This window comes from Streptomyces sp. NBC_00178 (assembly GCF_036206005.1).
Lineage (GTDB): Bacteria > Actinomycetota > Actinomycetes > Streptomycetales > Streptomycetaceae > Streptomyces.
The window spans coordinates 5,010,043-5,125,385 of the sequence record NZ_CP108143.1; the positions used below are offsets into that span (position 1 = coordinate 5,010,043).

Consider the following 115,343-nt stretch of genomic DNA (forward strand, 5'->3'; position numbering starts at 1 on the left):
CGACCCGGCCAACCCGCTCGGCACGGCCGGGCTGCTCGCCGCCGACGCGGCGGGCGAGGTACTGCCCGAGGCCGAACGCCTCCTGGACGCCTTCGACCTCAACGCCGAGTTCGTCCCCGCGGACGTGGGCGGCCGGCTGGAGCGCATGGACGTGCTCGGCCGGCTCCTGCGTCCCGTCTTCCGGCGCGACGCGTCCCTCGGCTTCGGCTACGGACTCAACTGCTTCTTCGCCACCGCCCCCGTGTGGACCGCGGGCGACCCGGACCAGCGCAGGCACGCCGCCCGGCTGCTCCTGGACGGCCGCCGCGTGGCGGTCGCCCGCCACGAGGTCGCGCACGGCAACGACTTCGTGCGCGACGAGTTCACCGCCCGCCCCGTCCCCGGCGGGCTGGTCCTCGACGGCAGCAAGTCCGCCATCGCCAACGCCTCCCGCGCCACCGGCCTGGTCGTGTTCGCCCGCACCGAGGGCGCCGAGCGCGGCCGCAGCCACACGGTCCTGCTGCTCGACCGGGACGAACTGCCCGCCGAGCGGGTCGAGGACCTGGCCCGGCGCACCACCACCGGAATGCGCAGCGCCGAGTTCGGCGGCCTGCGGATCAGCGAGTGCCCCGTACCGTCGGACGCGGTGCTGGGCGCCGTCGGCGACGGCTACGAGCTGTCCCTGCGCTCCTCCCTCCTCATCCGCGGGCTGATCCCGTCCATCGTCCTGGCGGGCGCGGACACCGCGCTGCGCACCGTCGCCCGGTTCGCCAACCGCACCCGCGCCGACGGCCGCTCCTCGCTGGACGTCCAGCACGTGCGCGACGTGATCACCGGCGGTTTCCTGGACCTGCTGGTCATCGACTGCCTCGCCCTGGTGGCCACCAGGGCGCTGCACCTGCTGCCCCGCCAGATGAGCGCCTACGCGGCGGCCGCCGCCTACCTGGCGCCCAAACTCGTCGCCGAGAGCATGGACGAGATGTCCTCGGTGCTGGGCGAGGAGACGTTCGCCCAGGACGGGGCGTACGGCATGTTCCAGAAGCAGCGGCGGGACCTTCCGGTGACCTCGCTGGGACACGCGGGAAGCGCGGGCCGGCAGGTCAGCATCCTTCCCCAGCTGCCCTACTTCGCCCGGCACGCCTGGTTCGCCGACCCCGAGCCGCCCCCCTCGCTGTTCCGTCCGCACGAGCCGCTGCCGCCGCTGGACCTGTCCCAGCCGGCGCTGCTCGGTGACGGCGACCCGCTCGCCGCGACCCTGGTCGCCTGCACCGACCTGCTCGAAGCGGTCGGCGGGCAGGGCGAGGAGGGGGACGGCGGCCCGCCGCTGCGCTTTCTGGCCAGGGCGCTCACCGGCGAGCTCGTCGAGCTGAAGAAGGCCTTCGAGAAGGTGCCCGAGGGTGACCGGGAGGCGCTGTCGAGCCCGTACAGCTTCGGCCTGGCCGACCGCTACACCCTCGTGCTCGCGGGCGCGGCCGCGCTCGGCGTGTGGCGCGAGCAGCGGCACGCCGGGCCCGGGCGCACCGACTCGTTCCTGGCGTCCCCCGCCTGGGCGACCGCGGTGCTGTACCGGCTCGTCAGACGGCTCGGGCTCCCCCTGCCCGACCGTCCGGAGGGCTGCGAGCGGCTGGTGCTGGACGAGGCCATGGCCCGGCTGCACAACCGCCGCAGTTACGACCTCTACAGCTCGCCGCTCGCCTGACCACCACCCCGGGCATCCCCCGCCCCAGAGCCAGACAGGGAGCACTCGCATGCAGGACCAACCCCCGCGCGCACAGGACGACTTCGCGGTGGCCCACCGCGAATGGCTCACCGAACGGGTCGCCCACTACCTCGGCCGGCCGGTGGACGACACCGTGTCGCTCGCCCAGGAGGGCCTCGACTCGGTGGCGGGCCTCAGCCTCTACGGCGACATCGAGGAGGAGTTCGGCTCCCTCATCGAGCCCGAGGACATCTGGGCCTACCCGACGCTCCGGCAGCTCGCGGACTTCCTGGCCATGCGGGACGTGAACCGGGGCGGCAGCAAGGTCCGCGCCGCGTTCGTCTTCACCGGCCAGGGCTCCCAGCACCCGGGCATGACCTCCGGGCTCTACCTGAACTCGACCGGCTACCGCGCCTTCCTGGACGAGGCGGACGCCGCGATCACCCCGTGGACCAAGCAGTCCGTGGTGAAGATGATCCTCGCCGACGACCCGGGCATCCACCGCACCGCGATGACGCAGCCCGCCCTGTTCGCCGTCGAGTACGCCCTCGCCCGCACCCTGGAGGAGGCCGGCGTGCACCCGGTGGCCGTCCTCGGCCACGGCATCGGTGAGTTCGCCGCGGCGACCGTCGCCGGCGCGCTCACCCTGGCCGACGCGGCGAAACTGGTGTCCATGCGGGGCGCCTTCATGCAGTACCTGCCGCCCGGCGGCGGCATGATGGCCACCTGTGTGACCCCCTACGAGGCCGCCGAACTCGTCGCCGCCGAACCGGCCGTGGGCATCAGCGCCATCAACGCGGCGAAGGCCGTCGTCCTCTCGGGCGACAAGGCGGCGCTGGAGCGCATCGAGGCACGGCTGGAGGAGCGCGGCGTGCCCTGCCGGCACCTCGCCGTGTCGCACGCCTTCCACTCGCCGCTGATGGCCCCCGTCGTCGCCAAGTTCGAGGCGATCGTCCGGCGGATGCCCGGCGGAGCGGCCCGGGTGCCGTTCTACTCGACGGTGTACGGCCGGCTGGCCACCGAGCCGCTCCACGCCCCGTACTGGACCGAGCAGATCACCGCGCCCGTCCGGTTCGCCGACGCCGCGCGCAGCCTGCTCGCGCAGCAGACACCCACGCACGTCGTCGAGATCGGCCCGCAGGCCGTCCTCAAGCCGTACCTGCGGCGGATGGGCGGCGGCCGCCGCGGCCCCGTGTGCCTGCCCGTGTGCCAGGGGCCGGCGAGCGACGCCGTGGACCTGGCAGGGGTGATCTCAGCCCTCGACGCCGGGCCGCTGGCCGCGGCTCTCTCCGGAGCCTGAGGTGAGGGCGCGGGTGGGACGCCTGCTGCTCGCCGAAGGCCCGGACGGCCCCTGGGAGGGGCTCCACGAGGAGCTGTCCCGTACCGGCAGCGTCGTGCTGTACGCGACGATGCCCGCCTGGCAGCCGCGCGGCGGCACCGAGTCGGACCTGCGCCGCCGGCTCGGCCGTGACTGGCGCCGCTACGAGACGATCACCCAGCCGCGCATCCGGGAACGGTTCGTCGCCTCCCGGCTGTTCCTGCGGCAGACCGCGGCGGCCGCGCTGCGGACAGCCCCGGACCTGGTCGACCTGGCGTACCAGCCGGGCGGGCGGCCGTACGTGCGGGGCTGCGACCAGATCGACGTCAGCCTCAGCCACACCGAGGAGATGATGGTCGTCGGCCTCACCCGCAGGGGCCGCATCGGTGTCGACGTGGAGCGGGCGGACCGGCGGCTCGCGCACACCGGTTCCGAGCGCCAGGCGTGCACCCCGTACGAGAAGGAGCGGCTGGACGCCGGCGGCGAGGAGGCCCGCAACGACACGATGGTGCGGCTCTGGACCCTCAAGGAGGCGTACAGCAAGGCACTCGGCCAGGGGCTGCGCTTCCGGTTCACCGAGTTCGGCTTCGCCCTGGACGGCGCGTCCAGCCGGCTGGTGCGCCCGGACGGGTCGCCCGTGCCCGGCGGGGAGTGGCAGTTCGTGACCCGTCCGGCGGGGGAGGGGTACGTCGTCAGCGCGGCGGTGTGCGACACCGGCTTCGGTGAACTGTCGGACCTGTCGGTCGGCACCACCCTGGACGCCGGGATGCTCGACGCCCTGATGGGCGCGCCCGGGGCGGGACGCCCGGCCCCGCCGAAGAGCCTGCCGGGTGACCTCTGACCGGGCGGTCACGCCCGCGTTCCGGTCGGAGGCCACCGGGCATGCTCCGGGTCACGGCAGCCAGCCGGCGTCCTCCGCGATGCGCATCGCGTCGATGCGGTTGCGGGCGCCGAGCTTGCCGACGATCGCCGTCAGGTAGTTGCGGACCGTGCCCTTGGACAGGTAGAGACAGCCGGCGATCTCGGCGGCGTCGGCGCCGCGGGCGGCGAGCCGCAGCACCTCCAGCTCGCGGGGCGACAGCGGATTCTCCGGTGAGTCCCACGCGGTCAGGGCGAGTTGCGGATCCACGACCCGGCGCCCGGTGGCCACCGACCGTACGGCCAGGGCGAGCTGGTCCGGCGGGGAGTCCTTGAGCAGGAAGCCCGAGACGTGGGCCGACAGGGCGCGGCGCAGCGTCCCGGGCCGCCCGAGGCTCGTGAGGATCAGCGTGCGGCAGCTGGGCAGCTGTTCATGGAGTTCGGCTGCCGCCGTGAGCCCGTCGATGCCGGGGAGATCGACGTCGATGACGGCCACGTCCGGTTTGGACACGAGCGCCGTCGGCACGATCGTGTCGCCGCGGTCCACGGCCGCGACGACGTGCAGATCCGGCTCCAGCTGGAGCAGCGCCACGAGCGCGCCACGGATCATGTGGACATCCTCGGCGAGGAGGATTCTCACATCCAGCATCATTACCCCCGGTCAGATGGTGTGGTCAGGCCACGGCGGTTCTCTCGGAGGCCGCCGGGGCGAGGATCAGCAGCTCGTCCTCCTGGTTGCGCGGCTGCAACGGCGCCCAGACCTCCAGATGGAAGCGCCCGTCCCCCCGCAGTCCCGCGTCGAGGCCGCCGCCTATGGCGTCGAACCGGCAGCGCAGGTTGGCGAGTCCGCTTCCCCCGGACCGTGCGGAGAAGACGTCGGCCTGTGCGTTCGGATGGTCGTTCGTCAGTCCGAGACGGACCGTTTCTTCCTCCACGGACGCCGTGATGGTGCACACGCGCACCCCGCTGTGCCGCAGGATGTTGGTCACCCCCTCACGCAGTGCCGTGGCGAGCACGGTGTCGACGACCGGATGCAGCCGCCCGCACTCCACCCGGACGTCGGCGCGGATGTCCGCGGCCGAGAGCACCGCCCCCGCGGACTCCGCCTCCTCGGCCAGGGACATGTCCCGGTAGCCGCTGGACACCAGCCGTACGTCGGCCAGCGCCTGGCGTGCCACCCGCAGCACCGAGAGCGTCTCCTCGCGTGCCTTGTCGGGACGGCTGACGATGAGCCGCTGGATCAGCTCCCCCTTGAGCGTGATCGCGGAGAGACTGTAACCGAGCAGGTCGTGGAGGTCCCGGGCGAACCTCAGCCGCTCCTGCGTCACGGCCATCCGGGCGAGTTCCTCCCGGGTGGCGTGCACCTCGTGCACCAGGTCCGTCAGGCGGGTCAGGCCGTAGATGACGAGTCCGGTGAGGATGCCGGCGATCGTGAAGTACAGGACGAGGTCGACGGTCGCCCCGGCCAGCACGTTGTAGACCGGGATGAAGGCGATCAGCAGTCCGTAGCTCGGCCAGGCGTAGCGAGCCGGGAGGGTCAGCAGCAGCGACGCCGCGAGCGGACCCTCCATGCTCCCCCAGTTGGTGCCGAACCAGACGAGCGGCGCGAAGGTGAGCGCCACTTGTACAGAAAGGACAAGCGCTTTCCGGCCGGTCGGCCACCGGCGGGCTTGCGGCGACGAGACCGCGAACTGCACGCCGAACACGGCCAGGACCAGTGCGACGCAGACGACCAGCTGCCCGGTCGGCGGGCGCGTCCGGACGACGTTGAGCACGGTCATGGTGCTGTAGCAGAGCAGGGCCACGACGATGACGGCGCGGGCCAGCCTGGGCGCGGGCGCCTGTGACCGGGGTGAGAACGGAGCGATGTTCCTCGTCGGCATGGCCGCCTCCTCGCCAAGGACCAACAGTGGCGGACGCATGCTATGTCTTCGCTTGTCCGTGAGCCAGCGGATGCAGGCGGTAGCCGGATTCAGACGAACAGCGGTACGGGGTTCAATTCTTCGTACCGGACGGCCCTTTCGAGGCGTCCGAGTTTCACCGGTGTGTCGAACAAGCGGCCAGGGGCGAATCGGGCCCAGAAGTGCCGCATCCCCGGAATGATCACCTTCGCTACGGGAAGTCCCACGTCGGGACGGGTTTGGTCCAGAATCAGCATCTCCATCCCCTGGTTCCTCACGAGGATTTCGGCCCACTCCACGTCCTCCCGCAGATCCGTTCTCGCGACATACGGCCAGGAAGCGGGAGTGCGCGGGGTTTCGGCTGGATCCGCGCAGAGGTATGGCTGATTATCCACGGTGGCTTCACGCCACCATGCGGACAGATGACGGTCCGCGGAATGCGCCTGCGGGGATTCCCCGCCCGGCGGCAGCAGTTGGGCCATCTCCGTCACCGCGCGGCGCAATGCGAGCCGGGGATCGAAATGGGCCCCGAATCCGAACGAGATGCCCTGGGCCGTCCCCCGGATGCACCGGGAGAGCGCCACCATGACCGGAATTCCGAAATCCGCGGTGAGGTCGAGAACCCACACCTCGCGGCCGAGCCGCGCGTACGCCTGCCGGGTCCGGGCCAGCCACGGTTCGTCGAACGCGTCCAGGTCCACGGCCGGCTGCCGGGTCCGGTTGTACCACCACAGGGCCACCGCGTCCCGTTCCACCAGCTCCAGGAAGCCCTGCACGACGGCGTCCTCGGGGCTGCTGCCCGCCGCGTTCCCGTTGGAGTCGGCCCACGGGGCGGCGGGCACACCGCCCGGCCCCGCGCCGAAGTACAGCATCGAGGTGGGCAGCAGCTTCCGGACCTTGTGGGTCAGCGACCACACCGGGGTCCAGTCGCACGGAGCCTCCGGGTCGAAGGGCGGCGGTATCTGCTGGAAGCGGGACTGCCCGGCGTTCCAGCCCGCGCGGTCCCGGAACTGCCGGTCCGCGAACAGCTGGCAGTCGTTGGGGTGGACCGCCGCGTCGCCGAACTCCGCGAGCGTCCCGCGCACGGTGGGCTCATCACCCTGGCGCGTGCCGCAGTAACGTTCCAGCGCCTCGCACAGCGCGCCCACCTCGGCCTCCTGCGGAGTCGTGCCCTTGCCCCCGCTCTGCCCCCGCAGCCCGCCGCGCAGCCCCGCCAGCGAACGGCTGTCGCCCAGGGCCATGTTGCGGCCGGCGACGTACCGGTTCAGGCCGTCCGGGGAGTCGGGCGCCGGCCGCAGTCCGGACACGATCCCGGTGACCGGATCCGCCAGGTGCCGGTAGCGGGCGAGTACCGTCTCCGCGCTCAGCGCACGGTGGTTGCCCCCCACGGTGTGCGCCTTCGGGCTGGACCCGAGGCGGAAGGGTCTTCGTACACGGTCCGCGACCAGCCCGGGGTCCCCGCACACCCCGCACTGGGGGCGGCGGTCCACCCGGTGGCGCTCGATGTGCAGGGTGCGGGTGTCCAGCCGGCAGACGGCCCGCTGGCCGTCGTAACGCATGCCCGCCACCCACTTCGCGGCCTCCAGCACAGCGGTGTGCAGCCCCAGCGCCCGCACCGGGGCGAAGGACACCTCGGGGACCTGCACGGTCCCTGCGAGGCCGAGGGCGTGCAGCACCGGCGCCCGCGAGGTGCGGTGGCCGCGCAGGCGGTGGGCCAGACACTCCCAGCACGCGGTGTCCGGAGTGCCGAACACCGGCCCCACCCAGGTCTCCGCGCCGCTCGGCTTCGCCGGCAGCCACGCCCGCCCGGCGGCCCGGTGCGCCGCGTCGACCTCGGCCAGCCGCGGGTCCAGGTAGTCGTCGACGAGGACGAGCGACAGCGCGGCCGTCTCCCCCCGGCCCGGCTCCGTCACCCGCAGCCCCGCCGCCACGCACTCGGCCCTCGCGGCGGCCGGGTCCGTGCGGCCGAGGATGACGAGTTCCACGGGCGTCGTACGGAACGACGCCGAGGCGCTGGCACCGTCGATGCCGGCGAACTCCCAGTAGGCCTCGGTCGAGACGTCCGCCGCCGGGTCGTGGTAGCCGATGAGATCGGCCCGGGCCAGTTCCGCGATCATGCCGGCCGCGGTCGCGGGCGGCAGTGTCGCCGCCGCGTCCCGCAGCACGTCGGACAGGGTCCTGGTGCCGTCCAGCAGGGCCGCGAGCTCCTGAACCTCACGGCCCTGCAGGGCGGTCGTGCCCTGCTCCGACAGCAGGTAGACGGCGTCCCCCTCGATCGCCTCCACCCGCAGGTGCCTCTTGAACCCCACGGGCAACTCGGTGCCCGTCCCCCCGGTTCTGGTCATGCAAGGGCCGTCCCGGCCTCTTCCCCGGGCAGCGGCGCCATGCCGCTGTAGCACCCGTAGAGCGTCGCGTTCCCCGGCCGGTCCAGGTGGTCGATCACCAGGCCGCGGCCCTGGCCGCCCGGCGTGCCGGACTTGTACGCGTCGTGGCCCGACACGTCCCCGTACACCGGCTCCGTCGCCGTGAGGCCGAACTCGGCCAGCACGGACACCGGGTCGCTCGTGTAGCGCTGGGCGAGCTCGGGCTCCAGGCCGGCACGGGCCGTCAGCAGGGCGAGGCGGTGGTCGGGCGACGGCTGGACCGTCGTGCGGGCCGGTGCGTGGTGCAGGGTGATGCTCATGGAGTTCCCCCTCCGGTGTCCGTGTCACGGACGTGTGTTCCGGTGTTCCCCCGGCCGTTTGCCGAGTGCCAGGATTCTGCTTCCCGCCGACTCGCACGGCACAGTGCCGGTGTCACCACCGGGGCATGACATTTTCATGTGCGCCCACGTGACCACCTCACTGGGACTCCATCGCCGCAGGTGCCAGGCTCGCTCCAGACTCCGCAGCCCGTGCCGGCCCGCCGTCGGGCCGGCCGCCGAGCGCACGAAAGGGAGGCGCCATCATGGAGATCAAAGTCCTGGGACCGCTGACAGCCCGTGAGAACGGGGTGTCCGTCGTGCCCACCGCGGCCAAGCCCCGCCAGATCCTGTCCCTGCTCGCCCTGCAGTCCGACCGCGTCGTCACGGTCGCGACCCTGATGGAGGAGATCTGGGGCGAGGAGATCCCGCGCAGCGCGGCCACCACCCTGCAGACCTACATCCTCCAGCTCCGCCGCAAGATCGCCGCCGCACTCGACGGGGACCCCGCGCGCCAGGCCAAGGACGTCCTGGTCACCCAGCACGGCGGCTACCTGCTCCAGGTGCAGCCCGGCCAGGTCGACGCCCACGAGTTCAGCCAGCTCGCCGCCTCCGGCCGGGCCGCGCACGAGGCCGGCGACCACCACGCGGCCTCCGAACTCCTCGGCCGGGCCCTCGCGATGTGGAAGGGCTCCGCGCTCGTCGACGTACGCATCGGGACCGTGCTGGAGCTGGAGGTCCTGCGCATGGAGGAGGACCGGATGGCCGCCCTGGAGCGCCGCATCGACGCCGACCTCATACTCGGCCGGCACACGGAGATCGTGCCCGAACTGCGGGTGCTGGTCGCCAGACACCCCATGCACGAGAACTTCTGCGCCCAGCTGATGACCGCGCTCCACCGCTCGGGCGGCGCCTGGCGTGCCCTCGAGGCCTACCAGAGGCTGCGCGTGACCCTCGTCGACGAGCTCGGCCTGGAGCCCTCGGCCCGTCTGCAACGCCTCCACCAGGCCGTTCTCTCCGCCGACCCGGCTCTCGACCTCCCGGTCCCGGCCTCCGGCTGACCCTTCGGGACCGCGGGCCGCCCCGCCCTCCCACAGGCTCTCCAGCACTTCTCCAGGCAGCGTTCCTACGTTCGGCCAATGACGATCCTCGACGACCTGACGGTCGCTCCGGCCGCCCCCGACCTGCGACGAGCCGCCGCCGAACTGCGCCGGCTGAAGGAGGAGGTGAGCCGCGGACCCGATCCGGCGGCCACCCGCCGCCAGCACGAGAAGAACAAGCTCACCGCCCACGAGCGGCTCGGACTCCTCTTCGACGAGGACACGTTCACCGAGATCGAGCCGCTGCGCAGGCACCGGGCCTCAGGCTTCGGCCTGGAGGCGCGCAAGCCGCACGGCGACGGTGTCGTGATCGGCTGGGGCCTCGTCCACGGCCGCACGGTCTTCGCCTACGCGCACGACTTCCGCGTCTTCGCGGGCGCGCTCGGGGAGGCGCACGCCGCGAAGGTGCACAAGGTCATGGACCTCGCCGAAGCTGCCGGCGCGCCGCTGGTCAGCCTCAACGACGGGGCCGGCGCGCGTATCCAGGAGGGCGTCACCGCCCTCGCGGGATACGGCGGCATCTTCCGCCGCAACGTCGCCGCCTCGGGCGTCATCCCACAGATCAGCGTGATGCTCGGCCCGTGCGCGGGCGGCGCGGCCTACTCGCCCGCACTCACCGACTACGTCTTCATGGTCCGCGAATCGTCCCAGATGTTCATCACCGGCCCCGACGTCGTGCAGGCGGTCACCGGCGAGCGGATCACCCACAACGGCCTGGGCGGAGCCGACGTGCACGCGAGCGTCTCCGGCGTCAGCCACTTCGCCTACGACGACGAGGAGACCTGCCTCGAGGACGTGCGCTACCTCATCGCGCTCCTGCCGTCGAACAACCGCGAGATGCCCCCTGCCGTCGCCTCCGACGACCCCGCCGACCGCCGGACCGACGCACTCGCCGACCTGGTGCCGGCCGATCCCGGGCGCAGCTACGACGTCCGTGCGGTGATCGAGGAGATCGTCGACGACGGCGAGAGCTTCGAGGTCCACGAGGCGTGGGCCCCCAACATCGTGTGCGCGCTGGCCCGTCTCGACGGCCACCCCGTCGGCATCGTCGCGAACCAGCCCGCGGCCCTCGCCGGCGTCCTGGACATCCACGCCAGCGAGAAGGCCGCCCGCTTCGTCTCGACGTGCGACTCGTTCAACATCCCGCTGGTCACCCTCGTCGACGTGCCCGGCTTCCTGCCCGGCGTCGACCAGGAGCACAACGGCATCATCCGGCACGGCGCCAAGCTCCTGTACGCGTACTGCAACGCGACCGTCCCGCGGATCTCCCTGGTCCTGCGCAAGGCCTACGGCGGCGCGTACATCGTCATGGACTCCCGCTCCATCGGCGCCGACCTGGCCTTCGCCTGGCCCACCAACGAGATCGCCGTGATGGGCGCCGAGGGCGCCGCCAACGTCATCTTCCGCCGCGAGATCGCCGCCTCGGCCGATCCCGAGGCGGTGCGGGCCCAGCGCATCGACGAGTACAGGACCGAGCTCATGCACCCGTACTACGCGGCCGAACGCGGCCTCGTCGACGACGTCATCGACCCCGGGGACACCCGGCGGACCCTGATCCGCTCCCTGGCGATGCTGCGGGCGAAGCACGCCGAGATCCCGTCCCGTAAGCACGGCAATATCCCCACATAGGGGTGCGATGCGGCAGGTCCACGAGCACGCGAGTCCCGGTCTAGGGCACGGACGTTCCATGGCTGCACCGGAAACGGCCGCCCGCTACGAGCCGGCTGCCGACCGGTTCGGCCGGCCGGGGGAGTTCACACCCCGAACCGACCCGGCCGCCGGTATCCCGACCCGGACCAGCGCGGACCGGCCCGAGCGGCCGGCACGTCACCCGCTCACCGTCACACGCTCAGCAGTCAGATGGACGAAGGGATCGACAGTGACCCCCACAGTGCCAATCGGCAGGTGCGCAGAGCCGCATCCGGCCCCGTCGAAGGTCAGGTAGACCATGCGCAGAGTCGCCATCACCGGCCTGGGCGTCGTGGCCCCTGGTGGGGTCGGTGTCAAGGAGTACTGGGACCTGCTCACGGCGGGTCGCACCGCCACCCGCAGGATCAGCTTCTACGACCCCTCGCCGTTCCGTTCGCAGGTCGCCGCCGAGTGCGACTTCGACGCCCTGGCCGCCGGCCTCTCCCACCAGGAGATCCGCCGCCTCGACCGGGCCTCGCAGTTCGCGGTGGTCTCCACCCGTGAGGCCCTGGCCGACAGCGGCCTCGACCTCTCCGCCGTCGACCCCGGCCGGGTCGGTACCGCGGTGGGCAGCGCGGTCGGCTGCACCACCAGCCTGGAGCGCGAGTACGCCGTCGTCAGCGACGGCGGCCGCAAGTGGAACGTGGACCACGAATACGCCGTACCCGAGCTGTACCGGCACTTCGTGCCCAGCTCCATCGCCGCCGAAGTCGGCCTGGCGGCAGGCGCGGAGGGACCCGCCGCGGTCGTCTCCACCGGATGCACCTCCGGTCTCGACTCACTGGGGCACGCCGTCGAGCTCATCCGCGAGGGCACCACCGACATCATGATCGCCGGTGCCACCGAGGCCCCGATCTCGCCGATCACCTCGGCCTGCTTCGACGCCATCCACGCCACCACCCCGCGCAACGACACCCCCGAGAGCTCCTGCCGGCCCTTCGACCGGACCCGCAGCGGCCTGGTCCTCGGCGAGGGCGCGGCGATCCTGGTCCTGGAGGAGCTGGAGAGCGCCCGCCGCCGCGGCGCCCACATCTACGCCGAGATCGCCGGGTTCGCCTCCCGGTGCAACGCCTACCACATGACCGGCCTCAAGCCGGAGGGCCTGGAGATGGCCGAGGCCATCGACGTCGCCCTGGCGGAGGCCCGCCTCGCACCGGACACCGTCGACTACATCAACGCCCACGGCTCCGGCACGAAGATGAACGACCGTCACGAGACCGGCGCCTTCAAGCGCAGCCTCGGCGAGCACGCCTACCGCACCCCGATCAGCTCCATCAAGTCCATGATCGGTCACTCGCTGGGCGCCATCGGCTCCCTGGAGATCGCGGCCTGCGCCCTCGCGATGGAGCACAGCGTCCTGCCGCCCACCGCGAACCTCCACGAGCCCGACCCCGAGCTCGACCTCGACTACATCCCGCTGACCGCCCGCGAGAAGAAGACCGACGTGGTCCTCAGCGTCGGCAGCGGCTTCGGCGGATTCCAGAGCGCCATGGTGCTGGCCCGCCCGGAGAGGAGCACCTCATGACCACCGCAGTGGTGACCGGCCTGGGCATCACCGCCCCGAACGGCCTGGGAACCGAGGACTACTGGAAGGCCACCCTGGCCGGCGAGTCCGGCCTCGGACCCGTCACCCGCTTCGACGCCTCCCAGTACCCCTCCCGGATAGCCGGTGAGGTCTCCGACTACGTCGCCGAGGACCACATCCCGAGCCGGCTCATGCCGCAGACCGACCACATGACGCGCCTGGCGCTGACCGCGGCGGACTGGGCACTGGCCGACGCGGGCATCGACACCGCCGAGATGCCCGAGTACGGCATCGGCGTGGTCACGGCCGCGTCCGGCGGCGCCGTCGAGTTCGGCCAGCGCGAACTCCAGAACCTGTGGAGCAAGGGCAAGGAGTACGTCAGCGCCTACCAGTCCTTCGCCTGGTTCTACGCCGTCAACACCGGCCAGATCTCCATCCGGCACAAGCTCCGCGGACCCAGCGGCGTCCTGCTCACCGAACAGGCCGGAGGCATCGACTCCCTCGGCCACGCCCGCCGCCACATCCGCAAGGGCTTCCCGGCCGTCATCTCCGGCGGTGTCGACGCGGCCATCTGCCCCTGGGGCTGGGTCCCGCAGATCGCCTCCGGCCTGATGAGCACGGCCGACGACCCGGCCCGCGCCTATCTGCCCTTCTCCGAGGACGCGGCCGGATACGTGCCCGGCGAGGGCGGCGCCATCCTCCTCGTCGAGGACGCCGAGTCGGCCCGCGGCCGCGGCGCCGCCCAGGTGTACGGCGAGATCGCCGGCTACGCCGCCACCCTCGACCCCGCACCCGGCAGCGGCCGGCCGCCCGGCCTGCGCCGCGCCGCCGAGAACGCCCTCGCCGACGCAGGGCTCGCCGCCGGTGACATCGACGTCGTCTTCGCGGACGCCTCCGGGGTGCCCGACCTCGACCGGGCGGAGGCACAGGCCCTCACCGAGCTGTTCGGGGCGCACGGGGTCCCCGTCACGGCACCGAAGACGATGACGGGGCGGCTGCTCGCCGGGGGCGCCGCCCTCGACGTGGCCACCGCCCTGCTCTCCCTGCGCGACGGCGTCATCCCGCCCACGGCGAACGTCACCGCCGCGGCGCCCGCCCACACCGTGGACCTGGTCACCGAGGCGCGCGAGGCGAACCTGCGCAACGCGCTCGTCCTCGCCCGGGGCCACGGCGGCTTCAACGCGGCCCTCGTCGTACGCCGTGCGCACTGACTTCCCACGAGCCCCACAGCCCCCACGCACCACCAGTACGGCGACACCATCCATGCGCCCAACCGAGAGGACGGCACCGACCATGAGCACCACGACCGCCACAGTGACCCTGGCCGACCTGACCCGCATGCTGCGCGAGAGCGCCGGCGAGGAGGAGGGCATCGACCTCGACGGTGACGTCATCGACACGCCGTTCATGGAGCTGGGCTACGACTCCCTCGCCCTGCTCCAGGTCATCGGGCAGATCCAGCGCGAGTACGGCATCGAGATCCCGGACGACGCCGTCGTCGACGCCGAGACCCCGGGTGCGCTCCTCGCACTCATCAACTCCGGCCAGGCCACCGCGGCCTGAGCCGGGCCCCCACGGCCGCTCCGCCTTCCGTCCCCCCGGGGCGGGGCGGCCGGCACCCTCTTCCGGAGCCGCCCGGCCGCCGCCACGCGGGCCGCGGCTCCTCCGGGCCCCGGGCGGCGCCCCACGCCCGGCACCCGCACCGGGCGCCCGTACCCCGGCACCCGCACCCGGCGGGCCGGGCCCGCACCCCCGACGTACGGGGTGACATCCCCGGGGCCCGGTCCCGCCCGCACCGAACCCCGCCCGCACCGAACCCCGCCCTCACCGGACACCGAACCCCGCTCGGACCCGGCATCGACCGCCCGGACCCGGCATCGAACCCGCTCGCGGCGGCACCGCCCCGTCCGCACCGGACACCGCGCAGAACCACGGGGGCCGCCGAACCGCCCCCGGCCACGCACCGACCGGGCCTGAGCCGCGGCCCACAAGGAGGAACCATGTCGCTCACTTCGCAGAGTGCGGTGGTCCGCCGGCTGATCGTCAGCCCCGGCTCCGCGCCCCGGCAGCACGCCCGGGTCATCGCCTCGGCCGCCGGTGTGTCGGCGGTGCTGCGCGCCTTCGGACGCGCCCCCCAGGACCTCCCCGCCCGCACCGTCGTGCTCATCGGAGCCGCCGCGATCGACGCCGGACTGCGCCCGGAGCACGAGGGATTCACCGTCCGCACCGAACCCACCCCGGCCCGCGCGCTGCGCCGGGCCCACCGGGAACTCCACGAGGGCACGGCCGACCTCGCCCTCGTCGCCGGCTTCGGCGAACCCGACCCCCAGACCATCACCGTCCACGCCGTCAGACGCGCCGCCGAAGCAGTCGCGGACGGCGACTCCGTCCTCGGCGTGCTCGACCTCACCGAGCCCCGCGAGGACACCTCCCCGCCACTGCGCCCCCTGCACCGCGACCCGCGCGGCACCGACCCGGACCGCCACCGGCTGCTCCTCTGGTCCGGGCGCGACGCCGCGGACGAGAGCCGGGTCCGCGACGGACTCCTGCCGATGCTCGGAGGCGTCCACCGCGAGATCTACCCCGCCCTGCCGACCGCCGTCCCCTGCGGGACCGCGCCCGGCGCGGTCCGCGGCGGGGTCGTGGCCGTCTCCGCGCTCGCCGCCCGCGCGGTCCACCAGGCGCGCAGCGCGGACGGCTCACGTCCCCGGCCGATCGCCCTGCTCTTCCCCGGCCAGGGCTCCCAGCACGCCGGGATGGCGGCCGGCCTCTACGGCACCGAACCCGTCTTCACCGCCGCCGTCGACGCCGCCCTTTCGTACATGGGCGACGAGGGACCGCGCATCCGCGCCGACTGGCTCGACCCGGCCCGCGCCGCCATCGGCATCGACGACGTACGCCGCGCCCAGCCGCTCCTCTTCGCCGTCGACTACGCCCTCGGCAAGCTGGTGCTCAGCTGGGGCGTCCGGCCGACCGCGCTGCTCGGACACAGCGCCGGTGAACTCGTCGCGGCGACATTCGCCGGAATCGTCTCCCTGCGCGACGCGGTCACGATGGTCATGGCCCGTGTCAGGGAGGCCGTGAAGATCCAGGCGGGCGGCATGCTCGCCGTCGCCGCCGGCGAGGAGACGGTGCTGCCGTACCTCACGGCCGATGTCGCGGTCGCGGCGGTCAACGCCAACCAGCAGGTGATGCTGGCGGGTTCGAAGGGACCCCTCACGGAGGTCGCCGCGCGACTCAAGGGGGACGGGCTCACGGTGGTGACGGTCCCCGCCACCAGCCCCTTCCACTCCCCGGCCATGGCCCCCGCCTCCGACGCGGTCGAGGCCGACTACCGCGAGATTCCCCTCCGGGAACCGCGCATGCCCCTCTACTCCGGTTACACCGGGGCCATGATGAGCCCCGAGGAGGCCCGCAGCCCGCGCTTCTGGGCCCGCCAGATCACCGACACCGTCTACTTCCTCAACGCCCTCGACGAACTGCTGGCGGCCGACGACGTCCTGCTGATCGAGGTCGGCCCCCGCCAGACGCTCACGGCCTTCGCCCGCAGGCACCGCTCCCTGCGCCTCGGCGCCGGCGCGGTGACGCCTCTCCTCCCGGCCCGCGCCGGCACCCCCGAGGCCGACCGCCAGTCCGTGCTCACGGCGGCGGCCCGCATCTGGACCGAGGGCCACGACCTGGACCTCAACGCGGTCTCCAGGCTGTGGACATGGAGCGCCCCGGAGCCCGCCGGAACGGCTCGCCGCGCGACCCCGGAGGCACAACTCGCATGAGATACGTGACCCGAGCACTGCACGAGATCTACGCCTCGCTCACCGCGGCCGGCTGGATCTGGATGGGGCTGCCGCTGGGCGGACCGTTCCTCCCGGCGGTCGCCCCGGCCCTGACGGGCCCGCCGGAGGGCCACCCGGAGCGGGTCCGCCCCGACCAGCCGCTGACCCACACGGAACGCGCCCTGCGGGAACAGCTCCTGGCGCCGACGGGGGAGCGGGGCTGACTCCGCGAACCCCGGACACCTCGCCGTGCGGGCACGGCTGCGCGGCGGTGCCGTGGGCGTGCGGTGGCCCCCCCCCCGGACGGAGGGGCCACCGTGCGCATGCCCGCGCAGGACCCGGCGGCCTCCGGCATGCCCCTCGGAGCGCTTTAATCGCATGCAAGATCGACTCTTCGTGCGATAGCTTCCTGGCATTCCGAGGGGCGAAGTGACGAAGCTCAACCAGATCATCGCCGTGGAGAAGGGTGTCAGGAGCAAGTCGCTCCAGGACATCACCGCGGCCCACCACAAGGTCCAGAAGCCCGCGCTGCTGGCCGGTATCTCGCGTACCTACCAGCCGAAGGACGAGGAGGGCGAGCAGCTGCCGCCCGAGTCCTCCCGCGTGCAGGTGAAGGCCGAGGACGCGCTGCGTGAGATGTCCGGCTCGCTGACCTGGCTGTTCGACGTGACCGCCACCAAGGACTGGGCCAACTGCTCGGCCCGCGCGGACGTGTCCGTCGACGGACGGGTGATCGTCCCCGAAGTCCCCGTCAGCTACCTGCTCTTCCTGGAGAAGCAGCTCACCGACCTCCACACCTTCGTGAAGAAGCTCCCCGTCCTGGACGCCTCGGAGTCCTGGTCCCTCGACCCGTCGACCGACTGGTGGAAGACGGACCCGGTGCGCACGATCCGCACGAAGAAGGTCCCGCGCAACCACGTCAAGGCCGAGGCGACGGAGAAGCACCCGGCCCAGGTCGACGTGTACTACGAGGACGTGCCGATCGGGTACTGGACGACCGTGAAGTTCTCCGGAGCGCTGCCGGCGCGACGCGTGAACGAACTCCTGGAGCGGGTCGAGAAGCTCCAGCAGGCGGTGAAGTACGCCCGCGAGGAGGCCAACGGCGCCGAGGTCACCGACCAGCGGGTCGGCGACGCCGTGTTCGGTTACCTGTTCGGCTGACGACGGCCACCGGTAACATCCCCCATCGCCCCCGCGTACGACGCGGGGGTCGCGCAACCGACGTGCGCCGGAACCGATTCCGGCGTACGGCAGGAGCGCAAGCTGAAACTGACGTTCAGCCTGAAGACGCGGTCACAGTGAAGGTTCGAGTCCTTCCCCCGGCACCACGCGCCGGGGTAGCCCAACACGGCAGAGGCATCCGTGATCACACTCAGACTCTCGCTCCAGATTCAGCATCGCCACCGACTGCCGGATCGACCGGTTGCGGACGAACACCGTTGAATGCGGGTTCGAATCCGGCCTGCGCCTCTCCCTGGCGCGGTAGTTCAAAGGCAGAACGCGACGGTATGACGACTGATCCGCACCCTTAAACGGCGCCGGCACGCGCAACGGGTGGCATCCTCAGGGGCCCGGGAGCTGGATACGACTCCCGGGCTCCGCCACGCTCACGAAGCCCGGCCGCCGCGCTTCCCGGCACGAGCCGGATCTCCGCGCCCCGGCCAGGTGGCCCAGCGCAGGGCGTCGCCCTCCTCCGGCGGCAGGAGCCCGGCCCCGACCAGTGCGGCCCGCCCCGCCTGCACACCGGCGATCCGGTAGCCGAACTCAGACGAGTCGACCTCGTGGAACGTGCCGTCCGTGACCAGCACCGCCGCCGCGACCCCGTCCAGCCCCTCCAGCAGCCCTGCCCGCAGGGCGGGCAGGAGCTCTGCGGGCAGACGACGCTCGGGAACAGCGCTGAACAGCTCGAACCCGCCCCCGGCGCCGGGTGGTTCGAAGTCGGTGACCACATGGGCGTACGGCCCGCAGGCCCCGATGCCCATCAGCACGCGGACGGTCACGCCCCGCACGGGGCAGGGCAGGTCGGTCATGCCGCCACGGTAGTCGGCGGCGGGGTATGAACGGGCGTGACTTCCCCCGACCCGGCACGGACCTGCGCCTCACCGGACCTGCGCCTCACCGGCCCTGCGCCTCACCGGACTTCCTCGTCGGCGTACACCCGCCCAAGGGCCCACCCGGGGTCTATCGACGTTTCAAGACGCCCCACCCACGGCCCGGCTCAGGGATCTTCACCTCGTCCGCGGCCTGGAGATCGTCGTCTTCGACGACCTCACCCGTGATGACCTGACCACCGACCGGCTCGGCGAGTTCCAAGCCGGCGAGGTGGGTCTTCAGCCTCTTCGACATGGGACGGAAGGTCGCATAGGTGAGCCCGCCGGACACCGCGGCCCCGACGAGGGGAATCGCCTTCGAGACCGACTTGGCGAAGGTCTGCTTCGTCATCTCGACGCCGAGGTACTGGGCGACCTTCTTCACGATGGGGTAGATGACACCTTTGGTCAGCGCCTGCTGGGGCAGCTTCTTGGCGACCTGCTCGGAGATCATCCCGGCCACCTTCCCCACGGCGGCGTTCGCGGACTGCGTTCCGAACATCACTCCGAAGAAGAGCGTGAGCACTCCCTTGGTGGCGTCGTCGAGTTCGTCGCTGTCGGCGGAGAAGAGATCGGGCCAGCTGTAGAGGTAGGCGAGTTTCTGCGCGATGCGCAGCATGTGTGCGACGTACTGGGCCAGATCGGCCGGCACCGTGGCGGGAAGAGCGAGGACTCCAGGAAGGCCGGCAGCCGCGGAGACCGCGCTCACCTTGGCTGTCTCATAGCGGATGGAGGCGTCGGCAACCCTGTTCAGAACATCAAGAGGGATGCCCGCCGCTGCGGGACTCTCCTCCATCGCTCGGCGCAGCTGATCGTCCGTGCAATGACGTGCCAGGGCGGTCCGGAGGTACGCCTCCCTGTCGACCCGCACCCCTGGCAGCCTTGCCGCGCCCGCCAGAAGAGCGGAGAAGCGCGACTCCGGGTTCTCGCTCACTTGTCCCGTGACCATGCCGGGAACGTACAGCAGACGAGTGTTCCGTATCCCCCGAATCGGTCATCGTGATCGCGCATGCGGGGGCACGGGCGCCCCGGAGGCGGGCAACTCATCACGCGGGCGGCCGGCTTCGCCCTGGCCGGTGAGGGCACGGAAGCCTCGGGTGCGCAGAGGGGGCCGGCTTGGTGCGGAGTGCTCGGTGAGTCGTGCGGCGGCACACCCGGGACACGGGCCGACATCGACCTCCCCGACCGGGTGCGGGGCGGGCGCGCGCGACGCGTACAGGTACGCAGACGCGGTTCGCGGCGGGACGCCTGATGACCGTTCTCGTGGAGTTCGGGACACCTCGGCTGCCGTGGCACCCGGTCCGTGGCCGACGCCAACCCGGGAGCGGGTGCGTCCATGCCGAAGGCAGGGTGATTGCCAGCTCCGGCTCCTGAACCACGGCGGGGCCGGCCGTCTCGTACCGAGCCATGGACCTGCCGTGCGGAATGCCCCGGTGTGAGCTCCCGCAGACATGAAAAAGACCCCGATCGCAGCGTTTCCGCTGTTCACGGGGTCTTTCGGCACTTCCTGCGAAGTGCCCCCGGCAGGATTCGAACCTGCGCACCCGGCTCCGGAGGCCGATGCTCTATCCCCTGAGCTACGGGGGCGATGTCGCTGCTCTCGGCGGCGACGAGTGAAACCCTACCAGCTCCGACCGGGTGTCCGGGAACAGGTATTTCCGCGTCGCGGGCACGCGCCGGGGTCCCGTGTGCCCGGACCGTCGCGGGGCGGGGCGCGGCGGTCCGCCGACGCGGTCCGCGGGCGGCGGGCGGAGGGGTTCCGGCCATCTCCCCGCAGGCGGAAGTGGGCAAAACCCGGACGCAGCTCCTCCGCCCGACCTACCCTCGAAGGGTGTCAGGGGCGTACGGCCGCGTGCTTGTTGTGGACGACAACAAGGTCATCCGGCAGCTGATCAGGGTCAATCTCGAGCTGGAGGGCTTCGAGGTCGTGACCGCGGCCGACGGCGTCGAGTGCCTGGACCTGGTGCACGAATTCTGCCCGGATGTCATCACCCTCGACGTGGTGATGCCCCGGCTGGACGGCATCCAGACCGCCGTCCGGCTGCGCGCCGATCCCAGGACCGGGCATCTGCCCGTCGCCGTGGTGAGCGCGTGCACCCCCTACGAGGTCGACTCCGGTGTGGCCGCCGGGGTCGACGCCTTCCTGGCGAAACCGTTCGAGCCGAGCGAACTGGTGCGCATGGTGCGCCGTCTCGCGAACCGTGAGGATTCCGGGGCGGCCGACGACAGGAGCGGCGCGGGGACGGCCGGGAGCGCGGCCGGCTGACGGGGCCGCTGCCCGCATGGCGAAACCGGTTGGCGAACTGCCCCCCTCCCTCCCATACGCTGGACCCGTGACCCCCGCAGAGCTCTCCCGGACCGTGCTGCGCGCTGTGCGCCGCGCGGTCGACGAGGACGTCCTGCGGGCTCCCGTGCCCACACACGTGCGGGTGGAGCGGACCCGCCCGGGCGGCAGCGGCGACTACGCCTGCGCCGTCGCCCTCCAGCTGTCGGGTCCGGCCGCCCTCCCGGCGCGCGAGGTCGCGGCGCTGCTGCGCGACCGGGTCGTCGGTGTGCCCGGCATCGGGCGGGTCGAGATCACCGGCCCCGGATTCCTGAACTTCACGCTCGACTCCTCCGCCGACGCGGACGCCCGGGCCGTGAGCCTGCGCCAGGTGCGGGAGCGGGGACTCCGGTACGGGTGGGGGGACGAGTACGCGGGGCAGCCCCACCAGCTCCACCACCGGCGCGAGGTCCGGGCGGCCGTCGTGGCCGGCGCGGTGCGGAAGCTGCTGCGGGCGCAGGGCGCCCCCGTGCGGACCACCTGCGAGGAGGCGCCCGACCCCGACTGGGCGCGGCTCGGCGTCACCGTCGACGCCTACGGCCCGCCCCCCGTTCCCCTGACCGGGCCCCGGCCGGTCCCCGCCGGGGCGACGGCCGCGGAGCTGCTGGGGCGGCTCGGCGCCGACGCCACCCGCTGGGGCCTGCTGAGGCCCGCCGGACACGACCGCGCGCCCCTCGGCGACGACCTCCTCGTGCAGGCCGAGGCGAATCCGCTCTTCCGCGTCCGCTACGCCCACGCACGGGCCCGCGCGCTCACCAGGGGGGCGGAGCGACTGGGTCTCGTCGCCGCGTACGAGCAGGACGTCGACGCGCCCGCGCTGCACACCGCGATCGCCGACCACCCCGGTGTCCTCGTCGCGGCGGCCCGTCACCGGGCACCCGACCGGCTGGCCCGGCACCTCGAAACGGTGGCGGACGCCTTCTTCGACTTCCACGACGCCTGTCCGCCCCTGCCCGCCGGTGACGAGAAACCCTCGGCCGCCCACCGCTCCCGGCTGGCCCTTGCCGAAGCCGCCGGGACGGTGCTCGCAGGCGGCCTGTCCCTGCTCGGCATCAGTGCCCCCGAACACCTCTGAGAACCGAGAGAGCAGAGCACCACGATGAGCCGATCCGCACACCCCGCCGGCCCGCGCCACGCAGACGTCCTCCCCGAGGGCCACTACTCCGCGCCGGCCACCGACCTCAACGTCCTGGACGAGAAGGTCTGGTCCCGCACGGTCACCCGTGACGCCGGCGGCGGCCTCACCGTCGGCGGGATCGAAGTCGCCCGGCTGGCGGAGGAGTTCGGCACCCCCGCCTACTTCCTGGACGAGGCGGACTTCCGTGCCCGCTGCCGCGCGTGGTCCGACGCCTTCGGGGCCGACGCGGACGTGTTCTACGCAGGGAAGGCCTTCCTGTCCCGCGCCGTGGTCCGCTGGCTGAAGGAGGAGGGGCTGAACCTGGACGTGTGCTCCGGCGGTGAACTCACCACCGCGCTGGACGCCGGGATGCCCGCCGAGCGCATCGCCTTCCACGGCAACAACAAGACCGTCGCCGAGATCGAGCGGGCCGTCGGGGCGGGCGTCGGGCGGATCGTGCTCGACTCGTTCCAGGAGATCGTCCGGGTCGCGCACATCGCCCAGCGGCTCGGCACGCGCCAGCGGGTGCAGATCAGGGTCACGGTCGGCGTCGAGGCGCACACCCACGAGTTCATCGCCACCGCCCACGAGGACCAGAAGTTCGGCATCGCGCTGGCCGGCGGCCAGGCCGCCGAGGCGGTCCGCAGGGCCCTCACCCTGGACGGGCTGGAACTCGTCGGCATCCACTCGCACATCGGTTCGCAGATCTTCGACATGGCCGGCTTCGAGGTCTCCGCGCGCCGCGTCGTGCAGCTCCTCGCCGGGATCCGTGACGAGCACGGCGTCGAACTCCCGGAGATCGACCTCGGCGGCGGCCTCGGGATCGCGTACACCTCCGACGACGACCCCCGGGAGCCGCACGAGATCGCCAAGGCACTCGGCGACATCGTCACCCGGGAGTGCGAGTCCGCCGGACTGCGCACCCCGCGCATCTCCGTCGAGCCGGGCCGCGCGATCGTCGGCCCCACGGCCTTCACGCTGTACGAGGTCGGCACCATCAAGCCGCTCGAAGGCCTGCGGACGTACGTGAGCGTGGACGGCGGCATGTCGGACAACATCCGCACCGCCCTGTACGACGCCGAGTACAGCGTCGCGCTGGTCTCGCGCACCTCCGACGCCGAACCCATGCTCGTGCGCGTGGTCGGCAAGCACTGCGAGAGCGGCGACATCGTGGTCAAGGACGCGTTCCTGCCGTCCGACCTGGCTCCCGGCGATCTGATCGCGGTGCCCGCCACGGGTGCCTACTGCCGTTCCATGGCGAGCAACTACAACCACGCCCTCCGCCCCCCTGTCGTCGCTGTGCGTGACGGGGAGGCGAGGGTCATCGTCCGACGGGAGACGGAGGAAGATCTCCTGCGTCTCGATGTCGGCTGATGAAATACGCATCTCAAAATCCGGACGGGTGGCAGAAACCCCCGTCCGGTGAGTGAGACTGGTCCACACATCAGAAGTATGAGAAACGAGGTCGGATGATGCGTACGCGTCCGCTGAAGGTGGCGCTGCTGGGCTGTGGAGTGGTCGGCTCAGAGGTGGCGCGCATCATGACGACGCACGCCGACGACCTCGCCGCGCGCATCGGCGCACCGGTGGAGCTCGCCGGTGTCGCCGTCCGCCGGCCCTCGAAGGTGCGGGAGGGCATCGACCCCGCACTGATCACCACCGACGCGACCGCCCTGGTCGAACGGGGGGACATCGACGTCGTCGTCGAGGTCATCGGGGGCATCGAGCCCGCCCGCACGCTCATCACGACCGCCTTCGAGCACGGCGCGGGCGTCGTCTCGGCCAACAAGGCACTCCTCGCCGAGGACGGCTCGGCGCTGCACGCCGCCGCCGAGAAACACGGCAGGGACCTCTACTACGAGGCGGCCGTGGCCGGCGCCATCCCGCTCGTGCGCCCGCTGCGCGAGTCCCTCGCGGGGGACAAGGTCAACCGGGTGCTCGGCATCGTCAACGGCACGACCAACTTCATCCTCGACAAGATGGACACCAGCGGAGCCGGCTACTCCGAGGCGCTCGACGAGGCCACCGCCCTCGGGTACGCCGAGGCCGACCCGACCGCCGACGTCGAGGGCTTCGACGCCGCCGCGAAGGCCGCCATCCTCGCGGGGATCGCCTTCCACACCCGGGTGAAGATCGGTGAGGTGCACCGCGAGGGCATCACCGAGGTCACCGCGGCCGACATCGCCTCGGCCCGCCGCATGGGCTGCACCGTCAAACTCCTCGCCATCTGCGAGCGCGCGGCGGACGGCAGGTCCGTGACCGCCCGCGTGCACCCCGCGATGATCCCCCTCAGCCACCCGCTGGCCTCCGTGCGCGAGGCGTACAACGCGGTCTTCGTCGAGGCGGAGGCCGCCGGGCAGCTGATGTTCTACGGCCCCGGCGCCGGCGGCTCCCCGACCGCGTCCGCGGTCCTGGGCGACCTGGTCGCCGTCTGCCGCAACATCATCGGCGCCACCACCGGCCCCGGTGAGTCCGCGTACACGCGTCTGCCGGTCAGCCCCATGGGCGACGTGGTCACGCGGTACCACATCAGTCTCGACGTGGCCGACAAGCCTGGCGTACTCGCCCAGGTCGCGACGGTCTTCGCCGAACAGGGCGTATCCATCGATACGGTCCGCCAGCAAGTCCGACAGGACGGCAGTGGCGAGGCGTCCCTCGTCGTCGTCACCCACCGCGCGCCCGACGCCGCCCTCTCCGGGACCGTCGAAGCGCTGCGCAAGCTGGACACCGTGCGCGGTGTCGCCAGCATCATGCGTGTTGAAGGGGAGTAAGGACCCATGACCAGCAAGGGCACCCACCAGTGGCGCGGCATCATCGAGGAGTACCGGGACCGCCTTCCGGTCACGAGCACGACGCCGGTCGTCACACTCCGTGAGGGCGGCACGCCGCTCGTCCCGGCGCAGGTTCTCTCCGAGCGCACCGGCTGCGAGGTGCACCTCAAGGTCGAGGGCGCCAACCCCACCGGGTCGTTCAAGGACCGCGGCATGACGATGGCGATCACCCGGGCGAAGGAGGAGGGCGCGCAGGCGGTCATCTGCGCCTCCACGGGCAACACCTCCGCGTCCGCCGCCGCGTACGCCGTGCGCGCGGGCATGGTCTGCGCGGTCCTCGTGCCGCAGGGCAAGATCGCGCTCGGCAAGATGGGGCAGGCCCTCGTCCACGGCGCGAAGATCCTCCAGGTCGACGGCAACTTCGACGACTGCCTGACGCTGGCCCGCAGCCTTTCCGACAACTACCCGGTCGCGCTGGTCAATTCGGTCAACCCGGTCCGGATCGAGGGTCAGAAGACCGCCGCGTTCGAGATCGTCGACGCGCTGGGCGACGCACCCGACATCCACGTCCTGCCGGTGGGCAACGCGGGCAACATCACGGCCTACTGGAAGGGCTACAAGGAGTACGCGAAGGACGCGGTCTCCACGCGCACCCCGCGCATGTGGGGATTCCAGGCCTCCGGTTCCGCTCCGATCGTGCGCGGTGAGATCGTCAAGGACCCCGCGACGATCGCCACCGCGATCCGCATCGGCAACCCGGCGTCCTGGCAGTTCGCACTCGACGCGCGCGACGAGTCGGGCGGCTTCATCGACGAGGTGACCGACCGTCAGATCCTGTCCGCCTACCGCCTGCTGGCGTCCCAGGAGGGCGTCTTCGTCGAGCCCGCGTCGGCCGCCTCCGTGGCCGGTCTGCTCAAGGCCGCCGAAGAGGGCAAGGTCGACCCGGGCCAGAAGATCGTCTGCACCGTCACCGGCAACGGCCTCAAGGACCCCGACTGGGCCGTCGCGGGCGCCCCGCAGCCGGTCACGGTCCCGGTCGACGCGGTGACCGCGGCCGAGAAGCTGGGCCTGGCGTAACAGCCCGGCCGCCCTTCCGGGCGAAGAGCGCATGGGAGGTGTGCGACACGCATCGTGCGCCTCCTGTGCGCCCTATGTCGCCACGGAACCTTCCTTCGATAGGCTGTACCCAACCCGCCCGCCGCTCGCGCCGCGGTGCTGCGGCCGTCGTGATGCCGGGCCCCCCACCCCTCGCACCATCGGCACCCCCACGCACGTCGAACCACCCCGCACAACATCCCCGCCGCCGTACAGGAAGAGTCGTCCAACCGATGGCCGGTCCCGCCTTCCGAGCCGCCGCCGTCCGGGTGCGCGTCCCCGCAACCAGCGCCAACCTGGGCCCGGGCTTCGACGCCCTCGGCCTGTCCTTGGGGCTCTACGACGACGTCGTCGTCCGGGTCGCCGACTCCGGGCTGCACATCGACATCGCGGGCGAGGGCGCCGAGACGCTGCCCCGCGACGAGAAGCACCTGCTCGTCCGCTCCCTGCGCACCGCGTTCGACCTGCTCGGCGGACAGCCGCACGGCCTGGAGATCGTCTGCGCCAACCGCATCCCGCACGGCCGCGGCCTGGGCTCGTCGTCCGCCGCGATCTGCGCCGGGATCGTCGCCGCCCGCGCCGTCACCACCGGCGGCGAGGCCCGCCTCGACGACGCCGCCCTGCTGGAGCTGGCGACCGAGATCGAGGGCCACCCCGACAACGTCGCCGCGTGTCTCCTCGGCGGATTCACCCTCGCCTGGATGGACGGCGGCTCCGCCAGGGCCATCAGGATGGACGCGGCCGACTCCGTGGTCCCGGTGGTCTTCGTCCCGGCCACACCCGTGCTCACCGAGACCGCCCGTGGCCTGCTGCCGCGCACCGTCCCCCATGTGGACGCAGCGGCGAACGCCGGTCGCGCGGCCCTGCTCGTCGAGGCCCTGTCCCGGCGCCCCGAGCTGCTGCTCGCCGCCACCGAGGACCGCATCCACCAGGAGTACCGGGGCCCCGCGATGCCGCAGAGCGTGGAACTGGTGAACCGGCTGCGCGCCGACGGCGTGCCGGCCGTGATCTCCGGAGCGGGGCCGACCGTGCTCGCACTGACCGACGCGGGTTCGGCCGACAAGGTCGCCCGCCTGGCCGGTGAGGGCTGGGCCGCGAACCGGCTCGATCTGGACGCCACGGGCGCGAGCGTGCTGCCGCTCGCCGCGTAATCGCATGTGATTGCCGGTGCATGAGAGGGGGAATGTTTGTTGGAGCCGGTAGTGTTAACCTCAAGTCAGCAATCGACGTCTTCGTGGCGCGTTGCTTCGTGTCCCCTTCCGGGACCACCACTCTTCCGGGAGCCTCCCCGACTGCCTGAGCATCCTGCCTGAGCTTTCGAGCACGCTCCGGAACCGGCACGACACCCTCTTGCTCGTCCAGGAGTGGGCCGAGCAGGGGGATCTCGCGCCGGAACCCCGCACATTCGTCTCTCCGCCGTACCCGGCGGACCACCGCCCCGGCACGGTCCGCGATCGACACGATCAAAGACCGCAGTCGGACAGCACAACCGGTCGCCGAGCCAGAAGGCCGACGTCCGCTCCAGGGAAGGACCCTTCGTGAGCGACACCACCGATCTGATGGGCGTGACTGCCGACAAGAACGTCGACAGCTCCGTGCCCGCCGAAGGTGCTGCCTCTGGCACCACCGCACGGCGCCGCCGCTCCGGCACCGGCCTCGATGGCATGGTCCTGGCCGAGCTGCAGCAGGTCGCGTCAGGCCTCGGCATCAGGGGGACTGCGCGGATGCGCAAGAGCCAGCTGATCGAGGTCATCAAGGAGGCGCAGGCAGGAGGCTCCTCCTCGCCCGCCCCCAAGGCCTCCGCCGACGCGGACGCCGGCACCAAGCCGAAGCGACGCGCCACGTCCAAGACGCGTACGGGTGACGAGTCCGCCGCAGCGCCCGCCGCCGACAAGGCCGCGGCCCAGCAGCAGATCGACATCCCGGGCCAGCCGGCCAGTGACGACCAGCAGCCCACGGGCGAGCGCCGTCGCCGCCGTGCCACCGCGCAGGCGGGCAGCCCCGAGACCAAGACCGAGGCCAAGGCGGAGACGCAGGCCGAGCCCAAGGGCGAGGGCCGCCAGGACCGCGCCGACGAGCGCGGCGAGACGAAGGGCGACGCGAAGGCGGAGTCCGCCGCGGACACCGCGGAGGGCCGCCGGGGCGACCGCCAGGACGGCCGGCGCGGAGACCGCCAGGACCGCGGCGACCGCCGTGACCGTCAGCGCGACCGGCGCGGCAAGGGCGACGACCAGGGCCAGCAGCAGGGCGGCGGACGCCGTCAGGGCCAGCAGGGCGGCGGCCAGAACCAGGGCCAGGGCGGCCAGAGCCAGCAGGGCGGCGGCGGCCAGCAGGACGACGGTTACGACGACGAGGGCGGCCGTCGCGGACGGCGCGGACGCTACCGCGACCGCCGTGGCCGTCGCGGACGCGACGACTTCGCGACCGACGTGCAGGTCGCGGACGACGACGTCCTGATCCCGGTCGCGGGCATCCTCGACATCCTCGACAACTACGCGTTCATCCGGACCTCCGGCTACCTGCCGGGCCCGAACGACGTGTACGTCTCGCTCGCCCAGGTCCGCAAGAACGGCCTGCGCAAGGGTGACCACGTCACCGGCGCGGTGCGCCAGCCCAAGGACGGGGAGCGGCGCGAGAAGTTCAACGCGCTGGTCCGTCTCGACTCCGTCAACGGCATGGCGCCGGAAAGCGGCCGCGGCCGCCCCGAGTTCCAGAAGCTGACCCCGCTGTACCCGCAGGACAGACTCCGCCTGGAGACCGACTCCAACGTCCTGACCACCCGGATCATCGACCTGGTCGCCCCGATCGGCAAGGGCCAGCGAGGCCTGATCGTGGCCCCGCCGAAGACCGGTAAGACCATGATCCTCCAGGCCATCGCCAACGCGATCACGGTCAACAGCCCCGAGTGCCACCTGATGGTCGTCCTGGTCGACGAGCGTCCGGAAGAGGTCACCGACATGCAGCGGTCGGTGAAGGGCGAGGTCATCTCCTCGACCTTCGACCGCCCCGCCGAGGACCACACCACGGTCGCCGAGCTCGCCGTCGAGCGCGCGAAGCGCCTGGTGGAGCTGGGCCACGACGTCGTGGTCCTGCTGGACTCGATCACCCGCCTGGGCCGCGCCTACAACCTGGCGGCGCCGGCCTCCGGCCGCATCCTGTCCGGTGGTGTCGACTCGACCGCGCTCTACCCGCCGAAGCGCTTCTTCGGTGCCGCGCGGAACATCGAGGACGGCGGCTCGCTGACCATCCTCGCCACCGCGCTCGTCGAGACCGGCTCGCGCATGGACGAGGTGATCTTCGAGGAGTTCAAGGGCACCGGCAACATGGAGCTCAAGCTCGACCGGAAGCTCTCGGACAAGCGCATCTTCCCGGCGGTGGACGTCGACGCGTCCAGCACCCGTAAGGAAGAAATCCTTCTGGGCACCGACGAGTTGGCCGTGGTCTGGAAGCTGCGCCGGGTGCTCCACGCGCTCGACCAGCAGCAGGCCATCGAACTCCTCCTGGACCGCATGAAGAAGACGCAGTCCAACGCCGAGTTCCTGCTCCAGATCCAGAAGACGACGCCGGGCAACGGCAACGACTGACGTCGCACCACCAGCAACGTGGATCTGCCCTCGTCACACCAGTGACGAGGGCAGATCCACGTTGTAGTATCAGCCGCTGTATGTGGGGGGGAACGTATTTTCTATACGCCCACTGTGATGCGGTTCCAGTGGGAGTTTCTCTCCCTTCGAATCCAACTCCCTGGCCACGCTGTTGTGTTGGCCGGGGCGATCGAAGGGATTGCTTCAGTGAAATCCGGCAGACGTAGGGGCTCGAGCGCCTTTGCCGCGACTGTGGCTGCGCTCGCCCTCGGGGCGGCGGCGCTGTCCGTGACGCCCGCGCAGGCAGACGCACCCCGACCGACGGCGAAGCGGAGCGTTCAGCCGCGCACCACCACCTCGCAGGCCGAACTGCTGGAGACCGTAAAGGGTTCTGCGGCTCGGTTGCTCCGCGGTGAATCCGGTGCTTCGGCCGATGCCGACGCCACAGGCGACTCCCAGAGCGTTCCGGAGGCATCGGGACGGACGGTCGACCCGAAGATCATCGGAGGCGTGGCGGCTTCGCTCAGCGAGGCGCCGTGGATGGTGCAGTTGCACTACTACGACGACAAGGGCACCGCCGACACCGCGGACGACGAAGGCTACTTCTGCGGTGGCACGCTCGTGGCCCCCGCGAAGATCCTGACCGCCGCGCACTGCGTGGACGGCCTCGACTGGAAGGCCAACGGCGCCGTCGTCGGCGGCACCACCCAGCTGCCCGAGGGCAGTGACCTCCACGGCGGTACGGCGACGGGTGTCTGGCGGCAGTGGGTCCACCCCGACTACGACGACGCCGGTCTGGATCATGACGTCGCCGTACTGACCTTGAACTCCGCGTTTCCGTACCGGACGCTGCAGCCCGCGGCCTCCGGTGACACGGCGCGCTACAAGACCGGCACGCCCGCGAGCGTCTACGGCTGGGGCCGCACCAGCTCGGCGAGTGAGGACATCTCTCCGGTCCTGCTGAAGGCATCCGTGCCGGTCCAGGCGGACGCCGCCTGCGCCGGATACTTCGGCGGCGATTTCATGCCGGAGAAGATGGTGTGCGCCGGCCAGGCGGCCGGCGGACAGGACGCCGGTACGGTCTCGCCCTGCAACGGCGACTCGGGCGGGCCGCTCGTGGTCGATGGGCGGATCGCCGGAGTCGTCTCCTGGGGTGTGACGGACTGTGTGGCATCAGGTGCCTACAGCGTCTACGCCAAGACCGCCACGTTCGCGGGGCAGGTGAATCCGCGTATCGACGATGCCAACCTCGATTTCGACGACAAGGCGGATCTCTTCGCCCGGGCGTCGACCGGCGAGGGCTTCAACTACTACTCGCGGGGCACGTCGGTCGGTGACCGGGAGTCCGTGGGCGACTGGCAGGGAATCGACCTGGTGCGTCAGGCGGACGTCAACCGCGACTTCTACCAGGACTACGTCTACCGCAACGCGGCGGGAGAGCTGTACTGGTGGGGTTACGACAGCGCCGCGGAGACCTACCTGGACCACAAGATCGGACCCGGCTGGGGCAGCCTGCGCAACATCACCCTGACGGGAGATGTGACGGGCGACGGCCTTGTGGACCTGACGGCCAACGACTCGGCGGGCAAGCTGTGGCTGTGGACGGGACGCGGGAACGGTACGTTCGCGGCCAAGTCCCAGATCGGCGTCGGCTGGAGCACGTACCAGGTCTACGGCAGGGGCGACTACAGCGGGGACGGCAAGCCGGACCTGATCGCCCGCGACTCCAGCGCGGTGCTCTGGATGTACAAGGGGACCGGTTCCGCCTCCGCTCCGTTCTCCGGACGGGTCAAGGTGGGCAGCGGCTGGAACTTCACCGCGTACGCCACCACCGGTGACGTGACGGGCGACGGCCGCGCCGACTTCATCGTTCGTGACACCGCGGGCGCGCTCTGGGCCTACAAGAGCACCGGCTCCGCCACTGTGCCGTTCGCGACCGCGGAGCGGGTCAGACTCGGCGTGGGCTGGGGTTCGTACAGTCTCCTCGGTTAGACCTGATCCGCCGCATGCCGTGAACGCCGGCCCCGGACCCCTGCGGTCCGGGGCCGGCCGCACGCCGGGGACCGCCCTCGTCTCCGCCGGGAGACGTTTCCCACAGCGGGTCGGTGACCGGGGCGGAGCGAAAAGGCTGGGCAATGGTCCGGGAAATCGCAGGTGGGGGGCGTGACGCAGGTCCGGCCCCGGAGCACGGCGAACCCTCGTGTCCGCACCGTCGCCCGTGTCGTGCCCCGGTTCGCCTGTGCCACTCTTTTCCCTGCTCCGGCTCCGGCGCAGCGCCGGAGCCCACGACTGAATCTCCTGGCGGGGACCAGGGAGCACCGCTGAACGAGGGAGTCCCATGAGCGAACAGAGCAGGAGCACCGGCCGAATACGCGGCACCGGCAGCCGCCGGAAGAGGGCCTCCAAGGGCCGCCGCGTGAAGACCCTCGCCCTGTGGGGCGCCGCCGGCCTGGTGGTCCTCGGGGGAGCCGGGGCCGGATACGCCTACGTCACGCTCAACGGGAACCTCGAGGCCGTCGACATCGACGCCGCGCTCGGCAGCGACCGTCCGCACGACGCCGACGACGGATCCGAGGACATCCTCGTGCTCGGTTCGGACTCCCGCTCCGGGGCCAACTCGCAGTACGGCGAGGACGGGGGCGGTGCCCGGTCGGACACCGCGATGGTCGTGCACGTCAACCGGGGCCACACCTCGGCGAGTGTGGTCTCCGTCCCGCGCGACACCCTCGTCGACCGCCCCGCCTGCGCGAGCGACACCGGCGGCGGGCAGGTCGGCGCGGAGCACCACGCCATGTTCAACACGGCGTACGAGGTCGGCGGACCGGCCTGCGCGGTGAAGACCGTCGAGGCGATGTCGGGCATCCGCATGGACCACTACGTGGAGGTCGACTTCACCGGGTTCAAGAAGCTCATCGACGAGCTCGGCGGCGTGGAGATCACCACCTCGCAGGCGATCGACGACCCCGACAGCCACCTCGCGCTGAAGCCCGGCACCCACACCCTGAGCGGCGAGCAGTCCCTCGGCCTCGTCCGTACCCGGCACGGCGTCGGCGACGGAAGCGACCTGGGCCGCATCCAGTTGCAGCAGGCGTTCGTGAAGGCCCTGATGGACCAGGCGAAGAGCGTCGGGGTGTTCTCGAGCCCGAAGACGCTCTTCGGGCTCGCGGACGCGGCCACCAAGGCGCTCACCACCGACTCCGGGCTGGCCTCGGTCAAGAAGCTCACGGGTTTCGCCGACGGGCTCAAGGGCCTCGGCTCCCGGCACGTCGACATGGTGACGCTGCCCGTCGAGTACGACCCGGAGGATCCCAACCGCGTGCTTCCCCAGGAGAAGGCCGGAGAGCAGGTGTGGGCGGCGCTCAAGCAGGACAAGCCGGTTCCGGCCTCCGCCACGGCGGAGTCGGCCGGCGACAAGGGCGGGGCCGGAACGGTCGTGCGCTAGGAACGCGCCGGGCTCCCGGCCGACCGCTTTCCGTCACCGCGCGGTCGCCCAGCGTTCCCCGCGGGCGGGGGGAATACACACGGCCGGGTCCTCGTTTTGGGAGATACGGCCGGTCCTGGCAGACTGGTACGTCGGCCCCGGTTCACGGACGCGCAATCCGCGCGAACGACCCGGAGCCCTCCCGAACCTAGGAGACACCTTGAAGCGCGAGATCCACCCCCAGTACGTCGAGACGCAGGTCAGCTGCACCTGTGGTGCGTCGTTCACCACCCGGAGCACCCTCGAGGGCGGCGCCATCCGCGCCGACGTCTGCTCCGAGTGCCACCCGTTCTACACGGGCAAGCAGAAGATCCTCGACACCGGCGGCCGCGTGGCCCGCTTCGAGGCCCGCTTCGGCAAGGCTGCCGGCTCCGCCAGCAAGTAGCGAGCCACTGCGCCGGTTCCCGACGCCCTCCAACGGGCGCCGGGACCGGCGTTTTTTCCGGCTCCGCCGCCGGTCGTCCCTCCCCGGGGCGCACCGGCGGCGGCCCGCCGCCCAGGCAGCCCGCAGACGTATGACGCAGAAACCAGGAGCCCGAAGATGTTCGAGGCGGTCGAGGAACTGATCGGCGAGCACGCCGATCTCGAGAAGAAGCTCGCCGACCCGTCGGTCCACGCCGACCAGGCCAACGCGCGCAAGCTCAACAAGCGCTACGCGGAGCTGACCCCGATCGTCTCCACGTACCGGTCCTGGAAGCAGACCGGCGACGACATCGGGACCGCGCGCGAATTCGCCGCCGACGACCCGGACTTCGCCGCCGAGGTCAAGGTGCTGGAGAAGCAGCGTGAGGAGATCACCGAGAAGCTCCGGCTCCTGCTCGTCCCGCGCGACCCCAGCGACGACAAGGACGTGCTGCTGGAGATCAAGGCGGGAGCGGGCGGCGACGAGTCGGCCCTCTTCGCCGGCGACCTGCTGCGCATGTACCTGCGCTACGCCGAGCGCGTGGGCTGGAAGACCGAGATCATCGACTCCACCGAGTCCGAGCTCGGCGGATACAAGGACGTCCAGGTCGCGGTCAAGACCAAGGGCGGCAACGGTGCGACCGAGCCCGGCCAGGGCGTCTGGGCGCGGATGAAGTACGAGGGCGGCGTGCACCGCGTGCAGCGCGTGCCCTCCACCGAGTCCCAGGGCCGCATCCACACCTCGGCCGCCGGTGTGCTCGTCACGCCCGAGGCGGAGGAGGTCGACGTGGAGATCCACGCCAACGACCTCCGCATCGACGTCTACCGCTCCTCCGGCCCCGGCGGCCAGTCCGTCAACACCACGGACTCCGCGGTGCGCATCACGCACCTGCCGACCGGCGTGGTCGCCTCCTGCCAGAACGAGAAGAGCCAGCTCCAGAACAAGGAGCAGGCCATGCGCATCCTGCGCTCCCGCCTGCTGGCCGCCGCCCAGGAGGCCGCCGAGCAGGAGGCATCCGACGTGCGCCGCAGCCAGGTGCGCACCGTGGACCGGTCCGAGAAGATCCGGACGTACAACTTCCCGGAAAACCGCATCTCGGACCACCGCGTCGGCTTCAAGGCGTACAACTTGGACCAGGTGCTCGACGGCGACCTCGACGCGGTCATCCAGGCCTGCGTCGACGCCGACTCGGCAGCCAAGCTCGCCTCCGCGTAAGCGCCACCGCCCCGCCCCGCTCGTGAACCCGTACGGAGAACCGCGATGAACCTGCTGCTCGCCGAGGTGGCCCAGGCCACCCAGCGGCTGGCCGACGCCGGTGTCCCCTCCCCGCGATTCGACGCCGAGGAACTCGCCGCGTTCGTGCACGGGGTCAAGCGGGGCCAGCTGCACAACGTGCCGGACGCCGACTTCGACGCCCGCTACTGGGAGACGATCGCGCGCCGCGAGGCCCGCGAGCCGCTCCAGCACATCACCGGCCGCGCCTTCTTCCGCTACCTCGAACTCCAGGTGGGCCCCGGGGTCTTCGTCCCCCGCCCGGAGACGGAATCGGTCGTCGGCTGGGCGATAGACGCCGTCCGCGCGATGGACGTCGTCGAACCGCTGATCGTCGACCTGTGCACCGGATCGGGCGCGATCGCCCTCGCCATGGCGCAGGAGGTCCCGCGCTCGCGCGTGCACGCCGTCGAGCTGTCCGAGGACGCCCTCAGGTGGACCCGGAAGAACGCCGAGGGGTCCAGGGTCACCGTGCACCGCGGCGACGCCCTGAGCGCCCTCCCGGAGCTCGACGGCCAGGTCGACCTGGTGATCTCCAACCCGCCCTACATCCCGCTCACCGAGTGGGAGTACGTGGCGCCCGAGGCCCGCGACCACGACCCGCAGATGGCGCTGTTCTCCGGCGAGGACGGACTCGACACCATCCGCGGCATCGAGCGCACCGCGCACCGGCTGCTCCGCCCCGGCGGGCTCGTCGTCATCGAGCACGCCGACACCCAGGGCGGCCAGGTGCCGTGGATCTTCACCGAGGAGCGGGGCTGGGCCGACGCCGCCGACCACCCCGACCTGAACAACCGGCCCCGGTTCGCGACCGCCCGCAAGGCCATGCCGTGACCACCGGGACGCCCGGACCGCACGACCCCTACCCGTACATGCCCGAGGAGGCCGGCTGATGGCACGGCGATACGACTGCAACGACGCGACCGACCGTACGACCGGCCTGCGTGAAGCCGCGTCCGCCGTCCGCCGCGGCGAACTGGTCGTGCTGCCCACCGACACCGTCTACGGCATCGGTGCGGACGCCTTCAGCACCGAGGGCGTCGCCGACCTCCTCGACGCCAAGGGCCGCGGCCGCAACATGCCCACCCCCGTCCTGATCGGGTCCCCGAACACCCTGCACGGCCTGGTCACCGACTTCTCCGAGCAGGCGTGGGAGCTCGTCGACGCGTTCTGGCCCGGCGCCCTCACGCTCGTCGCCAGGCACCAGCCGTCGCTCCAGTGGGACCTCGGCGACACCCGCGGCACCGTCGCCGTCCGGATGCCCCTGCACCCCGTCGCCATCGAGCTGCTGACGGAGGTCGGCCCGATGGCCGTCTCCAGCGCCAACCTCACCGGACACCCCTCTCCCGAGGACTGCGACGCCGCCCAGGACATGCTCGGCGACAGCGTCTCCGTCTACCTCGACGGCGGCCCGACCCCCGGCATCGTGCCGTCCTCGATCGTCGACGTCACCGGCAGGATCCCCGTGCTGCTCCGGGCCGGCGCACTCTCGGCCGAGGAACTCCGCAAGGTGGTACCCGACCTCGAGGTGGCCAATTGACCGCCCCTGAGGGGCGTGGCATAGCGGGGCAGCACGACGCCTTCCGCATCCTCCACGTCAGCACCGGCAACGTCTGCCGCTCGCCCATCACCGAGCGGCTGACCCGCCACGCCCTCATGGACCGCCTCGGTGATCCGCTGAGCGGCGGACTCATCGTGGAGAGCGCGGGCACCTGGGGACACGAGGGCGCGCCCATGGAGGCCAACGCCGAGGTCGTCCTCGCCGACTTCGGCGCCGACGCCTCCGGCTTCGTCGGCCGCGAACTCCTCGACGAGCACGTGATCCGCGCCGACCTGGTGCTGACCGCCACCCGCGACCACCGGGCCCAGGTCATCTCCATGGGCCACTCCGCGGGCCTGCGGACCTTCACGCTCAAGGAGTTCACCCGGCTGGTGCGGGCCATAGACCCCGCGACCCTGCCCGACGCCCGCGAGGAGGGCGTCGTCGAGCGCGCCCGCGCGCTGGTGCGCGCCGCGGCGGCCCTGCGCGGCTGGCTCCTCGCGCCCACCGCCGAGGCGGACGAGGTCTACGACCCCTACGGCGCCCCGATCACGTTCTTCCGTTCCATCGGCGACGAGATCAGCCAGGCGCTCGACCCCGTCATGACGGCCCTGACCGGGGTCCGCGCCCCCCACTGAAGGACCGCCGCCCCGCGCACTCCGCACCCGGGTGCGCCGACCGGCGTAGAGGGCCGCACGGCAGCGGGCAGGCAGCCCCGGGCGGGCCTACATTGGATCCGACGCCAGTGCACCCCTCCCTCAGGCCCGGAGCCGTCAGATGCCGGTCACCACGCCCCTCGCACCCGCAGCCGTCCCCCCGCCGGACACGACCCTGCCGCAGGACTTCCGTGCCCTGCTCCGCCAGGACCCGGAGATCGGCGGCATCCTGCTGGCCGAGGCCGGCCGGCAGGCGAGCACCCTCCAGCTGATCGCCGCCGAGAACTTCACCTCGCCCGCGGTCCTCGCGGCCCTCGGCTCCCCGCTCGCCAACAAGTACGCCGAGGGCTACCCCGGAGCCCGCCACCACGGCGGCTGCGAGCAGGCCGACGCCGCCGAGGGCCTCGCCGTCCGGCGCGCCACGGCGCTTTTCGGGGCCGAGCACGCCAACGTCCAGCCGCACTCGGGGTCCTCCGCCGTCCTCGCCGCGTACGCCGCGCTGCTGCGCCCAGGCGACACGGTGCTGGCCATGGGCCTTCCGTACGGCGGCCATCTCACCCACGGCGCCCCTGGGAACTTCTCCGGGCGCTGGTTCGAGTTCGTGGGCTACGGCGTCGACCCCGACAGCGGCCTCATCGACTACGCGCAGGTGCGCGCCCTCGCCCGGGCACGGCGCCCCAAGGCGATCGTCTGCGGCTCGATCTCCTACCCCAGGCACCCCGACTACGAGCTGTTCCGGGACATCGCCGACGAGGCCGGCGCCTATCTCATCGCCGACGCGGCCCATCCCATGGGACTGATCGCCGGGGGAGCGGCGCCCAGCCCGGTGCCGTACGCGGACGTGGTCTGCGCGACGACGCACAAGGTGCTGCGCGGGCCCCGCGGCGGCATGATCCTCTGCGGCGTCGAACTGGCCGAGCGGATCGACCGCGCGGTGTTCCCCTTCACCCAGGGCGGCGCGCAGATGCACACGGTCGCGGCGAAGGCGGTCGCGTTCGGCGAGGCGGCGACCCCGGCGTACGCGGTGTACGCCCACCGGGTCGTCGCGCACGCCCGGGCGCTCGCGGCCGCCCTGGAGGCCGAGGGCTTCGAGGTGACCACGGGCGGCACGGACACCCACCTCGTCGTCGCCGACCCCGCCCCCCTGGGCGTGGACGGCCGCACGGCACGCGAGCGGCTGTGCGCGGCGGGGATGGTCCTGGACACCTGCGCGCTGCCCTACGGGGACGCGCGCGGCATCCGGCTCGGCACGGCCGCGGTGACCACCCAGGGGATGGACGAGGACGACATGGCGCGGATCGCCGGGCTGTTCGGCGCCGCCGTGCGTGAGGAAGGCGACACGGGCCGGCTGCGGGCAGACGTGCGCGCGCTGGCCGAGCGCAATCCGCCGTATCCGGGGTAGCCGGACCATGTGCAACCATCACCCGTGGCTCGGTGTCCTCGTTCATGAGACTAGGGTGTGGGGCTGAGATGGCCGGCGAAATCTGTGGGGCAGCCCGTGCGTGATTACCTGCTGACGCTCTGTGTCACGGCCGCAGTTACCTATCTGCTGACCGGACCCGTGCGGAAGTTCGCCATCGCGGTCGGAGCGATGCCCGCGATCCGAGCGCGCGACGTACACCGGGAACCGACTCCTCGGCTCGGTGGCATCGCCATGTTCGGCGGACTGTGCGCCGGCCTGATCGTCGCGGACCACCTGTTCAACCTGAACGGTGTCTTCGAACTCTCCAACGAGCCCAGGGCGCTGCTCTCCGGTGCCGCCCTGATCTGGCTGATCGGTGTCCTGGACGACAAGTTCGAGATCGACGCCCTGATCAAGCTCGGCGGACAGATGATCGCCGCCGCGGTCATGGTCATCCAGGGTCTGACGATCCTGTGGCTGCCCATCCCCGGTGTCGGCACGGTCGCGCTCACCCAGTGGCAGGGCACGCTCCTCACGGTCGCCCTGGTCGTGATCACCATCAACGCGGTCAACTTCGTCGACGGCCTGGACGGCCTCGCGGCCGGCATGGTGTGCATCGCCTCCGCGGCGTTCTTCCTGTACACCTACCGCCTCTGGTACGGGTACGGGATCGAGGCCGCGGCCCCCGCGACGCTCTTCGCCGCGATCCTGATGGGCATGTGCCTGGGCTTCCTGCCGCACAACATGCACCCCGCCCGGATCTTCATGGGGGACTCCGGATCGATGCTGATCGGCCTCGTCCTGGCCGCCGGCGCCATCTCCGTCACCGGTCAGGTCGACCCGGACACGATGAAGCTCTTCGAGGGCAGCGAGCGGCAGGCCACCCACGCGATGCTCCCCGTCTTCATCCCGCTGCTGCTGCCGCTCACGATCATCGCGATCCCGGCCGCCGACCTCGTGCTGGCCATCGTGCGCCGCACCTGGAACGGGCAGTCGCCGTTCGCCGCCGACCGCGGGCACCTGCACCACCGGCTGCTGGAGATCGGGCACTCGCACAGCAGGTCCGTGCTGATCATGTACTTCTGGTCCGCGCTGATCGCGTTCGGCGCCGTCGGCTACTCGGTGCACTCGGCCTCGCTGTGGATCGTGCTGGTCATCGTCGGACTCAGCGCCGTCGGCCTGATCCTCCTGCTCATGCCGCGCTTCACCCCGCGCGCGCCGCGCTGGGCCGAGGCGTTCGTACCGCCCCGCTACCGGCGCCGCAGGCGCGCGGCTCACCCCGAGGACCCCGCCACGGAGGCCCTCGACGGCCAACACGGGCCGGGCGGCTCGGAGATGGCCTCCCCGGTACCGGAACGCGCCCCCGTGGCCGTGGGAGTGTCCGGCGTCAACGGCGCGACGGCCATCGGCCCCCGTTCGCGCTTCGCGGATCGGGACCGGGCCGACTCGTCACGCTGACGGACACGGTGCAGACGCGCCGATACCAGACAAACCGCTGTGACGTGCTGCACAGACGCGCGAAGTAACCCTCACGTGTGACAGCTGGCACACTTTCTGAGTAAAGACCTCATCAAATAGTTTGTGATAGCGTTCACGAAGCCCGGTGATGAAGCCGAAGGACCTGAGTAGCACGGTCCATTGGTCCGAAACATCCCTCTCGGTCCGGGCCTACGCTCGTCCCTGACGACCACTGCCCACCCCCTGCCATGCGGAGCAACCGCCATGCCGTCCAACGACGTCCGGACCCTCCTTCAGACCGCCGTGCCCACTGCTGCCGCCGGCGTCGTCGCCGCTGCTGTCAGCGCCGGCGTCGCGGGCGGCAAGGGGGCCCTGGGTGCGGCGGTCGCGACGCTGGTCGTGATCCTCTTCATGGGGATCGGGCTCGTGGTCCTGCAGCGGACCGCCAGGTCCCTCCCGCACCTGTTCCAGGCCATGGGGCTGATGCTGTACACGGCGCAGCTCCTCCTTCTGTTCATCTTCGTCGCCGTGTTCAAGGACACGTCGCTGTTCAACCCGAAGGCCTTCGCGATCACCCTGGTCGCGACGACTCTCGCGTGGATCGGCGCGCAGGCGCGTGCGCACATGAAGGCCAAGATCCTTTACGTCGAACCCGAGTCCAGCGACGCCCACCAGCCCAAGAAGACGGGCTCGTCGGCGTGATGGGTAGGGCCGGAATAAGGGCGCTCACCGGAGCCTGCTATCGTCCGGTTTCAACTGCGGCACTGCGGGCGCGGGCATGTGAGCTGACGCCTGCTCGATCGCGAGGCTCATTGCCTGACTGCCGCTCACACATCCGTAACACCAGTCCAGTGCCGAACCGCGGCCGCGTGCCGCGCCGACACATCGAGGTTGCCGTACCTATGCGCCACGCTGAAGGAGCCCGCGGTGAGTGCTGACCCGACACAGGTGCTCGCCTTCGAGACCGATTGCCACATCTTCGACGGTTGTGGTTTCCCGGCACCCGGCCTGCACTCGTTCCTGTTCGAGCCCCTCTGGGGAGACGCGGACAGCAACCTGTACTTCAACAAGCCGATGCTGCTGGCCCTGCTCGGCTCGGTCATCATCGTCGGTTTCTTCTGGGCTGCGTTCCGCAAGCCCAAGATGGTCCCCGGCAAGCTGCAGTCGGTCGCCGAGATGGGCTACGACTTCGTCCGCCGCGGCATCGTCTACGAGACGATCGGCAAGCGCGAGGGCGAGAAGTACGTCCCGCTGATCGTCTCGCTGTTCTTCTTCGTCTGGATGATGAACCTCTGGTCGATCATCCCGGTCGCCCAGTTCCCCGTGACGTCGATCATCGCGTACCCGGCGGTACTGGCCCTGATCGTGTACGTGCTCTGGGTCAGCCTGACCTTCAAGCGGCACGGATTCGTCGGCGGCTGGAAGAACATCACCGGCTACGACAAGTCGCTCGGCCCGGTGCTCCCGCTGGCGATGCTGATCGAGTTCTTCTCGAACCTGCTGGTCCGGCCGTTCACGCACGCGGTGCGACTCTTCGCGAACATGTTCGCCGGTCACACCCTGCTGCTGCTGTTCACGATCGCCAGCTGGTACCTGCTCAACGGCATCGGTATCGCCTACGCGGGCGTCTCGTTCGTCATGGTCATCGTGATGACCGCGTTCGAGCTCTTCATCCAGGCGCTGCAGGCGTACGTCTTCGTGCTCCTGACCTGCACCTTCATCCAGGGCGCGCTCGCCAAGCACCACTGAGCATCCCGCTCCTGCCCCTCAGTCGTCCGGTGGCCAACCCCCACCGGTCCGTGAAAGAGAAGGAAGAACTGGCATGTCCCAGACCCTTGCTGCCGTCAGCGGCTCCCTCGGTTCCGTCGGTTACGGCCTCGCCGCGATCGGCCCCGGCGTCGGCGTCGGCATCATCTTCGGTAACGGCACCCAGGCTCTCGCCCGTCAGCCCGAGGCTGCCGGTCTCATCCGCGCCAACCAGATCCTCGGCTTCGCCTTCTGTGAGGCGCTCGCCCTCATCGGTCTGGTCATGCCGTTCGTCTACGGCAAGTGATCTGCGGATCAACGACCGCCCACTAGACGAAAGGCACTGATATGAGTCAGCTGCTTACGGTCGCGGCCGAGGAGATGGAAAATCCCCTCATCCCGCCGATTCCAGAGCTCGTCATCGGCCTCATCGCCTTCGTCATCGTCTTCGGCTTCCTCGCCAAGAAGCTCCTCCCGAACATCAACAAGGTTCTGGAAGAGCGTCGCGAGGCCATCGAAGGCGGTATCGAGAAGGCCGACGCGGCCCAGACCGAGGCCCAGAGCGTTCTTGAGCAGTACAAGGCTCAGCTCGCCGAGGCCCGCCACGAAGCCGCCCGTCTGCGCCAGGAGGCGCAGGAGCAGGGTGCCGTCATCATCCAGGAGATGAGGGCGGAAGGTCAGCGGCAGCGCGAAGAGATCATCGCCGCCGGCCACGCCCAGATCGAGGCGGACCGCAAGGCCGCGGCCTCGGCGCTGCGTCAGGACGTGGGCACCCTCGCCACCGCTCTGGCCGGCAAGCTCGTCGGCGAGTCCCTCGAGGACCACGCCCGGCAGAGCGGAACCGTCGACCGGTTCCTCGACGAGCTCGAGGCGAAGGCCGAGGCCGTCCGATGAACGGAGCGAGCCGCGAGGCGCTGGCCGCCGCACGCGAGCGCCTCGACGCACTGACCGACAGCACGTCGGTCGACGCGGCGAAGCTCGCCGAGGAGCTGGCAGCCGTCACCGCGCTGCTCGACCGCGAGGTGTCTCTGCGCCGGGTCCTCACCGACCCGTCGCAGGGCGGCGAGGCGAAGGCCGAGCTGGCCGGACGGCTGCTGAGCGGTCAGACGAGCGGCGAGACCGTGGACCTGGTCTCCGGCATGGTCCGCTCCCGCTGGTCGCAGTCGCGTGACCTGGTCGACTCGGTCGAGGAGCTGGCGAACACCGCAGACCTCACCGCCGCCCAGCGCGCGGGCGTCCTCGACGACGTCGAGGACGAGCTGTTCCGGTTCGGCCGGATCGTCGGTTCCGACAAGGACCTGCGTTCCGCGCTCACGAGCCGCACGGCGTCGGCCGCCGCCAAGAGCGAGCTGCTCCGCAGCCTGCTCACCGGCAAGGCGCAGTCCGTCACCGGGCGTCTCGTCACCCGCCTGGTGATCCAGCCGCGTGGACGTAGCCTGGAAGCGGGACTGGACTCCCTGGCCAAGCTGGCCGCGGAGCGCAGGGACCGCATGGTCGCCGTCGTCACCTCCGCGGTGCCGCTGTCCGACCGGCAGAAGCAGCGCCTCGGCGCCGCTCTGGCGAAGATCTACGGCCGGCAGATGCACCTGAACCTCGATGTGGACCCCGAGGTCCTCGGCGGGATCACGGTGCGCGTCGGTGACGAGGTCATCAACGGCACGATCGCGGAGCGCCTCGCCGAGGCGAACCGCCGGATGGCCCGCTGACACCGCGCGACGTACGACCCGCACCAACTGAACGAGCAAGAACAGCGGCCCGGTTGGGCCGTGCAGAAATTGCAGAAGATTCCTGGGGGTCGCCCCCAGACCCCCTTAAGAAACTTCGGGCCCAACAAGGAGAGCAGGGAACCCAGATGGCGGAGCTCACGATCCGGCCGGAGGAGATCCGGGACGCACTGGAGAACTTTGTCCAGTCGTACCAGCCGGACGCGGCCTCGCGCGAGGAGGTCGGTACGGTCAGCGTTGCCGGCGACGGCATCGCGAAGGTGGAGGGTCTGCCCTCCGCCATGGCGAACGAACTGCTGAAGTTCGAGGACGGGACCCTCGGTCTCGCCCTCAACCTCGAAGAGCGCGAGATCGGTGCGATCGTCCTCGGCGAGTTCAGCGGAATCGAGGAGGGCCAGCCGGTGCAGCGCACCGGTGAGGTGCTCTCCGTCGGCGTCGGCGAGGGCTACCTCGGCCGCGTCGTCGACCCGCTCGGCAACCCGATCGACGGTCTCGGCGAGATCGCGACCGAAGGACGTCGCGCCCTCGAGCTGCAGGCCCCTGGCGTCATGGTCCGCAAGTCGGTGCACGAGCCCATGCAGACCGGCTACAAGGCCGTCGACGCGATGGTGCCGATCGGCCGCGGCCAGCGTCAGCTGATCATCGGCGACCGTCAGACGGGTAAGACCGCTCTGGCCGTCGACACGATCATCAACCAGCGCGACAACTGGCGCTCGGGCGACGTGAACAAGCAGGTGCGCTGCATCTACGTCGCCATCGGTCAGAAGGGCTCCACCATCGCCTCCGTGCGCGGTGCCCTCGAAGAGGCCGGCGCGCTCGAGTACACGACCATCGTCGCCGCCCCGGCGTCCGACCCGGCCGGCTTCAAGTACCTGGCGCCGTACACCGGCTCGGCCATCGGCCAGCACTGGATGTACGACGGCAAGCACGTCCTCATCATCTTCGACGACCTCTCGAAGCAGGCCGACGCCTACCGCGCCGTGTCGCTTCTGCTGCGCCGTCCGCCGGGCCGCGAGGCCTACCCGGGCGACGTCTTCTACCTGCACTCGCGTCTGCTGGAGCGCTGCGCCAAGCTCTCCGACGACATGGGCGCCGGTTCGATGACGGGCCTCCCGATCGTCGAGACCAAGGCGAACGACGTGTCGGCGTTCATCCCGACCAACGTCATCTCCATCACCGACGGCCAGTGCTTCCTGGAGTCCGACCTGTTCAACGCGGGTCAGCGTCCGGCGCTCAACGTCGGTATCTCGGTCTCCCGAGTCGGTGGATCCGCCCAGCACAAGGCCATGAAGCAGGTCTCCGGCCGACTGCGCGTGGACCTCGCCCAGTTCCGTGAGCTGGAGGCGTTCGCCGCCTTCGGTTCCGACCTGGACGCGGCCTCGAAGGCGTCGCTGGAGCGCGGTAAGCGCATGGTCGAGCTGCTGAAGCAGCCGCAGTACGCCCCGTTCCCGATGGAGGAGCAGGTCGTCTCCGTCTGGGCCGGCACCACGGGCAAGATGGACGACGTCCCGGTCGAGGACATCCGCCGCTTCGAGAGCGAGCTGCTGGAGTACCTGCGCCGTGAGCGCAAGGACCTCCTGACCAGCATCGCCGAGGGCGGCAAGATGTCCGACGACACGCTGCAGTCGATCGCCGACGCGATCGCCGCCTTCAAGCAGCAGTTCGAGACCTCGGACGGCAAGCTCCTGGGCGAGGGCTGATCGATGGGCGCTCAGCTTCGCGTTTACAAGCGCCGCATCCAAGCCGTCACCGCGACCAAGAAGATCACCAAGGCGATGGAGATGATCGCCGCCTCGCGCATCGTCAAGGCGCAGCGCAAGGTGGCGGCGTCGATGCCGTACGCGACCGAGCTCACCCGTGCGGTGACCGCGGTCGCGACCGGCTCGAACACCAACCATCCGCTCACCACCGAGGCCGAGTCCCCGGCCCGGGCGGCGGTCCTGCTCCTCACGAGCGACCGCGGTCTGGCCGGCGGCTACTCCTCCAACGCCATCAAGGCGGCGGAGCGGCTCCGGGAGCGGTTGGCGGCCGAGGGCAAGGAGGTCGACACGTACATCGTCGGCCGCAAGGGCGTCGCGTACTACGGCTTCCGTGAGCGCAAGGTCTCGGAGTCGTGGACCGGGTTCACGGACAGCCCCGAGTACTCGGATGCCAAGAAGATCGCCGAGCCCCTCATCGAGTCCATCCAGAAGGACACGGCCGAGGGCGGCGTCGACGAGCTGCACATCGTCTTCACGGAGTTCGTGTCGATGATGACGCAGAACGCGGTCGACGGCCGGATGCTGCCGCTGTCGCTCGACCAGGTCGCGGAGGAGAGCACCGAGAAGGGCGAGATCCTTCCGCTGTTCGACTTCGAGCCGTCGGCGGAGGACGTCCTCGACGCCCTTCTGCCGCGCTACGTCGAGAGCCGTATCTACAACGCACTGCTGCAGGCCGCCGCTTCCGAGCACGCCGCCCGCCGTCGTGCGATGAAGTCGGCGACCGACAACGCCGGGGACCTGATCAAGAGCCTCTCCCGGCTTGCCAACGCGGCCCGCCAGGCCGAAATCACCCAGGAAATCAGCGAGATCGTCGGCGGTGCAGGTGCGCTGGCCGACGCGTCCGCGGGGAGTGACAAGTAATGACGACGACAGTTGAGACGGCCGCTGCCACGGGCCGCGTCGCCCGGGTCATCGGCCCGGTCGTCGACGTGGAGTTCCCCGTCGACGCCATGCCGGAGATCTACAACGCCCTGCACATCGAGGTCGACGACCCGGCCGAGGCCGGCGCTCGTAAGACGCTGACCCTCGAGGTCGCCCAGCACCTGGGTGACGGCATGGTCCGCGCGATCTCGATGCAGCCCACCGACGGTGTGGTCCGCCAGTCGCCGGTGACCGACACGGGTGCGGGCATCACCGTCCCCGTCGGTGACATCACCAAGGGCAAGGTGTTCAACACCCTCGGTCAGATCCTGAACGAGCCGGAGGCCGAGGCGCAGATCACCGAGCGCTGGCCGATCCACCGCAAGGCCCCGGCCTTCGACCAGCTCGAGTCCAAGACCGAGATGTTCGAGACCGGCCTGAAGGTCGTCGACCTGCTGACCCCGTACGTCAAGGGCGGCAAGATCGGTCTGTTCGGTGGTGCGGGCGTCGGCAAGACGGTCCTCATCCAGGAAATGATCATGCGTGTGGCGAAGCTGCACGACGGTGTGTCGGTGTTCGCCGGTGTCGGCGAGCGCACCCGTGAGGGCAACGACCTCATCGACGAGATGACCGACTCGGGCGTCCTGGAGAAGACCGCACTGGTCTTCGGCCAGATGGACGAGCCGCCGGGCACCCGTCTGCGGGTCGCGCTGTCCGCCCTGACCATGGCGGAGTACTTCCGCGATGTGCAGAAGCAGGACGTGCTGCTCTTCATCGACAACATCTTCCGCTTCACGCAGGCCGGTTCCGAGGTCTCCACGCTGCTCGGCCGCATGCCGTCCGCGGTGGGCTACCAGCCGACCCTGGCCGACGAGATGGGTGTGCTCCAGGAGCGCATCACCTCGACGCGTGGTCACTCGATCACCTCGATGCAGGCGATCTACGTCCCCGCGGACGACCTGACCGACCCGGCCCCGGCCACCACGTTCGCCCACCTCGACGCGACGACGGTTCTCTCCCGTCCGATCTCCGAGAAGGGCATCTACCCGGCCGTGGACCCGCTGGACTCGACGTCCCGCATCCTGGACCCGCGCTACATCGCGCAGGACCACTACGACACGGCCAGCCGCGTCAAGGGGATCCTGCAGAAGTACAAGGACCTCCAGGACATCATCGCGATCCTCGGTATCGACGAGCTGGGCGAGGAGGACAAGCTCGTCGTCCACCGTGCCCGTCGCGTCGAGCGCTTCCTGTCGCAGAACACCCACGCCGCCAAGCAGTTCACCGGCCTGGACGGTTCGGACGTCCCGCTCGACGAGTCGATCGCCGCGTTCAACGCGATCTGTGACGGGGAGTACGACCACTTCCCCGAGCAGGCGTTCTTCATGTGCGGTGGCATCGAGGACCTGAAGGCCAACGCCAAGGAGCTCGGCGTCTCCTGAGCCTCCGGCTCACCGAGGGGGGTGGGTGTGTCCCGCCCCCCTCACCACGCCCCGTAGAATCGAACCGACACCCGGCACGACCGCCGGGTGGTGACCCGAGGAGCCACCCTTGGCTGCTGAGCTGCATGTCGAGCTGGTCGCCGCGGACCGTAGTGTCTGGTCCGGCGAGGCCACCCTCGTTGTCGCACGTACCACGTCCGGCGACATCGGCGTCATGCCCGGTCACCAGCCGCTCCTGGGTGTGCTGGAATCGGGCCCCGTCACGATCCGTACGAGCGACGGCGGGACCGTGGTGGCCGCTGTGCACGGCGGTTTCATCTCGTTCGCGGACGACAAGCTCTCGCTGCTCGCGGAGATCGCGGAGCTTGCGGACGAGATCGACGTCCAGCGTGCCGAGCGTGCGCTGGAGCGTGCGAAGTCCGACACGGACGCGGGCGCCGAGCGCCGCGCGGACGTGCGACTGCGTGCGGTGGCGGCGCACTGAGCGCCCCCACGAAGAGTTCTTGACTCAGCCGCGGCCCGAACCGGAGCGATCCGGACGGTGTCGCGGCTGAGGCGATGCAGGTGCAGTCCGGTTCGGCTCGGTGCGGTATCAGTTACTCGACGATGCGAGGAGGTCGGTGGCGGTGGTCCTCGCGTTGTGGGTGTGTGGCCTGGTGGTCGTACTGGTCGCGGTGGGTCTGTTCGTCTTCGGTCTGCGCAGGCGGCTGATCCAGCGGTCCGGCGGCACCTTCGACTGCAGTCTGCGCTGGGACATCTCGGAGGAGCCCGATCCGTCCGGCAAGGGCTGGGTGTACGGCGTCGCCCGCTACAGCGGTGACCGCGTCGACTGGTTCCGCGTCTTCTCGTACTCCCCCCGTCCGCGCCGCGGGCTGGAGCGGTCCGCCATCGAGGTGGTCGCGCGCCGGCTGCCCGAGGGCGAGGAGGAGCTGGCGCTCCTGTCCGATTCCGTCGTGCTCGGCTGTCTCCACCGGGGGACACGCCTGGAGCTGGCGATGAGTGAGGACGCCCTGACCGGCTTCCTCGCCTGGCTGGAGGCGGCTCCGCCCGGCCAGCGGGTCAATGTGGCTTGAGTAGAGGTCCTCGCTGGTTGCCCCTCCCCCGGACGGAGTCCGGGGGAGGGGCAACGTGACCTGACGAAGAGGGCCCTCCCAGGCGGATTCCGGGGACGGCCCGGAACCACGCGCGCTCTTCCCGGACCGTTCCGGGGAGGGCGCACACGGCTTTCCGGGGTCCATGGCCGGCCCTTCCGCCCGGCCGCGGTCGGGCCCTGCCACGGGCAGGGCGTAGGGCGCGGGCCGTTCCGCCTCGCGCGGGGCGGCGATGGGCTGTGCCACGCTACGGGGCGGCGATGGGCTGTGCCACGCTACGGCGCGCGTCGCGACCCGTTGCCGGGCATGCGAAAACCGGGGAGACAGGGGGCGGACCCGTCTCCCCGGCGCATTTTCCGGAGCGGTGCTGCCTCGTGGGGGGTGGTGCGCCGAGGCTTCTCCGGGTTAGTTGAGGCCGTTGTCCATCGCGGTCACGAGCTCGCCGTTCGCGGTGTCACCGCTGAACTCCCAGAAGAACGCCCCGCCCAGACCCTGGCTGTTCGCCCAGGCCATCTTCGTGCCGATGGTGGCCGGGGTGTCGTAGCTCCACCAGTTGGTGCCGCAGTGGGCGTAGGCCGTGCCGGCGATGGTGCCGGTGGCGGGGCAGGTGTTCTTGAGGACCTTGTAGTCCTCGTTGCCCGCCTCGTAGGTGCCCGGGGCCGCGCCGGTCGCCGTGCCGCCGGGGGCGGACTGGGTGACGCCGGTCCAGCCGCGGCCGTAGAAGCCGATGCCGAGCAGGAGCTTCGACGCCGGGACGCCCTGGGCCTTCAGCTTGGCGATCGCGGCGGCGGAGTTGAAGCCCTCCTGCGGGATGCCGGAGTACGAGGTCAGCGGCGAGTGCGGGGCCGTCGGGCCCTTGGGTGCGAAGGCGCCGAAGAAGTCGTACGTCATCACGTTGTACCAGTTCATGGACTGCGCGGCGCCGGCGTAGTCGGCCGCGTCGATCTTGCCGCCCGTCGAACCGTCCGCGGTGATCGCCGCGGTGACCAGGTTGCCGGTGCCGAACTTCGCCCGCAGCGCGGAGGCGACGTTCTTCAGGGCCGCCGGACCGCTGGTGTCACAGGTGAGACCGCAGGCGTTGGGGTACTCCCAGTCGATGTCGATGCCGTCGAAGACGTCGGCCCAGCGGGGGTCCTCGACCAGGTCGTAGCAGGACTGGGCGAAGGCGGCCGGGTTCTGGGCGGCCTGCGGGAAGCCGCCGGACCAGGTCCAGCCACCGAAGGACCAGAGGACCTTGATGTGCGGGTACTTGGCCTTGAGCTTGCGCAGCTGGTTGAAGTTGCCGCGCAGCGGCTGGTCCCAGGTGTCGGCGACGCCGTCGACCGCCTGGTCGGCGGTGTAGGCCTTGTCGTAGTCGGCGTAGGAGTCACCGATGGTGCACTTGCCGTTCTGGACGTTGCCGAAGGCGTAGTTGATGTGGGTGATCTTCGCGGCGGAGCCGGAGGTCACGAGGTTCTTGACGTGGTAGTTGCGCCCGTAGACACCCCACTCGGTGAAGTACCCCAGGTTGATCTTGTCGCCCCCGCCGGGGTTGCCCGGGTCGGTGGTCCCGGTGGTGCGGACGGCGACCGCGGAGCTGACCGGACCGGTCTGGTCGGCGGCGTCGCGGGCCTGCACCGTGTAGGAGTAGTCGGTGCCCTTGGTGAGGCCGGTGTCGGTGTACGTCGTCGTGGTGACGGTCGCCACCTTGGCGCCGTCGCGCAGGACGTCGTAGTTCTTGATGCCCTTGTCGTCCGTGGCGGCGGTCCAGCTGATCTTCGCCGAGGTGTCCGTCACGTTGCTCGCGGTCGGGGTGCCGGGCTTGGACGGGGCGTTGTCGCCGGGGACGCTGCCGCCGTCACAGGAGGCGCCGTTCAGCTTGCAGCCGGCCGGGGAGCCGCTGCCGGTGCCGTTGAAGCCGAAGCTGACGCTGGCACCCGGGGCGACGGAGCCGTTCCAGCCGAGGTTCTTCGCCGTCCAGTGGGTTCCGGAGCTGGTGACGGTGGCGTCCCAGGCGGAGCCGACCGCGGTGCCGGAGGGGAAGTCCCACTCGATCGTCCAGGAGGACAGGGCGGTGGTGCCGGTGTTCTTCACCGTCCACTGGCCCTCGAAACCGGTGCCCCAGTCGGACTTCTTGACGTAGGTCGCCGTCGCGGAGGTGGCGGCCTCGGCGGGGGAGGCCAGACCGACCATCGCGGCGAGCGGCAGCAGCAGGGCGGTGAGGCCCGCGACCGCCTTGGAGCGGGTGCCCGTGCCGGCTCCTCGCCTCCATCTGAGTCGTGATCCGCGTAGGGGGTTGTCAGTGCTCAACGGTGCTCCTCGGGTGAGGTCGGCTAACGGGGATGGTCCGTGGACTGCAAACCCTGCGTCGCCCTGAGCCCGCTTTGTCATGGCGTACTCACCGCAGTGTGTTCGGTGAGATTAGGAAGGTCTGGACCAATCGTCAAGAGGTCCAGACCAAAGATTCCTGGCCGATACCGAAGCCCAACTCGTGGGCCGGGAAAGCCGCTTGCGCCCGGTCGTGCAGCTCCGGCTTCCCGAGCAGCCGGTTGAGGTCCGTCTTCACCGTGGCCGCCGCCATGCCGGGGCGCCCCGCGTCTCCGCGTTCGACAGCCCTCACCGAGGCGGCCCAGGCCTCCCGCTCCCCGCGTATCGGCGGGCCCACAGCCTCGCGGGCGGGCCCCGCCCGTCCGGCGCGGCCCGCCCGCCAGTGACGCGCCGTCGCCGGCGGCCACACGCTCCTACCGGGGTGCCGGCCCGGGGAACCGGGCCGGCGCCGGCCGCTGGTCAGCGTTCGCCACCCGGCACCCACAGCACGTCCCCGACCTCCTTGTTCGCCGTCCTGGCGAGGATGAAGAGCAGGTCGGAGAGCCGGTTCAGGTAGGTAGCCGTCAAGGCGTTCATCACCTCACCGTGCACCTCCAGCGCCGCCCAGGTGGACCGCTCGGCGCGCCGGACGACCGTGCAGGCCTGGTGCAGCAGCGCCGCCCCCGGGGTACCCCCCGGAAGGATGAAGCTCCGCAGCTTCTCCAGGTCCTCCAGGAAGCGGTCGCAGTCCGCCTCCAGCTTGTCGACGTAGGACTGCTCGACCCGCAGCGGCGGGTACTCCGGGTCCTGGACCACCGGCGTGGAGAGGTCCGCGCCCACGTCGAACAGGTCGTTCTGGACGCGGACGAGGACCTTCACGACGTCCTCGGAGAGGTTGCCGAGCGCCACGGCCGTACCGATGACGGCGTTGGCCTCGTTGGCGTCGGCGTAGGCCGAGATCCGCAGATCGGTCTTGGCGGTCCGGCTCATGTCGCCGAGGGCGGTGGTGCCCTTGTCGCCGGTACGGGTGTAGATGCGCGTCAGATTGACCATGGGGCCAGCGTAGTTACGCCCCGGCCCCCGCGGGGGACGCGCGTGCCCACCGTCACAGCCGGAAGGGCGGGGGCGGCCGCCGGCACGCCGCCGCACGGCGTGCCGGCGGGGGAGCGGCGGACGGTGTGCGCGGCGCGTTCCCCTCCGTCCGGCGGCGGACGGTGTGACGTGCGGCCGGCGGCGGGGCGCTCAACTACGCGCTGCGCGCCGCCGCGTGACACCGGAGGGTGTGATGTCCGTCATGTGAGACGTGACGCGCATCTCTTCACGGCCTCATGTCCCCTCACGGGTACTAATCTCCGCCGGAGAGCATGAGAACGACCGACTATGCATAGGGGTGCGAACGTGGCCAGGAAGCTCGCCGTCATCGGGGCCGGACTCATGGGGTCCGGTATCGCGCAGGTCTCCGCCCAGGCGGGCTGGGACGTCGTGCTGCGTGACGTCACCGACGAGGCACTGGCCCGCGGACGCGGCGGTATCGAGGCGAGCTACGGCAAGTTCGTCTCCAAGGGCAAGCTGGAGGCCGCCGACGCCGAGGCCGCGCTCGCCCGGATCACCACGACCACCGACCTCGACGCCGTGGCCGACGCGGACGTCGTCGTGGAGGCCGTGTTCGAGAAGCTCGAGGTGAAGCACGAGATCTTCCGCACCCTCGACAAGGTCGTCCGTGAGGACGCCGTCCTCGCCTCCAACACGTCCGCCATCCCGATCACCAAGATCGCCGCGGTCACGGAGCGCCCGGAGCGCGTCGTGGGTGTGCACTTCTTCTCGCCGGTCCCGATGATGCAGCTCTGCGAGCTGGTGCGCGGCTACAAGACCAGCGACGAAACCCTCGCCACCGCACGGGAGTTCGCCGAGTCCGTCGGCAAGACGTGCATCGTCGTCAACCGCGACGTCGCGGGTTTCGTCACCACCCGGCTGATCTCGGCGCTCGTCGTCGAGGCGGCCAGGCTCTACGAGTCGGGCGTCGCCTCGGCCGAGGACATCGACACCGCGTGCAAGCTCGGCTTCGGTCACGCCATGGGCCCCCTCGCCACGGCCGACATGACCGGCGTCGACATCCTCCTGCACGCCACCGGCAACATCTACACCGAGTCGCAGGACGAGAAGTTCGCCGCCCCGGAGCTGATGCGCCGGATGGTCGACGCAGGTGACATCGGCCGCAAGAGCGGGCAGGGCTTCTACACCTACTGATCACGACCGGGCCCCCGGGCCGTCCGATACGCCGTCGGCCGGACCCCGGGAGCCCGGCCGCCCGGAGCCGCCCGGCACCCGGATCCAGCAGGTGCCGGGACACCTTCTTCACTCCTCGGGGTGAATTCGGTATCGGTTCGCTTACAGACGGCAACTTCCCTGTCGCCACGGCAGTCAGTGGGGACAGAGGAAGAAAGAGAAAACAGTCAGACCGACCTTGCTACGGAGTATTTCCGGGGAGCGCATATGCACATCAGGGGCGACCACGCCGAGTTGGTCGTCGGGGGCCGCCTCGACGTCCGAAGCGCGGCGGACGCCCGTACGGTCCTGCACTCCGCCGTCGACGACGGCGCCGGCGATCTCGTGCTGAACCTCACCGAGCTGGACTCGTGGGACGCCACAGGACTGGGCGTCATCATGGGTGCGCACCGCAGAGCCGGGAGGGCGGGCCGGCGGCTCGTACTGCGCGGCGTACCGCCGCAGATGCAGCGCCTGCTGGTCGCGACGAGGCTGCACAGGATCCTGGCCATCGAGGGCGGAATCGCGGCGGATTCCCTGCCACGCGTATAGGGAATTCCGGGCGGACCGGAACGGCGGACGGCTATTTACGCACAATCCTCACGAGAATGTGACGTCGTGGGCGGCGCGGCCCCCCGATGGTTCATGGATACTGTGCGAAGGTTTAGGGTTCGGCCGTCCGCCGATCGACGAGGACCCACAGGCGGACACCGGACCGGAACGAGCCGAAGCAGGCGTGCGAGGCCGGAGGGGGTCACCGCGCGCTGCGCCTTTGGGGGGCTTTGACGATGGACCCGACGAACCGTGGACCGGAAGAGTACGGCCATGACCGGTCCGGTGACGACGCGACGCCGCGACGCCAGTCCCGCGATCCGCTGACGCCCGACTTCGGGCACCAGACGCCGCAGCAGTCCCGCGCGGTGCAGTTGATATCGGGCGACCTCCTGCTCACCGTCAACCCGGTCGACGGCAGCGAGATTGAGGCGTGCCGGCCGGGACAGCGGCCCGAGGCCCCCGAGCGGCACACCGCCGAACAGCGCGCGGAGCGGGAGCGCGCTGCGGCGCCGCCCGTCCCCGCGGGGCCGCCCGGGCCCCAGTTGCCCCTCCTGGAGCGTCAGGAGGACCGTGAGCGCCTCGTACGCCACCTCGGGCGCGGACGCTCCGTGCGCCTCACCGGACCGGCAGGGTCCGGGCGCACGGCCCTCCTCGACGCCGTCGCGGCCGACTGCGCGGATCTGGCCCCCGACGGGGTCGTCAGGCTCTCCGGCTGGAAGCGGACCTCGACGGACCTGCTCCACGCGCTCTTCGAGGCCGTCTACCGGGCCCCCCTGCACCGGCCCGACCGGGAAGGGCTCCTCGCGCTCGTCCAGGGCATCGGGGCCGTCGTCGTCGTCGACGACCTCGAGATCGGCGGCGCCCCCCTGCAGGAACTGCTCGACGCGACGCCCGAATGCGCGTTCCTCCTCGGCGCGTCCCCCGACGTGCCCGCGCCCACCCCCGACTCGAACCTCGAAGAGGTCGTCCTCGACGGCCTCGGCCGCAGCGCGTCGATCGAACTCCTCCAGCGCGTCGTGGAGCGCGAACTCACCGAGGTGGAGGCGAACTGGGCGGGCGACCTCTGGTTCGAGTCCGAAGGGCTGCCCCTGCGATTCGTCCAGGCCGGCGCCCTCCTGCGCCAGCGCGACGACCTGCGGGCCGGGCATGACGCCTCCGACACCTACGACGACGATCCGGCCGACCCGCCGGCCTTCGGCACGGCCCCGTCGGCCGACGCGCCCCTGCCCAGCCTCGGCGAGGGAGCGGCGCCCGCGGCGCTGCTCGCCTCCCGGCTGAGCGAGGCCGCCCGCGAGACCCTGCGCTTCGCCGTCGCCCTGGGCGGTGAGGTGCCGCACCAGGCGCACCTGCCCGCCCTCGTGGGCGACACCCACGCCGATGCCGCTCTGGGCGAACTGCACCGCTGCGGGCTGCTCTCCCCGGCAGGCCCCCGCTACCGCCTGGCCGCCGGGGTGACGGCCCAGCTGGAGGCGAGCGGATACGGCGAGACCGCCGACGCCCACGCCCGCAGCGCCGCCCAGCACTACACCTGGTGGTCCGGTCACCCCTCCGTCACCCCCGAACGGGCCGCCGCCGAGGCCGACGCCCTCCTCGCCTCGCTGTCCCGCCTCGTCCTGGGCGACCAGGCGGGACAGGCCAGCGCGGCCGTCCTGCTGGCCCGCAGCGCCGCGCCGGCCTTCGCCGCCGGTATGCAGTGGGGCTCCTGGGAGAAGGCGCTCAGGTCAGGCCAGGAGGCCGCCCGGATCGCCGGCGAGGTGGCCGAAGAGGCTTACTTCCACCACGAGTTGGGAGTCCTCGCGCTTTGCACAGGGCACCTCGACCGCGCCCGTGCCGAGTTGGAGGCGTCCATCGGGATGCGAGGAGCGCTCGCCGACAAGTCCGGTGCGGTGGCGGGGCGGCGCGCACTCGCCCTCGTCGCCGACCGGGCCGGAGATCCGCTCCCCGCCGAACGCACCCTGCCGGGCGACGAGTTGGCCGTAGCGCGCGACGAGCGGACGTCGCCGCCCGGCGGCATCCCCGCGGCCAAGCCGCTCTTCCCCCGCGTCACGGACACCTCGGCGATGCTGATCACGCATCAGGAGCCCCGGCGCCCCGCGAAGGGCGGCGCCCGCCTGGGCGTGCTCCGCGGTGCGCGGCGCAACCTCGTCGCGGTCGGCGCGGGCGCGCTGCTCGCGGCGGTGCTCGGCACCGTCGTGACCCTGGGCGCGACCTCGGGCAGCGAGGACCCGGAGGGGCGGAACGTCACGACCGAGCAGTCGGCGGACGAGGACGACGGCGAGAACGGTCTCCCCGCGGACGAGCCCGCCGCCGACCCGGCGCCCGAGGACGGCACGCCCGGCGACGGCCCCGCCTCACCGGGCCCGTCCGGCACGGCCGGCCCGTCGGCGAGCGCCACCCCGTCGCCGGGCGCCTCGAGCCCCGGTGCGAGCTCCGGCACCCCGTCGAGCGGCAGCCCGACCGGACGGCCCACGCACGGCACCCCGACGCCGACGAAGAAGCCCACGAAGCCGCCGGCCACGACGCCCGGCCAGACCGGGACCCCGACGGAGACCCCCACCGAGACCGGGACGCCGACGCCCACCCCGTCGGAGTCGGAGACGACCACGGACCCGACCATGTCCGACTCCGCGAGCGGCCCGGCCGAGACGGTCACCGCGTCGACCACGCAGGAGACGACCGGTTCGCCGACGACGGCTTGAGAACGGAGCACGCCGTACGGGCCCGGAGTCCGGGCCCGTACGGCGTGAGAGGTGTCGGCCCGGAGTTCCGGGCCCCCTGCGGTGTGAGAGGCGGCGCGAGGACGGGGGAGCGGGCGCCCGGGGTCAGAACAGCCGCAGCTTGTCGTCCTCGATGCCGCGCATCGCGTCGTAGTCCAGGACCAGGCACCCGATACCGCGGTCGGTCGCCAGCACCCGCGCCTGCGGCTTGATCTCCTGGGCGGCGAACACGCCGCGCACCGGGGCCAGATGGGGATCGCGGTTGAGCAGCTCCAGATAGCGGGTCAGCTGCTCCACGCCGTCGATGTCACCCCGCCGCTTCAGCTCCACGGCCACCGTCGCACCGTCCGCGTCCCGGCACAGGATGTCGACCGGCCCGATGGCCGTCGGGTACTCACGGCGGATCAGGGTGTACCCCTCGCCGATCGTCTCGATGCGGTCGGCGAGCAGCTCCTGGAGGTGCGCCTCCACACCGTCCTTGATGAGACCTGGATCGACGCCCAGCTCATGGGACGAGTCATGGAGGATTTCCTCCATAGTGATGATCAGTTTTTCGCCCGCCTTGTTCACCACGGTCCAGACGCCCTCGCTGTCGTCGGCGCCCTCCTTCAGTGTGCAGGGCGGCGACATCCAGTTGAGCGGTTTGTACGCCCGGTCGTCGGCGTGGATCGAGACGCTGCCGTCCGCCTTCACCAGGATCAGACGGGGGGCGGAGGGCAGGTGGGCGGTGAGCCGGCCCGCGTAGTCGACGGAGCAACGGGCGATGACGAGACGCATGGTCGGCAACGCTACTCGACGACGCGGGGTCCACGCGATTCCCGGCCCCCGCCCCGGCACCCCCGACGGACGCCGATCGGGCTTGCCCCTCTTTGCGACCGTTCGTTATTGGCCGGTTGTGTTCCCAATCTCCTGGTGCGGCCCGGACTGCGCCCTTACCGTGGAAGCAGGAGGTCGCCGCCTGTGTACGCAGCGTCGCCGCCCTGCCCTGCCCGTATGGCCCCGGCCACCCGCCGGGGTCGCGAGAGGAGAACCCATGTCGCTCGACGTCTCACCGGCGCTGTTGGAACAGGCCGAGCGAGGCGAGGTCGACGAAGCCGACTTCGTCGACTGCGTCCGGACCTCCCTGCCTTACGCATGGGAGATGATCAGCTCCCTGGTGGCACAGCTGAAGGTCGACGGCGGAGAGTTCGCCGACAACCAGACGCCCCCGCCGGACGAGCAGGCACGTGGTCAGCTGCTGCGTGCGCTCGCGAGTGATGCGATACGCGGCGCACTGCAGCGGCACTTCGGAGTGCGTCTGGCATTCCAGAACTGCCACCGCATAGCCGTATTCCCGCTGGACGCCTCGGTCGACGAGCGTCTGGCCCGCTTCACCTCGGTGAGGGGCCAGCTGCTCAACCAGTCGCCCGAGCTGCGGGACTGCTGACGCTTCCGCTGCCGCTTCGGGCCGCGGGAGGTGCAACTGGCTCCGGAGCGGCAGCTTCCGTACCACCGCACCACCAGGACAACCAGCGTGAACCCGTCACTTCAGCAGCGGCAGCACCTCCGTGCCCAGCCGCTGCACATTGGTCTCCGTCGCCGCGAGGTCGCCCGATCCCTCCACCATGAGGGCGAAGCGGGTGATGCCCGTGCGCTCCGTCGTGGCCGCGAGGCGGTCGGCGGCGAACCCGGGCGGTCCCACCGGGTGCAGCCCGCACAGGAACTCCGTGTACGCCACGGGGTCGCGCATCACCCGGTGCCGGCCGTCGACCGTCACATGGGCGTCGAGCCCCTGGCGCAGCCACCCCGGCATCGCCTTCACGAGCGTCTCCACCGCGTCGGTCGTACGGTCGGCGATCTGGGCCACCCCTGCGGACACGTGTTCCACCCGCTCCACGACCTCCGGCGGCTGCCCCGCGTCCCGGGCGGCCGTCCGCCACAGCGCGACCATGTCCGCCTTCTCCTCGTCGCCGCAATGCATCCCGAGGAGCATCGGCAAACCCTTTCCAGCGGCGAGTTTCACGCTTTTCGGCGAGGTGCACGCGACGATCACCTCGGGGCCCGGCGGACCGTCCCCCAGGAGCTCGTCGGCGCGGGGGACCACGGCCACCTCGCGGAAGCCGAAGCGCTCGCCGCCACCCGCGACGCGCGGCTTGTCCAGCCAGTCGAGCAGCAGCCCCAGTGCCTCGGGGAAGCCGCGCTCGTACGCGTCGAGGCCGCCTCCGAACACCTCCAGGTCGACCCACGGACCGCCGCGCCCCACCCCGAGGGTGAAGCGGCCGCCGCTGGTCAGGTGCAGCAGCGCCGCCTGCTCGCCGAGCATCACCGGGTGCTGGTTGGGCAGCACGCTCACGGCTGTGCCCACGCGGATCCTGCGGGTGCGGCCGAGCAGCAGGGCGGCCAGTGTCGTGGCGGACGGGCACACCCCGTACGGCACGAAATGATGTTCTGCCAGCCAGACGGAATCGAGCCCGGACTCCTCCGCGACCTCCGCGGACCGGACTGCCCGGTGCAGGGCCTCGCCCTGTCCCTGACCCGGAAACTGTGCTGCCAGTACGAACGTTCCTACGCGCATCGCCTCTTGCCTCCTTACGGCCGACGCGGCTGTCCCCCACTGGCAACAACGTCTGACACGTGCCAAAGGCACGGTCCGCGGAGAAGTTGTTGCGATTTTCCGGTTACCCACTCGCCCCGCGGGCACTCAGGCGCCTCATCGCACCCGGTCCGTCGCCGATGGCTCTAGGCTGGACGGAACAATCTGCCCGTACCGCCACGTGAGGTGTTCCGTGTCCCCGCGCCGCAACCGCCCCCGAGGCGGCGAGAGTCCCGATGGAAACGCACGCGAGCCCGGGGAGCGGTACGGCAGCGGCGGTGCGACCGAGAGCTGGCAGGGCGAGGAGTGGTCGGTGCGCCCCGTGAGCGGCGCGAGCGCGGCGGGCAAGCGCTACCGCTGCCCGGGGTGCGACCAGGAGATCCCGTCCGGGGTGCCGCACATGGTTGCCTGGCCCGAGTTCGGCGGCATCGACGACCGCAGGCACTGGCACAAGGCCTGCTGGAACGCGAAGGACCGCCGCACCACGAGGGTGCAGCGGTCCAGGAACGCCCCGCGCTACTGAGTCAGACGTCCCGCCGGTCCAGCGAGGCGTACGCGCCCGCCATGACCACGGCGGTCACGCCGATGATGATCCACAGCGGCTGCCAGCCGGTCGGTCCCGACGTGGCCACCGAGGCGTCGTACATCGCGCCGAGCTGGCTGGGGACGGAGTACTCGAAGAGGGCCTGCTGCACGCGCGCCAGGGAGTCCGCGAACATGAACATCGCCAGCACGAGCGGGAGCAGCACCACCCCGATCATCACCGTGATCGCGCCCGCAGAGTGCCTGATGAGCGCGCCGACCGCGAGGGCGAGCAGCCCGAGCGTCGCGACGTAGAGGCCGATCCCCAGGGTGGCGCGCGTCCAGGAGCCGGCGTCGGCGGTGACCCCGCCCAGCATGGCCGTCTGCAGCAACCCGACGATCCCCGTCGTCACCGTGGTGATCGTGAAGGCGAGCAGGAAGAAGACGACCGACTTCGCGGTCAGCAGCCGCGCCCTGCTCGGGCAGGCGGTCAGGGTCGTGCGGATCATTCCCGTGCCGTACTCGGACGCGATGGTGAGTACGCCGAGTGTGATCACGCAGATCGAGCCCAGCAGCACGCCGAAGAAGCCGAGGCTGAGGACCGGTGTCCCCTCCATCTCCGCGTCCGACACGCTCACGGCGAACGCGGTGAGCAGTCCGATGCCGACCAGCAGCACGATCATCACGCCGAGCGTCCACATCGTGGAGCGCACCGAGCGGATCTTCGTCCACTCGGACGCGATCGCGTCGCCGAGGCCCGGGGTGCGCACCGGGATCGGCGAGGCGTACGTCCCGGACGGGCTGCCCCAGCCCTGCTGCGGGTCCTGGTGGGGGTGTGCCTGCGGGGGCGGCGGAGTCGCCGGCGTCGTCATCGGGATTCCTCGCTGGTCGTGCGCTCGGTCGGTTCGGCGATGGCAGCGGGCGCCGGCGCGGCCGCGGGTGTGGCGTAGGGGTTCTGTCCCGGCGGGGGCGGGGCGTACCAGCCCTGGCCGGGCACCTCGGGCGGCGACTGGGGGGTGTACCCCGGCTGCGCGTACCCACCGGGTCCCGTGGGCCCGTATCCGGGGACGGGCTGCGGAGGCTGGAGTCCCGCCCTGGCGTCCGCGGTCGAACGGAAGTCGACGGCGCCCTGCGTCATCCGCATGTACGCCTCCTCGAGCGACGCCTGGTGCGGCGAGAGCTCCCACAGGCGTACGTCCGACTCGTGGGCCAGGTCGCTGATCCGGGGGAGCGGCAGCCCCATCACGCGCAGGGCGCCGTCCGGCTCCGTCATGACCCGGCCACCGGCCTCCGTGAGCGAAGCCGTCAGCTTCTCACGGACCTCGGGCCCGTCCGACGCGACCCGCACCCGGGCGAAGTCCGCGGAATTGGCCGAGATGAAGGCCGTGACGCTCATGTCGGAGAGCAGCTGCCCGCGCCCGATCACGATCAGGTGATCGGCGGTGAGCGCCATCTCGCTCATCAGGTGGCTGGAGACGAAGACGGTGCGTCCTTCGGAGGCGAGCCGCTTCATGAGGTTGCGCACCCACAGGATGCCCTCGGGGTCGAGTCCGTTCACCGGCTCGTCGAAGAGGAGCACCTGGGGGTCCCCGAGCAGCGCAGCCGCGATCCCGAGCCGCTGCCCCATGCCCAGGGAGAAGCCTTTGGAGCGCTTGCCGGCCACCTCCTGGAGCCCGACGACGCCCAGGACCTCGTCCACCCGGGCCGCGGGGATGCCGGCCAGCTGGGCCAGGCTCAGCAGGTGGTTGCGGGCGCTGCGTCCGCCGTGGACGGCCTTGGCGTCGAGCAGTGCCCCGACCTGGCGCGGCGCGTTGGGCAGGCTGCGGAAGGCGTGTCCGCCGATCGTCACGTGCCCGGACGTCGGCCGGTCGAGGCCGAGCATCATGCGCATGGTGGTGGATTTGCCCGACCCGTTGGGACCGAGGAATCCCGTCACGGCACCCGGGCGTACCTGGAAGGAAAGGTTGTGCACGGCCGTCTTGGCGCCGTAGCGCTTCGTCAGGCCGACTGCCTCGATCATTCTCCAGCCCCATCGACTCATCCGTCGTCGGGGCCCAGGCCGGCCGGCCGCACGCCCCCGTAAGACTTAGGAGGATAACCAGCGCCCCATGGTTCCGGCCAAGCCGTCGTGCGGGGCGTCGGCGCACCGCGTCCGATCGCCGGACGCGCGCCGCCGGGCGGAGCCCCCGTCCGGCAGGGGGCCCGCCTCCGCTCAGGCGTCCCGCTTCCTCAGGACGAGGAAGCCGCCCGCCAGCGCCGCGATCACCCACAGCACCATGATGCCGAGCCCGCCCCACGGTCCGTACGGTGCGGGGTCGCTGTTCATGGCGTCGGGGACGACCTGGGTGATCTCGGAACCGGCCTGGTCGGGGAAGTAGCGGGCCACGTTCTTGGCCCCGGGGACCGCCGAGAGGATCTGCGAGACGAGGAAGAAGAACGGCATCAGGATGCCGAGGGACAGGATGGAACTGCGCAGCATCGTGGCCACGCCCATGGAGAAGACCGCGATCAGCCCCATGTACAGACCGCCGCCGAAGACGGCGCGCAGGACGTTCGGCGCGCCGATGTCGGTGCTGTGGTCGCCGAGCAGGGCCTGGCTGAAGAAGAAGGTCACGAAACTCGTGGCGAGGCCGACCAGGGTGGCGAGGACCCCCGCCACCGCGATCTTGCTGAAGAGGAACGAGCCCCGCTGGGGGACCGCCGCGAGCGACGTGCGGATCATGCCGGAGCTGTACTCCGTGCCGACCACCAGGACGCCGAAGACGACCATCGCCAGCTGCCCCAGGATCAGGCCGGAGAAGCCCACGAAGGTCGGGTCGAAGGTCGCGCGCTCCGCGTCGGAGAGATCGTCGAACTGACTGTTCAGCACGGCGCTGAGGGCGGCCCCGATCGCGACCGTGACGGCGAACGCGGAGACCAGCGTCCAGGTGGTCGAGGAGACCGTGCGGATCTTGGTCCATTCGGAGTTCAGGACCGCGGGTACCGATGCCATCGCCGTCACGCGCCCTTCGTGCCGTCGCCGGCCTGCCGGTTCCACTGCTCGCCCCAGTCCGGACCCGCCGGTGCGGGCACCGGAGGTACGCCGTCCCGGTCGGAGTGCGCGTGGTACTCCACGGAGCCCGCGGTCATCTGCATGAAGGCCTCCTCCAGTGAAGCCTGCTGGGAACTCAGCTCGTGCAGCACGATCCCGTGCCGCGCCGCGAGTTCACCGAGCCGCTCCGAGGGCTCGCCGTCGATCTCCAGCGTGCCGCTGCCCGACTCGACCACGAGGACGCCCTCCGTGTGCAGCACGTCGAGCAGCCGTTCCCGCTCCGGGGAGCGCATCCGTACGTAACTGCGGGAGTTGTCGCGGATGAAATCGGCCATCGAGGTGTCGGCGAGCAGCCTGCCCTGGCCGATGACGATCAAATGGTCGGCGGTGAGGGCCATTTCACTCATCAGGTGCGAGGAGACGAAGATCGTGCGGCCTTCCGCCGCGAGGGTCTTCATCAGATTCCTGATCCAGTGGATTCCCTCCGGGTCCAGACCGTTGACGGGTTCGTCGAACATCAGGATCTCCGGATCACCGAGCAGCGCCGCGGCGATTCCCAGCCGTTGTCCCATGCCGAGCGAGAAGCCCTTGGACTTCTTCTTCGCCACCGCGCTCAGACCGACGGTGTCGAGCACGTGGGCGACCCGGCTCTCGGGGATGCGGTTGCTCTGGGCGAGACACAGGAGGTTGTTGTACGCGCTGCGCCCGCCGTGCATCGACTTGGCGTCCAGCAGCGCGCCGATGTGCTTGAGCGGCTCCTGCAGCTCGCGGTAGTGCCTGCCGTCGATGCGCACCGTGCCGCTGGTCGGGTTGTCGAGGTCGAGCATCATCCGCATCGTCGTCGACTTGCCGGCGCCGTTGGGGCCGAGGAAGCCCGTCACCATGCCCGGCCTGACCCGGCATGACAGATGGTCGACGGCAACCTTGCTGCCGAAGCGTTTGGTGAGGCCGTCCAGCTCGATCATGCGCTCACGCTAGAACGGCCGCGCGCCCGGCGCCACCACAAAGGCGGAACCGGGCGCGCAAGAGGTACAGCTGAGGCGCGTGAGGCGTCAGCGGCTCTGCTGGGCCGGGACCCCGCGGGTGGCGGGCTCGTCCTCGGCCGGGGAGCCGGCGGCGGCGACCGCGGCACCCGTCAGCGTCGCCAGCATCTCGCGGACGTTGGTCAGCTGGGCGTTGATCGAGTCGCGGCGGTTGGTGAGCGCCGCGAGCTCGCGCTCCGACTCGCTGCGGATCCGGTCGGCCTTGGCGTTGGCGTCGGCCACGATGTCCTCGGCCTGGCGCTGCGCGGTCTCCACCGTCTGACGGGCCCGGCGCTCGGCGTCCGTGCGGAGCTTCTCGGCCTCCAGGCGGAGCTGCTCGGCGCGGTGCTCGATCTCGGCGAGACGCTTCTCGGCCTTCGCCTGACGGGACGCGAGGTCGCGCTCGGACTGCTCACGCCGCTTGGCGAGGTTCGTCTCGAAGTCGGCGGCGGCCTGGGCGGCCTTGGCGCGGGTCTCCTCGAAGAGGGCGTCCGCCTCCTCGCGCTTCTGCTGCGCGTCCTTCTGCGCCTCGGTGCGCAGCGTGCCCGCCTCGCCCTTGGCCTTCTCGACGATGCGGACGCCCTCGTCCTCGGCCTTGGACTTGCGCTCGGCGGCGAAGGTCTCCGCGTCGTTGCGCACCTGCTGGGCGGCCGACTCGGCGAGCTCGCGGTGCTGCTCGGCCGCGCGGCGGGCCTCCTCACGCAGGTCCTTCGCCTCCTCCTCGGCGAGGCGGAGGATCTTCTCGACACGGGCACCGAGGCCGGCGTACGACGGTTCCGCGTCGTTGACCTGGGCCTGGGCGTTCTGCGTCTCGAGGTGGAGCTCCTCGATGCGCTTTTCCAGCGAGGTGATTCGGGCGAGGGCGCTGTCACGGTCGGCGACGAGTTTGGTAATGCGGTCGTCCACCTGACCGCGGTCGTATCCACGTCGCACGAGCTCGAAGCCGAAGGGGGAGGAAGGGTCGCTCATGGGGTTCCTGTCGAATGAGACCGGTGAGGTGTTAGAGGGAATCCTAGGGGCCTGGGCGGCGTGTCAACGTGAAGATGCCGCTTTGGTATGGAGAATGACACCCCTTTTGAGTGGCTGACCTCCGGAGTGCTTGCCACTCGAAGGATTGAATGTTCATGGCAAAGTCGTACGGGGTTAGCCGTCCGACGACTTGCCGCCCGACCGGTTGCCCGCCGAGGCACCGGTCTTGACGCCCCCGGCGCCACCCCCCGCGGCCTTGCCCGTCCCACCCGGAGCCTCGAAAGACTCCAACGCCTCCAGCACGTCCTGGACACGGGAGATCTCCGTATTGATGTCCTCCCGTCTGCGGACCAGCAGGTCCAGCTCCCGCCGGCCGTCGTCGACCAGCTGCTGCGCCTCGGCCTCCGCGTCGGCGTGCAGCTTCTCCGCCGCGCGGGTCAGCTCGGCCTTCTTGGTCTCGGCCTCCTTCAGCAACGACTCGGCGCGCTTCACGGCGGCGATACGGACCTTGCTCGCCTCCGAATTCGCGTCGTTGAGCAGCTCCTTGGCCTTCGCCTCGGCCTCCTCGCGCTGCTCGGTCGCGGCCTTCATCAGCTTGTCGACACGCTCGCCGGCCGTCTTCATCTGTTCCGACGTCTCGCGCCTGGCACGCTCGTGGAGTTCCTCGATCTCGCTCTCGATCCGGGCCCTGAGCTCCTCCGCGCGCTCCCGGGTCGCGGTGGCGTCACGGCGTGCGCCGACGAGCAGCTCGTCCGCGTCCGTGCGAGCCCGCTCGACCAGGGTGTTGCCCTCGACCGTCGCGGCCGAGGTGATCCGGACCGCCTCGTCGCGGGCCGCCCCGACCATCCTGTCGGCCTGCTCCTCGGCCTCGGTCGCGGACCGCAGCGCCTCCTCCTGCGCCTTCTCCATCAGCTGGTCGGCCTGCTCGGCGGCGTCCGTGCGCCGCTTCGCCGCGGCCTCGCGCGCCTCGTCGAGCAGCCGGTCCGCCTCCTCGCGGGCGTCCGCGCGCACCTGCTCGGCCGCGGTCTCGGTCTCGGCGCGCAGCCGCTCCGACTCCTCCCGCGTCCGGGCGGCGTGCTCCTGGGCCGATCCGACGGTCTCCGCCGCCTCCGCCCGCAGCCGCTCCGCCTCGTCCGTCGCCTCGCCGACGAACCGAGCCGCCTCCTCGGTGGCCTCGGTGCGGACCCGCTCGCTCTCGCTCGTGGCCTCCGCCACGAGCCGGTCGGCCTGCGCCGCCGCCTCCGACCGGATCCGGTTCGCGTCCTCACGGGCCTCGGCGCGGGCGCGCGAGGCGTCCTGCTCCGCCGAGGCGAGGGCGTCCGACGCCTCGGTGCGGACCCGCTGGCTGTACTCCGAGGTGTCCGAGCGGAGCTTCTCCGACTCGGTGATCGCCTCGGAGACGGTCCGCTCGGCCAGGGACTTCGCGGCCTCCGACTCCTCGTGCGCGACCTGGCGCACCCGGTTGGCGTCCTCGGTGGCCCGCTCGCGCTCGGCGTAGGCGTCGGCCCTGAGCCGGTCCGCCTCCTCCTGGGCCTCGTTCCTCGTCCGCTCCGCCGAGTGCTCGGCGGCCGAGCGGAGCCCGGTGATCTCCTCCTCGGCCTGCTCCTGCAGCCCGGAGACGGAGTCCCGCACCTGCTGCGCGGTCTGCTCGGCGGCCGAGACGAGCTCCGAAGCGCGGCTCTCGGCCTCCTCGACCAGCCGCTGCGCCTCCGCCTGGGCCTCCTCGACCCGCTTGCGCGCGGAGGCGAGGAGTTCCTCGCTCTGCTCGCGGGCGCGCTCGCGCTCCTGCTCCGCCTCGGCGCGTGCGGAACCCAGCGTCTCCTCGGCCTCGCGATGGCGCCGGTTGGCCTCCTCCTGGGCGGCGGCCAGCGCCTCGGCGGCCTCGGCCCCGACCCGCTCGGCGGCGGCTGCCGCCTCGGAGCGCACCCGGTCGGCGGTCTCCTGGGCCTCGGTCTTCAGCCGCTCGGCCTCCGCCGCGGCCTCGCCACGCAGCCGTACGGCCACGGACTCGCCCTCGGCACGGGACCGCGCGGCGTCGGCGGCGGCCTCGTTGCGCAGCCGCTCGGCCTCCGTCGCCGCCTGCTCCTGGAGCGTGCGCACCCGCTCGGCGGCCTCCGAGCGCAGCCGCTCGGACTCCTCGCTCGTCTCGCGGCGGATGCGCTCCGCCTCCGTACGCGCCTCGCCGAGGGCTTCCTCGGCGGCGGTGACCCGGGACTCGGCCTCGGTGTGCAGCCGGGCCAGCTCGTCGGCGGCCTCGGCCCGGCGGGCCTCGACGCCGCGCTCGGTCTCCTCGCGCAGGGCCTCGGCCGCCGTCTCCGCCGCGGCGGTCAGCGCGGTGGCCTGCTCCTCCGCCTCGGCGCGCAGCTTCTCGGCGTCGGCGCGGGCCCGCTCGAGGGCCTCCTCCGCCTGCTTGCGCAGCGTGGCCGCCCGCTCGGCCGCCTCGGTCCTGACCCGCTCGGCCTCGGTGCCCGCGGAGGTGCGCCGCTCCTCGGCGTCGGCCTTCGCCTTGGTGAGCAGCTCCTCGGCGGTCCTGGCGCCCTCCTCGAGCTGCTGGACGGCCTCCCGCCGAGCCTCGCCGCGGATGCGCTCGCCCTCGGCGACGGCCTCGGAACGCAGCTGCTCGGCCTCGCCGCGCAGCCGGCGCGCCTCCTCCTGAAGCTCGACCGTCTTGGCCCGGTACTCCTTGGTGTCGTCCTTGGCGGCGCCCTTGAGCTGGTCGGCCTGCTCGGCGGCCTCGCCGCGCAGCCGGTCCGCCTCCGCCTCCGCCTCGCGGCGGATGCGGTCCGCCTCCTCGCCGGCGGCCCTGGTGGTCGACCGGGCGTCCTCGGACGCCTTGGTCAGGACCTCCTCGGCGCTGCGGGCCGCCTTCGCGAGCTGGGCCGCGGCGTCCTCGGCGGCCAGGGTGCGGGCCTTCTCGGCGGCCTCCGCGACGACCCGCTCGGCCTCCGCCCGGGCGTCGGTGAGGGCCTGCTCGGCCTCCTCCTTGAGCGTCTCGGCCTGCTTGGTGGCCTCGCCGACCAGCCGCGCGATCTCGGACTTGGCCGTACGGGTGCGCTGCTCGTTCTGCGACTCGGCGCCGGCCAGCCGCTTGACCGCGGCCTCCTTGGCCTCGGCGAGGACCTTCTCGGCCTCCAGCCCGGCCTCGCGCAGCCGGGTCTCCGCCTCCTGCATGCGCTGCTCGGCGGTGCGGTTGAGCTCGGCCGTCTGCTGCCGCGTCCGGTCCGTCTCCGCCGTCGCCGTCGAGCGCAGCTGCTCGGCGTGACTGGTGGCCTCCTGCGCCTGCGTGGACGCGGCGTCGAGCAGGCGCTCGGCGTCCCTGCGGGCCCGCAGCAGCGTCCCCTCGGCCTCGGCACGGGCCGCCTCCGCTTCGGAGTTGACCCGCCGGCGGGTCTCGTCGGCCAGCCGGGCCGCCTCCGCGCGGGCGGCCGCCACGGACTGCTCGGCCTCGGTGCGCGACTCGTCCAGGAGACGGCGGGCCTGCGACTCGGTCCTGGCCCTCAACTGCTCGGCCCAGGCGACGTTCTCGTTGACGTGGGACTCGACGGTCTGCCGGCGCTCCGCGAGCTCCTGGTCGAGCCGCTGGCGCCGCTGCACCGCCTCGGCGTGCAACTCAGCCTGCAGGCGCGCCTGGTGCTCCGCGTGCTCCTGGAGGATCCGCTGCGTCTGGGCCCTGGCCTCGCGCAGCTCGCGCTCGGCGTCGGTGCGCAGCTGATCGGCCTGGATCTGGGCGTTGCGGAGCATCTGTTCGGCCTGGTAGCCGATGTCCGCGCCGTCGTGTGCGGGACGGGTCGCGAGATTGCGCCGAGCCTCGTGCAGCTTGGCGCGCAAGACCTCGACCTGGTAGCCGAGGTCCTCGGCGTGCTGGACGGCCTTCTCCCGGTCGGTCTTCAGCCGGTCCATCTCGGCTTCGAACCGCGAGAGATGGTCGTCGTCAGCTCGGTGGCTCTGCTGGCTTTCGTAGCCCCGCACTGCGCGGTCCCATCCTTCCCCGAGCTCTCAACGTCTTCCCCGAGCTCTCAACTTCGTTCGAGCAGGGGATGCCCCACTGAGCAGGGGGAGACCCCAACCCTGGTCGCAGACTGCGTACGAGGACCGCTCGCGGGCGAGCGGTCCCCCGGGGAATGGTGACAGATCAACGGTGAGGACGCGGCACGGCCCCGACCCGGCCCCGGCCCGGAACCGCCCACTCTACCGGGCCGGGTATCCGGCGGGTCAGTGCTCCTTTGCCGAGGTGACCAGTTCGGTCAGCACCCCGTGGCAGTCCTTGGGGTGGAGGAAGGTGATGCGGGAGCCCATGGAACCCGTCCTGGGCTCGTCGTACAGCACCCTGACGCCCTTCCCGCGGATGTCCGCGGCGTCCGCGTCGACGTCCGCCGTACCGAAGGCGATGTGGTGCACGCCCTCGCCGTTCTTTGCCAGCCACTTGCCCACGGCCGAGTCCTCGCGGGTCGGTTCCAGCAGCTGGAGGTACGAGGCGCCGCCGTCGGAGGTGTCATTGATCCTCAGCATGGCCTCCCGGACGCCCTGCTCCTCGTTGACCTCGGAGTGGTACACCTCGAAGCCGTAGGTCGCGCGGTAGAACTCCACCGTCCTGTCGAGGTCGAAACAGGCGATTCCGATGTGGTCGATTCGCGTCAGCATGGAACCAGTGCAGCGCCCCGGGGATGGTTACGCAACGTGCGCGCGATCACACCCACTGCCGGATGACGGGCGCGGTACCGCTCAGTACATTCAGGTAAACCCTCGTTCACAACCAATCCAAGGGGCTGCGCCTCATGTCAGGAACGACCGGTACCACCTCAGTGATCGTCGCGGGCGCGCGTACGCCCATGGGCCGCCTCCTCGGCTCGCTGAAGAGCTTCTCCGGGGCCGACCTCGGCGGCGTCGCCATCAAGGCCGCGCTGGACCGGGCCGGGATCGGCGGCGACCAGGTCCAGTATGTGATCATGGGCCAGGTCCTCCAGGCCGGGGCGGGGCAGATCCCCGCACGCCAGGCGGCGATCAAGGCCGGAATCCCGATGAACGTCCCCGCGCTCACCGTCAACAAGGTGTGCCTGTCCGGGCTCGACGCGATCGCCCTCGCGGACCAGCTGATCCGGGCCGGCGAGTTCGACGTCGTGGTGGCCGGCGGCCAGGAGTCCATGACCAACGCCCCGCACCTGCTGCCGAAGTCCCGCGAGGGCTACAAGTACGGCGCGGTCGAGCTGCTCGACTCGATGGCCTACGACGGCCTGACCGACGCCCACGAGAACATCCCGATGGGCGAGTCCACCGAGAAGCACAACTCCCGCCTCGGCCTGACCCGCGCGGCCCAGGACGAGATCGGCGCCCTGTCGCACCAGCGGGCCGCCGCCGCCCAGAAGAACGGCCTCTTCGAGGCCGAGATCACCCCGGTCGAGATCCCGCAGCGCAAGGGCGACCCGGTCCTCTTCTCCAAGGACGAGGGCATCCGCCCGGAGACGACCGCCGAGTCGCTCGGCAAGCTGCGCCCGGCCTTCGCCAAGGACGGCACGATCACCGCGGGCACGTCCTCGCAGATCTCCGACGGCGCCGCGGCCGTCGTCGTCATGAGCAAGGCCAGGGCCGAGGAGCTGGGCCTGGACTGGATCGCCGAGATCGGCGCCCACGGCAACGTCGCGGGTCCGGACAACTCACTCCAGTCGCAGCCGTCGAACGCCATCCGGCACGCCCTGAAGAAGGAGGGCATCGGCGTCGAGGACCTCGACCTCATCGAGATCAACGAGGCCTTCGCGGCCGTCGCGGTCCAGTCGATGAAGGACCTCGGCGTCAGCTCGGACAAGGTCAACGTGAACGGCGGCGCGATCGCGCTCGGCCACCCGATCGGCATGTCCGGCGCCCGTGTGGTGCTGCACCTGGCTCTCGAGCTGAAGCGGCGCGGCGGAGGCACCGGCGCGGCGGCCCTGTGCGGCGGCGGCGGTCAGGGCGACGCGTTGATCATCCGCGTACCGGGCAAGTAGCAGACCGTACGAACGAGCGAGGAGGCCGAGTGTGAAGGTGGACGTCCCCACCCTGGTCGAGCAGGCGCGGGAGGGCAGGCCGCGTGCGGTGGCCCGGCTCATCTCCCTGGTGGAGGGTGCCTCTCCGCATCTGCGCGAGGTGATGGCGGCCCTGGCGCCGCTCGCCGGCCGGGCGTACGTCGTCGGCCTGACCGGGTCGCCGGGGGTCGGGAAGTCCACCTCCACCTCGGCCCTGGTCTCCGCCTACCGGAAGGCGGGCAAGCGGGTCGCGGTCCTCGCCGTCGACCCGTCGTCGCCCTTCTCCGGCGGCGCGCTCCTCGGCGACCGGGTCCGGATGTCGGAGCACGCCTCCGATCCGGGCGTCTACATCCGCTCCATGGCCACCCGCGGCCATCTGGGCGGGCTGGCCTGGTCGGCCCCGCAGGCGATCCGGGTGCTGGACGCGGCCGGCTGCGACGTGATCCTGGTGGAGACGGTGGGGGTCGGCCAGTCGGAGGTGGAGATCGCCTCCCAGGCCGACACCTCCGTCGTCCTCCTCGCGCCCGGCATGGGCGACGGCATCCAGGCGGCGAAGGCCGGGATCCTGGAGATCGGCGACCTCTACGTCGTCAACAAGGCCGACCGGGACGGCGCCGATGCGACCGCCCGGGAGCTCAACCACATGCTGGGCCTCGGGGAGTCCCGGGGGCCCGGTGACTGGCGGCCGCCGATCGTGAAGACGGTCGCGGCCCGGGGCGAGGGCATTGACGAGGTCGTCGAGGCGCTGGAGAAGCACCGGGCGTGGATGGAGGAGCACGGGGTTCTCGCCGAGCGGCGCGCGGCGCGCGCGGCCCGCGAGGTCGAGACGATCGCCGTCACGGCGCTCCGCGAACGGATCGCCGATCTGCACGGCGACCGGAGGCTGGGCGCCCTCGCCGAGCGGATCGTGGCCGGCGACCTCGACCCGTACGCGGCGGCGGACGAGCTGGTCGCGGGACTCACCGGCGGGAACTGAGGTCTCCCCGGGCGGCGTGCGGGCCGCCCGGGGAGACCCGCCTGCCTTCCGTACGGCCGGAGACGTCAGTCGTCGCTGTCGCTGTCGCTGTCGTCGTCAGCGGCGCGGTCCGCCGTGACCTTGCCGCTCTTCGCGTCCACGTGGAGCTCGTGGGCGCGCCCGTCCCCGCCCGAGACGTCGACGTCCCAGTGCGGCGCGGCCTTCCCGCCGTCGTCCCCGTCGTCGTCCAGGTCCACGGACGTCACCGTGCCCGGCCGGTCGCCGAGCGCCGCCTTAACGGCCGTGTCGAGGGACACGGCCGCCGGGCGGGGTGCGCGGCGGTCGCGGTCGTCGTCGTCATCGTCGTCGTCATCGCGCTCCGACAGCACCTTGCCGCTCCGGGCGTCCACCGTCACGTCGTGCCAGGTCCTGTCGGAGCCGTACACGTCCAGCTCCCAGACGGTGCGGCCACCGTCGTCGTCCTCGTCGTCCAGTCCGGCCTCGGTGACCGTGCCCGGGGCGGCCTTCAGGGCGGCGGCCACCGCGTTGTCGAGGGTGACCGTCCGCGAGGCCGTGCCGCCGGCGGCGTTCCCGGCCCTGCGTTCGTCCTTGGTGCCGCCGTCGGAGTCGGCGAACGCCGCGGTCGTGACGAGCCCGCCGCCGACGAGTACGGCGGCGGCAAGGGCGGCGACGGTGATGTTGCGCTTCATGGCGGGTTCCTCCCCGATGGGATGTGCGGTGCGGTACGACGGGAACCACACTGGCTCCGCGATGCTGAACCCAGCCTGAAGTCACCTGAAGGCGCCTTCAGGTCCGGTTTGGGAAGCTGTCCTCATGCGCCTGTTGATCGTGGAGGACGAGAAGCGCCTGGCGACGTCACTGGCGCGCGGGCTGACGGCCGAGGGATTCGCCGTCGACGTGGTGCACGACGGCCTGGAGGGACTGCACCGCGCGGGTGAGGGCGTCCACGACCTCGTCGTGCTCGACATCATGCTGCCCGGCATGAACGGCTACCGGATCTGTGCCGCCCTGCGGGCCGCGGGACACGAGACGCCGATCCTGATGCTGACCGCCAAGGACGGGGAGTACGACGAGGCGGAGGGCCTGGACACGGGCGCCGACGACTACCTGACCAAGCCGTTCTCGTACGTCGTGCTCGTCGCCCGTATCCGGGCGCTGCTGCGCCGCCGCGGCGGATCCGCCTCGCCGGTGCTGGACGCCGGCCCGCTGCGGATGGACACCGCCGCCCGGCGGGTGCACCTGGACGGGGAGGAAGTCACGCTCACCGCGAAGGAGTTCGCGGTCCTGGAGCAGCTCGTGCTGCGGGCCGGCGAGGTGGTCAGCAAGGCGGACATCCTGGAGCACGTCTGGGACTTCGCCTACGACGGCGACCCGAACATCGTCGAGGTCTACATCAGCACCCTGCGCCGCAAACTCGGTGCCGCGTCGATCCGCACGGTCCGCGGCGCGGGATACCGGCTGGAGGCGCGGTGAGGTCCGTCCGGGCGAGGGCGGCGCTGGGCGCCACCCTCGTCGTCGCCGTCGCCCTGATCGGCGCCGGGCTGGCCGTCCTGCTGGTGCTGCGCGCCAATCTGACGGACCGGGCCGGCCTCGAAGCGGAGGTGGCGGCGCGCGAGGTGGCGGGGCAGCTGGCCCTGGGCACGGCCTACGGGGAGCTGGAGACGGGCGACGAGGAGGCGCATCCCGTCCAGGTGACCGACGGGGAGGGGCGCGTCGTGGCCGTCTCCAAGGACCTGGAGGCGGTCTCGGGCACGGGCACGGCGGACGTCGAACCGGAGCCGTCCGCGCCCGCCCCGGGCACGGGGAGCGACGATGACGACGACGATGACGACGCGAGCACCCCGGACCGCGGTGAGGTGTCCTCCGACCGGCCGGACTTCGCGAACGGCACGGCCACCGTCGACGGCGAGACGGCCGACTACCGGTTCGCCTCCGTCGAGCTGACCACGGACGAGGACGTCACCCTGACCGTCCACGCGGGTGCCCCGCTCGCGGCGGAACAGGAGGCCGTGGACTCGGTGCGCGACTCGATGCTGACGGGGCTGCCCGTCGTGCTGCTGACCGTCGCCGGGGTGACCTGGCTCGTCACGCGGCGCGCGCTGCGCCCGGTCGAGGGCATCCGGCGGGAACTGGCCGCGATCACCGCGTCCGAGGACCTCGGGCGCCGGGTTCCGGAGCCGGACTCCCGGGACGAGGTGGCGAGGCTGGCCCGTACGACGAACGAGACCCTGACCGTGCTGGAGGCCTCCGTCGACCGGCAGCGGCGCTTCGTCGCCGACGCCTCGCACGAGCTGCGCAGCCCGATCGCCTCGCTGCGCACCCAGTTGGAGGTGGGCGCCGCCCACCCGGAGCTGCTGGACGTGCCGGGTGCGGTCGCGGACACGGTGCGCCTGCAGACGCTGGCGGCCGACCTGCTGCTGCTGGCCCGGCTCGACGCGGGGGAGCGGCCCGGGAGCGCGGTGGTCGATCTGGGCGCCCTGGTCCGCGAGGTGGTGTCCCGGCGTACAGGGGACCGGATCGCCCCGGCGGTGTCGGTGCGGGAGGAAGGCGGTCTCGACGTCACCGGTTCACGCGGTCAGCTGGCCCGGGTCGTCGGCAACCTGCTGGACAACGCGGAGCGCCACGCGGTGCGTTCGGTCGCCGTGTCGGTGCGGGCGGACCGTGGCGGCGTGGCCGTGGAGGTCACGGACGACGGCGCCGGGGTGCCGCCGGGCGAACGTGACCGGATCTTCGAGCGGTTCGTGCGCCTGGACGACGCGCGCAGCCGGGACGACGGCGGGGCCGGACTGGGCCTGGCCATCGCACGGGACGTTGCCGCGCGGCACGGGGGTACGCTGACGGCCGGCCCGGCGCCGGAGGGGGGAGCGCGCTTCACCCTGCGGCTGCCCCGAGGGGCGGGAGCGGGTCCCGACCGGACCGGCTGACGGGGCCCTACGGCTTGCCGCGGCGGCCTCGCAGGTGGTCCGCGATGGGGGTGAGGGCGGCGTGCAGCTCGGCGAGCGCCTCGGGTGACAGCAGGTCCATGAAATGGGTGCGCACCGACTCGACGTGGTGGGGGGCGACCTTGCGCATCGTCTCCCCGCCGAGGTTCGTGAGGACCGCGAAGAGTCCGCGCCGGTCCGACTCGCAGTGCTCGCGCCGTACGAGGCCGGCGGACTCCATGCGGGTGATCTGGTGCGAGAGCCTGCTCTTGGACTGCAGGGTGGCCGCGGCGAGGTCGCTCATCCGCATGCGCCGCTCGTCCGACTCCGAGAGGTTGACCAGGATCTCGTAGTCGTTCATGGTCAGCCCGAACGGCTGGAGGTCCTTCTCCAGCTGGTGCGTCAGCAGCCTGCTGACGTCAAGGTGGGTGCGCCAGGCGCACTGCTCCGCGTCGTTCAGCCAGCGGGTGGCCGTCTCGGTCTCCATGTATGGATTCTACCTAAGATGTTGAAAGCCGGACGAAGTCAGGGAGTGTGACGCCTCGCACGCGCTGCCGGACGTCACACTCCGCAGACTATCGTTTACAGGCCGAAGCGACGCTGGAGGTCCCCCAGCTGACCGGGCATGCGAGGTGTGGAGCCGTGTTGACCCGCTCCGGGACCGCCCCCGGGCACCCCCGGCTCGTGCGGGACCGCGCCGGTCGCCTGCTCGGCCATCAGCACCTCGGTCGACTGGAGCAGCACCGTGCCCGCCCCGACGAACTCGAACTGGTGCTCCTCGCCGGAGGTGCCGCCGATCCCGGTGAGCGAGCGCAGGCCGCCCATCACGCCGGTCATGTAGCCGTGGTCGTAGTGGTGGCAGGGGGACGGGCAGTCCGCCCACCCCACCAGCGCCTGCGGATCCACCCGCACCGGCGGCTCCATGAAGACGACCGGGCCGTTGGACGCCGCGACGAACTTGCCCGTCCCGATCAGGGTCAGGAAGCCCGGCACGATCGACTGCTTCAGCGCCAGCGTCGGCTGGTACGCCAGCAGGTTGCCCGACCTGATGGTCAGGTTGCCGTCGTCCAGGTCGTAGGAGTTCACGTCGAAGGCCCGGTCGGCGAGCAGCATCTTCCCGCTGCCCTCGGCCACCACCCAGTCACTGGCGTGCAGGGGGGAGTGGAAGCTCGTGCGGATCAGCCGCTCGAAGCGCCCGTGCCCGATCCCGTTGAAGTCGATGCGCCCGTAGTAGGCGATCATCTTGCCCTTCTGCAGGAACCACTGGCTCCCCTTGAGCTCCACGCAGAAAGTGTAGGAGTTGACGTTGTCGTCGGACGGCAGCGTCGACGGATCATGGATCACGGGCGTGCTCACAGCTTCTCCTCCGACGCCTGGACGTACACCGCGCCGTTGCCGCTGAGCTCCAGCTGGAACGCCTCACCCGAGCCGCGCCCCACCATGTCGCGCCAGCCGAGCGCCGTGGACAGCTTGTTGGTCACGCTTCCGTGGTGCGCGACGTACGCCTGCGGGTCCACGTGCACCGGACGGCCCTGGGTGATCGGCAGTTCGATCACCCCGCCGTGCGCCATGACGGCCACCGCGCCGTGGCCCTTGAGCGTCGTCGTGAAGAGGCCCTGCCCCGTCACCTGGCCGCGCACCATCCCCATGACCCCGCCCTGCGAGCCCATGAACATGGTGCCCTGCTGGAGGGTGCCGTCGAAGGCGAGCAGCCGGTCGGCCTCGACGTACAGGGTGTCGCCGGCCAGGTTGATCACCTGGATGTGGTGGCCGCCGTGGCCGAACATCACGGTGCCGCTCCCCTCGACGGTCATCAGCGGAGCCGCCTCGTTCGCCACCCGCCGGCCGATCATCGACCCCAGGCCGCCCTGGCCGCCCTGGATGTTCGGGGTGAACGACACGTCGCCGCGGTACGCGAGCATCGCGCCGCGCTGGCTGTACATCTTCTGGCCGGGTGCCACCGTGGCCTCGACCATCTTCGAGTTGATCTCGCGGAACGGCATCAGACGTCGCCCCCCACGGTGTTGCGCTCGCTGGGCTGGACGTACACGAGGCCCTCGCCCTCGAAGCGGATCTGGAAGGACTCCCCGGAGCCCTCGCCCATGAGCGTCCGGAAGTTCACGCCGGACTGGAAGTGCTGCTGGAGCCTGCCCTGGTGGGCGATGTAGGCGCCGGGATCGACGTTCAGCGGGTACTGCGGGGTCACCCGGAGCACCACGGCCGAGCCGTCCGACATGATCGCCGCCTGGCCGGTCCCCTCGACGGTGGTGGTGAACAGGCCGTTGCCGCTCGCCCCGCCGCGCAGGCCGGTGAAGGTCGTGCCGGTGCGCAGCCCGGCGTCCGTGGCCAGCAGGTTGCTGGCCTCGACGTACAGCTTGTCGCCGTGCAACGAGACGAGGTTGATCTCACTCGCGCGGTCGGCGAAATAGCAGGTCCCCTGCCCCTTCACCTCCATCATCACCATCTGCTCGCCGGTCAGGCGGCGGGTCACCATGCCGCGGATGCCCTCACCGCCGCCGGACATCTTCTTGAAGTCCATCCGGCCGTCGTACGCGACCATCGAGCCGTTCTTCGCCTTGACGGCATCGCCTGTCAGGTCGACGGCCAGCGTCTTGCTGCCTTGGAGTCGGAACATCGCCACGAGGCGACGGTAGCCGCCGGGGCGCCGCGCGGACAGGCCCCGGTGACCGATCCCACCCCGAATGCCCCCCGGGAGGGCCCTGAAATGCACCGGTACGTGCGTCGGGGCGGTACGGGGACCCCGCTCGGAGGGGGGTCGTGCGCGATGCCACAATGGGCCGTGCTTGTGCGTGCGTTCACAAGCCGACACGCCCCTCCCACCGAAGGTGCCCTCGTGGACATCAAGACCGCTTCCGCCCTGCACCGGCTGCGCCTCATCTCGCTTCCCGAAGCGCTCTCCTTCCCGGCGCTGCTCATCTTCGGCTCGCTGCTCATGCGGGTCTCGGACATCGACTTCCTGATGCCGCCCCTCGGGGCGCTGCACGGCATCCTGTTCACGATCTACGTGATCTTCCTCGTGGACGTCTGGGTCAAGGCCAAGTGGCCGCTCAAGCGCGTCGGCCTGTTCTTCCTCCTCGCGGTCGTGCCGTTCGGCGGGCTCTACGGCGAGAAGCTGCTCAAGAAGTACGAGGCCGACGGCGTGATCGCCGCCCGCGCCCGCGCCGAGGGCAAGGTGAACGCATGATCGTCGCCTTCTCCGTCAGCCCGCTGGGCGTGGGCGAGGACGTCGGCGAGTACGTCGCCGACGCCGTGCGCGTCGTCCGCGAGTCCGGGCTGCCCAACCGCACGGACGCGATGTTCACCTCGATCGAGGGCGAGTGGGACGAGGTGATGGACGTGGTGAAGCGCGCCGTCGCGGCCGTCGAAGCCCGCGCCGGCCGCGTCTCGCTGGTGCTCAAGGCCGACATCCGGCCCGGCGTGACCGACGGTCTGACGTCCAAGGTCGAGACGGTGGAACGCCACCTCGCCGGCTGACGGACCGTCCGTACCGACCCCGCAGCCCCCGGCCGCCCCCAGGCGCCGGGGGCTCTCCCCGTTCGGCGGAAAGAATCAGCCCGCTCGGTCCTGCCGGGTCGACACCTCCCCCTCTCTCCCCTTCTGTGGGGATACCGGCAGATTCGACCGATGGAGGCGCGATGCCGACGGAGGGGCACGACCACGACAACCGCAGCGGCCCCGCGGGACCGCCCGCCGGGCCGCCGGCGGGGCACCGGGACGCGCACGCCGTGGGGGACGGCCGCACCGCGGGGCTGCTCCTGGCGGCTTCCGCCCCCGCGCTCACCGGCCTGCTCGCACTCGCCCCCGTCCTCCAGGCGCGGCGCCCCGCACTGCTCGTGGCCGTCTGCTCGCTCGCCCTGGTCGCCCTGGTCAACGCGGTCCTGACCGTCCGGGCCGTCCGGGACGTCCGGGAGCCGGTCCGCGAGACGCCCGAACCCGGGTACGCGGTCGCCTACCTGGCCACGTACGCACCGGGACGGGAGCCCCTCTCCGCGGTGCGGGCGGTCCTGGAGGGCGCCGTCCGGCTGCGGCACCCCGGGCCGCTGGACGTCTGGCTGCTCGACGAGGGGGACGATCCCGAGGCGAGGATGCTCTGCGCGGAACTCGGCGTGCACCACTTCACCCGCCGCGGGGTGCCCGAGTGGAACCAGGCCGGGGGGCCGCACGAGGCCGGTGCGGAGCACGGCAACCACAACGCGTGGATCGCCAAGCACGGCGACGACTACGGCCTCCTCGCCTGCGCGGCCCCCGGTCACGTGCCGCACCCGGGCTTCCTGGAACGCACGACCGGCTGGTTCCGGGACGCCGACACCGCCTTCGTGGTGGGACCGCGGGCCGAGGGCGCCGACGCCGCCCACCGGGCGCTGGTCCAGTGCGCGGGCAACCACCACGGGGCGCCCCTGCTGTCCGGCTCCGGCGTCGTCGTACGCGTCGAGGCGCTGCGCGGGGCGGGCGGGTTCCGGGCCCCGGCCACCGGCGACATCGCGGCCGGGCTGGAGATGCACCGCCGGCACAACCCGCTCACCGGACGCCACTGGCGTTCCGTCCACAGCGCGGACGCGCCGGCCGCCCGAGAGGTGCCGGGGGCGCGCCGGGACCCGTCGCCCGGGCTCCGCAGGACACTGCTGCCGCTGTACGGGAAGGCGCTGTTCCGGGTGCCCGCCGGCCGGCTCCTGGGCTACACCCTGCTCCTCCTCCACCGCCCGGTGACGGTCGTCGGCTGGGCGCTCTGCGCGCTGACCTGGCTGCTCTTCCCGGCGACGGCCTGGGCCGCGCTCACCCTGCCCGCCGCCCTGGCGCCGACCGCCGTACGCTCCCTCGCGCGCCTGCGGGAGCGCCGCCGCCTGGAGGCCCGCGGCCGTGAGGCGCTGCCCCTCACGGAGGCCGAGCGCGCCCCCGCCGCCACCGCGGGCACTCCCGCGCCGGGCAGCTGACCCGGCGGCGGGGGGACTCAGGCCTCCTGGCCGGCCAGCGCGATGCCGAGCGGCGTGCGCTCGTACAGCACCTGGTGGCCGTAGCGCCGTGAGGTGAGCAGACCCGCCGCGCGCAGTACCGACAGATGCGCCGAGACGGAGGAGGGGGCGAGGGCCAGCCGGTGCGCGAGGGCGCTGGTACCGGCGGGTTCGTCGAGCGCGCACAGCACGTCCGCGCGTGCCCGGCCCAGCAGACGGGCGAGCGCGTCGGGCGTCCGGTCGCCCGCCGGGGTCCACAGGCCGCCGATCCCCCGCGCGGGGTAGATCACGGCCGGCTGCCAGGGCGGTTCGTGGCCGCCGACCACGTCGGGCCAGACGAAGGCGCTGGGCATCAGGACGAGCCCCTGGCCGCCGAGCACCCGGGTGTGGTTCCCCCTGGTGCCGGCCACCGTCAGCGTCGAGTCCGTCCATCGCAGCCGCGGGCTGATCTCACCGAGCAGGCGCTCGAAGCCGACCTCGGCGAGACGCCGCGAGTGGTAGGCGATGTCCGCCTCCAGCAGGGAGCGCAGCCGGGGCCAGTGCGGCTCGACCATGACCCGCCAGGCCCGCTCCAGCAGGTCGGCGAGCTCCCGTACCGCCCGCACCGGGTCGGCGAGCATCCGCTCACCGGCGGGGCGGTCCGGCCGCCCTGCCAGGGCCAGTGCGATGTCGTCGCGGGCGACCAGCGGATCGGTGCCGCGTACCCCGGCGATCTCCTCCTCGAAGGTGGTCGTGGGGCCGACGGGCGGCGGGCAGATGAAGTCGGGGTTGTGGCCGCCGTCCGGCATGAGCAGCCACAGCGGGGTGAGGTCGAGGGCCGCAGCGTCCTCGCGGATGCGGCGCAGCCAGGGCAGGTGGTGGCCGTGCGCTCCCGGACGGGCCAGCAGTCGCACGGCCGCCTGGGTCTCCCACAGCGGCGAGAGGGCGAAGCGGCAGCGCAGCAGGTCGTGCTCGTCGAAGTGCAGATGGAACGGCAAGGGGGCCCACTCTTTCGGCGTCAGCCGAAAGACTACGGGGGGCGGGTCTCCTGCCCCACGCTGCGTCCATGCCGAGCGACACCACCACCCCGGCGGGCACACCCCGCGACGAGTCCACCGCCGACACCCCGTCCACCGGTCCCGTACCGCCCCCGCGGTCCGCGGACTACCGCGCCGTGTTCGCCGTGCGGGAGTTCCGGGCGGTGTTCGCCGCCCATCTGCTCTCCCTCCTCGGCGTCGTCGTCGGCGAGCTCGCGCTCACCGTGCTCGTCTACGACCTCACCGGCTCGCCGCTGCTGTCCGCCCTGACCTTCGCGCTCGGTTTCCTGCCGTACATCGTGGGCGGAACCCTCCTTGCCGGCGTCGCGGACCGCTACCCCGCCCGGCGGGTGCTCGTCACCTGCGACCTGATCTGCGCCGGATGCGTCGCCGTCATGGTGCTCCCGGGGACCTCCGTCGGCCTGCTCCTCGCGCTGCGCTGCCTGGTCGCCGCCGTGGCGCCCGTCTTCACGGGGACCCGTACGGCCGCCCTCACGGACATCCTCGGCGACGGCCCGCTCTACGTCCTCGGCCGGTCACTGCTGCGCCTGGTCTCGCAGAGCGCCCTGCTCATCGGCTTCGGCGCGGGCGGGGTCCTGCTCGCCGCGCTGTCCCCGCGCGGGGCGATCACCGTCACCGTGGCCACGTTCCTTTGCTCAGCGGCCCTGCTGCGCCTGGGTACCGAGGCCAGGCCCGCCCGCTCGGGAGGGGACGTGGGCGGCACGCTGCTGAAGGAGTCGCTCGCCGGGGCGCGCGCCGTCCTCGGCGACCGCGGGGTGAGGGGGCTGCTGCTCCTGTTCTGGGTGCCCGCGTTCTTCGTGGTGGCCCCGGAGGCGCTCGCGGCCCCGTACGCGGACGCGATCGGCGCGGGACCGGCGGCGCTCGGGCTGATGATGTGCGCGATGGCCGTCGGCCACATCGGTGCGGAGATCTTCGCGGGGACAGCCCTCGGGCCCCGTGCCCGCTCCAGGATCGTGCTGCCGGTCGCCGTCGTGGGCCTGCTGCCCCTCGTGCTGTACGCGTTCCGCCCGGGGACGGCCGGGGCCGTCGTGGTCCTCGTGCTGGCGGGCACGGGGGCCGCGTACGTCATCGGGCTCGACCAGTGGTTCGTCCAGGCGGTCCCCGAACACCTCAGGGGCCGGGCGATGACCCTGCTCACCGCGGGCCTGATGACGGTCCAGGGGCTCGGCATGGCCCTGGCGGGACTGGCGGCGGAGTTCTTCCCGGTCCACCAGGTGGTGGCCGCCTCGGGGGCCGTGGGCGCCGTGACGACGCTGCTGCTCGCCGTGGAGGTCCGTAGAACACGCATCCGGTACCGAAGTGCGAGACGGGCATGACCGCCATGTGACCAGTGGGTAAGGTCGTGCCGTGCCGAAGCCGCTCAGCCTCCCTTTCGACCCCATCGCCCGTGCAGAGGAACTCTGGCACCGACGCTGGGGGCCGGTGCCCTCGATGGGCGCGATCACCTCGATCATGCGGGCGCAGCAGATCCTGCTGGCCGAGGTGGACGCGGTGGTGAAGCCGTACGGTCTGACCTTCGCCCGTTACGAGGCACTGGTCCTGCTCACCTTCTCGCAGGCCGGTGAGCTGCCCATGTCCAAGATCGGCGAGCGTCTGATGGTGCACCCGACGTCCGTGACGAACACCGTCGACCGGCTGGTGCGCTCGGGCCTCGTCGCCAAGCGGCCGAACCCCAACGACGGGCGCGGAACCCTCGCCTCCATCACGGACAAGGGCCGCGAGGTCGTCGAGGCGGCCAGCGCGGACCTGATGGCGATGGACTTCGGACTCGGGGCGTACGACGACGAGGAGTGCGCCGAGATCTTCGCGATGCTGCGCCCGCTGCGGGTGGCCGCGCAGGACTTCGAGGACAGGTAGCCGCACCGCGCGGGGCCGGCGGCGCGAGGGGCAGGGTGCCGCAAGATCGCCCCGGTCGCCCGGATACGCTCGATGCCATGAAACGCAGTGTGCTGACCCGCTACCGGGTGATGGCCTACGTCACCGCCGTCATGCTGTTGATCCTGTGCGTGTGCATGATCTTCAAGTACGGCTTCGACACCGGTGAGGGTCTGACGCTCGTCGTCTCGCAGATCCACGGTGTCCTCTACATCATCTACCTGATCTTCGCCTTCGACCTCGGTTCCAAGGCGAAGTGGCCGGTCGGCAAGCTGCTCTGGGTGCTGATCTCCGGCACGATCCCGACCGCCGCGTTCTTCGTCGAGCGCAAGGTGGTCCGGGAGGTGGAGCCGCTGATCACCGACGGCTCCCCGCAGGCCGTCAAGGCCTGATCCGCACCGCAGGACCGCCCCGCGCGAAGCGCCGGGCGGTTTGCCATCGACATTTACTAGGACGTCCTAGTAAATTCGTACCATGGACGCTCACGAGATCGAGGAAGGCCGCCGACGCTGGCAGGCCCGTTTCGACAAGGCCCGCAAGCGCGACGCGGACTTCAGCACGCTCTCCGGCGACCCGGTGGAGCCCGTGTACGGGCCCCGCCCCGGCGACGCGTACGAAGGATTCGAACGGATCGGCTGGCCCGGCGAGTACCCCTTCACCCGGGGACTCCACCCCACCGGATACCGGGGCCGCACCTGGACCATCCGCCAGTTCGCCGGCTTCGGCAACGCCGAGCAGACCAACGCGCGCTACAAGACCATCCTGGCCAACGGCGGCGGCGGACTCAGCGTCGCCTTCGACATGCCGACCCTGATGGGACGCGACTCCGACGACGCCCGCGCGCTGGGCGAGGTCGGCCACTGCGGTGTCGCCATCGACTCGGCCGCCGACATGGAGGTCCTCTTCCGGGACATCCCGCTCGGCGACGTCACGACCTCGATGACGATCAGCGGGCCCGCCGTCCCCGTCTTCTGCATGTACCTCGTCGCCGCGGAGCGCCAGGGCATCGACCCCGCCGTGCTGAACGGCACGCTCCAGACCGACATCTTCAAGGAGTACATCGCCCAGAAGGAGTGGCTCTTCCAGCCCGAGCCCCACCTGCGCCTCATCGGCGACCTGATGGAGCACTGCGCCCGCGACATCCCCGCCTACAAGCCGCTCTCGGTCTCCGGCTACCACATCCGCGAGGCCGGGGCCACGGCCGCGCAGGAGCTCGCGTACACCCTCGCCGACGGCTTCGGCTACGTCGAGCTGGGCCTGTCCCGCGGTCTCGACGTCGACACCTTCGCCCCCGGGCTGTCCTTCTTCTTCGACGCGCACCTCGACTTCTTCGAGGAGATCGCCAAGTTCCGCGCGGCCCGCCGTATCTGGGCGCGCTGGATGAAGGAGACGTACGGCGCGAAGACCGACAAGGCGCAGTGGCTCCGCTTCCACACCCAGACCGCCGGTGTCTCGCTCACGGCCCAGCAGCCGTACAACAACGTCGTGCGCACCGCGGTGGAGGCGCTCTCCGCCGTCCTCGGCGGGACCAACTCGCTGCACACCAACGCCCTGGACGAGACCCTCGCCCTCCCCTCCGAGCAGGCGGCCGAGATCGCGCTGCGCACCCAGCAGGTGCTCATGGAGGAGACCGGCGTCGCCAACGTCGCGGACCCGCTCGGTGGTTCCTGGTACGTCGAGCAGCTCACCGACCGGATCGAGGCCGACGCCGAGAAGATCTTCGAGCAGATCAAGGAGCGCGGCACCCGGGCCCACCCGGACGGCAAGCACCCCATCGGGCCGATGACCTCGGGCATCCTGCGCGGCATCGAGGACGGCTGGTTCACCGGCGAGATCGCCGAGTCGGCCTTCCGGTACCAGCAGTCCCTGGAGAAGGGCGAGAAGCGCGTCGTCGGCGTCAACGTCCACCACGGGTCCGTCACGGGCGACCTGGAGATCCTGCGGGTCAGCCACGAGGTGGAGCGCGACCAGGTGAGCGAGCTCGCCACGCGCAAGCAGGGCCGCGACGACGCCCGGGTCCGCAAGGCGCTGGACGCGATGCTGGCCTCGGCGCGGGACGGTTCGAACATGATCGCGCCGATGCTGGAGGCGGTACGGGCGGAGGCGACGCTGGGCGAGATCTGCGGAGTGCTGCGCGAGGAGTGGGGCGTCTACACCGAGCCGCCCGGCTTCTGACCGCGCGTCAGTCCTGCCGCGAGGCCGCCGCTCCCAGTCCCGAGAGCAGCAGCAGGGTGAAGCGCCGGGCCCAGTCGGCATCGACGGGCTCGGCGCTCACCAGCGCCCGGTGCACCACCGCGCCGGCGATGACGTCGAAGATCAGGTCGGCGGTGCGGGCCGCCGTCTCCGGGTCGCGCTCCAGGGGCAGTTCCCCGCGCTCCTCCGCCCGCTCGCGCCCCTGCAGGACCAGCCGCTTCTGCCGGGCCACGATCGAGTTGCGTATGCGGTCCCGCAGCGCCTCGTCGCGTGTGGACTCCGCGACGACCGCCATCAGCGCCGTCCTGGTCTCGGGCCGCTCCAGCAGGGCGGCGAACTGCAGCACCACGGCCTCCACGTCGGCCGACAGGCTGCCCAGGTCGGGCAGCTCCAGCTCGTCGAAGAGCACCGCGACCGCGTCCACGACCAGTTCGTTCTTGCCCGCCCAGCGGCGGTAGAGGGTCGTCTTGGCGACCCCCGCCCGCGACGCCACGTCGCCCATGGTCAGCTTCGACCAGCCGAGGTCGACCAGCGACGCACGGGTCGCCTCGAGGATCGCCTCGTCGGCCTCGGCGCTGCGGGGACGTCCGGATCGGGCGGGTTCGGTCGGGCTGCGGCTCAGCATGCGGCGACCATACCGGCCGGTAAGTACCGCTGACCGGCCCCGGAGCCCGTGAGACAGATCACCGCGCGCTCTCCCCCCGGAGGGGGGCAGGGCAGTTACGCTACGGGTCGTAGCGTAAGAAGCGACGGTCCGCCGTCGTCACGCGACGACCGATCGACAGCCACAGGCGCCGGGTGGGGACCCGGTGCCGACCACGGGGTTTCAGGCCCCGGAGCCGCTTGTGACCACGCGCCGCGCATGCCGGCTCGGCCGTGGGCGCGGGCGGCTCGCGGATCGCTTTTCGCGGCAGCGCGCACAGGGGGGAGGATGTACGTATGCAGCCTAGGAACATGTCCATGAGCGGCGTCGTCGACCTCGCCGCTGTGAAGGCGGCCGGCGAGGCCAAGGCGAAGGCGGAGCACGCCCGCGCCGAGTCCGCCCGGCAGGGTGGGACCGGCGCCGTGTCCCCCGCCTCCCTGGTGATCGACGTCGACGAGGCGGGCTTCGAGACCGACGTCCTCCAGCGCTCCACCGAAGTCCCGGTCGTCATCGACTTCTGGGCCGAGTGGTGCGAACCGTGCAAGCAGCTCGGCCCGCTCCTGGAGCGCCTCGCCGTCGAGTACAACGGCCGCTTCCTGCTGGCCAAGGTCGACGTCGACGCCAACCAGATGCTGATGCAGCAGTTCGGCATCCAGGGCATCCCGGCCGTCTTCGCCGTGGTGGCGGGGCAGGCCCTCCCGCTCTTCCAGGGCGCGGCGCCGGAGAGCCAGATCCGGCAGACGCTCGACCAGCTGATCCAGGTCGGCGAGGAGCGGTTCGGCCTCACCGGGATCGTCGTCGACGCCGAGGCCGGGGCCGGTGACACGGAGACCGGCCCCGCCGAGGTGCCCGCGGGGCCGTACGACGCGCTGCTGGAGACCGCCGCGCAGGCGCTGGACGCCAACGACTTCGACGGCGCGGTCCAGGCGTACCGGAGCGTCCTGGCCGACGATCCGCTGAACACCGAGGCGAAGCTGGGTCTGGCGCAGGCCGATCTGCTGGGCCGGGTGGCGGGCATGGACCCCCAGCGGGTCCGCACGGCGGCGGCCGAGAACCCCGCCGATCCGGCGGCGCAGATGGACGCCGCCGACCTGGACCTCGTCGGCGGCCACGTCGAGGACGCGTTCGGACGGCTCGTCGAGACGGTCCGCCGCAACTTCGGTGACGACCGCGACGCGGTGCGGGTACGGCTCCTGGAGCTCTTCGAGGTGATCGGCCCCGACGACCCGCGCGTCGTCGCGGCCCGGACCGCCCTGGCACGCGTCTTGTTCTGATGTGACAACACGGCCGTGGCGCCCTCCGGGGACCACGGCCGTTTTCGCGGGCGAACGACAACGAATGCCCCTGCTTTACCAAAACTTGATAAAAGTACTCAGTGTTACTGGCAGTAAATCGCCTCCCGGGATCTGTCCGGTTGAGGGTGGAATTCCTCCTGTTCGCGCTCCCCTCCGGGGCCACCCTGTGTGGCCGGGCGGTATCGCCCTGTCGTCCCCCGGTTATCGGGCCGTTACTAGCGAGTAACGACCCCCCTTGTGTCATGGCCGCGAATGCACCACGATCGGCCACGCTCGGTCCAATACCCGCCGGCCCGACGTCCAGTCGCGCAGGCGGATCAGTTGGGTCCCCACCGGGTGGTCGGCGGCAGTGGCGCCGATCGCGGACAGGGGGGTTCCTGCCCCTGGGCAGGGCCTGTCCGAACCGGCCGCGCAGACGCGTGGCCAGTGGTTGTCGCTCGGGGGTGATCGCCGGTGATTCGGATGCGGTACGCGCCTCCGGTCCGGGCGCTCTCCTTCCCGAGGACGTAGCACTTCTCCCATCCCAGGGCGGGCACGATGCCCGTACCGGAGATGTACGTCCGAGAAGGAGGAAATTCTATGAGTTCGCAGGTTCGCGGTGGTACCAGATGGAAGCGTTTCGCTCTGGTCATGGTGCCGAGCGTCGTCGCGACCGCCGCTGTCGGCGTCGGTCTGGCGCAGGGTGCGCTCGCCGCGTCGTTCAGCGTCTCCGGTCAGAGCTTCAAGGTCAGCACCGACAAGCTCGTCGGTAAGGACTTCGTCCAGTACGGCAGCGTCGCTGTCGGCAAGGACCTCAAGGGCAACGACGCTGCGCACCCGGTTGCCGTCTCCGGCTTCAGCAGCGCCACGATCACCAACATGTGCCAGTCGGTGGTCACGCCCGACCTGCCCTTCGGTCTCGGCAGCGTCAGCCTCGAGCTGAACGCGGGCACCGACCCGAAGAGGCCCGTCGAGGCGACGAACCTCTACCTCGACGTGGCCCAGCTGGACGCGGACGCGTACTTCGAGAAGATCGACATCGGCGTCGCAGCCGGTTCGGTCGGCAAGCCGGGTATCCAGTCCGGCACCGAGAAGGCCGTCAACCCCAACGGCTTCGCGCAGCGCGCCGAGACGGCGACGCTGAGCAACGTGGAGCAGACGGCGTGGGCGACCACCGCCGGCACCTTCAAGCTGAGCAACCTCAGCCTGAAGCTGCACAAGGGCGTCAAGGAGTGCTTCTAAGCACTCGCCCGGGTGGCCGGAGCGTCCCGTGAGGGCCTCCGGCCGCCCACCCCTTCTCTTCTCACAGCAGTACCGGTTCCAGGGAGCTGTTTTCCATGAGCCCCGAGTCCACAGGGCAGAACGAGCACTACCTCACCGTCTACCGGCGGGGATTCCGCACCTGGCGGGGTAACCGGCCGTTCTGGGCGGGCCTGTTCACCATCTTGGGTGGTCTACCCATCGCGTACTTCCCGTACGCCAACATGCACCTCGGCAACATGACGATCGCGATGTCGACCACCGCGGGTGCGGGGTCGCTGATCATCGGGGTCCTGCTCGTCACGCTGGGCCTCACCATGTGGTTCCACCACATCGTGCGGGTGTTCGCCGGTGTCGCCGCGATCCTGCTCGCGCTGATCTCCATACCCGTCGCCAACATCGGCGGCTTCATCATCGGCTTCGTCTTCGCGCTCCTCGGCGGAGCCCTCTCCATCGCCTGGGTCCCGGGCGAGGCGAAGGCCGCCGCGGCGGGCGCTCCGGAGAAGTGGACGCAGCAGGACGACGACGCCCGGGCGCCGGAGTACGGCCAGGAGCTGCACGGCGCGGCCGCGGTCCCGCCGCAGCCCGCGCAGTTCGACGGGACGGTCGAGGCCGACGGCGGGAGGCATCGTGCGGGGTGACGACACGCAGACGAACGACTCCGGGCAGGACGTGTTCCCGGAGCGAAGAGGACCCCGGCACGCGGCCCCCAGGAAGTCGCTGCTGACGAAGCTCCACATGCCCGCGGGCAAGAAGGCGTTCGCGCTCGCCGCGATGCCGACCGCGGTCTTCGTGGGGATGGGTCTCACCCCCAAGCTGGCGATGGCCGACGACAGCACGGACATCCCGTTCGCGCCCGGCCCCTGTGTGACCCGCTCCGACGAGCCGGCCGAGTCGCAGGAGCCCGAGGCGAAGCCGACCCCGAGCGCCACGCCGTCCGACGAGGCGGGCAAGGACGACGGGTCCGGCGAGGACGGCGGTACGGGCGGCAAGGACGAGACGGCCGGGCCGAAGCCTTCGGCGAGCGCGTCCGCGACCCAGGCGCCCTCGGCGGCCCCTGACGGCCAGGACGCCCCGACGGCGACCCCCGCGCCCACCGAGTCGAAGAACCCGCTCGACCCGCTGGGCGTCGGCGACGCGCTCAAGGACCTCCTCGACGGACCGGACAAGGAGACGGCCGAGCCGTCCCCCAGCGCCACCGCGCAGACTCCCGAGCCGTCGAAGAGCACCACGCCCGCCAAGCCGGCGGAGAAGGCCGTGGACGCGGCGAAGGACACGGTCGACAAGACCACCGACGCCATCCGTGAGGCCGCCGACAAGGCCGGCAAGGACGTCGAGGAGCTCGACGAGGACGTCAAGGGCCTCGACCCGGTGAAGGACGAGGACATCCCGGACGGAGCCAAGGAGCGCTTCCCCTGCCCGACCGCCGACCCCAAGGCGCTCGCCGCGGCCGACCTGGAGCAGGGCATCCCGCTGCTCCCGGACGACCCGTGGATCCTGGAGACCTCGAAGCTCACGCTCACCGGGCTCGACTACCACGGCATCGTCGAGGTGAAGACGTACGGCGGCAAGGTCAAGAAGGTCCTCAAGTTCACCGCCGACACCATCGACATCAGGGACCTCCACCAGCTGACGAAGGGCCCGGCGGGCACGACCGGCCACGTCAAGGCGGAGGAGGGCTCGACGTCCACCATCCGCAACGGCACGGTGACGATGTACACGGAGAAGCTGAAGGGCAACCTCTTCGGCATCATCCCCATCACCTTCAGCCCGGAGAGCCCGCCGCCGCTGAACGTACCGTTCGCCTTCTTCACCGACGCCGAGGTGACCCAGGCCGGCCAGTTCGGCGGCTCGCTCAAGGTCCCCGGGTTGCAGAACTACTTCACCGGCGGCAACGGCTAGCCGGTGGTCCGGACCCGTCCGGGAGCCGCACAGCACTGTGGCCCGCCCCCGTTCCCACGGGGTGCGGGCCACAGTCGTGTGCGGGGGCGGGACGTCAGACGCCCTCGCCGCCCAGGTGGTGCACCCGGACCATGTTGGTGGTGCCGGGGACGCCGGGGGGCGAGCCGGCCGTGATGACCATCGTGTCGCCGCCGCTGTAGCGGTTCAGCTTCAGCAGCTCGGCGTCCACCAGGTCGACCATGGCGTCCGTGTTGTCCACGTGCGGCACGACGTACGACTCGATGCCCCAGCTCAGGGCGAGCTGGTTGCGGGTCGACTCCTCCGTGGTGAAGGCGAGGATCGGCTGGGCGGTGCGGTAGCGCGACAGGCGGCGGGCCGTGTCACCGGACTTGGTGAAGGCGACCAGGGCCTTGCCGTCGAGGAAGTCCGCGATCTCGCACGCCGCGCGTGCCACCGCACCACCCTGCGTACGGGGCTTCTTGCCCGGCACCAGCGGCTGGAGGCCCTTGCCGAGGAGCTCCTCCTCGGCGGCGACGACGATCTTCGACATCGTCTTGACCGTCTCGATCGGGTACGCGCCGACGGAGGACTCCGCGGACAGCATGACCGCGTCCGCGCCGTCCAGGATCGCGTTGGCGACGTCCGAGGCCTCGGCGCGGGTCGGCCGCGAGTTGGTGATCATCGACTCCATCATCTGGGTCGCCACGATCACCGGCTTGGCGTTGCGGCGGCACAGCTCGATGAGCCGCTTCTGCACCATCGGGACCCGCTCGAGCGGGTACTCGACGGCCAGGTCGCCACGCGCGACCATGACGCCGTCGAACGCCGCGACGATGCCCTCCATGTGCTCGACGGCCTGCGGCTTCTCGACCTTGGCGATGACGGGGACCCGGCGGCCCTCCTCGTCCATCACCTTGTGCACGTCCTTGACGTCCTCGGCGTCCCGCACGAAGGACAGCGCGACCAGGTCGCAGCCCATCCGCAGGGCGAACCGCAGGTCCTCGACGTCCTTGTCGGACAGCGCGGGGACGTTGACGGCGGCGCCCGGCAGGTTGATCCCCTTGTGGTCGGAGACGACACCGCCCTCGATCACGATGGTGGTGACCCGGGGGCCGTCCACCGAGACGACCTTCAGCTCGACGTTGCCGTCGTTGATCAGGATCGGGTCGCCCTTGGCGACGTCGCCGGGCAGCCCCTTGTAGGTGGTGCCGCACACCGACTTGTCGCCGGGGACGTCCTCGGAGGTGATGACGAACTCGTCCCCGCGGACCAGCTCGACGGGGCCCTCGGCGAACTTCGCGAGGCGGATCTTCGGTCCCTGGAGGTCGGCGAGGACGCCGACCGCGCGGCCGGTCTCGGCGGCGGCCTTGCGGACCCTGTCGTAACGGCCTTGGTGCTCCTCGTGGGTACCGTGACTGAAGTTGAACCGGGCCACGCTCATGCCGGCCTCGATCAGAGCGACGAGCTGCTCATGGGAGTCGACGGCGGGACCGAGGGTGCAGACGATTTTGGAACGGCGCATGGGGCGGATCCTATCGGTTTGTTTCACTGCGGAATATTCCGGCTGGTGGAAGATACAAAGGGGCGGAGGCTCGCTCAGTTGTGAACCAAGGAGAAGGTCTGGCCCGCGATCTCCAGCTCCTCGTCCGTAGGCACGACCGCGACCGCGACCCGGGAGTCGTCGGGCGAGATCAGCCGGGGTTCGCCGGACCGCACGGCATTGCGGTCCGCGTCCACCGCCAGGCCGAAGAGCTCCAGCCCGGCCAGCGCAGCCTCGCGTACCGGAGCCGAGTTCTCCCCGACCCCCGCCGTGAACACCACCGCGTCCACCCGGCCGAGCACCGCCGCGTAGGCGCCGATGTACTTCTTCAGCCGGTGGATGTAGACGTCGAACGCGAGGGCGGCCCGCTCGTCGCCCTCGTCCACCCGGCGCCGGATCTCCCGCATGTCGTTGTCACCGCAGAGACCGGCCAGGCCGCTCCTCTTGTTCAGCAGGACGTCGATCTCGTCGGCCGACATCCCCGCCACCCGCTGCAGGTGGAAGGTGACGGCCGGATCGACGTCTCCCGAGCGCGTACCCATGACCAGCCCCTCCAAGGGGGTCAGCCCCATCGAGGTGTCCACGCACCGGCCGCCCGCCACCGCGGACGCGGAGGCGCCGTTGCCCAGGTGCAGCACGATCACGTTCACCTCGTCCACGGGCCGGCCCAGCAGCTCCGCCGTCCTGCGCGACACGTAGGCGTGCGAGGTGCCGTGGAATCCGTAGCGCCGGATGCGGTGGGCGTCGGCGGTCTCGACGTCGATCGCGTAGCGCGCGGCGTACTCCGGCATCGTCGTGTGGAACGCCGTGTCGAAGACCGCGACCTGCGGCAGGTCCGGCCGCAGCGCCCGCGCGGTCCGGATCCCGGTGATGTTGGCCGGGTTGTGCAGCGGGGCCACCGGGACCAGGCGCTCGATCTCCTCCAGCACCTCGTCGGTGATCAGCGCGGGCTCGCTGAACCGCAGCCCGCCGTGCACCACCCGGTGGCCGATCGCGGCCAGCTCGGGGGAGTCGAGCCCGAGCCCGTCCGCCGCCAGCTCCCCGGCCGCGGCGTTCAGCGCCTCCTCGTGGTCGGCGATCCGCCCGGCGCGCTCCCGGGGCTTTCCGTCACCGGTCAACGGCGTGTGCACCAGCCGGGACTCCGGCTCGCCGATCCTCTCGACCAGCCCGGTGGCCAGCCGGGAGCGGTCGCGCATGTCCAGCAGCTGGTACTTCAGCGACGAGGAACCGGAATTGAGCACGAGTACGCGGTGGGCGTCTGTCATGGAGCGGGAACCTCCGCTGGTCGGGTCGGTGGACGTCGCCGTCATGCGCCGTCCTCGGCCTGGGCCTGGATCGCCGTGATGGCCACCGTGTTGACGATGTCCTGGACCAGGGCTCCGCGCGAGAGGTCGTTGACCGGCTTGCGCAGCCCCTGCAGGACCGGGCCGACCGCGACCGCGCCCGCCGAGCGCTGGACCGCCTTGTAGGTGTTGTTGCCGGTGTTGAGGTCGGGGAAGACCAGCACGGTCGCCCGGCCCGCCACCTGTGACGCCGGCAGCTTGGTCGCGGCGACGGACGGCTCGACCGCGGCGTCGTACTGGATCGGGCCCTCGATGCTCAGGTCCGGCCGTGAGGCGCGTACCCGCTCGGTGGCCTCGCGCACCTTGTCGACGTCGGCGCCCGAGCCCGAGGTGCCGGTCGAGTACGACAGCATCGCGATCCGGGGGTCCACCCCGAAGCGGGACGCGGTGACGGCCGACTGGACGGCGATGTCGGCGAGCTGCGCCGCGTCCGGGTCCGGGTTGACCGCGCAGTCGCCGTAGACCAGCACCTTGTCGGCGAGGCACATGAAGAAGACGGAGGAGACGATCGAGGCGTCCGGTTTGGTCTTGATGATCTCGAACGCCGGCCGGATCGTCGCCGCCGTGGAGTGCACCGACCCGGAGACCATCCCGTCCGCGAGCCCTTCCTGAACCATCAGGGTGCCGAAGTAGTTGACGTCGGAGACGACGTCGTAGGCCAGTTCCACGGTCACACCGCGGTGCGCGCGCAGCACGGCGTACCGCTCGGCGAAGCCCTGGCGCAGTTCGGAGGTCCGGGGGTCGATGATCTGGGTGCCGGCGAGGTCCACGCCAAGGTCGGCGGCCTTCCTGCGGATGGTCTCCACGTCGCCGAGCAGTGTCAGGTCGCAGACGTCGCGGCGCAGCAGCACGTCCGCGGCGCGCAGGATGCGCTCCTCGGTGCCCTCCGGCAGCACGACGCGGCGCCGGTCGGCGCGGGCCTGCTCCAGCAGTTCGTGCTCGAACATCATCGGGGTGACCCGGCCACTGCGGGCCACCGAGATCCGGTCGAGCAGCGCGGCCGTGTCCACGTGGCGCTCGAAGAGGCCGAGCGCGGTCTCGGCCTTGCGGGGTGTCGCCGCGTTCAGCTTCCCCTCCAGGGCGAAGAGTTCACCGGCCGTGGGGAAGGAGCCGCCCGCCACCGCGACGACCGGGGTGCCCGGTGCGAGGCGGGCCGCGAGCCGCAGGATCTCCTCGCCGGGGCGTTCGTCCAGGGTCAGCAGCACGCCCGCGATGGGCGGGGTGCCCGCGCTGTGCGCGGCGAGCGACCCGACGACCAGGTCGGCGCGGTCGCCCGGCGTCACCACCATGCAGCCCGGGGTCAGCGCCTTCAGGAAGTTGGGCAGCATCGCCCCGCCGAAGACGAAGTCCAGCGCGTCCCTGGCCAGTCCGGCGTCGTCGCCGAGCAGGACCGTGCCGCCCAGGGCGGCAGTGATCTGGGCGACGGTCGGCGCGGAGAGCGCCGGATCGTCCGGCAGGACCGAGCAGGGGACCGGCAGCTGGGTCCGCAGGCGCTCGGCGATGCCGTCCCTGTCCTCGGCCGCCACCCTGTTCACGATCATGGCGAGGACGTCGCAGCCGAGGCCGGTGTACGCGCGGAAGGCGTTGCGCGTCTCCGCCCGCACGGACCCCGCGTCCTGGTCCTGCCCGCCGACGACCGCGATCACCGAGGCGCCGAACTCGTTGGCCAGCCGGGCGTTCAGCGCCAGCTCGTCCGGGAGCTGGGTGGCGGCGAAGTCGCTGCCGAGCACCAGCACCACCTCGTAGTCGCGTGCCACCCGGTGGAAGCGGTCCACCAGCAGGGAGACCAGTTCGTCGGTCCCCTGCTCCGCCTGTATGGCCGAGGCCGCCTGGTAGTCGAGTCCGAACACGGTGTCCGGGCTCTGCGAGAGCCGGTAGCGGGCCCGCAGCAGCTCGAACAGCCGGTCGGGCCCGTCGTGGAGCAGTGGCCGGAAGACGCCGACCCGGTCCACCTGACGCGTCAGGAGTTCCATGACTCCCAGATCGACGACCTGGCGGCCGTCCCCCCGGTCGATCCCGGTCACGTACACGCTGCGCGTCACGCGTGCTCTCCCGTCCTGTTTGGCTGGCATTGCCCCTTTGACGATACCCACCGGGGCAGGCGCGACGCCCGCCGGCGGAGCCCCGCCGCAGGCCCTCGCGAGCGCCGCGGGGACCCGCAGCGGCGAAGCCGGAAGCACGTGGCCGGGGCCCGGCGTGGGACAATCGTCGTGGCTCACGGTACGGGGGTTTTCGAGAGGTCCCCGGAATGCATGCCACTAGCGAGCAGGAGACAGAGCACGATGCGCATCGGAATTCTCACCGCAGGCGGCGACTGCCCCGGCCTCAACGCCGTGATCCGGTCGGTCGTGCACCGCGCCGTGGTGGGGCACGGCGATGAGGTCATCGGCTTCGAGGACGGTTTCAAGGGGCTGCTCGACGGCCACTTCCGGCCCCTCGACCTGAACGCGGTCAGCGGCATCCTGGCGCGGGGCGGCACCATCCTCGGCTCGGCCCGCCTGGAGCGCGACCGGCTGCGCGAGGCGGCGGAGAACTGCGCCGAGCTCTCGCTCCGTTACGGCATCGACGCCCTGATCCCCATCGGCGGCGAGGGCACGCTGACCGCCGCCCGCATGCTGTCCGAGGCGGGCATGCCCGTCGTCGGCGTCCCGAAGACCATCGACAACGACATCTCGGCGACCGACCGGACCTTCGGCTTCGACACCGCCGTGGGCGTCGCGACCGAGGCCATAGACCGTCTCAAGACCACCGCCGAGTCGCACCAGCGCGTCATGGTGGTCGAGGTCATGGGCCGCCACGCGGGCTGGATCGCGCTGGAGTCCGGGATGGCCGGCGGCGCCCACGGCATCTGCCTGCCGGAGCGGCCCTTCCAGGTCGACGACCTGGTCAAGATGGTCGAGGAGCGCTTCTCCCGGGGCAAGAAGTTCGCCGTCATCTGCGTCGCCGAGGGCGCGCACCCCGCGGAGGGCTCCATGCCGTACGCCAAGGGCGAGATCGACCAGTTCGGCCACGAGCGCTTCCAGGGCATCGGCAACCGCCTCGCCGCCGAGCTGGAGCTGCGCCTGGGCAAGGAGGCCCGGCCGGTCATCCTCGGGCACGTGCAGCGCGGCGGCACGCCGACGGCGTACGACCGCGTGCTGGCGACCCGCTTCGGCTGGAACGCGGTGGAGGCCGTGCACCGCGGGGACTTCGGCCGGATGACCTCGCTGCGCGGCACCGACATCGTGATGGCGCCCCTGGCGGACGCCGTGGCCCGGCTGAAGACGGTCCCGAGCGACCGGATGTACGAGGCCGAGTCGGTCTTCTGACCCTCCCGCCGGGCCCCACGTCCGGCGCCGCGCGGCCCGGGCCGCTGTGAGGGAGCCCGGGCCGCCGCCGTTCCCGCCCGGCCGGGCTCAGATGCCCGCGGTCCGCCAGAACTCCTCGACGACCCGGTCGATGAACTCCCGTCCCGCGTCGCCCGCGGTGCCCGCCCGGTCCCGGTTCGTGGTGTTCCAGCTGAGCGTCGAGACCATCAACGCCTGGTAGTCGGCGTGCAGTTGCTCCAGCACGTCCTGCACCAGGATCCGGTCCAGCGGGACGAGCTTGTCCACCGGGCGCACGTAGGCCTGCCAACGGGTCGTCACCGCCCTGGTCAGCAGGTCGGCGAGCTCCTCGTTGCGGCCGGTCGCGGTCAGGAACTGCGCGGCCGACATGTCCAGCGCCTCGCACAGGGCGACCGCCTGGCGCTCGTTGCCCCTCCAGCGGCCCGACTCCTCGATCCGCGCGTACGCGCCCGCGGTCATCCCGAGGGACCGGGCCAGGTCCTCCAAGGAGAGGTCGCGGGCGATCCTGTGCTCGCGCAGTGTGCTCGCGGCGGCCAGCAGGTCACCCGGGGCGCACCACAGCACACCGGCCAGCGCCATCAGTTCGCGTTCGCCGGGCAGGGCCGTGCCCCGCTCCCAGGCCATCACGGTCTCCGCTGTGATCAGCAGTCCGTACTGGGCTCCGAGGCCGTACGCAACATGTCCGGGAGCCATTCCCAGTGCCTCGCGCAGTCGGCGGGCGGCGGGGGCGTTGAAGGGCGGTGTGGGGTGCACGGCCCCACCGTATGAGGCCGGGATCGGCCTGGCTACAGGCTGTTCCGATCAGTTCACCCTTCGTATGATCCTCCTAGCGCATCGCTGGAGTGGTGCCGGGGTCATCAGCGGGTTTCGGCCACCCAGTGGTAGTGCAGTTCGGGACGGCCCACCTGGCCGTAGCTCGGGCGCCGCTCGGCCCGTCCGGCGGTCACCAGGTGCTCCAGATAGCGGCGGGCGGTGATCCGGGAGATGCCCAGCTCCTCCCCGGTGGCCGCAGCCGTCGCCCCCTCGGGGGACTCCCGCAGGGCCCGGGTCACGGCCCGCAGGGTCGGACCGCTCAGCCCCTTGGGCAGCGCCGCGGGGTCCGCCACCCGCAGTGCGCCGAGAGCCCGGTCCACCTCCTCCTGACCGCTCGCCTCGCCGGCCGCCGCCCGGAACTCGGCGTACCGCACGAGCCGGTCCCGGAGCGTGGGATAGGTGAACGGCTTCAGCACGTACTGCACGACGCCCAGCGACACCCCCTCCCGCACCACCGCCAGGTCGCGCGCGGACGTCACCGCGATGACGTCCGCGCCGTGCCCCGCCGCCCGCAGCGAGCGCAGCAACTGCAGGCCGTGCCCGTCCGGCAGGTAGAGGTCCAGCAGGAGCAGATCCACCTCCGTGCGCTCCAGCGCACGCACGGCCTCCGCCCGGGAGTGCGCGACGGCCGCCACCTCGAAGCCCGGCACCCGGCCCACATACAGCTGATGGGCGTCGGCGGCCACCGGGTCGTCCTCCACGACCAGCACCCGGATCACGGCCCGACCACCTCCGCAACGGCGGCACGGCCCGTGAGCGGCAGCCGCACCGTGAACTCCGCGCCGCCGTCCGGCGCCGCGCCCAGCGTCACCGTCCCGCCGTTGCGGTGGACCGCCTGCCGCACGAGCGCCAGGCCCAGCCCCCGCCCCGTGCCGTGCGTCGACCAGCCGCGCCGGAACACCTCGTCCGCGTCGTCCGGGCCGATCCCGCCGCCGGTGTCCGCGACGCGCAGCAGCAGCTGGCCGCCCTCGGTGAGCGCGGTCACGGTGACCAGGGCCCGCACCGGGCCGGTGCGCTGCGCCGGCACGGGGCCGCCCCCGCCCGTCGCCGTCTCCGACGCGGCGTCCACGGCGTTGTCGATCAGATTGCCGAGGATCGTCACCAGGTCCCGCGGGGCCAGCGAACGCGGGAGCGCCCCGTCGTCGATCAGGCTGTCCTCGGCGAGGGCCAGCTCCACGCCGCGTTCATGCGCCTGCGCCGCCTTGCCGAGCAGCAGCGCGGCCAGCACCGGCTCGGCGACCGCCCCCACCACCCGGTCGGTGAGGACCTGCGCCAGCTCCAGCTCGGCCGTCGCGAACTCCACGGCCTCGTCGACCCGTCCCAGTTCGATCAGCGACACCACGGTGTGCAGCCGGTTCGCCGCCTCGTGCGCCTGCGAGCGCAGCGCCTGCGTGAAGCCACGCTCGGAGTCCAGCTCGCCCGACAGCGCCTGCAGCTCCGTGTGGTCCCGCAGGGTCACGACCGTGCCGCGCCGCTCACCACCGACCACCGGGCTGGTGTTCACCACGATCACCCGGTCCGCCGTCAGGTGGACCTCGTCCACCCGGGGCTCCGACGCCAGGAGCGCCCCGGTCAGCGGCGCGGGCAGCGCGAGTTCGTCGACCCTGCGCCCGACCGCGCCCGGCGCCAGCCCCAGCAGCTCCCGGCCCGCGTCGTTGATCAGGGCGACCCTGCGCCGGCCGTCCAGCATCAGCAGCCCCTCGCGCACGGCGTGCAGGGTGGCCTCGTGATACGTGTGCATCCGGCTCAGCTCCCGGGCGTTCATCCCGTGCGTGTGCCGCCGCAGCCTCGCGTTGATCACGTACGTCCCGAGCCCGCCGAGCGCGAGTGCGGCGCCCGCCGCGGTCCCGAGGGCGCCCAGCTGCTCCCGTACCTGGGTCGACACCCGCTCGACCGTGATGCCCGCGCTCACGAGCCCGACGATCCTGCCGCCGTCGCGGATCGGCGTGACGACCCGTATCGAGGGCCCGAGCGTGCCGGTGTACGTCTCCTCGAACGTCTCGCCGGCGAGGGCGCGCTCGGTGTGCCCGATGAAGCGCCGGCCGATCTGGGAGGGGTCGGGGTGGGTCCAGCGGACCCCGTCCGGATCCATGATCGTGACGAACGCGATCCCGGTGTCAGCCCGCACCCGCTCCGCGTAGGGCTGGAGTACGGCGGACGGGTCCGGGGTACGGATCGCCTCCCGTACGGAGGGTGATCCGGCCATCGCGAGGGCGGCCGCACGCACCTGGCGGGCCGCGGTCTCCTCGGCCTGCGACCGGCCCGAGGCATAGGCGAAGAAGGCGCACCCGGCGACGACCGCCGCCACGAGCAGGGCCTGCATCGCGAACAGCTGACCGGCCAGGCTGCGGGGCAGGGTACGGGGCAGACGCATGCCCCACAGTCTGCCTGGCGCCGGGCACCGGCCCAAGGTGGCCGATAAGCGTCCGTGAACGATATGAACACAAGGGTGACGGGCGTCACAGGGAAGTGAATAGTCACCGGGGCCCCCAGGGACGGGGAGCCACCGCATACCCGAGGAGACCCCCGTGGCAGAGAAAGCCGCACGACGGGACCGTACGCACTATCTGTACCTGGCCGTGATCGCCGCCGTGGTGCTGGGCATCACCGTGGGCCTGGTGGCGCCGGACTTCGCCGTGGAACTCAAGCCCATCGGCACCGGCTTCGTCGCTCTCATCAAGATGATGATCTCGCCCATCATCTTCTGCACGATCGTGCTGGGGGTCGGCTCCGTACGGAAGGCCGCCAAGGTCGGCGCGGTCGGCGGGCTCGCCCTCGGCTACTTCCTCGTGATGTCGACGGTCGCCCTGGCCATCGGCCTCGTCGTGGGCAACATCCTGGAGCCCGGCTCCACCCTGCACCTCACCGACGCGGCACGGGCCGCGGGCGAGAAGCAGGCGTCCGGGGCCAGCGAGTCCACCGTGGACTTCCTGCTCGGCATCATCCCGACCACCATGGTCTCGGCCTTCACCGAGGGCGAGGTCCTGCAGACGCTGCTCATCGCCCTGCTCGCGGGCTTCGCGCTGCAAGCCATGGGGACGGCCGGCGAGCCGGTCCTGCGCGGCATCGGCCACATCCAGCGCCTGGTCTTCCGCATCCTCGCGATGATCATGTGGGCGGCGCCGGTCGGAGCGTTCGGCGCCATGGCCGCGGTCGTCGGCGAGACCGGCGTGGACGCGTTGAAGTCCCTCGCCATCATCATGGTCGGCTTCTACGTCACCTGCGCCCTGTTCGTGTTCGTGATCCTGGGCGCGATCCTGCGCCTGGTGGCCGGGATCAACATCCTGTCGCTGCTGAAGTACCTCGGCCGCGAGTTCCTGCTGATCCTGTCCACCTCGTCGTCCGAGTCGGCCCTGCCGCGGCTCATCGCGAAGATGGAGCACATGGGTGTCAGCAAGCCCGTCGTCGGCATCACCGTGCCGACCGGCTACAGCTTCAACCTCGACGGCACCGCCATCTACCTCACGATGGCCTCGCTCTTCATCGCCAACGCCACGGGTGACCCGCTGAGCATCGGCGAGCAGATCTCGCTCCTCGTCTTCATGGTGATCGCCTCCAAGGGTGCCGCGGGCGTCACCGGCGCCGGCCTCGCCACCCTCGCGGGCGGCCTGCAGTCGCACCGCCCCGAACTGGTCGACGGGGTCGGCCTGATCGTCGGCATCGACCGCTTCATGAGCGAGGCCCGTGCCCTGACGAACTTCGCGGGCAACGCGGTGGCCACGGTGCTGGTGGGCACCTGGACCAAGGAGATCGACCGGGAGCGGGTGGACCGGGTCCTCTCCGGCGCCCTCCCGTTCGACGAGCAGACGATGACGGACGACGCCCACAGCGGCGAGCCGCACGTCCCGGACGCCAGGGGCGGGGACGAGGAGAAGCCCTCGCTCGTCAAGGCATAGGCGCCGGCGAGGAGCCCTGGGGGCGACGGTGCGGCCGGCACGGGTATCCCGTGCCGGCCGCACCGCCATGCCCAGGCACGTCCGGCCGTCCGGTCACCGATGTGTCCGGTAATCGGAGAGCGTGATCATCCCGTGCTGGTGCCGGACGGCCGCAGGGGCCACGATCAGGGCTCCGGTCGGACGCAGAGGATGTCCTGACCAGGCACAAGGGGTGGGGACACTGAAGACCGCACGACACCGGAGAGCAGCAGCCGCGCTGCTGCTGCCGGTCATCATCGGCATGGCCGGATGCGCCGCCGAGGACAAGACCCCCGCAGGGGAGGCGGTCTGGGGAAGGCCGCTCGCCGAGCAGTTCCAGGCGGCGACCGACGCCACCCGCGACGCGGGAACCGCCGTCTTCAGCTCGACGCTGACGTACGGGGCGGCCGGCGGCGACGCCGTGGACCGCACGCGGGGCAGCCTGGACTACGCGGGCGGTACGTCCTTCGCGAAGCTCGGCCTCGACGCCGACCCGCACTTCCCGGCCGCGCTCCGGGAGCGGCTCGGTGCGGCGGACCCGAAGGGCGGGCGGGTGCTCGCGACATCCGGTGAGGACGTCTACGTCCGGCACGGAGCCTCCTCCTGGCTGAAGTTCACACCCCGCGCCGTCAGCGAACTCGGTGAGTCCACCGGCGTGATCGCGGCGCACGCGGCGGGCGACGCGGCCCCGTACAGCGGCACTCTCGCGGATCTCGTGCCGCGCCTGATCCCGCGGGAGAAGCCCGTACGCAAGGCCGACGGCAGCCGGGTGTACGCGGTGACCGCTCTCCCCGAGGTCGCGTCCGAACTGCTGCCCCGCGACCTGCAGAGCCTCCAGGGCGACTGGGGCCTCGACCCGGTCGACGTCACGGTGCGCCTCGACGCCGAAGGGCGGCTGTCCTCGGCCACCGCCGACCTCGGGCCCGTGCTGGACCGGCTCCACGAGCAGCGGGAACTCCTCGGTGTGAAGCGGCTGCGCGCGGCCTTCGCGCTCAGCGCCTTCGGTGAGCCGGTGAAGGGCAAGGGGCCTTCCGGCGGCAAGGGCGTCGCGGACGCCGCCGAGGTGCTGGCCCCGGTCGCCGGTCTCGCGGACGGGCGGTGTGCCACCACGGGTGACACGGGGCTCGGTGCGGCGGAGGTCGTGCGGCCCGTGGACTGCGCGAAGCCGCACGACCTGAGGGTGCTCGGCCACGTGAAGGTGGACCGGACCCTCCCCGGCGACCCCGATGTCCGGGGAGGCGACGGATATGCCAGGACCGCGTGCGAACGCGTCTACGCCGCCGCGCCGAAGGACTGGCGGCGCGGCGGCGGTTACTTGGACGGGTTCAGCGTCATGGGGGACTCCGAGGTGACCCTGACGGTCGGCCAGGGAGGAACGGAGACCACCGTGACGGGTGCCTACACCTGCTATCTGCAGCGATCCTGACGCTTCATCAGCCGTACGGGATGTGGACGACCGACTGGTTGCCGGTCCCCACGGCGCTCGTGCCGTTGCCGATGGCGTTCCAGACCTCGACCTTCACCGTCCCGTTGGACAGGTTGCCGTGGCTTCCGGTCGAGGACTTGAGCCCCTTGGACTGGGTGTAGTGCTCGTATCCGCTGACCGGATCGGTGGCGAAGTAGTTGTACGTCTCCGTGCGGTCCCAGGTCCCGTCACCGGTGCGGTCGTAACTCACCCGCACCTGCTGTCCGTTGGCGACGGTGGTGCCCGAGTCGGCGAAGACGTCGAACTGGGTCGAGCCGCCGTCGTACGCCCGCGTGAGGCCGGTGGCCGTGAACGTCTGCGGGCTGTGCGGGGTGCCGTCGTAGTTGCCGCCACCCGCGGAGGCGACCGTCACGGACGAGGCGGAGGACTGGGCCGCGCCGAGGCCGCCGCCGCTGCGCAGGGCGAGGGTGGAGGAACCGGTCGGCGGGTCGGTGGGGGGATCGGTGGGCGGGTCGGTGGTCCCGCCGCCGCCCTTGGTCCAGACGCCGACGTAGTCGACCAGCATGGGCCGGCCCGGCACCGTTTCGGCGGTCGGGGTGGAGCCGCCGAGCGCGTTCGGGAAGGCGCCGCCGATCGCGAGGTTCAGCAGGAGGAAGTACCCGGCGTGGTCCGTCATGTTCGACCACGTCGCGGCGTCGAACTGGTTCTGCGTGAGGCTGTGGAAGAGCTGGCCGTCGACGTACCAGCGCAGTGCGTTGGGGCTGACGGCACGGTCCCACTCGAAGCGGTAGGTGTGGAACGCCGACTGGCAGCTGGACCCCGGGCAGGCCCGGTTGCTGGCGAGGCCGGTGGTCTCGTTGCAGGGGCCGCCCGGGTTCACCCCGCAGTGCAGCACGCCCCAGACGGAGTTGATGCCGTTGACGTTCTCCATGATGTCGAACTCGCCGATGCCCGGCCAGTTCCAGTAGTTGCCCCGGTAGGGCGAACCGAGGGCCCAGAAGGCGGGCCAGTAGCCCAGGGCGGCGTTGCCGGTGACGTTCGGCATCTGGACGCGGCCCTCGATGCGCAGGGTGCCGCCGGCCGGCGCTTTGAAGTCGGCCCGCTTGGTCTCGATCCGGCCCGAGGTCCAGTTGCCGGCGCCGTCGCGCAGCGGCGTGATGCGGAGGTTGCCGTTGCCGTCGAGGCTGACGTTGTCGGGGCTGGCGGTGTAGTTCTGGATCTCTCCGGTGCCCCAGTTGCCCGGACCGCCGGGGTAGCCGTGGCCCGTGTCGATCTGCCAGTTCGCCGCCGACGGCAGGCTGCGGTTCGCGCCGTTGAAGTCGTCGCTCCACTTCAGGTCCCAGCCGGGAGTGGAGGGCACGTCGCCGCGGGCGGACCCGGAACCGGCGACCGTGATCACTCCGGCGAGGGTGAGTGCCAGGGCGGTGATGAGGGCGAGGAGGGATGTGCGTCTGTGGGGGACGGTGCGGCTCGTACGCAAGTGAACCTCCGGTGGGGACGTGCCGGGAAGGATTCTGAGAGCGCTCTCAGTGTTATTTAGATGCACCCGGGCCGGCCGTCAATGGCCCCGGCCGCTTTACTTCCCGAAGGCTGCCCCGTCGTCCCGTCGCCGCCCCCGTTGCCCCGTCGGCTCTTGCCTTGACGCCGACGTCAAGGATTACGGTCGCGGTATGCGAATCGGGGAACTGGCCGAACGCGCCGGGACGACGACACGGACCCTGCGCTACTACGAGTCACGCGGGCTGCTGCCCGCCCGCCGCGCCGGGAACGGCTACCGCACGTACGACGAGGGCGATCTGCGCCTGATCGAGCAGATCCGGACCCTGCAGGACTTCGGGTTCGACCTGGAGGAGACCCGCCCCTTCGTCGACTGCCTGCGCGCCGGTCACCCGGCGGGCGACGCGTGCCCCGCGTCTCTGGCGGTCTACCGGCGCAAGCTCGGCGAACTGGACGCGCTCATCGACCAGTTGAAGGCCGTTCGTGCGGAGGTGGGTGCCCAGCTCACCCGCGCCGAACTGGAGGCGTCCGCCGACCTGCCGGGCGGCCCCGAACCGCGATGCGAACTGAACCGCGATGCGAGCTGAACCACATGCGGACTGAACCGGAAGGACGAGGGATGATCCACGCAGAGGGTGTCGCCGAGGTCACGGACGCGACGTTCGGCGCCGAGGTGCTGGAGGCGGGCCTGCCGGTCCTGGTCGAGTTCACGGCGGACTGGTGCGGCCCCTGCCGCCAACTGGCCCCGGTGCTCGGTGCGATCGCCCGGGAGGAGGCGGACCGCCTCAAGGTCGTCCAGATCGACGTGGACCACAACCCCGGGACCGCGTCCCGCTACGCGGTGCTGTCGATGCCGACCCTCATGGTGTTCCAGGGCGGTGAGCCGGTGAAGTCGATGGTCGGCGCCCGGCCGAAGCGCCGCCTGCTCCAGGAGCTGGAGGACGTGCTCCCGGCAGCGGTCTGACACCTGCGGGCGGGTTCCACCCCGCAGGACGCCGAGGGGGCGGCGCACCGGACAACCGGTGCGCCGCCCCCTCGTGCGGACCTCAGGCGGGCCGCAGCCAGACCGTCGCCAGCGGCGGGAGCGTCAGCGTGATGCTGGTGTCCCGGCCGTGCGCCGGCACCGCCTCCGGCTTCAGCGGCTCACCGTTGCGCACGTCGCTCCCGCCGTAGCGGGCCGCGTCCGTGTTGATGATCTCCACCCAGGCCTCCGGGCCGTCCGGGACGCCGATGCGGTAGTCGTGCCGCACCACCGGGGAGAAGTGGGAGACGGCGATCAGCGGCGAGCCGTCCGCGTCGTAGCGCACGAAGGAGAACGCGTTGTCCTCCGCCGCGCCGCCGTCGATCCAGGAGAAGCCCGCCGGATCGGTGTCGCGCTGCCACAGCGCGGGCAGCGCGCCGTACACCGCGTTCAGGTCGCCGACGAGGGTGCGTACGCCGCGGTGGTCACCGGAGGCCTCGTAGGTCTCGTCGAGCAGCCACCAGTCGGGGCCGTGGCCCTCGGACCACTCCGCTCCTTGGGCGAACTCCTGTCCCATGAAGAGGAGTTGCTTCCCAGGATGCGCCCACATGAAGCCGAGGTAGGCGCGGTGGTTCGCCCGCTGCTGCCACCAGTCCCCGGGCATCTTGCTGACCAGTGCCTGCTTGCCGTGCACGACCTCGTCGTGCGAGATCGGCAGCACGTAGTTCTCGCTGTAGGCGTACACCATCGAGAACGTCATCTCGTTGTGGTGGTACTTGCGGTGCACCGGCTCCTTGGACACGTAGACCAGGGAGTCGTGCATCCAGCCCATGTTCCACTTGAGGCCGAAGCCGAGGCCGCCGTGGTCGGTGGCGCGGGTGACCCCCTCCCAGGCGGTCGACTCCTCGGCGATCGTGACGACGCCGGGGTTGCGGCGGTAGACCGTCGCGTTCATCTCCTGGAGGAAGGCCACCGCGTCCAGGTTCTCCCGGCCCCCGAACTCGTTCGGCGACCACTGGCCGTCCTCGCGGGAGTAGTCGAGGTAGAGCATCGAGGCCACCGCGTCCACGCGCAGGCCGTCGATGTGGAACTCCTCGCACCAGTACGTGGCGTTGGCGACCAGGAAGTTGCGGACCTCCGTCCGGCCGTAGTCGAACTCCAGGGTGCCCCAGTCGGGGTGCGCGGCCCGCCTCGGGTCGGAGTGCTCGTACAGCGGCCGCCCGTCGAACTCGGCGAGTGCCCAGTCGTCGCGCGGGAAGTGCGCCGGCACCCAGTCCATGAGGACCCCGATGCCCGCGGCGTGCAGCGCGTCGACGAGGAAGCGGAAGTCGTCGGGGGTGCCCATCCGGGACGTCGGGGCGAAGAAGCCCGTGACCTGGTAGCCCCACGAGCCGCCGAACGGGTGCTCCGACACCGGCATCAGCTCCACGTGAGTGAAGCCCAGCTCGCGGACGTACGCGGGGAGCTGTGCGGCGAGCTGGCGGTACGTCAGCCCCGGCCGCCATGACGGCAGGTGGACCTCGTACACCGAGAACGGCGACTCGTGGACGGGGCGGTCGCCCCGGTGCGCCATCCAGTCGGCGTCCGTCCACTCGTGGTGGGACGCCGTGACCACCGAGGCGGTGGCGGGAGGCACCTCGGTGTGCCGGGCCATCGGGTCGGCCCGCTGGGTGTGCGACCCGTCGGGCCGGCAGATGTCGTACTTATAGGCCGCGCCCTCGCCCACGCCCGGGAGGAACAGCTCCCAGATGCCGGAGGAACCGAGCGAGCGCATGGGGAAGGCGGTGCCGTCCCAGTAGTTGAAGTCGCCCGTGACGCGGACTCCCCGGGCGTTCGGGGCCCAGACCGTGAAGCGGGTGCCCTGGACGCCCTGGTGCTCCATGGGCGCGGACCCGAGCGCCTTCCAGAGCTCCTCGTGCCGGCCCTCACCGACCAGGTGGAGGTCCAGCTCGCCGATGGCGGGCAGGAAGCGGTACGGGTCGTCGACCTCGATCGTGTTGTCGTCGTAGGCGACCTGCAGGCGGTAGGCGTCGGGCACGGCGGGCATCGGGAGGACACCGGAGAAGAAGCCGTCCCCGTCGCTCTGGAGTTCGGCGCGCTTGCCTCCGGCCAGGACGGCCACCGAGCGGGCGAAGGGCCGCAGGGCCCGGAAGAGCACCCCGCCCGTGACCGGGTGCGCGCCCAGGACGCCGTGCGGGTCGTGGTGCTCACCGGCGAGCAGCCGACCCCGGTCCGCGTCGTCCAGGACGGTCGCGGGCAGCGCGTTCCTGCTGCCCCCGCCGCGGCGCGGACGCGGCGGGGTGGCGGTGGCCGCGGTGGCCCCCGCGGCTGCGGTGGTCCGCTTGGCGCGGGCGCGCTTGACGGGGGCCGGTGCCGGTGCCGCGGCGGCGGTCTCCGCGGCCGGGGCGGGGGGCTCGGCCGGGGCGGCCGCCGTGACCTCGGTGGTCACCGGCTTTGCCGCGGGCGGGGCCTCGATGGGCTCGGGCGACTTGCGGGACGGCTTGCGGGCGGTCACAGAGACTGCCTCCTCGGATGACTCGAAGGGGAAACGGGGGAAGGGGAGTTCACGCCGGCGCTGCGGCCAGGCGCTGGATGGCGGCCATCGGGACGGGCAGCCAGTCGGGACGGTGCCGGGCTTCGTAGAGCACCTCGTACACCGCCTTGTCGGTCTCGTGGGCGCGCAGCAGTTCCGGCTCGGCGCGCGGATCGGTGCCGGCCGCGCGGGCGTAGCCCTCGCAGTAGGCGGTGCGGCAGCGGGCCGCCCACTCCGGGTTCCACGGGTGGTGGGAGCGGGCCGCGTAGTCGAAGGAGCGGAGCATTCCCGCGACGTCGCGCACCGTCGGCTGCGGGCTGCGGCGTTCGGGCAGGGGGCTGGCCGGCTCGCCCTCGAAGTCGATCAGCGACCAGAAACCGTCGTCGTCCCGCAGTGTCTGGCCCAGGTGCAGATCGCCGTGGACCCGCTGGGCTGCCCAGCCGCCGCCCGTGTCCCCGAGCGCCGCGACCGCGTCGAAGGCGGTCCGTAGCCCCGGTACGTACGGCACGAGTGCCGGCACCGCCTGGGCGGCGGCCTCCAGCCGTTCCACCATCCCGGCCACCAGATGCCGGGTCCGGTCCTGCGCCAGCGGCGGGGTGGGCAGGGCGGCGGCGAGCGCCGTGTGGACCTCGGCGGTGGCCCGGCCGAGCGCGTGCGCCTCGGGGACGAAGTCCCGTCCGGCCGCCAGGGCGGCGAGGGCGAGCTGCCACCCGTCCTGCGCGCCCCGCAGGAACGGCTGAAGCACGCCGAGTGTGAGCGGCTCCGGCCCGGTGGCCGCCTCGAACCAGGCGACCGGGGCAGGGACCCGGCCGCAGCCCTCGCGGCCGAGCGCGAGCGGCAGCTCCAGATCGGGGTTGATACCCGGGAAGACCCGACGGAAGATCTTCAGGATGAGCGCGTCGCCGTACACGAGCGAGGAGTTGGACTGCTCGGTGTCCAGGACGCGCGGGCTGAGCCCGGGAGGGACCGGCCCGGCCCGGTCGAAGCGGAGGGGGCCGAGGGATCCGGGGCTACGGAATCGTTCCAGCAGAAGGTCGGCGACGCGGGGGTCGTGCATCCCTTCGTACAGGGTGCGCCCGGCCAGCGGCCCTTCGGTCACCTGGCCGATGCGCGCCCCGGCCAGCCGCTGCGGCAGAGCCGTGCGCACGCCGAGCAGGAGCTGGTAGCAGTCTCCCTGCGCCTGCGCCTGCGCGGGCCGTGCGCTCGGCTGGTGGACCCGGACGAGCAGGTGCAGCAGCCCGGGTCCCGTGCCCGCCGTGTCCAGCGGCAGTATCTCCGTCGCGGCCACCAGCGAGAACCCGGTGACGGGCTGTCCCTTGCCCGCGAACCACCGCTGCCGGGGCACCCACTCGTGGAGGAGCGGCGCGAGGGACGGCAGCAGGGCGGTCGTGCCCGTGCTCGCCGGGTGTCGTCTTGTCGTCTTTCTCGATGTTGTGCTCTTCGCCAGGGCGACTCGAGTGGATGCAGCCTCCGACATGGCATCGCGTCCTTTCCCCGGGCACACCACAGGATGCGAAGAGTGTCCCGGATTGCGGCAATGGCTGTCCGGCTGTGCGGGACGTGTCGGGTGAGGAAAGTCCGTACGGACTCGATCGATCGGCCCCAGGGGCCGGATGGAGCCCGGAGAGCTCGATATGGGGGAGAGTGCCCCGTGCGGGGCGGTGGAAACCGCCCCGCGGGTGGCGCCCCGGGGCCGGGGCGCCGTCAGCCGCCCGTCGTCGGCGGTCAGCCGACCGGGGCGTCCTTGCGCATGCGGAACCAGTAGAAACCGTGGCCCGCGAGTGTCAGCAGGTAGGGCCACTGGCCGACGGCCGGGAAGCGCACCCCGCCGATCAGCTCCACCGGATGACGCCCGTCGAAGGCCCGCAGATCGAGTTCCGTCGGCTGTGCGAACCGCGAGAAGTTGTGGACGCACATGACGAGATCGTCCTTGTACTCACGCGTGAACGCGATCACCGCGGGGTTCGACGACGGCAGCTCGTTGTACGAGCCGAGGCCGAACGCCGGGTTCTGCTTGCGGATCTCGATCATCCGCCGCGTCCAGTGCAGCAGCGACGACGGCGAGGCCATGGACGCCTCGACGTTGGTGACCTGGTAGCCGTAGACCGGGTCCATGATGGTGGGAAGGTAGAGCCGCCCCGGGTCGCTGGACGAGAAACCCGCGTTGCGGTCCGGCGTCCACTGCATCGGGGTGCGCACGGCGTCCCGGTCGCCCAGCCAGATGTTGTCGCCCATCCCGATCTCGTCCCCGTAGTAGAGGATCGGGGAACCGGGCAGGGACAGCAGCAGCGCCGTGAACAGCTCGATCTGGTTGCGGTCGTTGTCCAGGAGCGGGGCGAGCCGGCGGCGGATGCCGATGTTGGCGCGCATCCGCGGGTCCTTGGCGTACTCCGCGTACATGTAGTCGCGCTCTTCGTCCGTCACCATCTCGAGCGTGAGCTCGTCGTGGTTGCGCAGGAAGATGCCCCACTGGCAGCCCGACGGGATCTCCGGCGTCTTCGCGAGGATCTCGGAGACGGGATAGCGGCTCTCCCGCCTGACGGCCATGAAGATCCGTGGCATCACCGGGAAGTGGAACGCCATGTGGCACTCGTCGCCGCCCCCGGTGTAGTCGCCGAAGTAGTCGACGACGTCCTCGGGCCACTGGTTGGCCTCGGCCAGCAGCACCGTGTCCGGGTAGTTGGCGTCGATCTCCTTGCGGACCCGCTTGAGGAAGTCGTGGGTCTCCGGGAGGTTCTCGCAGTTGGTGCCCTCGCGCTGGTAGAGGTAGGGCACGGCGTCCACGCGGAACCCGTCGATGCCCAGGTCCAGCCAGAAGCGCAGGGCCGAGATGATCTCCTCCTGCACCGCCGGGTTCTCGTAGTTGAGATCGGGCTGGTGCGAGAAGAACCGGTGCCAGTAGTACTGCTTGCGCACCGGGTCGAAGGTCCAGTTGGACGTCTCCGTGTCGACGAAGATGATCCGCGCGTCCGGGAACTGCTTGTCGTCGTCCGCCCAGACGTAGTAGTCGCCGTACGGTCCGTCCGGATCGGTCCGCGACTGCTGGAACCAGTCGTGCTGGTCGCTCGTGTGGTTCATGACGAAGTCGATGATCACGCGCATGCCGCGCTGGTGCGCGGCGTCGACGAACTCCACGAAGTCGGCGAGGTCGCCGAACTCCGGAAGCACTGCGGTGTAGTCGGAGACGTCGTAACCGCCGTCTCGCAGCGGGGACTTGAAGAACGGCGGCAGCCACAGGCAGTCGACGCCCAGCCACTGCAGGTAGTCCAGCTTGGCGGTCAGGCCCTTGAGGTCACCCACGCCGTCCCCGTTGGAGTCCTGGAAGGAGCGGACGAGTACCTCGTAGAAGACGGCGCGCTTGAACCAGTCGGGGTCGCGGTCCTTGGCGGGAGTGTCCTCGAACAGGTCGTGGACGGGCTCATTGACGATCATGGCGTGGGTGACCCTCCGGTCGGCGGGGACGGTCGCAGGGCGACGATGTGCGCGGGTGTCACACCCGGCTCGAGGCGCACATAGAAGGTCCTGCCCCAGTGATAGGTGTCGCCGGTGAGCTCGTCGCGCACCGGCACGCTCTCGTGCCAGTCGAGGCCGAGGCGCGGCATGTCCAACGAGACCGTGGCCTCCTGGGTGTGGTGAGGGTCGAGGTTGACGACCACGAGGACGGCATCCGGGCCCGACCGCTTGCTGTAGGCGATCAGGGCGTCGTTGTCGACGGAGTGGAAGTGCACGTCGCGCAGTTGCTGGAGTGCCGGATGGCGACGACGGACCCGGTTGAGGGAGGTGATCAGGGGGGCGAGCGAGCGGCCCTCACGTTCCGCGGACTCCCAGTCCCTGGGCCTGAGTTGGTATTTCTCCGAGTCGTGGTACTCCTCGCTCCCGGGATGCGCCGGGGTGTTCTCGCACAGCTCGAAGCCCGCGTACACGCCCCAGGAGGGGGACAGCGTCGCGGCCAGCACGGCCCGGGCCTCGAAGGCGGGGCGGCCCCCGTCCTGGAGGTAACCGGGAAGAATGTCGGGCGTGTTCACGAAGAAGTTGGGGCGCATGTACGAGGAACTCTCGCCCGAGAGCTCGGTGACGTACTCGGTGAGTTCGCCCTTCGTGTTACGCCAGGTGAAGTAGGTGTACGACTGCTGGAAGCCGACCGAGGCCAGCGCGCGCATCATCGCCGGGCGGGTGAAGGCCTCCGCCAGGAAGATCACGTCCGGGTCGGTGCGGTTGACGTCGGCGATCACCTTCTCCCAGAAGACGACCGGCTTGGTGTGCGGGTTGTCGACACGGAAGATCCGTACGCCGTGGTCCATCCAGAACCGCAGGATGCGCACGGTCTCGCGCACGATCCCGGCCATGTCCTGATCGAAGGCGATGGGATAGATGTCCTGGTACTTCTTCGGCGGGTTCTCGGCGTACGCGATCGACCCGTCCGGGCGGTGGTGGAACCACTCCGGGTGCTCAGTGACCCACGGGTGGTCCGGGGAGCACTGGAGCGCGAAGTCCAGCGCCACCTCCATCCGCAGGGTGCGCGCCGTCGCCACGAAGTGGTCGAAGTCCTCCAGCGTCCCGAGGTCCGGGTGGACCGCGTCGTGGCCGCCGTCGGCCGAGCCGATCGCCCAGGGCACCCCGGGGTCGTCGGCACCGGGGGTGAGGGTGTTGTTGGGGCCCTTGCGGTGGGTGGTGCCGATCGGGTGGACCGGCGGGAGGTAGACGACGTCGAACCCCATCGCGGCCACGGCGGGAAGCCGTTCGGCTGCGGTGCGGAACGTGCCGCTGACCAGCCTGGTGGCCGGCGCGGCGACCTCCGCGGTGACTGCGGAAACCTTCTTCCGCGTGGCGGCGGCCGTCTTCGCGGTCTTCGTGGCCCGCGGCTTCCGCGCCGGCTTCGCGGGCGCCACCGGCTCCAGCCGGGCGCCCTCCGAACGCGGGAACAGCTCGTACCAGGAGCCGTACAGGGCGCGCCGCCGCTCGACGGTCAGCGGCAGCGGCCGGGACGCTGTGACCAGCTCGCGCAGGGGGTGGCGGCCGAGCGCGTCGTCCACCTCGGGGGCCAGCGCGGCGGCGAGCCGGGCGGCGGCGGGGCGGCCGGTGTCGCGCAGCGCGTCGACCGCGGCCAGCACGGCCTCGCGGCCGTCCTTCTTGGGCACGCCCTCGGCGGCCCGTGCGTAGAGCTCCGCCCCCTCCGCGAACACGAGAGCGGTGTCGATGTCCGCGGGGATCTTGATCCGCGCGGCCGTGCGCCACGTGGTGACGGGGTCGCTCCACGCCTCGACGGTGTACGTCCAGGCCCCCTCGGCGTCGGGGGTGACGTCCGCGCCCCAGCGGTCGGTGCCGGGAGCGAGCTCGCGCATCCGCGTCCAGGGGCCGGGCCGTCCGTTCGCGTCGCACAGGACGACGTTGGCGGCCACCGCGTCGTGGCCCTCGCGAAAGACTGTGGCGCTGACCTGGAAGGTCTCGCCCGCGACGGCTTTGGCCGGCCGTCTGCCGCAGTCGACGAGCGGAGTCACGTCCAGGACGGGAATGCGACCGATCATGGAATCACCTGGGGGTCGGAGCTCGGCATGCACGGTGCGCGACGTGGGCGTGAAGGGCTGACCGCGCGCGCCGCGATGGTGGGGTTGCGTCCTTTGTAGCTGCTCGGTCGTCGGCTGGCGGGCTGTGGGCATGGCCGCTCCTGTCCGCGTTCACTCGAATGGCACTCGAATGGCAGGTGCGCGGGGGATTCGGGCTCCGACCGGGGCACCTGGGGTGTGCAGCGCGGGACTGTTACCGGGGGAGCCTTCCCACCGTTCTCGGGCGGCCAACCCGGCGGTGTGTTAACTCCTGGGTGCAACCGGTGCACACGCACATGTCCGCGCGCCGGTCCTCCGGCGGTTTCGCGGGCACCTCCGAAGCCTTCCCTGTGGTGCGGGGTGCCACAAGTCCGCGTGAGGTGGGGAAATCAGCCATATCGCCCGTGACAGATGGGTACGCAACTGGCGCATCTGGCCCATGGGGCAGTCGAGGGAGAGGGAGCGTACGAGGGCCCGGTGACGGATGTGGCGTCAGGAACGGGCGGGGGACGGCGCGTACGGTGCAGCGCCGGTGACGGGGGCGGGCGGGACGGGCGGCCGGGGTCCCACTGAGCCGTCCGCGCGCCGTGGCCGCGTACGGCGGCACACGGCTACCGTCGAGGGTGACGGAGAGGGCGTCCACCGTCGTGCGTCCCCTCGGATCCGTACGTCCCCTGTAAAGGTGGGATACGTGAAGGCCATTCGTCGATTCACCGTGCGTCCCGTCCTCCCCGAACCCCTGCGACCGCTCAGCGACCTCGCCCGCAACCTGCGCTGGTCCTGGCACACCGACACCCAAGAGCTGTTCCGGGCGGCCGACCCCGAGGGGTGGCGGCCCGCGGACGCCGACCCCGTCCGGCTGCTCGGTGCCGTCTCCGCCGCCCGGCTCTCCGAGCTGGCCGGGGACAGGAACTTCCTGGACCGCCTCGCCGAGGTGTCCGGGGACCTGAAGGAGTACCTCGGCGGCCCGAGGTGGTATCAGGACCAGCTCTCCCAGGGCGCGGAGCTCCCCGCGGCCATCGCCTACTTCTCCCCCGAGTTCGGGGTGACCGCAGCCCTGCCGCAGTACTCCGGAGGGCTCGGCATCCTGGCCGGCGACCACCTGAAGGCCGCCAGCGACCTGGGCGTACCCCTGATCGGGGTCGGCCTGCTCTACCGGCACGGCTACTTCCGCCAGAGCCTGTCCCGCGACGGCTGGCAGCAGGAGCACTACCCCGTCCTCGACCCCAACGAGCTGCCGCTCACCCTCCTGCGGGAGACCGACGGCACCCCCAGCCGGGTGGTGCTCGCGCTGCCCGGCGGCCGCTCGCTGTACGCCTGCGTCTGGCAGGCCCAGGTCGGTCGCGTGCCCCTGCTGCTCCTGGACTCCGACGTCGAGGAGAACGCCCCGGGCGAGCGCGACGTCACCGACCGGCTCTACGGCGGCGGCAGCGACCACCGGCTGCTGCAGGAGATGCTGCTCGGCATCGGCGGGGTGCGCGCGGTGCGCACCTACTGCCGGCTGACCGGGCACCCGGCGCCCGAGGTGTTCCACACCAACGAGGGCCACGCCGGATTCCTCGGCCTGGAGCGGATCAGGGAACTCTCCGAGACCGGACTGGACTTCGACGCCGCCATCGAGGTCGTGCGGGCCGGCGCGGTCTTCACCACGCACACCCCGGTCCCCGCCGGGATAGACCGCTTCGACCGCCAGCTCGTGGCCCGCCACTTCGGGGACGACGGCGAACTGCCCGGGGTCCCCGTGGACAAGGTCCTGCGCCTCGGCATGGAGACCCACGAGGGCGGCGAGCCCGGCCTCTTCAACATGGCGGTGATGGGACTGCGGCTCGCCCAGCGCGCCAACGGCGTCTCCACCCTGCACGGGGCCGTCAGCCGGGAGATGTTCTCCGGGCTGTGGCCGGGATTCGACCCCTCCGAGGTGCCGATCACCTCGGTGACCAACGGCGTGCACGCGCCGACATGGGTCGCCCCCGAGGTTCTGCGGCTCGGAGCGGGCACATCCGGCTCCGCACGTGCGGAGAACACCGCGGCCGGAGCGGGGTCCGGCGCGGCGGACGGCGCCGGCGGCGGCCGGACCGGCACGCCCGGGGACCAGGGCGCCGTGACGACCGCCTCCGACCGCGAGATCTGGGACCTGCGCAGGGGTCTGCGCGAACAGCTCGTCACCGAGGTGCGCACACGTCTCCACGCCTCGTGGCGCCGTCGGGGCGCGGGCAGCGCCGAGCTCGGCTGGATCGACGACGTCCTCGACCCCGACGTGCTGACCATCGGCTTCGCCCGCCGGGTGCCCTCGTACAAGCGCCTCACGCTCATGCTCCACGACCGTGACCGGCTGAGGGAACTGCTGCTCCACCCGACGCACCCGATCCAGATCGTCGTCGCCGGCAAGGCCCACCCCGCGGACGACGGCGGCAAGCGGCTGATCCAGGAACTGGTGCGTTTCGCCGACGACCCCCGGGTGCGCCACCGCATCGTCTTCCTGCCGGACTACGGCATGGCCATGGCCCAGAAGCTCTACCCGGGCTGCGACGTCTGGCTCAACAACCCGCTGCGCCCCCTGGAGGCGTGCGGTACGAGCGGGATGAAGGCGGCGCTGAACGGCTGCCTGAACCTGTCCGTGCGCGACGGATGGTGGGACGAGTGGTTCGGGCCGGACTTCGGCTGGGCGATCCCCACCGCCGACGGCTCCGCCACCGGGGAGGAGCGGCGCGACGAGCTGGAGGCCAACGCCCTCTACGCGCTCATCGAGGACCGCGTCGCCCCGCGCTTCTACGACCGTAACGCCGACGACCTGCCCGAGCGGTGGATCGAGATGGTCCGCAGCACGCTGGTCACCCTGGGGCCCAAGGTCCTCGCGGGACGCATGGTGCGCGAGTACGTCGAGCGGCTCTACGCTCCGGCCGCCCGGGCCCGCCGGGCACTGGAGCCCGCGTCCGCCCGGGAGCTCGCCGCCTGGAAGTCCAGGATCCGCGCCGCCTGGCCGCAGGTCGCCGTCGACCACGTGGAGGCCGCGGCCGACACGGTCGTCGGGGACTCGGCGGAGCTCGGGTCCACCCTGGCGCTCCGGGTCCGGGTCGCCCTCGGCGGTCTCGACCCGGACGACGTGGAGGTGCAGGTCGTCGC

At 71.5% G+C, this 115,343-nt stretch carries 99 protein-coding genes and 1 tRNA gene (2 of these 100 only partly in view); 63 read left to right on the top strand and 37 right to left on the bottom strand.

Annotation, left to right across the window (positions count from 1 at the left end; genetic code table 11):
* The 3 genes in view from OHT61_RS22135 to OHT61_RS22145 are tightly spaced (at most 49 nt apart) and all read left to right on the top strand, a layout consistent with a single transcriptional unit that may run on beyond the window.
* Positions 1–1,678: the 3' portion of an acyl-CoA dehydrogenase gene (locus OHT61_RS22135; RefSeq protein ID WP_329040596.1), read on the top strand. The gene continues 56 nt to the left of window position 1, outside the view; only the last 1,678 of its 1,734 coding nucleotides appear in the window; the start codon falls outside the window, past its left edge; it ends in the stop codon at positions 1,676–1,678.
* A 49-nt stretch (positions 1,679–1,727) separates the two neighbouring features.
* On the top strand, positions 1,728–2,978 hold the full coding sequence (locus OHT61_RS22140) for an acyltransferase domain-containing protein (protein WP_329040598.1): 1,251 nt from the start codon (positions 1,728–1,730) through the stop codon (positions 2,976–2,978).
* A gap of 13 nt (positions 2,979–2,991) precedes the next feature.
* Entirely contained in the window at positions 2,992–3,837 is an 846-nt protein-coding gene (locus OHT61_RS22145; RefSeq protein ID WP_329040600.1) for a 4'-phosphopantetheinyl transferase family protein, read from the top strand.
* 51 nt (positions 3,838–3,888) lie between these two features.
* On the opposite strand, the gene OHT61_RS22150 is transcribed toward OHT61_RS22145, so the two are convergent.
* The 4 genes from OHT61_RS22150 to OHT61_RS22165 form a co-directional block, all read right to left on the bottom strand.
* Positions 3,889–4,503, bottom strand: a complete 615-nt coding sequence (locus OHT61_RS22150; RefSeq protein ID WP_329043368.1) for a response regulator transcription factor — start codon at positions 4,501–4,503, stop codon at positions 3,889–3,891.
* Between the two features lie 25 nt (positions 4,504–4,528).
* Positions 4,529–5,737, bottom strand: coding sequence for a sensor histidine kinase (locus OHT61_RS22155; protein WP_329040602.1), 1,209 nt, complete (start codon positions 5,735–5,737; stop codon positions 4,529–4,531).
* An 89-nt stretch (positions 5,738–5,826) separates the two neighbouring features.
* On the bottom strand, positions 5,827–8,100 hold the full coding sequence (locus OHT61_RS22160; protein ID WP_329040603.1) for a TOMM precursor leader peptide-binding protein: 2,274 nt from the start codon (positions 8,098–8,100) through the stop codon (positions 5,827–5,829).
* Entirely contained in the window at positions 8,097–8,438 is a 342-nt protein-coding gene (locus OHT61_RS22165) for a hypothetical protein (RefSeq protein ID WP_329040606.1), read from the bottom strand. The genes OHT61_RS22160 and OHT61_RS22165 overlap by 4 nt, the downstream gene beginning before the upstream one ends.
* Before the next feature lie 263 nt (positions 8,439–8,701).
* Here OHT61_RS22165 and OHT61_RS22170 point away from each other — a divergent pair, with 263 nt between their 5' ends.
* The 8 genes from OHT61_RS22170 to OHT61_RS22205 all read left to right on the top strand — a co-directional run bounded on the left by OHT61_RS22170 (position 8,702) and on the right by OHT61_RS22205 (position 17,683).
* Positions 8,702–9,496, top strand: coding sequence for an AfsR/SARP family transcriptional regulator (locus tag OHT61_RS22170; protein WP_329040608.1), 795 nt, complete (start codon positions 8,702–8,704; stop codon positions 9,494–9,496).
* A 78-nt stretch (positions 9,497–9,574) separates the two neighbouring features.
* Positions 9,575–11,164: an acyl-CoA carboxylase subunit beta gene (locus tag OHT61_RS22175; protein ID WP_329040609.1), complete on the top strand. Its 1,590-nt coding sequence runs from the start codon at positions 9,575–9,577 to the stop codon at positions 11,162–11,164.
* A 319-nt stretch (positions 11,165–11,483) separates the two neighbouring features.
* Positions 11,484–12,749 (top strand): beta-ketoacyl-[acyl-carrier-protein] synthase family protein, encoded by a 1,266-nt coding sequence (locus tag OHT61_RS22180; RefSeq protein WP_329040611.1) that lies wholly within the window; start codon positions 11,484–11,486, stop codon positions 12,747–12,749.
* The gene (locus OHT61_RS22185; protein WP_329040612.1) at positions 12,746–13,960 is read left to right on the top strand and encodes a ketosynthase chain-length factor; all 1,215 of its coding nucleotides are present in this window, start codon (positions 12,746–12,748) and stop codon (positions 13,958–13,960) included. The genes OHT61_RS22180 and OHT61_RS22185 overlap by 4 nt, the downstream gene beginning before the upstream one ends.
* A gap of 82 nt (positions 13,961–14,042) precedes the next feature.
* Positions 14,043–14,312, top strand: a complete 270-nt coding sequence (locus OHT61_RS22190; protein ID WP_327114630.1) for an acyl carrier protein — start codon at positions 14,043–14,045, stop codon at positions 14,310–14,312.
* A 437-nt stretch (positions 14,313–14,749) separates the two neighbouring features.
* A complete protein-coding gene (locus OHT61_RS22195) occupies positions 14,750–16,522 on the top strand; it encodes an acyltransferase domain-containing protein (protein ID WP_329040614.1) in 1,773 nt (590 codons plus the stop codon).
* Between the two features lie 5 nt (positions 16,523–16,527).
* Positions 16,528–16,746 (top strand): DUF6059 family protein, encoded by a 219-nt coding sequence (locus tag OHT61_RS22200; RefSeq protein ID WP_329040616.1) that lies wholly within the window; start codon positions 16,528–16,530, stop codon positions 16,744–16,746.
* Positions 16,747–16,951: 205 nt separating this feature from the next.
* Positions 16,952–17,683: a DUF7873 family protein gene (locus OHT61_RS22205; RefSeq protein ID WP_329040617.1), complete on the top strand. Its 732-nt coding sequence runs from the start codon at positions 16,952–16,954 to the stop codon at positions 17,681–17,683.
* A 446-nt stretch (positions 17,684–18,129) separates the two neighbouring features.
* Here the strand turns inward: OHT61_RS22205 and OHT61_RS22210 are convergent, their stop codons facing one another.
* From OHT61_RS22210 to OHT61_RS22220, 3 genes are all read right to left on the bottom strand, one after another.
* The gene (locus OHT61_RS22210) at positions 18,130–18,552 is read right to left on the bottom strand and encodes a hypothetical protein (protein ID WP_329040619.1); all 423 of its coding nucleotides are present in this window, start codon (positions 18,550–18,552) and stop codon (positions 18,130–18,132) included.
* A 151-nt stretch (positions 18,553–18,703) separates the two neighbouring features.
* Complete coding sequence (locus OHT61_RS22215) at positions 18,704–19,561, bottom strand: hypothetical protein (RefSeq protein ID WP_329040620.1); 858 nt, start codon at positions 19,559–19,561, stop codon at positions 18,704–18,706.
* A gap of 566 nt (positions 19,562–20,127) precedes the next feature.
* A tRNA-Arg gene (locus tag OHT61_RS22220) sits at positions 20,128–20,199 on the bottom strand.
* Between the two features lie 244 nt (positions 20,200–20,443).
* Here OHT61_RS22220 and OHT61_RS22225 point away from each other — a divergent pair.
* From OHT61_RS22225 to OHT61_RS22350, 26 genes are all read left to right on the top strand, one after another.
* Positions 20,444–20,878 carry a response regulator gene (locus OHT61_RS22225; protein ID WP_329040622.1) on the top strand — a complete coding sequence of 145 codons (435 nt, stop codon included), beginning with the start codon at positions 20,444–20,446 and terminating at the stop codon, positions 20,876–20,878.
* A 67-nt stretch (positions 20,879–20,945) separates the two neighbouring features.
* On the top strand, positions 20,946–22,010 hold the full coding sequence (nrtL, locus tag OHT61_RS22230; protein WP_329040624.1) for an ArgS-related anticodon-binding protein NrtL: 1,065 nt from the start codon (positions 20,946–20,948) through the stop codon (positions 22,008–22,010).
* Between the two features lie 24 nt (positions 22,011–22,034).
* Positions 22,035–23,426: a diaminopimelate decarboxylase gene (gene lysA, locus OHT61_RS22235; protein ID WP_329040625.1), complete on the top strand. Its 1,392-nt coding sequence runs from the start codon at positions 22,035–22,037 to the stop codon at positions 23,424–23,426.
* A 95-nt stretch (positions 23,427–23,521) separates the two neighbouring features.
* The gene (locus OHT61_RS22240) at positions 23,522–24,823 is read left to right on the top strand and encodes a homoserine dehydrogenase (RefSeq protein ID WP_329040627.1); all 1,302 of its coding nucleotides are present in this window, start codon (positions 23,522–23,524) and stop codon (positions 24,821–24,823) included.
* Positions 24,824–24,829: 6 nt separating this feature from the next.
* A complete protein-coding gene (gene thrC / locus OHT61_RS22245) occupies positions 24,830–25,900 on the top strand; it encodes a threonine synthase (RefSeq protein ID WP_329040629.1) in 1,071 nt (356 codons plus the stop codon).
* A 251-nt stretch (positions 25,901–26,151) separates the two neighbouring features.
* Positions 26,152–27,069 carry a homoserine kinase gene (gene thrB, locus OHT61_RS22250; RefSeq protein WP_329040630.1) on the top strand — a complete coding sequence of 306 codons (918 nt, stop codon included), beginning with the start codon at positions 26,152–26,154 and terminating at the stop codon, positions 27,067–27,069.
* 387 nt (positions 27,070–27,456) lie between these two features.
* On the top strand, positions 27,457–29,502 hold the full coding sequence (gene rho, locus OHT61_RS22255) for a transcription termination factor Rho (RefSeq protein ID WP_329040631.1): 2,046 nt from the start codon (positions 27,457–27,459) through the stop codon (positions 29,500–29,502).
* 510 nt (positions 29,503–30,012) lie between these two features.
* On the top strand, positions 30,013–31,494 hold the full coding sequence (locus OHT61_RS22260) for a trypsin-like serine protease (RefSeq protein WP_329040632.1): 1,482 nt from the start codon (positions 30,013–30,015) through the stop codon (positions 31,492–31,494).
* 346 nt (positions 31,495–31,840) lie between these two features.
* Entirely contained in the window at positions 31,841–32,944 is a 1,104-nt protein-coding gene (locus OHT61_RS22265; protein WP_329040633.1) for an LCP family protein, read from the top strand.
* 199 nt (positions 32,945–33,143) lie between these two features.
* Positions 33,144–33,368 (top strand): 50S ribosomal protein L31, encoded by a 225-nt coding sequence (rpmE, locus tag OHT61_RS22270; RefSeq protein WP_056794327.1) that lies wholly within the window; start codon positions 33,144–33,146, stop codon positions 33,366–33,368.
* Positions 33,369–33,524: 156 nt separating this feature from the next.
* Positions 33,525–34,601 carry a peptide chain release factor 1 gene (gene prfA, locus OHT61_RS22275; protein WP_329040634.1) on the top strand — a complete coding sequence of 359 codons (1,077 nt, stop codon included), beginning with the start codon at positions 33,525–33,527 and terminating at the stop codon, positions 34,599–34,601.
* A 45-nt stretch (positions 34,602–34,646) separates the two neighbouring features.
* Complete coding sequence (prmC, locus tag OHT61_RS22280; protein ID WP_329040635.1) at positions 34,647–35,492, top strand: peptide chain release factor N(5)-glutamine methyltransferase; 846 nt, start codon at positions 34,647–34,649, stop codon at positions 35,490–35,492.
* 58 nt (positions 35,493–35,550) lie between these two features.
* On the top strand, positions 35,551–36,198 hold the full coding sequence (locus tag OHT61_RS22285; protein WP_329040636.1) for an L-threonylcarbamoyladenylate synthase: 648 nt from the start codon (positions 35,551–35,553) through the stop codon (positions 36,196–36,198).
* Positions 36,195–36,836, top strand: coding sequence for an arsenate reductase/protein-tyrosine-phosphatase family protein (locus OHT61_RS22290; RefSeq protein WP_329040638.1), 642 nt, complete (start codon positions 36,195–36,197; stop codon positions 36,834–36,836). The genes OHT61_RS22285 and OHT61_RS22290 overlap by 4 nt, the downstream gene beginning before the upstream one ends.
* 139 nt (positions 36,837–36,975) lie before the next feature.
* Positions 36,976–38,256, top strand: a complete 1,281-nt coding sequence (glyA, locus tag OHT61_RS22295) for a serine hydroxymethyltransferase (protein WP_329040640.1) — start codon at positions 36,976–36,978, stop codon at positions 38,254–38,256.
* A gap of 96 nt (positions 38,257–38,352) precedes the next feature.
* Positions 38,353–39,714 (top strand): MraY family glycosyltransferase, encoded by a 1,362-nt coding sequence (locus OHT61_RS22300; protein ID WP_329040641.1) that lies wholly within the window; start codon positions 38,353–38,355, stop codon positions 39,712–39,714.
* 264 nt (positions 39,715–39,978) lie between these two features.
* The gene (locus OHT61_RS22305; RefSeq protein ID WP_329040642.1) at positions 39,979–40,416 is read left to right on the top strand and encodes a hypothetical protein; all 438 of its coding nucleotides are present in this window, start codon (positions 39,979–39,981) and stop codon (positions 40,414–40,416) included.
* A 225-nt stretch (positions 40,417–40,641) separates the two neighbouring features.
* Positions 40,642–41,463: a F0F1 ATP synthase subunit A gene (gene atpB, locus OHT61_RS22310; RefSeq protein WP_329040643.1), complete on the top strand. Its 822-nt coding sequence runs from the start codon at positions 40,642–40,644 to the stop codon at positions 41,461–41,463.
* A 73-nt stretch (positions 41,464–41,536) separates the two neighbouring features.
* Positions 41,537–41,767 carry an ATP synthase F0 subunit C gene (gene atpE / locus OHT61_RS22315; protein WP_030672351.1) on the top strand — a complete coding sequence of 77 codons (231 nt, stop codon included), beginning with the start codon at positions 41,537–41,539 and terminating at the stop codon, positions 41,765–41,767.
* Positions 41,768–41,808: 41 nt separating this feature from the next.
* Positions 41,809–42,354, top strand: a complete 546-nt coding sequence (locus tag OHT61_RS22320; protein ID WP_327114582.1) for a F0F1 ATP synthase subunit B — start codon at positions 41,809–41,811, stop codon at positions 42,352–42,354.
* Positions 42,351–43,166, top strand: coding sequence for a F0F1 ATP synthase subunit delta (locus OHT61_RS22325; protein ID WP_329040645.1), 816 nt, complete (start codon positions 42,351–42,353; stop codon positions 43,164–43,166). The genes OHT61_RS22320 and OHT61_RS22325 overlap by 4 nt, the downstream gene beginning before the upstream one ends.
* Before the next feature lie 146 nt (positions 43,167–43,312).
* A complete protein-coding gene (atpA, locus tag OHT61_RS22330; RefSeq protein ID WP_136328755.1) occupies positions 43,313–44,884 on the top strand; it encodes a F0F1 ATP synthase subunit alpha in 1,572 nt (523 codons plus the stop codon).
* A gap of 3 nt (positions 44,885–44,887) precedes the next feature.
* Complete coding sequence (locus OHT61_RS22335; RefSeq protein ID WP_329040647.1) at positions 44,888–45,805, top strand: F0F1 ATP synthase subunit gamma; 918 nt, start codon at positions 44,888–44,890, stop codon at positions 45,803–45,805.
* Positions 45,805–47,247: a F0F1 ATP synthase subunit beta gene (gene atpD, locus OHT61_RS22340; RefSeq protein ID WP_329040648.1), complete on the top strand. Its 1,443-nt coding sequence runs from the start codon at positions 45,805–45,807 to the stop codon at positions 47,245–47,247. The genes OHT61_RS22335 and atpD overlap by 1 nt, the downstream gene beginning before the upstream one ends.
* 109 nt (positions 47,248–47,356) lie before the next feature.
* On the top strand, positions 47,357–47,731 hold the full coding sequence (locus OHT61_RS22345; protein ID WP_327114572.1) for a F0F1 ATP synthase subunit epsilon: 375 nt from the start codon (positions 47,357–47,359) through the stop codon (positions 47,729–47,731).
* A gap of 142 nt (positions 47,732–47,873) precedes the next feature.
* Complete coding sequence (locus tag OHT61_RS22350; protein ID WP_327122229.1) at positions 47,874–48,320, top strand: DUF2550 domain-containing protein; 447 nt, start codon at positions 47,874–47,876, stop codon at positions 48,318–48,320.
* Positions 48,321–48,743: 423 nt separating this feature from the next.
* Here OHT61_RS22350 and OHT61_RS22355 read toward each other — a convergent pair whose 3' ends face one another.
* The 3 genes from OHT61_RS22355 to OHT61_RS22365 all read right to left on the bottom strand — a co-directional run bounded on the left by OHT61_RS22355 (position 48,744) and on the right by OHT61_RS22365 (position 51,677).
* Positions 48,744–50,627, bottom strand: coding sequence for a glycoside hydrolase family 18 chitinase (locus OHT61_RS22355; RefSeq protein ID WP_329040649.1), 1,884 nt, complete (start codon positions 50,625–50,627; stop codon positions 48,744–48,746).
* 133 nt (positions 50,628–50,760) lie between these two features.
* The gene (locus OHT61_RS22360) at positions 50,761–50,937 is read right to left on the bottom strand and encodes a hypothetical protein (RefSeq protein ID WP_329040650.1); all 177 of its coding nucleotides are present in this window, start codon (positions 50,935–50,937) and stop codon (positions 50,761–50,763) included.
* A gap of 167 nt (positions 50,938–51,104) precedes the next feature.
* Entirely contained in the window at positions 51,105–51,677 is a 573-nt protein-coding gene (locus tag OHT61_RS22365) for a cob(I)yrinic acid a,c-diamide adenosyltransferase (RefSeq protein ID WP_329040651.1), read from the bottom strand.
* A gap of 345 nt (positions 51,678–52,022) precedes the next feature.
* Between OHT61_RS22365 and OHT61_RS22370 the strand changes: the two genes are divergently transcribed.
* The 3 genes from OHT61_RS22370 (at position 52,023) to OHT61_RS22380 (ending at position 56,143) form a co-directional block, all read left to right on the top strand.
* Positions 52,023–52,871, top strand: a complete 849-nt coding sequence (locus OHT61_RS22370) for a 3-hydroxyacyl-CoA dehydrogenase family protein (protein ID WP_329040652.1) — start codon at positions 52,023–52,025, stop codon at positions 52,869–52,871.
* Between the two features lie 246 nt (positions 52,872–53,117).
* Positions 53,118–53,441, top strand: coding sequence for an STAS domain-containing protein (locus OHT61_RS22375; RefSeq protein WP_073745281.1), 324 nt, complete (start codon positions 53,118–53,120; stop codon positions 53,439–53,441).
* A 236-nt stretch (positions 53,442–53,677) separates the two neighbouring features.
* On the top strand, positions 53,678–56,143 hold the full coding sequence (locus OHT61_RS22380) for an ATP-binding protein (protein ID WP_329040655.1): 2,466 nt from the start codon (positions 53,678–53,680) through the stop codon (positions 56,141–56,143).
* Between the two features lie 123 nt (positions 56,144–56,266).
* Here the strand turns inward: OHT61_RS22380 and nucS are convergent, their stop codons facing one another.
* A complete protein-coding gene (gene nucS, locus OHT61_RS22385) occupies positions 56,267–56,938 on the bottom strand; it encodes an endonuclease NucS (protein ID WP_104789156.1) in 672 nt (223 codons plus the stop codon).
* Between the two features lie 256 nt (positions 56,939–57,194).
* Here nucS and OHT61_RS22390 point away from each other — a divergent pair, with 256 nt between their 5' ends.
* Positions 57,195–57,587: an SCO5389 family protein gene (locus tag OHT61_RS22390; protein ID WP_103515362.1), complete on the top strand. Its 393-nt coding sequence runs from the start codon at positions 57,195–57,197 to the stop codon at positions 57,585–57,587.
* Positions 57,588–57,683: 96 nt separating this feature from the next.
* Here OHT61_RS22390 and OHT61_RS22395 read toward each other — a convergent pair whose 3' ends face one another.
* The gene (locus OHT61_RS22395) at positions 57,684–58,715 is read right to left on the bottom strand and encodes an LLM class flavin-dependent oxidoreductase (RefSeq protein ID WP_329040657.1); all 1,032 of its coding nucleotides are present in this window, start codon (positions 58,713–58,715) and stop codon (positions 57,684–57,686) included.
* A gap of 211 nt (positions 58,716–58,926) precedes the next feature.
* Here OHT61_RS22395 and OHT61_RS22400 point away from each other — a divergent pair, with 211 nt between their 5' ends.
* Positions 58,927–59,256 carry an ATP/GTP-binding protein gene (locus tag OHT61_RS22400; RefSeq protein WP_329040659.1) on the top strand — a complete coding sequence of 110 codons (330 nt, stop codon included), beginning with the start codon at positions 58,927–58,929 and terminating at the stop codon, positions 59,254–59,256.
* A 1-nt stretch (position 59,257) separates the two neighbouring features.
* On the opposite strand, the gene OHT61_RS22405 is transcribed toward OHT61_RS22400, so the two are convergent.
* The 7 genes from OHT61_RS22405 to mce form a co-directional block, all read right to left on the bottom strand.
* Positions 59,258–60,127, bottom strand: a complete 870-nt coding sequence (locus tag OHT61_RS22405) for an ABC transporter permease subunit (RefSeq protein WP_329040660.1) — start codon at positions 60,125–60,127, stop codon at positions 59,258–59,260.
* Entirely contained in the window at positions 60,124–61,275 is a 1,152-nt protein-coding gene (locus OHT61_RS22410) for an ABC transporter ATP-binding protein (protein WP_329040661.1), read from the bottom strand. The genes OHT61_RS22405 and OHT61_RS22410 overlap by 4 nt, the downstream gene beginning before the upstream one ends.
* 192 nt (positions 61,276–61,467) lie before the next feature.
* Entirely contained in the window at positions 61,468–62,247 is a 780-nt protein-coding gene (locus OHT61_RS22415) for an ABC transporter permease (protein ID WP_329040662.1), read from the bottom strand.
* Positions 62,248–62,252: 5 nt separating this feature from the next.
* The gene (locus OHT61_RS22420; RefSeq protein WP_329040663.1) at positions 62,253–63,251 is read right to left on the bottom strand and encodes an ATP-binding cassette domain-containing protein; all 999 of its coding nucleotides are present in this window, start codon (positions 63,249–63,251) and stop codon (positions 62,253–62,255) included.
* A gap of 87 nt (positions 63,252–63,338) precedes the next feature.
* Positions 63,339–64,277 carry a cellulose-binding protein gene (locus tag OHT61_RS22425; protein WP_329040664.1) on the bottom strand — a complete coding sequence of 313 codons (939 nt, stop codon included), beginning with the start codon at positions 64,275–64,277 and terminating at the stop codon, positions 63,339–63,341.
* A 174-nt stretch (positions 64,278–64,451) separates the two neighbouring features.
* Positions 64,452–68,246, bottom strand: a complete 3,795-nt coding sequence (gene scy, locus OHT61_RS22430) for a polarized growth protein Scy (protein WP_329040665.1) — start codon at positions 68,244–68,246, stop codon at positions 64,452–64,454.
* 243 nt (positions 68,247–68,489) lie between these two features.
* Positions 68,490–68,918, bottom strand: a complete 429-nt coding sequence (gene mce, locus OHT61_RS22435; protein ID WP_329040667.1) for a methylmalonyl-CoA epimerase — start codon at positions 68,916–68,918, stop codon at positions 68,490–68,492.
* Between the two features lie 134 nt (positions 68,919–69,052).
* On the opposite strand from mce, the gene OHT61_RS22440 reads away from it, so the two are divergent.
* Both OHT61_RS22440 and meaB read left to right on the top strand, forming a co-directional pair.
* Positions 69,053–70,255, top strand: coding sequence for an acetyl-CoA C-acetyltransferase (locus OHT61_RS22440; RefSeq protein ID WP_329040668.1), 1,203 nt, complete (start codon positions 69,053–69,055; stop codon positions 70,253–70,255).
* A 31-nt stretch (positions 70,256–70,286) separates the two neighbouring features.
* Positions 70,287–71,249, top strand: a complete 963-nt coding sequence (gene meaB, locus OHT61_RS22445; protein ID WP_329040669.1) for a methylmalonyl Co-A mutase-associated GTPase MeaB — start codon at positions 70,287–70,289, stop codon at positions 71,247–71,249.
* A gap of 65 nt (positions 71,250–71,314) precedes the next feature.
* Here the strand turns inward: meaB and OHT61_RS22450 are convergent, their stop codons facing one another.
* Positions 71,315–71,938, bottom strand: coding sequence for a PepSY domain-containing protein (locus tag OHT61_RS22450; RefSeq protein WP_329040670.1), 624 nt, complete (start codon positions 71,936–71,938; stop codon positions 71,315–71,317).
* Positions 71,939–72,062: 124 nt separating this feature from the next.
* Between OHT61_RS22450 and OHT61_RS22455 the strand changes: the two genes are divergently transcribed.
* Positions 72,063–72,722, top strand: a complete 660-nt coding sequence (locus OHT61_RS22455; protein ID WP_329040672.1) for a response regulator transcription factor — start codon at positions 72,063–72,065, stop codon at positions 72,720–72,722.
* Positions 72,719–74,173, top strand: coding sequence for a sensor histidine kinase (locus OHT61_RS22460; RefSeq protein ID WP_329040674.1), 1,455 nt, complete (start codon positions 72,719–72,721; stop codon positions 74,171–74,173). The genes OHT61_RS22455 and OHT61_RS22460 overlap by 4 nt, the downstream gene beginning before the upstream one ends.
* A gap of 7 nt (positions 74,174–74,180) precedes the next feature.
* Here OHT61_RS22460 and OHT61_RS22465 read toward each other — a convergent pair whose 3' ends face one another.
* The 4 genes from OHT61_RS22465 to OHT61_RS22480 all read right to left on the bottom strand — a co-directional run bounded on the left by OHT61_RS22465 (position 74,181) and on the right by OHT61_RS22480 (position 76,805).
* Positions 74,181–74,657: a MarR family winged helix-turn-helix transcriptional regulator gene (locus OHT61_RS22465; RefSeq protein WP_329040675.1), complete on the bottom strand. Its 477-nt coding sequence runs from the start codon at positions 74,655–74,657 to the stop codon at positions 74,181–74,183.
* A gap of 95 nt (positions 74,658–74,752) precedes the next feature.
* The gene (locus tag OHT61_RS22470; RefSeq protein WP_329040676.1) at positions 74,753–75,526 is read right to left on the bottom strand and encodes an AIM24 family protein; all 774 of its coding nucleotides are present in this window, start codon (positions 75,524–75,526) and stop codon (positions 74,753–74,755) included.
* A complete protein-coding gene (locus tag OHT61_RS22475) occupies positions 75,523–76,173 on the bottom strand; it encodes an AIM24 family protein (protein WP_329040678.1) in 651 nt (216 codons plus the stop codon). The genes OHT61_RS22470 and OHT61_RS22475 overlap by 4 nt, the downstream gene beginning before the upstream one ends.
* Complete coding sequence (locus OHT61_RS22480) at positions 76,173–76,805, bottom strand: AIM24 family protein (RefSeq protein ID WP_329043369.1); 633 nt, start codon at positions 76,803–76,805, stop codon at positions 76,173–76,175. The genes OHT61_RS22475 and OHT61_RS22480 overlap by 1 nt, the downstream gene beginning before the upstream one ends.
* A 219-nt stretch (positions 76,806–77,024) precedes the next feature.
* Between OHT61_RS22480 and OHT61_RS22485 the strand changes: the two genes are divergently transcribed.
* From OHT61_RS22485 to OHT61_RS22495, 3 genes are all read left to right on the top strand, one after another.
* On the top strand, positions 77,025–77,375 hold the full coding sequence (locus OHT61_RS22485; RefSeq protein WP_329040680.1) for a DUF3817 domain-containing protein: 351 nt from the start codon (positions 77,025–77,027) through the stop codon (positions 77,373–77,375).
* On the top strand, positions 77,372–77,665 hold the full coding sequence (locus OHT61_RS22490; RefSeq protein WP_015578763.1) for an MTH1187 family thiamine-binding protein: 294 nt from the start codon (positions 77,372–77,374) through the stop codon (positions 77,663–77,665). Before OHT61_RS22485 ends, OHT61_RS22490 begins: the two co-directional genes overlap by 4 nt.
* A 161-nt stretch (positions 77,666–77,826) precedes the next feature.
* Positions 77,827–79,122 (top strand): glycosyl transferase, encoded by a 1,296-nt coding sequence (locus OHT61_RS22495; protein ID WP_329040684.1) that lies wholly within the window; start codon positions 77,827–77,829, stop codon positions 79,120–79,122.
* A gap of 17 nt (positions 79,123–79,139) precedes the next feature.
* On the opposite strand, the gene OHT61_RS22500 is transcribed toward OHT61_RS22495, so the two are convergent.
* On the bottom strand, positions 79,140–80,117 hold the full coding sequence (locus OHT61_RS22500; RefSeq protein ID WP_329040686.1) for an ArsR/SmtB family transcription factor: 978 nt from the start codon (positions 80,115–80,117) through the stop codon (positions 79,140–79,142).
* A 68-nt stretch (positions 80,118–80,185) separates the two neighbouring features.
* On the opposite strand from OHT61_RS22500, the gene OHT61_RS22505 reads away from it, so the two are divergent.
* From OHT61_RS22505 to OHT61_RS22520, 4 genes are all read left to right on the top strand, one after another.
* Positions 80,186–81,493 carry an MFS transporter gene (locus OHT61_RS22505; protein WP_329040688.1) on the top strand — a complete coding sequence of 436 codons (1,308 nt, stop codon included), beginning with the start codon at positions 80,186–80,188 and terminating at the stop codon, positions 81,491–81,493.
* 31 nt (positions 81,494–81,524) lie between these two features.
* Positions 81,525–82,034 carry a MarR family winged helix-turn-helix transcriptional regulator gene (locus OHT61_RS22510; protein WP_329040689.1) on the top strand — a complete coding sequence of 170 codons (510 nt, stop codon included), beginning with the start codon at positions 81,525–81,527 and terminating at the stop codon, positions 82,032–82,034.
* A gap of 77 nt (positions 82,035–82,111) precedes the next feature.
* Positions 82,112–82,444 carry a DUF3817 domain-containing protein gene (locus tag OHT61_RS22515; protein ID WP_329040691.1) on the top strand — a complete coding sequence of 111 codons (333 nt, stop codon included), beginning with the start codon at positions 82,112–82,114 and terminating at the stop codon, positions 82,442–82,444.
* A gap of 82 nt (positions 82,445–82,526) precedes the next feature.
* A complete protein-coding gene (locus tag OHT61_RS22520) occupies positions 82,527–84,227 on the top strand; it encodes an acyl-CoA mutase large subunit family protein (protein ID WP_329040692.1) in 1,701 nt (566 codons plus the stop codon).
* Positions 84,228–84,234: 7 nt separating this feature from the next.
* Here OHT61_RS22520 and OHT61_RS22525 read toward each other — a convergent pair whose 3' ends face one another.
* Positions 84,235–84,870: a TetR/AcrR family transcriptional regulator gene (locus OHT61_RS22525; protein WP_329040693.1), complete on the bottom strand. Its 636-nt coding sequence runs from the start codon at positions 84,868–84,870 to the stop codon at positions 84,235–84,237.
* A 314-nt stretch (positions 84,871–85,184) separates the two neighbouring features.
* On the opposite strand from OHT61_RS22525, the gene OHT61_RS22530 reads away from it, so the two are divergent.
* The 4 genes from OHT61_RS22530 (at position 85,185) to OHT61_RS22545 (ending at position 89,324) form a co-directional block, all read left to right on the top strand.
* Positions 85,185–86,162, top strand: a complete 978-nt coding sequence (locus OHT61_RS22530; protein WP_329040695.1) for a tetratricopeptide repeat protein — start codon at positions 85,185–85,187, stop codon at positions 86,160–86,162.
* Between the two features lie 600 nt (positions 86,163–86,762).
* Entirely contained in the window at positions 86,763–87,404 is a 642-nt protein-coding gene (locus OHT61_RS22535; RefSeq protein WP_329040697.1) for a DUF6230 family protein, read from the top strand.
* 95 nt (positions 87,405–87,499) lie between these two features.
* The gene (locus OHT61_RS22540) at positions 87,500–88,063 is read left to right on the top strand and encodes a DUF6114 domain-containing protein (protein ID WP_329040698.1); all 564 of its coding nucleotides are present in this window, start codon (positions 87,500–87,502) and stop codon (positions 88,061–88,063) included.
* On the top strand, positions 88,053–89,324 hold the full coding sequence (locus tag OHT61_RS22545; RefSeq protein ID WP_329040699.1) for a hypothetical protein: 1,272 nt from the start codon (positions 88,053–88,055) through the stop codon (positions 89,322–89,324). Before OHT61_RS22540 ends, OHT61_RS22545 begins: the two co-directional genes overlap by 11 nt.
* Before the next feature lie 94 nt (positions 89,325–89,418).
* On the opposite strand, the gene pyk is transcribed toward OHT61_RS22545, so the two are convergent.
* The 3 genes from pyk to pta form a co-directional block, all read right to left on the bottom strand.
* Entirely contained in the window at positions 89,419–90,846 is a 1,428-nt protein-coding gene (gene pyk, locus OHT61_RS22550; RefSeq protein WP_329040700.1) for a pyruvate kinase, read from the bottom strand.
* A 74-nt stretch (positions 90,847–90,920) separates the two neighbouring features.
* Positions 90,921–92,129: an acetate kinase gene (locus OHT61_RS22555; RefSeq protein WP_443049512.1), complete on the bottom strand. Its 1,209-nt coding sequence runs from the start codon at positions 92,127–92,129 to the stop codon at positions 90,921–90,923.
* A 41-nt stretch (positions 92,130–92,170) separates the two neighbouring features.
* Positions 92,171–94,249 carry a phosphate acetyltransferase gene (gene pta, locus OHT61_RS22560; protein WP_329040702.1) on the bottom strand — a complete coding sequence of 693 codons (2,079 nt, stop codon included), beginning with the start codon at positions 94,247–94,249 and terminating at the stop codon, positions 92,171–92,173.
* A gap of 240 nt (positions 94,250–94,489) precedes the next feature.
* Between pta and OHT61_RS22565 the strand changes: the two genes are divergently transcribed.
* Positions 94,490–95,515 (top strand): ATP-dependent 6-phosphofructokinase, encoded by a 1,026-nt coding sequence (locus tag OHT61_RS22565; RefSeq protein ID WP_329040703.1) that lies wholly within the window; start codon positions 94,490–94,492, stop codon positions 95,513–95,515.
* 87 nt (positions 95,516–95,602) lie between these two features.
* On the opposite strand, the gene OHT61_RS22570 is transcribed toward OHT61_RS22565, so the two are convergent.
* The 3 genes from OHT61_RS22570 to OHT61_RS22580 all read right to left on the bottom strand — a co-directional run bounded on the left by OHT61_RS22570 (position 95,603) and on the right by OHT61_RS22580 (position 98,720).
* The gene (locus tag OHT61_RS22570) at positions 95,603–96,226 is read right to left on the bottom strand and encodes a helix-turn-helix domain-containing protein (RefSeq protein ID WP_329043370.1); all 624 of its coding nucleotides are present in this window, start codon (positions 96,224–96,226) and stop codon (positions 95,603–95,605) included.
* Positions 96,227–96,390: 164 nt separating this feature from the next.
* Positions 96,391–97,065: a response regulator gene (locus OHT61_RS22575; RefSeq protein ID WP_329040706.1), complete on the bottom strand. Its 675-nt coding sequence runs from the start codon at positions 97,063–97,065 to the stop codon at positions 96,391–96,393.
* Positions 97,062–98,720, bottom strand: coding sequence for a sensor histidine kinase (locus tag OHT61_RS22580; protein ID WP_329040707.1), 1,659 nt, complete (start codon positions 98,718–98,720; stop codon positions 97,062–97,064). The genes OHT61_RS22575 and OHT61_RS22580 overlap by 4 nt, the downstream gene beginning before the upstream one ends.
* Before the next feature lie 154 nt (positions 98,721–98,874).
* Here OHT61_RS22580 and OHT61_RS22585 point away from each other — a divergent pair, with 154 nt between their 5' ends.
* On the top strand, positions 98,875–100,242 hold the full coding sequence (locus OHT61_RS22585) for a cation:dicarboxylate symporter family transporter (RefSeq protein WP_329040709.1): 1,368 nt from the start codon (positions 98,875–98,877) through the stop codon (positions 100,240–100,242).
* A 211-nt stretch (positions 100,243–100,453) separates the two neighbouring features.
* Positions 100,454–101,686, top strand: a complete 1,233-nt coding sequence (locus tag OHT61_RS22590; protein ID WP_329040710.1) for a hypothetical protein — start codon at positions 100,454–100,456, stop codon at positions 101,684–101,686.
* A gap of 7 nt (positions 101,687–101,693) precedes the next feature.
* On the opposite strand, the gene OHT61_RS22595 is transcribed toward OHT61_RS22590, so the two are convergent.
* Positions 101,694–103,166 (bottom strand): glycoside hydrolase family 16 protein, encoded by a 1,473-nt coding sequence (locus tag OHT61_RS22595; RefSeq protein ID WP_329040712.1) that lies wholly within the window; start codon positions 103,164–103,166, stop codon positions 101,694–101,696.
* Between the two features lie 190 nt (positions 103,167–103,356).
* Here OHT61_RS22595 and OHT61_RS22600 point away from each other — a divergent pair, with 190 nt between their 5' ends.
* Both OHT61_RS22600 and trxA read left to right on the top strand, forming a co-directional pair.
* Positions 103,357–103,770: a MerR family transcriptional regulator gene (locus OHT61_RS22600; protein WP_329040713.1), complete on the top strand. Its 414-nt coding sequence runs from the start codon at positions 103,357–103,359 to the stop codon at positions 103,768–103,770.
* Positions 103,771–103,802: 32 nt separating this feature from the next.
* Positions 103,803–104,147 carry a thioredoxin gene (trxA, locus tag OHT61_RS22605; protein ID WP_329040714.1) on the top strand — a complete coding sequence of 115 codons (345 nt, stop codon included), beginning with the start codon at positions 103,803–103,805 and terminating at the stop codon, positions 104,145–104,147.
* Between the two features lie 82 nt (positions 104,148–104,229).
* Here the strand turns inward: trxA and glgB are convergent, their stop codons facing one another.
* From glgB to OHT61_RS22625, 4 genes are all read right to left on the bottom strand, one after another.
* Complete coding sequence (gene glgB, locus OHT61_RS22610) at positions 104,230–106,659, bottom strand: 1,4-alpha-glucan branching enzyme (protein WP_329040716.1); 2,430 nt, start codon at positions 106,657–106,659, stop codon at positions 104,230–104,232.
* Positions 106,660–106,708: 49 nt separating this feature from the next.
* Positions 106,709–108,154: a maltokinase N-terminal cap-like domain-containing protein gene (locus OHT61_RS22615; protein WP_329040717.1), complete on the bottom strand. Its 1,446-nt coding sequence runs from the start codon at positions 108,152–108,154 to the stop codon at positions 106,709–106,711.
* A 248-nt stretch (positions 108,155–108,402) separates the two neighbouring features.
* Positions 108,403–110,109, bottom strand: coding sequence for a maltose alpha-D-glucosyltransferase (gene treS / locus OHT61_RS22620; protein WP_329040719.1), 1,707 nt, complete (start codon positions 110,107–110,109; stop codon positions 108,403–108,405).
* Complete coding sequence (locus tag OHT61_RS22625; protein WP_329040721.1) at positions 110,106–112,202, bottom strand: alpha-1,4-glucan--maltose-1-phosphate maltosyltransferase; 2,097 nt, start codon at positions 112,200–112,202, stop codon at positions 110,106–110,108. The genes treS and OHT61_RS22625 overlap by 4 nt, the downstream gene beginning before the upstream one ends.
* A gap of 709 nt (positions 112,203–112,911) precedes the next feature.
* Here OHT61_RS22625 and glgP point away from each other — a divergent pair.
* On the top strand, positions 112,912–115,343 hold the 5' portion of the coding sequence (gene glgP / locus OHT61_RS22630; RefSeq protein WP_329040723.1) for an alpha-glucan family phosphorylase. The gene runs 247 nt beyond the window's last position; 2,432 of the gene's 2,679 nt are visible here — the first part of the coding sequence; it begins with the start codon at positions 112,912–112,914; its stop codon lies beyond the right edge, outside the window.

Bases quoted from the DNA above. Each gene is read 5' to 3' on its own strand.
- OHT61_RS22140 (WP_329040598.1), top strand. From the start codon at position 1,728: ATGCAGGACCAACCCCCGCGCGCACAGGACGACTTCGCGGTGGCCCAC.
- OHT61_RS22150 (WP_329043368.1), bottom strand. From the start codon at position 4,503: ATGCTGGATGTGAGAATCCTCCTCGCCGAGGATGTCCACATGATCCGT.
- OHT61_RS22155 (WP_329040602.1), bottom strand. From the start codon at position 5,737: ATGCCGACGAGGAACATCGCTCCGTTCTCACCCCGGTCACAGGCGCCC.
- OHT61_RS22160 (WP_329040603.1), bottom strand. From the start codon at position 8,100: ATGACCAGAACCGGGGGGACGGGCACCGAGTTGCCCGTGGGGTTCAAG.
- OHT61_RS22165 (WP_329040606.1), bottom strand. From the start codon at position 8,438: ATGAGCATCACCCTGCACCACGCACCGGCCCGCACGACGGTCCAGCCG.
- OHT61_RS22170 (WP_329040608.1), top strand. From the start codon at position 8,702: ATGGAGATCAAAGTCCTGGGACCGCTGACAGCCCGTGAGAACGGGGTG.
- OHT61_RS22175 (WP_329040609.1), top strand. From the start codon at position 9,575: ATGACGATCCTCGACGACCTGACGGTCGCTCCGGCCGCCCCCGACCTG.
- OHT61_RS22180 (WP_329040611.1), top strand. From the start codon at position 11,484: ATGCGCAGAGTCGCCATCACCGGCCTGGGCGTCGTGGCCCCTGGTGGG.
- OHT61_RS22185 (WP_329040612.1), top strand. From the start codon at position 12,746: ATGACCACCGCAGTGGTGACCGGCCTGGGCATCACCGCCCCGAACGGC.
- OHT61_RS22190 (WP_327114630.1), top strand. From the start codon at position 14,043: ATGAGCACCACGACCGCCACAGTGACCCTGGCCGACCTGACCCGCATG.
- OHT61_RS22195 (WP_329040614.1), top strand. From the start codon at position 14,750: ATGTCGCTCACTTCGCAGAGTGCGGTGGTCCGCCGGCTGATCGTCAGC.
- OHT61_RS22210 (WP_329040619.1), bottom strand. From the start codon at position 18,552: ATGACCGACCTGCCCTGCCCCGTGCGGGGCGTGACCGTCCGCGTGCTG.
- OHT61_RS22215 (WP_329040620.1), bottom strand. From the start codon at position 19,561: ATGGTCACGGGACAAGTGAGCGAGAACCCGGAGTCGCGCTTCTCCGCT.
- lysA (WP_329040625.1), top strand. From the start codon at position 22,035: ATGAGCCGATCCGCACACCCCGCCGGCCCGCGCCACGCAGACGTCCTC.
- OHT61_RS22240 (WP_329040627.1), top strand. From the start codon at position 23,522: ATGATGCGTACGCGTCCGCTGAAGGTGGCGCTGCTGGGCTGTGGAGTG.
- thrC (WP_329040629.1), top strand. From the start codon at position 24,830: ATGACCAGCAAGGGCACCCACCAGTGGCGCGGCATCATCGAGGAGTAC.
- thrB (WP_329040630.1), top strand. From the start codon at position 26,152: ATGGCCGGTCCCGCCTTCCGAGCCGCCGCCGTCCGGGTGCGCGTCCCC.
- OHT61_RS22265 (WP_329040633.1), top strand. From the start codon at position 31,841: ATGAGCGAACAGAGCAGGAGCACCGGCCGAATACGCGGCACCGGCAGC.
- prfA (WP_329040634.1), top strand. From the start codon at position 33,525: ATGTTCGAGGCGGTCGAGGAACTGATCGGCGAGCACGCCGATCTCGAG.
- prmC (WP_329040635.1), top strand. From the start codon at position 34,647: ATGAACCTGCTGCTCGCCGAGGTGGCCCAGGCCACCCAGCGGCTGGCC.
- OHT61_RS22285 (WP_329040636.1), top strand. From the start codon at position 35,551: ATGGCACGGCGATACGACTGCAACGACGCGACCGACCGTACGACCGGC.
- glyA (WP_329040640.1), top strand. From the start codon at position 36,976: ATGCCGGTCACCACGCCCCTCGCACCCGCAGCCGTCCCCCCGCCGGAC.
- OHT61_RS22305 (WP_329040642.1), top strand. From the start codon at position 39,979: ATGCCGTCCAACGACGTCCGGACCCTCCTTCAGACCGCCGTGCCCACT.
- atpE (WP_030672351.1), top strand. From the start codon at position 41,537: ATGTCCCAGACCCTTGCTGCCGTCAGCGGCTCCCTCGGTTCCGTCGGT.
- OHT61_RS22320 (WP_327114582.1), top strand. From the start codon at position 41,809: ATGAGTCAGCTGCTTACGGTCGCGGCCGAGGAGATGGAAAATCCCCTC.
- OHT61_RS22325 (WP_329040645.1), top strand. From the start codon at position 42,351: ATGAACGGAGCGAGCCGCGAGGCGCTGGCCGCCGCACGCGAGCGCCTC.
- atpA (WP_136328755.1), top strand. From the start codon at position 43,313: ATGGCGGAGCTCACGATCCGGCCGGAGGAGATCCGGGACGCACTGGAG.
- OHT61_RS22335 (WP_329040647.1), top strand. From the start codon at position 44,888: ATGGGCGCTCAGCTTCGCGTTTACAAGCGCCGCATCCAAGCCGTCACC.
- atpD (WP_329040648.1), top strand. From the start codon at position 45,805: ATGACGACGACAGTTGAGACGGCCGCTGCCACGGGCCGCGTCGCCCGG.
- OHT61_RS22365 (WP_329040651.1), bottom strand. From the start codon at position 51,677: ATGGTCAATCTGACGCGCATCTACACCCGTACCGGCGACAAGGGCACC.
- OHT61_RS22375 (WP_073745281.1), top strand. From the start codon at position 53,118: ATGCACATCAGGGGCGACCACGCCGAGTTGGTCGTCGGGGGCCGCCTC.
- OHT61_RS22380 (WP_329040655.1), top strand. From the start codon at position 53,678: ATGGACCCGACGAACCGTGGACCGGAAGAGTACGGCCATGACCGGTCC.
- nucS (WP_104789156.1), bottom strand. From the start codon at position 56,938: ATGCGTCTCGTCATCGCCCGTTGCTCCGTCGACTACGCGGGCCGGCTC.
- OHT61_RS22390 (WP_103515362.1), top strand. From the start codon at position 57,195: ATGTCGCTCGACGTCTCACCGGCGCTGTTGGAACAGGCCGAGCGAGGC.
- OHT61_RS22395 (WP_329040657.1), bottom strand. From the start codon at position 58,715: ATGCGCGTAGGAACGTTCGTACTGGCAGCACAGTTTCCGGGTCAGGGA.
- OHT61_RS22405 (WP_329040660.1), bottom strand. From the start codon at position 60,127: ATGACGACGCCGGCGACTCCGCCGCCCCCGCAGGCACACCCCCACCAG.
- OHT61_RS22410 (WP_329040661.1), bottom strand. From the start codon at position 61,275: ATGATCGAGGCAGTCGGCCTGACGAAGCGCTACGGCGCCAAGACGGCC.
- OHT61_RS22415 (WP_329040662.1), bottom strand. From the start codon at position 62,247: ATGGCATCGGTACCCGCGGTCCTGAACTCCGAATGGACCAAGATCCGC.
- OHT61_RS22420 (WP_329040663.1), bottom strand. From the start codon at position 63,251: ATGATCGAGCTGGACGGCCTCACCAAACGCTTCGGCAGCAAGGTTGCC.
- OHT61_RS22425 (WP_329040664.1), bottom strand. From the start codon at position 64,277: ATGAGCGACCCTTCCTCCCCCTTCGGCTTCGAGCTCGTGCGACGTGGA.
- mce (WP_329040667.1), bottom strand. From the start codon at position 68,918: ATGCTGACGCGAATCGACCACATCGGAATCGCCTGTTTCGACCTCGAC.
- OHT61_RS22440 (WP_329040668.1), top strand. From the start codon at position 69,053: ATGTCAGGAACGACCGGTACCACCTCAGTGATCGTCGCGGGCGCGCGT.
- OHT61_RS22450 (WP_329040670.1), bottom strand. From the start codon at position 71,938: ATGAAGCGCAACATCACCGTCGCCGCCCTTGCCGCCGCCGTACTCGTC.
- OHT61_RS22455 (WP_329040672.1), top strand. From the start codon at position 72,063: ATGCGCCTGTTGATCGTGGAGGACGAGAAGCGCCTGGCGACGTCACTG.
- OHT61_RS22465 (WP_329040675.1), bottom strand. From the start codon at position 74,657: ATGGAGACCGAGACGGCCACCCGCTGGCTGAACGACGCGGAGCAGTGC.
- OHT61_RS22475 (WP_329040678.1), bottom strand. From the start codon at position 76,173: ATGCCGTTCCGCGAGATCAACTCGAAGATGGTCGAGGCCACGGTGGCA.
- OHT61_RS22480 (WP_329043369.1), bottom strand. From the start codon at position 76,805: ATGTTCCGACTCCAAGGCAGCAAGACGCTGGCCGTCGACCTGACAGGC.
- OHT61_RS22490 (WP_015578763.1), top strand. From the start codon at position 77,372: ATGATCGTCGCCTTCTCCGTCAGCCCGCTGGGCGTGGGCGAGGACGTC.
- OHT61_RS22495 (WP_329040684.1), top strand. From the start codon at position 77,827: ATGCCGACGGAGGGGCACGACCACGACAACCGCAGCGGCCCCGCGGGA.
- OHT61_RS22505 (WP_329040688.1), top strand. From the start codon at position 80,186: ATGCCGAGCGACACCACCACCCCGGCGGGCACACCCCGCGACGAGTCC.
- OHT61_RS22515 (WP_329040691.1), top strand. From the start codon at position 82,112: ATGAAACGCAGTGTGCTGACCCGCTACCGGGTGATGGCCTACGTCACC.
- OHT61_RS22520 (WP_329040692.1), top strand. From the start codon at position 82,527: ATGGACGCTCACGAGATCGAGGAAGGCCGCCGACGCTGGCAGGCCCGT.
- OHT61_RS22525 (WP_329040693.1), bottom strand. From the start codon at position 84,870: ATGCTGAGCCGCAGCCCGACCGAACCCGCCCGATCCGGACGTCCCCGC.
- OHT61_RS22530 (WP_329040695.1), top strand. From the start codon at position 85,185: ATGCAGCCTAGGAACATGTCCATGAGCGGCGTCGTCGACCTCGCCGCT.
- OHT61_RS22535 (WP_329040697.1), top strand. From the start codon at position 86,763: ATGAGTTCGCAGGTTCGCGGTGGTACCAGATGGAAGCGTTTCGCTCTG.
- OHT61_RS22540 (WP_329040698.1), top strand. From the start codon at position 87,500: ATGAGCCCCGAGTCCACAGGGCAGAACGAGCACTACCTCACCGTCTAC.
- pyk (WP_329040700.1), bottom strand. From the start codon at position 90,846: ATGCGCCGTTCCAAAATCGTCTGCACCCTCGGTCCCGCCGTCGACTCC.
- OHT61_RS22555 (WP_443049512.1), bottom strand. From the start codon at position 92,129: ATGACAGACGCCCACCGCGTACTCGTGCTCAATTCCGGTTCCTCGTCG.
- OHT61_RS22565 (WP_329040703.1), top strand. From the start codon at position 94,490: ATGCGCATCGGAATTCTCACCGCAGGCGGCGACTGCCCCGGCCTCAAC.
- OHT61_RS22570 (WP_329043370.1), bottom strand. From the start codon at position 96,226: ATGGCTCCCGGACATGTTGCGTACGGCCTCGGAGCCCAGTACGGACTG.
- OHT61_RS22580 (WP_329040707.1), bottom strand. From the start codon at position 98,720: ATGCGTCTGCCCCGTACCCTGCCCCGCAGCCTGGCCGGTCAGCTGTTC.
- OHT61_RS22600 (WP_329040713.1), top strand. From the start codon at position 103,357: ATGCGAATCGGGGAACTGGCCGAACGCGCCGGGACGACGACACGGACC.
- trxA (WP_329040714.1), top strand. From the start codon at position 103,803: ATGATCCACGCAGAGGGTGTCGCCGAGGTCACGGACGCGACGTTCGGC.
- OHT61_RS22615 (WP_329040717.1), bottom strand. From the start codon at position 108,154: ATGTCGGAGGCTGCATCCACTCGAGTCGCCCTGGCGAAGAGCACAACA.
- treS (WP_329040719.1), bottom strand. From the start codon at position 110,109: ATGATCGTCAATGAGCCCGTCCACGACCTGTTCGAGGACACTCCCGCC.
- OHT61_RS22625 (WP_329040721.1), bottom strand. From the start codon at position 112,202: ATGATCGGTCGCATTCCCGTCCTGGACGTGACTCCGCTCGTCGACTGC.